We start from the raw sequence: 111,907 nt of genomic DNA, 5'->3' as shown, positions 1-111,907 counted from the left end.
CCCAGTCCTCCACGCTGATCACACCCCAAGCCGTACACAGGGTGCTCAGGTTTCACCCGCCGACTACGGCTCAGTTTTCACGCGGCGTCGACAACAGGGGTGTTGAGGCCCACAGCCGTATCCAGTGGAGCAAATCGTCCTCGACACCGCAGGCCACAAGACGGGACGGCGCGTAGCGGACCAGCCAGCCCGTGAGCTCGGTTCGCATAGCGTCCTCGTCCCCCGCGCTAATCCAGGGAAGCCGGTCATGGAGCAGGGCATCCCGCCAGTGGGCCACCGCCTCGGCCAGGCGCTGGTCTGCTGCCTGGTGGGTCAATGATTGCCAGGCGCCTAGCCAAGGAGCAAGGGTGCCGGACGCCTCAGCGAACAGCGCGAAGATCTCGTGCGCGGGCACCCTGGGATCCGGATCGATCAGGATGTATGCCCACCAGGCGTGCAGGAACTCCCACGCCGCCGCAACCTGCCGCTCCGGCCACTGCTGCCAGCGGCCCCGCGCGAACGAAAGTCCAGCCTCGGACATGCCGAACACCGGCTCAACCCGCCCGTCAACGAGGGCCGCGGCGAGTTGGGGCAGGATCCGCCGCAACACCGACGCGTGATCGCTCCAGTCAGGCGCCTGCCACGTACGCCGCAGCAGATCGGGCTCCAGCGCAACGTCCGGCAGTTTCAGCAGCGCGAGTTCCTCCGCACCGCCCCAATGACACTCACAGTTGTACTCATCGGCCCTGGCTGTCATCCCACGGAAAGTGACTGCCAACCCATCCAGCGCAGCCTCCAGGCGAGACCGCGCGGACATCAGATCGAGGTTCATTCAGATAATCGCCTTCGAGGATACGGAGAACGTACGCCCGCCGGAGGCGCCACCCTACCGGGTCATCCGGAACGTGTTACCCAGCCCCGTGTTCGGTGGTAGGCGAACACCGGCCGAGCATTCACCGGAACTCACGCTAGGACTCCGTCTTCAGCAAGCTGTACGTGTAGATGACCGAGACCACCCGCGACCCGGGCATCCGCCTGCGTCGCGGCGGACTACTTCGGACGAGCTCCGGAATAACGAAGGCCCCGGGCGTCAGGCAACTTCGGCAGCTGAGCCGATTCACATGGGGATCTCCGTGCCAATGCACGGTTCATCGCTGATGACCGTTACGACCACGTCGATCGACGCGGTCACCCCGTCAGAGAACGTGAGGTCAACACCGTAGACCGTCCCGCGACCGTCGATCGAGGACCAGTTTCGGGCCCCCGATATAGCAAACGAGGTGACCCGCTGCCCTGTCCACTCCCGTCGCACCGTGTCATCAAGCTGAGCCGGGTTCACGTCGTCCCCACCACAGAGCATCAACCTGGCCTTGCCACTGTCCCCCGCCACCACCAACCCCAGGTAGGTAGCGGCACGCTGGTCAGCCCGACGTCGCTCGTCCCGAGCGGAAACCTCCAAGTACACGTCCGCAGACCAACAGGCAACAAGGACGACGATCACCGTCGCGACCGCCCACCACAAGCCGGACGATGCCATACCGATACCGCCACAGCCGGTGATCGTAGCCTCGCCAACGCCTCCAAGCCGACGGACTTAATCGGCAGATCGGCACGTGTTGATGCACAGTCGATGTGTTCGAAGAGTGTCGGTCCCATGAAAGTGGCGCTACCGGGCGCTCCGACGCAAGTTCCTGGGCGGCGGGCGATTGTCGATGATTCCCTACGCGGAAACGATCGGGTCCTGGTCGCGATGCGCACGTAGCCGGCGAACCTCAGCAACGAGTTTGGGTACGTCGGTGCGGGCATGCGCGATGAAGTCCACGTCGGCGTCCAATTGGGTGTCCGGGCTGACCCGATTGTCCGGCGCGTAGGTGAGGAAGAGCTCGTTATCCTCGTCTCGACCGGGGTTGAGATCGATACAGCTCGCGCCGCCGGTGCCCCACCGCGTCTCCAGCCGCGGCTCCCACGGCCCCCGTGTCGCCAGCATGGCACGGTGCTCTATCTGGTCGAGGTCTGCGCCGGTCAGTGCCGCCTCGTCGTGGTGTCCGGTGAGGACCTGGCAGGCGGCGCGGATTTCGCCGGAGCGAACCAGCTCGGCAACGGCAGAGACCACGGCCTGTATGCCTGGCCTGGGGATGACCACCATGTCCGCGGCCCAGAAGTAGCTGCCACGACCAGCTTCACCCGTATCGTGCCAGCGATCCAGCACCCGCTGGATCGCTCGAGGTGTGAGGAAGGTGACCGACCGGGTAGTGCCATCGGCCATCACGACATGGGCGTCACCGTTCTCCGTCAGTGCCGGGTCGTCGTCACCGAGCAGAAACCGAACCGTGAACCCATCAAGCGCCACCACCAGATACGGACCATCACGCCGAGCCGACTCCACCAACCCCGCTGCCTGCTCCTCCACGGCCACCATTGTGCCGACGCCGACACCAGATACAACCCCGATTAGCAACCGCGAGGGGCGTACGTGCAGCAGAACCAACACTGGCATCGGCGACCGGACGCCCGCGAGCGGCACCAGCCGTCACCTTCAGTATGAGCGGGTCGCGGCAGATCCGGATGCCGGCGCGCGTGGGGCTGACCTCAGAACCAGGTGGCGCTCAGGGCCGTGCCGCGCCGCTAGGAACGCCAGATACCCATCCAGCACCGCCACGCTGAAACGGTATGAGGCCCCGGTATCCGCAGGTGGCTGCCCTCTGCGACTCTGTTGGCGTGAGTGGTCGCGACAACACCGACCTGGCGATGGTGCGGTACCTGCTTGGCGAGGCAGCCAGGCGAGCAGCCACCCTTGCCCAGAACCAGGACCACCCCCAGATAACGGACGGGCGAGATTCGATCGAGGACGCGATCACCGCTATCACTCGCGCAGCCGGTGGGTCCTCACCCTGGGCACACACCCGGGTTTACGCACCGCTGTTCGCCCTGACCGCATGGATCATCGCCACGGTCGGCGGCCGGACCGGTCTGTCGGCCGGATGGACGATCTCGGCCACGACGCTGGCGATCCTCGCGATGATCTGGCCGCTCGCCAAGCTCAACCTGGCGTTGACGAACCGCGTCAATCAGCGACGACTTGCCACAGCCCCACCGTTCAGGGTGCAGACACCGACCGACATCACCCCGGCCGAACAGGTCCTCCACGTGCTGGGCACCACCCGGTCGATGCTGGCCGTGACGATGCGGCGCCGCGCCGCCGCAGACCGGTTCGGATACGCCGCCCGGTCCACCGCCGGATTCAACTGGCTACGCCACCGCAACACGGGGGTGTACTTCGCCAGCCTGGCCGATCGGTGCGTCTGCCAGGCGATCTACGCGTTCGAAACGTGGCTGCGTGCAGTGGAACACCAGCGATGAGCCGTATCGACAGCAGACTGTACGCAGCCGCGGAAACAGCGATCCGGGCCGCCGTCGAACGCCAACACGCCGAGCTCCACGGTGGACCTGACGACCATGACACGATCAGCCACCTGGAGCATGCCGCCGACTGGCTCTATGCGGCCGCGAAGAGCATCGAAATGCCGACCGGAACTCGCCGACAGCAGGCCCAGGCATTCCTGATGATCGGCGTACAGGCGATCACGTGCGTGGCCATACTGCTCGCGGTACCGGATCCAGCCGAGCCGATGGTACTAGCGTTAACGTTTGGCGGCACCACGGTGCTGGCCCAACTTGTCAACGACGTGGCCGTCACGATCGCGGACCGACACACAGCCCGCGCCCTGGCCGCCTGCGATACAACCGACCCGCAGAACGTTCCCGAAACCATCGCCGATCTACGCTCACAGATATTGGCTATCGCCGCCGACCTGGAACCAACCCGCCACGACTCGCACCTACGAGCCGGGCAGCAGATCGACTCGGCCCTGGCCTGGCTCGACTAACCCTTCAGCGAACGCGCATTGGCAGGATTGGGGACGGCGCGGGGTGACCATGGCGTGGTCGACCTGATACGCGACCTGGACCCTCGCTCTACCCTGTTGCCATGCCTGCTCCGGTCATCACCACAGTCGGCTTGCTCCTAACCGGAGGGCCGCTGATCTTCCTGGCAGTCCTACTTCTACGCCGCTACCGCAGAGCCCGCGACGTCGACACGAGCCAGACCGCGCAGAGTGCCATCAAGCGGATGGCACGCGAGCAGCGTCGTCGCTCTCGGGGCAGCATTCGTGGCACAGGATCTGGCAACGACGACACAGCCACCTACTACGGCGCCATGAGCGACACCGGTGGTCCTGCCTGAACGGTAACCGTCGAACGTCTCCCAAACGCGCCCTCGTGCACTATCGGAGCATGGCCGGACCGGTTCCATCGATGACAAGCGTCCCGCTGCGCGAGGTGCTTTCGCCTGAGTATCTCGACGCTGAGGACGACCTACGAACGCTCGCCCACAAACTTGACAGCCACCGATCGGCCGCCGGCCGGGTTGCCTGGCATTGGTATCCCGGCACTGAGCCACCGCCGACGTCCACCGAGCCCGGAGAGACGGCCGGTGAATTCGGGGTCTACCACTTGCTCGTCGACGCAACGATCCAGTTGTACGCTACCGGCGCGGACTGGCTCGAACTGACGCTCGACATCGCCTGGTCGCCATCATCGAAGGTCACCGTGAACGCAGCGGTGGAGGTGGCCTGCTGGTGCATCCAGGACCACAACATGCATCAAGTCCGTCGTACACAATGGCATGTAACCAACAGCGGCGAAATGGTCGATGCGTTCACCGCCGGCACGGCGATGTTGGCGGATATCCTCGACAAAGGCCCATTCGAGCCCCAGCCATGGCGAATCCTGGCCGGCCTACCCGATCCGTCCAACACCAAACCGTAGCCAAACGCGCCGCGCACCATCAACACCCCGAAGGCCGGCAACGCTGTCGAGCAACTCGTCCCAAAGACGCTCCGCGGCCTCGCGAACTTCCGCGTTGAGGTTGCGATGGACAACCCACCTGGCATCGCCCAAACCCAGGCCGGTCGCGTCGGCAACAGCCTTGATCACCAAGACCGGCGAATCAGAGCGTCGGAGCAGCTCCTCAGCTATCCGATCCACATCAGCGCCAGAGGCGTGCATCGCTCGCGCCATCGCCGTCAGAACCTGGAGCCGCTGGACGTTCTCCCCATCGCGCCTCACCACAGAAGAGTAGCGAGGCCCATCGAGGCCCGAGGGCCATCGACCGCAGGGCACCGGAATTCCGAGGCGGTTTCCAAGTCACCGGCACGACAAGGTGGTAGATACTGCCGTTGTGGCTGCGACGGATCCGCTCTGGAACCGGGATCAGCGCTGGCGCGATGTCCTTGCCAGTGCGCAGACCTTCGATGACCAGTCAAGGGCTGGTAAGACGTGGATACGTCCGGTCAATGCGCGTCTGGTGGAAGCCGTCATGGCCAGTTCGTTGGCCTGGTGCTGGCCGTACTGGAGCCACGTGACGCTGGCGTTCGCCACCGGACCGACACCGTGGACGCTTACGTCGAGCCTGGACGTGCCGGTTGCTTTGATCAGCGGCGGCGAGCAGTACTACGTCGGCAAGGGGTATGCGCTCAGGTCGGAAATCATCCTGGAGACGGCAGACCCAGTCATTGATGTGCAAGCGGCGGCAGAGTTGGCCGAGCAGTGGCGGGCTGGTGGCGGGCCCGCAGGACGATCCTGACGCGGCAGAAACAATCCCTCCTGCCGTTATCTGACCCGATGGCGTGGCTCATAGGTCCCGCGCGACCAGGTTGCGCAAGAGTCCGCGGCGCATCCGGCGGGAAGCACCCTGCTGTCCATCGGATGGCGGCGATCGTCGCGAGCAGGTGACAGCGATCCGAGCGATCGAGGTCCTCTGTCGGCAGGAGCGCGGCCAGGGCCTGGGCGTCCGCGAGGAGATGTTCGGCGACGGCCTTACGGACGAGTACGGGCGTGCGGGCAAGGCGCGCAGGTCGACCCGTCGAATCCTGTTGACGGCGCCGACGTAGTGGGCGCGACGGGGACCGTCCGAGCCGTCGCTGTCCCGGACCATGCCCGCAGTGCCGCGAGGGATGGCAGCGTGGTGGTTGTAATGCTTGGAGCGCCGGCCACATAAGCATTGGTAGGGGTCGTATTGGGCTGAGCAGTGGAAGGGGTGGCATTGGATTCCGGTAGCGAGGACGGGCGGACGTTTGATCAGCTCTACCGATCCTGTTACGTGAGGATTGTTCAGTACGAGTATCGGCGGACGTTGGACATGGGGGTAGCTGAGGAGCTGGCTCAGGAAGTGTTCCTGATCGCGTGGCGGCGTTGGGATCGAGCGGAGGGTGGCGGTCTGCCCTGGTTGTATGGCGTGGCCCGTCGCGTGTTGGCGAACTACGTGAAGTCGGGTCGTTCCGGCGGTCGGGAGATCGGGCTTCATGAGATCCCGGATGTGGATCTATGGGATGGCAAAGACCAGTTCGGTTTTGTGGATCATCTCCACGATGTGGTGGGTGCGTTGAGCACGTTGAGCGCCGATGACCGTGAAGTGTTGCTATTGGCAGCGTGGGAGCGTCTGACGGTGACGGAAATATCCCAAGCGCTTGGTTGTAATCGAGGTGCTGCGGCGGTGCGGTTGCATCGCGCTCGACGGCGGCTGGAACGGCGGATGGCGGCGGGACCGGGCTTGGGTAGAACGGCGGACAGACAAGCCGACGCTCTTACCCGCGTGTCTGGCCAGGTTCGCGGTACTGCCGAGAGTAAGGAGGTGCTGAAGTGAGTAAGCAGTCGATGTTCGATCTAGTGACTGAGCTGGATCCGGCAACGGGTGTCCGTCAGTGGCCGGAGCCTCCGCTGGTGGTGTGGGCAGACGAGTCGAAGGCGTCTAGCGGCGAGTTGGTGAGTTCGTCGGCCGCCGTTGTGATGCGAGATCGGCCTTGGTTGCGTTGGTGGGGTCCAATTATTGCGGCTGCCACCGTGGTAGTGGCTGGTGTGGTGTACGGCGGAGTGAGTGGTGAGCCAGCGGTCGCGGCGACACCCGCTCCGCTTGCTTTGCAGTATGAGTCCGGCGCAGACTCAGCCAGCGGAGTGTTGCGGGATCTGGCGGATCGTCTGTCCATAGAGGCCCGTCGTGATCCGTCCGAGGACAGGCCTGGGCGGTTCGAATACGTAGACGTGAAACTGTGGGCATTGGACATGGCCGCTGGTGAAGGCCGCACGGCGGTGCAGATCGTCCCACAGCGGGAGCAGAAGTGGCGTAGCGCGGATGGGGCCGGGCGACTGTCAGTGGCAACGTTGCCGGCTGAACCACCAGGGACACGCACCTCCGGGTTTCCCATTGGGTCGCCTCTGGCAACGCAGGTGACCGAGTTCTCTGCGGGACGGTTTTTGCCGGTGGTCGCCGAACCGGTTCCAACATCGATTCCAGCATTGCGGGCCGCGTTGTATGCGCGGCAGCCGCAGATCAATGGCCCCCAGTCTGCGTTGCGAGCGGTGGCGGATCTGTACCGGTCGCAGGTGGTGTCAAGGCCAGCGGCGATCGCCGTACTGCGCGTGCTCGCCGACGTGAACAGTGTCTTGTACCGCGGGCACGTCGCCGACCGGCTCGGCCGGGCGGGTACGGCGATCAGCGTGGACTCGACCAACGGCACCACGGGCAAGAACCGGGACCTGCTGATCTTCGACGACAGGACCGGGCAACTTCTAGCGCACGAGTCGCTAATGCTCGTCGCGCCGGACCAGGTGCACGTCAAAACGCCCGCCGTGTTCAGCTACATCCTCTACCTCGACCAGGGATACGCGGACGCAATGAAATGACTTCCTGCGGCACAGGTTCGAGCCGTGGACGCGAAGGGAGCCCGACGCGGCCACAGCCCCTCGTGCTACCTGCCAGACCAAGGCGGAGCATCATCGCCCGGGCCCACGCCGACCAACGCGGATAAGCCTCCGCCACGCGAGGGCGTCCCGACCGCCGCACACGTTCGACGGCTTGGCAGTGCGTGATCTTGGTAAACGATAGGCTCTGCCGTCGGCACAGCGTTCGTGGCAACTCCATGCCGGTGGCGTCATGTGCACAATGGAGCTGCGGACCGCCAAGGCACGTCTCCACGAATCGGCGCGTCTGGAGTCCATCCCACGGTGTCCGGTATTGGATCGAAGGCAGCATGTTCATCGATACACAGCAGTTTCCGTTCCTGGCGCACCTGCGCCGTAGCTGGCGCGACATCCGCGACGAGTGCCTCGCGCTGGCTCAGGACAGTTTTGAGCCATGGGTGCAGCGCGACATGTACGACCATGGCTGGAGCGTGTACGGACTGGTCGCGTTCGGCACGCGCATCGACGCGGCACTGGCCGCCTGCCCACGCACCGCACAGGCGCTGCAGCACGTTCCCGGCCTGACCACTGCCGGCTTCTCCCGCATGATCCCGGGTACGACGATCAAGCCCCACGAAGGCTGGGTCACCACCGTCTACCGCGCCCACCTCGGCTTGGTCGTGCCCGACGGCGACTGCGCACTACGGGTCGGCACCCAGACCCGCCGCTGGCAGGCAGGCGACCTGTTCGTCTTCGACGACACCGTGAACCACGAAGCCTGGAACCGCACTACCGGCATCCGCACCGTGCTCCTATTCGACTTCCTGCGCCCGGGACGAAGCATGGACGAACTCGACGAACTCCCGACCGACGTCGCAGCCCAGGTACACCGCCGAACCCAACCACGGCTGTAGCTCACCAGCCTCGCCGCCGCACATCATTTTTGTCGAGAGTCAGTCCACAAGCGACGACGGAGGAGGTCGGCAGGGACGACACGGAATTCAGTGGCGTAATGGCGGGCGACCGGCGACGATCAGCGTTCGTGTCTGGTGTGTACGTCGCGATCGGCGACTCGATGTCCATCGACGACTACGCCGGCGGCCCCGGTCGGGGTGCGGCGAGCCTGCTGCACCGCAACCGCGACAGCGACTTTCCCGACTGGGCCGGTCGTGACCTTGCCACGTATGGCGTTGAGGCGCAGATCTTGGCTCGTGACGGCGCCACGGTGATCGACGTCCTGCAGCGCCAACTTCCTCTCATCACCCAGGCGCCGGTGCTGGCCACCGTCACGATGGGCGGCAACGACCTCATGGGCGCCTACGGTGACAACCAGGCGGCCCACGCCGCCATCGGCCGGGTGACGGCGATCGGCGAGGCCATCCTGCTGCGGCTGCGCGCACTGTGTGGTACCGGCGGCCGCGTCGTACTCACCACGGTGTACGACCCCAGCGACGGGACCGGCCAGGTGCCGGGCTCCGGCCTGCAACCCTGGCCAGAGGGCCCGATCCTGGTCCGGGCGCTGAACGCGGCCTTAGTCGAGCTGGCCGGCCGGCATGACGCCATCGTCGCAGACGTCCACGGTCACTTCCTCGGTCATGGCGTCCATGGCGGCGACCCGGCGGCGGCTGATTCCCGGCCGGCCAACCGCAATCTGTGGTACTGCGGAGTGATCGAACCCAACGCGTGGGGAGCCAACGAGATCCGCGCCGCCTGGTGGGACGCGGTCACGCACGGCGACTGGCTCCCACCGTCCTGACACACCGATCGCGGCATGACAGGACGTCTTGCGCTGAGGATCGATGGCGGGACCCGGCGTACGGTGCCGCTGTGCCGGTATTCGATGACAGCGTGCGTGGAACGCATCCCGAGGACTTCCTCCTGCTCAACGCTGGACACATCCATCTGTACCGGCATCGTTGGTCGGTGGATCGGCTCCTGGCCGACCTCACCGCCTTGGATTATGCAGCCATTTACGTCGATCTCGCGACGTGCGGCGACGCCGATGCGGTCCGCGACGCGGTCATCGAGGCTGTTCCGGATTGGCCAGCCGGATATGGGCGGGCGTCCTGGGACGGTTTCGCAGACGGCCTCGCCGACCATCTACTGCACGACGCGCGGCCACTGGCGGTCGTCGTGCTCGCGGGCTTTGACCTCGCCCCTCGACAATGTGCCTCGGACTCGCTTGTTTTACTAGATCTCCTCGCGTCCATGGCACGATGGCATCTGCTGTTCGGCCGGCGGCTCATCTGCCTGATCAAGACCGACGAACCGGACCTTCAACTGCGCGCCGTGGGCGCCGAACACGTCGCTTGGAACCGACACGAACAGCTGATGACACACCGGACCAGCGCACGTCGACCACCGCGGATCCCGTGAAGGCACAACGATACGGGAACACCCGAGACGCCGGCCTCGAGGCAGAAGCGGGCGCCGCCATCGCCGCAGACGTCTTCGCCACCGTCCGCGCCTGGGATCTACGGCAGCCGAGGCCCGCCAGGTCCACCAATACGCAGAATCGCGGCCCGGTCGGATGGACCGGGCCGCGGTGATACAGCGGGAGGAGTCAAGCCCGCTGCTGGACGGCGCCACGGATGGCTACCAGTTCGCGTTGCAGATCGGCGGCGGAGTGAAAGTAGTAGGTGATCAATCCGAAGCTGCCGCGGTCCATCCAGACACAGATCGCCATCTCGACCTGCCCGACCTTGTTATCGCCGCAGCGGGCGTGACCGCCCAACGGGCCCGGGTCGACCGGTGTCAGACCGTCGGCCTGGATACCCGCGCCTTGAAGGCCGCGCAGCGCCTCGTCTAGCGCCTTCTGCGGATCAAGCGTGACATTGGAGACGGCCTGCACCAGGATGAGCTCCTCGTACTGCCCATCCGCGCGCTTCTTACCGTATGCCTGTCCAACGCTGCTCGTGGCCCTGGGCAGCGCCTTGCGCATCCCGGCCATGCTGGCGTCAAGCTTGCCCTGCAGGTCCGCGTCGGTGGCTTTCGGACGGCCGTTCAGCGTCTCCGGTACAACCACCCGGGTCTGGGTCGCCTCGACGACCTCTCCCACGTCGTCCTTCAACAGCAGGTAGGCCGACAGTGAACCGCCAACGCAGAGGAGTAGCACGACGCCCAGCACGATTGCCACGATCATGCCCGTGCGTGACTTGCGGGGCTCGGACGGCGGGGTAAAAGCAACCCCGCTGGGAGGAAAGGACGGCAGACCAGGAACAACATTGGGACCTGGTGCTGAAGCGGGCGGCTCGGACATCATGCTCCGTTCTGAGTGGACAGGCGAGGCGATCCTAGAGGCGTCCACTGTCCCGACCACAAGCGGAATATCCACAATCGACAACCGACTCGCTTGACCCTCGCTCACAACGACAGCGAGGGACACACGACACAGCGCCCGCAGCCGCCGATCCGGTCCGGCTTGGATTGATACCCCGGAACATGATCGGCGTAGTCTGCCGGGATGTACGTCAACGTCCACCCGGTCACCACCGTGCGAGTCGGCACCCAAACCGCCGAGATCGACCAGCTGCTCGCGCCCGTTATCGAAGCGACCTGGCGCAACGGCATCCAAACCTTGACCTCATGCCAGGACGCCGGCGAAAGCAACGCGGACTGGGTACCGAAGCTGCCACACATGGCCGACTACGTGACAACCCGCAAGGGCTGGGCCTTCATCGACTTCGGCGTGGACCAGGGACTGGCGTTCCTTGACGCTGTCGCTCGCGCCGGCGTCCGAGACGCGTTCTACGTCCGGATGGTCCACTGGGCGGCACCGGACGCATGGCGGATCAACGTCAAGCCGTACGACTCCGCGATGTTCGATGAGACGACGCCGTCGAACTTCCAGCTACGCCTGATGCAGATCATGTTCCCGCAGTACGACATCGCCGAAATCGTCCGACGGCTCAGCAACCACGCCGCAGGCCAGCTAACCGCACCCGCACGGACAGACTGGACCACCGTCGGCCGATAGCAGCATCTGCCCTGCGCCACCGAGCTCCCCGTCGAGAACGCATGGTCCCCGGCATGGTGAGGCGCCTTTCGCTCTTCCACATGGTCGTTGGCGCGCCTGTGTGAACCGGTGGATATTCACCTGTGGGTGTTCAGGGGTTTGGGGCACGATGGCGCGGTGAGTTGGCTCAAACGAAAGCGTACGGACCGGTCGACGGCGCTGGATCCGAAGTCTCGGCTGGCTGCGCTGGTGGTGGCGGTGGACGAGGCGGCCGTGGGCGGTTGGGAGACACGGGAACGGCTGGTCAGCGTGCTGGCCGATATCGACGCTGTCGCAGATGACGACCTGGCCCGGGCCGCGTTGACTATCGTGGCCCAGTCGCCGCAGGTGGTCATCAGGCTCGACGGGCATACACGGCGGGTCGCGTGGCGTTCGCCGTACTACTCACCGGTCCTCACGGGGTTTGCCACCCGGCTCGCATCAGGGCAGGCCGGACCGGTCGCTGTCGCGGTGGCGAGCATGCACGGTGACGGGCGGGTGCGGGAACGAGCGGTCGCGGCAATGCTGGAACGCCCGGCAGCGCAGCTGGTGCCGTTTCTGGCGCTGCGGACCGTCGACTGGGTGGCCCCGGTCCGCGACCGGGCGCGGGCCGTGCTGGCGCTGCTGCTGGCAGGCGATCCAGACGGCTGCCTTCCAGTTGCGCTGCCCACCATCCTTGCGGTGCAGGCCCGCAGCCGGGCCGGCTTCGCCCGGGCCCAAGCGTTGGCAGCGCTGTTGTCGACGTCCGTAGAGGTTCGCCGGTCGCTGTTCGCGACCGGTGACCGCCGACCGCGGCGGTTCGTGTTCGACATCGGACTGGGCCACGACTGGTGGACGCTAGCGGACCTGGTCCGGGTGGCCGAGTCGGACGGCGATGTGCGGATCCGGGTACGGGCGGCACAGGCGGCCTGCCGGCAGGCGGTGTGGACACGCCGGGTCGACCTGCTTCGTCGCCTCGCCGGTAGCCGCCGGGCCGAAGTGCGGGCGTACGCCGTGACCGGTCTGGTCCGCGCCGGCCTGGACGACGAAGCGGTCGCCTATCTGGAGGATCAATCGTCGCTGGTGCGAGCGATCGCCCGCGACGCCGCTCGCCGCCGCGGCGTGGACGCCCTCGCCCGCCACCGCATCGTTGTCACCGACCCCGCACAGGCCAGTCCTGGCGCCATCGACGGCCTGGCCGAGAACGGATCGGCAGCTGATGCGGCGTTGCTGCACCCGCTACTCACCCACACTTCGAGCAAGATCAGATCCCACACCGTACGCGCGCTACGGCAGCTGGGAACCGTCGACGTGGATGCGATCGTGCCCCTGCTGCGGGATCCGTCCCCCGCGGTGGTACGCGAAGCGACCGCTGCTCTGCTCCCGCAGCAACGCCGGCTGCCCCCACAGTTGGCGTGGCAGCTGCTGGCCGACCCACGAGCCGAGATCCGCCAGGCCGGATACCGGCTCCTTCGCGCCCAGTCCACCACCACGTGGCTACGCGCCGCGCTGACGCTGGTCACCGACCCTGATCCGCGTCTGGCCCGCGGTGGTCTGGCCGACGCCACCCGACTCGCCCGCGACACAGACCGCCCGATGTGGCGACGGACAACGACCCCCGAAAAGGCCGTCACCACCACCGAGCACGCCGAACTGACCACGCTCATCAACCAAACGGCACTCACGCTCGGCCAAGACGCCGCCAGGCTGCTGACAGACTGGCTCGCCGACACCAAGACCGTCCAGAACGACATCCAGCAGCGATGACTCCGAAGTGGACCGCCGCCCAACGACCGCTCGCCAGATAAGCAACCTCGGTCACCAACACACCGCCATGCAGCTCAACGCCGATCACGTCGGCAGCACGCGACGTGATCGGACCACCCTGTCCCCGCCCAGCGTCCTGCTCAGCCTCCACCACCACCTCCAGCGCCATCATTGCCACCGCCGAAGCCGCCAACGTCGCTACCACCGCCGTAGCCATCGTCATGGGTGTAGGAGGAGGCGCCAGCCGTCGGGCCACCGTCGCCATGAGGTTCGGTCCCAACACCAACGTCGTAGCCGTACCGACGGCGAACAGCAGGCCGTCCCGGTCCCCGCGCCACAACGACCGCGACGGCTACCACTGCCGTCATCAGGCCGACGAAGAGAAGAATCTCCATGTGATCACCCCTGACCGCATTGTGACCGGCAACGGCAAGCCCCACCCTCGACGTCACTCACAGCCACAACGCACCGCCGTTCGAACGAGGCGGCCCCCGAAGCTAACGGCAGGCCAATCGCGTCACCGCGCGCACCACCCTGCGGCAGATCAGTATGCCTCCGAGCCCTTATGCATCGCGATGATGGAGTCTTGCCTATCAGTCCTGGAGTTCGGCCAGTACGTGCTGGAGAGCGCGTTCCGCGTCGGTCTCGTCATAGACCCGGCCATCGGCTGTGTGAACCAAATACCGGTCGGGAGTCTGTGCCGGAACGACCGTTGGATAGACGCCGCTAAAGGGCCATGTCGGCGTCGTACTGAAACGCAATGCCCAATGGCTGGTGTACGGCAGGAGCACGCGTAGACGCGGTTCGTGGAAGGCAAGCACGACGAAGGCCCGCAGTCGCACTCCCACCGGATCCGCGCAGTGGTTCTCGTACAGCCACAGCCAGCTGGATTCCCGACGATCGCCGCGCTCCCGCGCCTCGGCCAACGCTACCGATCCCAGAAACGGCCATGCCGATGCCACCTGCGGCGGCCGCGCCCCGGACAACCACAGCCATGCCGCACCGGCCGCGGTAGCCAAGTCCGGGGGGTACCCCTGAAGCAGGACGGACGCTCCGGCACGAAGCACGAGTGAGAAGTTCCGCTCCCACGGACTCAGCAACAGGTCCGCCTTCCGCTCGCCGTTGCTGACGGTGGACGTCCGATGCGGGTCGCCAGTCCCCGTCGCACGAGCCCGGACCGGCATCCGCTGCCGGTCGAACTCGGCCTGCCAGGCATCACACGCGCTACCCACCGCGACGACATCCTGATACCAGCGGGCTGCCTCGCCCCACTGCCCCGTATCAGCCATCGCTCCATGGTCCACGCTCACGGCAACCCGGCAACCCGGTCGACGATACGGACGCGCCGGCCAGCCGGCAAACATGCTGCCGGCAGATCCGCACATCCGATCAAGACGCCGCGGGCGTCGCTGTGGTCAGCCGACAGGGCTCCGGCAAAGTCGTTAGCCGATCTTGAGGAGGTCGAGCGGGCGGTGGCTGTCACGGGCGTGGTGTCGGTTGGCGGCGGCGATGTTGGTGACGCCGGCAACGCGTAGAACGCTGATGGCGGCGTTGCGGAGGGCGGCCATGACTTGCCGTCCGGTGCCGGTACGGATTTGGGATCGGTCCTCGTCGTAGGCGACGTCGCGGACCCAGTGGACTTTGTTCTCGATCGACCAGTGGCCACGAATGACAGTGGCCAACTGGGCGGGCTCGGCCTGGTGTACCTGTGGGTGGGTGATCGCGTAGACAGTCTCGGTGGTCCATCGTTTCGGCTGGTCCAGGGCGCGGCGACGGCGCCTGACCTGGATGGCCTGCGCGGCGGGCGGAAAGTCGATCCCGCCGGCGAGGGTGAGGACCTTGATGGTGCGGATCTCCCGGCGGCCGTGGCCGCGGTCGGCGGTTCGGGCGGCGTCCGGGACCGCCCGCCACGGCAGAGCGGACAGTTGGGCGTGCAGATGTGGCTGGTTGCCCTTCACGGTGAGTATCCAGTGCGCGCCGCGACCGGCCAGATAGGTGACGTGATCGCGTTGGCAGTGCAACGCGTCCGCGGTGACGACCACACCGGCCAGGCCGTCGATCTGGTCCAGAAGCGGCCGCAACCGGGGATCTCGTTGGTCTTGGCGTCCACGTCCGTAGCGGCCAGCACCGCGCCGGTGACATGGTCAGCATCGGGAGCGACGGGACCAGCCCGTGCCGCTTCCACGCCTCGGCTGGGTAGGCGGCAGCGCCAGCATCGATGACGCCGTACTCCCGAAGCCCGCCAGGTCCGAACTCCCACACGTAAACCACCGGCCGCACGGAATCCAGCCCGGCGATCAGCGGCAGCTGACCGTGACACACGAGCCGCTCCACAAAGGAGCCACCCACAACGACCCACGTCGCGCTGTACCCACCAGCCACCCCGGAACCTTACGCGAAGCGCCTCTCCGTAGATGATCCTTCCGTGCAGCGCCTCTCCTGCCTCGTCGCCCTGTAGTGACCCTGTGGTAGGTGCGTGAGCATCCGGCCGCCTCTCGTGCGGTGAAGCGTCGCTGGGAGGATGTGGCGGTGGTGCGCGAGCAGCCTCTGCCGGGAGGCAATACCGGCGGTGCGGTCCTGGTCGATGGCACCGTTCGTCGGGTTCCTGGGCGGTGGACGCCGTCCGTGCACGCGCTGCTGCGGCATCTGGAGGCTGTCGGGTTCCGCGGGGCGCCGCGGGCGTTGGGCTTCGACGAGCAGGGCCGGGAGGTGTTGTCGTACCTGCCGGGAGAGGTCGTCGGCACCCGCCGGCCATGGCCAAAATGGGTACACAGCGACGACGCGCTGCGGCAGGTCGCCGCCTGGCTGCGAGACTTCCACACCGCCATCGCCGAGTTCGTGCCACCACCGGACGCGGCATGGCGGGAGACCGGCCAGTGGCGTCCGGGATTGATCGTCGGCCACAACGACGCCGCCCCGTACAACGCGGCCTGGGCCGACGGGCGCCTCGTCGGATTCTTCGACTGGGACTTCGCCGCGCCGGTGACTCGCGAGTGGGATCTGGCCTTCACCGCGTTCGCCTGGGTGCCGCTACACGCCCGGCACGTCGTGGCCGCCGAGGGCTTCACCGCGTTCACGGATCGGCCACGACGGCTACGACTGTTCCTGGACACATACGGCTGGACCGGCCCGATCCCGACGTTCCTGGAGATTGTCCAGCAACGCGTCAGGGCCTCAGCCGAAGGCATTCGACGCACCGCCGCCTCCGGTGACCCCGCGTACCAGAAGATGATCGACCAAGGCGTGGATAAGAACCTCGACACCGCAGCATCCGAACTCGCCACTTTGACGCAAGAGGCTGGTCCCTAACCCGGCCGTTCCGCCGCTCCTGGCGACGCCCGAACAAGTTACTGCGCATCAACGGCAGACGTCCGCCACGACATAACGACACGACGGGAACGCACTATCTTCGGCGGCCCCCTCCGCCAGCCGCTGAGTGCCGCACGACTTGGCAGCCTTGCGGACGAACGCGCACGGCAGACCCACGTGCCGACCCAGCGCCGTGACGACCGCGATCCCGCCCATCTCCAACCCGGCCAGCACCTCGGTCCCCTCAGGGACCAGCCCCGCCATCCGCTCGGCCATCGCGTCCAGCAGAACCGGGTCGGCCTCGAACTGGTACTTGTCCAAGTACTCATCCGTCGACCGCCCAGAACGCAACACGAAATCACCAGTCACATGACAGGCGGCATAGATCTGCGACGCCAAGCTGATACGAGTCACGGTGTACCAGCATGCCAGCCGCACAGGGGTCAAGCCCCGACATCGCGAGCCTCGAATGTCATAGTGGCCAGATGCGCATCAACTCGCGAGCCTTGGACCGCTTCGACGTGGTGAGCTGGCAGCGAATAGCCGAACGTGTATCGGAGTGGACAGCCCCGCACTCCCCCGTCATGGCCGAGATCGTGGCCAGCATCCAGGCGTCCGCCGTGGATCAGATGGCCGGTTTCATGTCGATGCATGACCTGGCCGTCACCACGACGCCAGTCCCCGACATCGGCCCCATCGATGTCATCTGGATCCGGCCTCAGCCATCCAACGGCCCCGACTCTCAGCAGGTCTTGATCGAGCACTGCCCTGCAACGGGCTGGGACGACCGCATCATGCGACCCGCCCCAGAAGCAGTGTCCCTATTCTGGCGATTCGCCCGCGAGAAATGGGGCATCGAGCCTGCCCGAGGGCGGGCCAGCAAGCAGTAGTAGATGCCTTGCTCGCACTCACATCGACATCTGAGAATGTCACGGAAACTATGCAGACGGTGGCGGGTCGGATGCGGCACACTCGCGTTCGTGTCCGCACCGGTTCGTAGCGTCGAGGAGCTGACTGCCGTGGTCGCCGAGGGCCGGCGGGTCAAGTTCCTGTTCTTCTGGGGCCATCAACCTGAGCGAGACGGCAACATCGGCGCCGGGTGCCTGTCCCAATGGTGGCCGTCACCGTTCACTGTGGACGGGATGCGGTTCGCCACGGCCGAGCACTACATGATGTGGCGCAAGGCGACCCTGTTCGGCGACAGCGCCACGGCCGAACGGGTTCTGGTTGCCTCACACCCGCATGCGGCCAAGACGCTGGGTCGTCGGGTTGTCGGGTTCGACCAGCGGGTGTGGGACGAGCACCGCTACGAGATCGTGGTCGCCGGGAGCATCGCCAAGTTCGGCCAGCACCCGCCGCTGCGCACGTTCCTGCTCGGTACCGGTGAACGGGTCCTGGTTGAGGCCAGCCCGGTCGACGCGGTGTGGGGCATCGGCCTGAGCCGTGACGACCCGGCCGCGGCTGATCCGGCCCGGTGGCGTGGGCTGAACCTGCTCGGCTTCGCCCTGATGCAGGCCCGTGCCCTGCTCCGCGAACGGCAGCCGACCGATGGGTAAGACACCGCAACACGTCGCCGCCGAGTACGCGCTGGGCAACCTCGACGTCGAACGCGTGCCCTGGTACGCGGCGCACTGGCTCGCCGACGGGTGGGACGCTCCCCTACTACGAGAACTGGCCGGGCTGGACCATACCGAGCCACGGCAGGTCGACGAACGCACCCTCAGCGAGCACGTCTCGGCGTTCGTGTCGTGGAACCTGGACCTGGACGCGATCTGGCGGACCCCGTTCACCGACCTGCACGTCCTGGTCGACGAATGGGACCAGGGCTGGGGCCGCGGCAACCAGGAACTCGCCACAACAGTCCGGCAACTGTGCGTCGAACACCAACAGCGATGACGGGGCGAACGATTCGCCGCGCTTCCGGTCGAGGATGCAGCATCACCTGAGGAGGACGGCGATGGAGTCCTTGCACAGTTCGGGACCTACGGGTTCCGTGGTCAGCCAGAATTCTCCACCGACCTCACGCGGCAACTCGTCGAGGCCGGCGGTGAGGACGCACCAACGTGGCAATTGAGCTGCACGCTCTATTGGCGTCCGGAAAGCTCTGGTCCTTCGGCAAGAGACTTGACGACTTCTTCGATGAGGCAGTCATCCTTCCCGGATGGGCGTGGGCACTGAGCGGGGCGCAAGCACCCCGGGATTTCGTGATCATGCTCGACGAGGTTTGAGCGCCTTAAACAGCACCGTGGGATCGCGGGCTACGGACCGCCAGGCGGCGTTAGGTCGCCGTCGGCGAAGTGGATGGCGCTGCGCGCAGCCAACGGTTGTACTGGCCGATGAACAACTCGGGGTATCCGCCAGTGTGCAGGAAAACCACGGGTCCCTCTGGCAGCCGTCCACCGGTGGCGTGCGCGAGGAGGCTGGCCATCGCCTTGGCGGTGTAGACGGGTTCGAGGAGCAGACCTTCGGTACGTGCGGCTAGTTCCAGGGCGTGACGCCCGGCTGGGGTCGGCTGACCGTAACCGCCGCCGATCTGCTCGCGGTCCAGGCGTGCAGAGCCCGTCGGTGTCGGCAGTCCGGCTGCGCGTGCGGCATCGGCAGCCATCCGTGGCACCGCGTCGAGTAGGTCGGGTCGATTACCGGTGTCCACGCCGAGGACCAGGCGGTGGTCGCCGAGGCCGGCGACCAGCCCAGCGTGCGTTCCACCGGAGGCGTCCGCCGTTATGACCAGAGCGAGGTCGGGTAGTTGGCGGCGTAGTTCGACGGCGGCGGTGACGTAACCGAGGTCGCCCGCCAGCGACGCACCACCCACCGGGAGCACGTACGGGCGGGCGCCGTCCTGCCGAGCGATATCTGCCGCCTCGGTGATTGCGGCGTTCAGCCCGGCGTAGTCCACGCTCCCGGCCCACCGCACCCGCACGCCAAGCAACTCGCTCAGCAACAGGTTGCCCTCCCACGTGCTGGGCTCGGTACCGGTGAGCACCGCGACGCAGCTCAGGCCCAGCCGGGCAGCCGCAGCCGCGGTCATCCGCACGTGGTTGCTCTGCGCCGCGCCTCCGGTGACCAGGGTGTCCGCGCCAGCGGCGAGCGCTTCCGCCGCGGAGTACTCCAACTTGCGGGCCTTGTTGCCGCCGAGCGCCAGCCCGGTGAGATCGTCCCGTTTGACCCACAGCCGCCCAGGCGGCAGGCCCAACTGCTCGCCGAGGCGGTCCATCGGCTGAAGCGGGGTGGGCAGCGCGGCCAGCGTCACCCGCTCAACCGTCACCTCCACCATGTTCGGGTTCATCGCGACTCGCTCCATCCATCGGCCATCGGCAAGACTTCTCCACTATAGTGGAGTTCCGTTATAGTGGAGGAGTGATCTTGATTCCGTCTGAAACCGGCCTCGACATGGCCGCGATCGGCCGCCGACTGCGCGACCAACGCCGCCGGCGGGGCTTCACGCTGGAGGGGTTAGCGACCGCGAGCGGGGTCAGCCGCAGCATGCTGTCGGAGGTGGAGCGCGGAAGCCGGGTCCCGACGGTACTCGTTCTCGATCGCGTCGCCACCGGCCTGGGCACCAGCATCGCCCGGTTGCTCCGCGCGGAAGCAGCGGAAGCATCGGCCCGGACCGTGGTGTTGCGGCGTGACGAGCAGGACGTGGCCCAGGACGCGTCCGGTTGGGAACGACGGGTCCTCAGCCCAGTGCTTCCCGGCGTGGAGTTCGAGTTCATGCGCACGACCATCGAGGCGGGTGTGGACGCGGGCGTCTTCCCGCCACACGGTGCCGGGACCCGGGAGTACCTCGCGGTGGAGGCAGGCACGTTGCGCTTGTCGCTGGACGGCGACGAGGTGGAGTTGCACGCGGGCGACAGCGTCTTCTACGCCGGGGACTGCCACCACGGGTTCGTAAATCCGGCCGCCGTGCCATGCGTCTACTACCTGGTGATGGACCTTGCCGGCGGCGCGACTCACGGAGCCACCCGATGACCGCGCAGGCCCCGATCTCCGCAGGCTGGAGTTGGCCCGGCGACGACGTGCGGCAGTTCGGGCACCGGACGGCCGACGTCATCGCCGACTACCTGTCCAATCTACCGCGGCGGGCCGTGTTCCAGCCGTACCCCGCCGAGCATGCCCGCGCCCTCGCCACCGAACCGATCCCGACCCGCGGCGCGCCCCTTGACGCAGTGCTGAAAGACTTCGTCGAGCGGGTCGCACCGTACCCATTCGGTAACGGACACCCCCGCTTCTACGCCTGGGTCAACTCACCACCCCACCCACTCGGGGTATTCGCCGAGGCGCTCGCCGCCGCGATGAACCCAAGCGTGGCCGGTGGCAACCACGCCGCCGTCCACATCGAACACCAAGTTGTGCGCTGGTTCGCCGAGCTGGCCGGGTTGGGTGACGAATGCATGGGCCTGCTTACCAGCGGCGGCTCCATGGCCACGCTGACCGCACTGACCGTGGCCCGCCATCGAGCCGCCGAGCGCGCCGATATCGACGTGCGCGCCGACGGGCTTCAGGGACACGCACGGCGCTTCCTGCTCTATCTCGGCACGGAAGGACACGGGTCGGCTCGCAAGGCTGCCGAACTGCTCGGCATCGGCTCGGCCAACATCCGCATCATCGCCTCCGACGACCGCCACCGAATGCGCCCGGAAGCGCTACGCGACCAGATCGTCCGGGATCGCGCCAACGGCGACATCCCGGTCGCGGTCATGGCCAGCGCCGGTACGGTCAACACCGGTGCGGTCGACCCGCTCGACGCGATCGCCGACGTCTGCGCCGAGCACCGCGTTTGGTTGCATGTCGACGGCTCGTACGGCGCACCCGCTGTGCTGCTGCTCGACGAACACCGCGCGACCAAGACGGCGCTGGCCCGGGTCGACAGCCTCGCCATGGACCCGCACAAGTGGCTCTACGCCCCGGTCGACGCCGGGCTGGTCCTCATCCGCGACCGGCACCTCGCCCGCGACGCCTTCAGCCTCGTCCCGCCGTACCTGCGCACCGACGACGACCCAGACGGGGTGAGCGGGCCGGTCTGGTTCAGCGAATACGGCTTCGACCAAACTCGACCGTTCCGCGCCCTCAAGGTGTGGCTGCTGCTCAAACACCTCGGCACCACCGGATATCGAGACCTGATCGCACACGACATCGCCACAGCCGACCGGCTCGCATCCGGCGTCAGGGCCGCGCCCGACCTGCAACTGCTCGCCAACGGGCTCAGCGTCGTGTGCTTCCGCTGCCGCCCCGTCGACTGGGCCGGCGACGACCAGGCCCTCGACGAACTCAACCGCGAGGTGCTGTCCGCGATACAGCTCGGTGGCCGCGCGTTCCTCGCCGGCACCACCGTCAACGGAGTGTTCGCGCTGCGCGCCTGCGTCGTCAACCCAGGCAGCAGCGCGGCGGACGCCGACGCCGTTCTCGCCGAGACCCGCGCAACGCTGTCCCGACTCGCCGGCAGGCCCAACCCCGATGACACATCCGCTGTCTAGAGACCTTTTGGGTCAGGTTCAGGATCGGGCTTTGGGCTACCGCGGCGTTCGTCGTGCGCGGTGCCCGTTGCTCCCGCGGCCTCACCCTCCGCGACTACACAACCAGATCGCCGGCCCGCCGCCGCTACGACAGCGGCGGCGCATTCGTGGTGGTTATTCAGGCCACCTCGGCCATGACGGGTTCGGTCCGGTGTGCCGGCGGGTTGGTTTCGTCGGTGGGCGGGGCGGCGGCTGGTCGGATGACCGTCACCGCGACGATGATGGCGGCGAGCACGAGGCCGGCGCTGACTGCGAACGCGAACCGGTACCCTCCGGTCAGCGCGGCCACTGTGGACACGCCGTCCGCGGCGAGGTTGCTGGTGCGCGTCGCCGACACGGTCGCGAGGACGGCGAGGCCGACCGCGGCGCCGACCTGGGTGGTGGTGTTGACCAGGCCCGAGGCCAAACCGGCGTCGCTGGGCGTGGCACCGGACATGGCGAGTGTGGCCAGCGCGGGGAACGCCACCCCGACACCGGTGCCGAGCAGGACCGCCGATGGCAGCACATCGATCACGTACGTGCCCTCGGCCGGCACGCGCGCGAACCAGGCCAGGCCGGCGGCGATCAGCGCCAGGCCGGGAAGCAGCATCGCCCGCGCACCGAAGCGGGTGATCAGCCGCTCCGAGTACCGCAGCGACAGGGTTCCCATCACCACGGTGGTGGGCAGGAACGCCAGCCCGGTGTCGAGGGCGTCGTAGCCGAGGATCCGCTGCAGGTACAGCACGCCGAGGAAGAACATCCCGAACATGCCGGCCACGGCCAGCGCCATGACCGCGTTGGCGCCCACGACGTTGCGAGAGCGGAAGATCCGCAACGGCATCAGCGGTGACGCGGCGGTCGCCTGGCGCACCACGAAACCGGCCAGCAGGGCTACCGCCACGGCGGCCATGGCCTGCGTGCGGCCCGCACCCCAGCCGTACTGCGCCGCCGGCGCGACGATGGTGTACACGCCGAGCATCAGGGCGCTCGTGATCAGCACCGCGCCGGGCACGTCCACGCCGCGAACGACAGCACCGGCCGGATCCCGGGGAAGCAGGCGCTGGGCGCCGACCGCCGTCGCGATACCGATCGGGACGTTGATGAGGAAGATCCAGTGCCAATTGACCGCCTGGGTCAGAACACCGCCGGCGAGCAGACCAACCGATCCGCCGGCGGAGGCGACGAAGGTGTAGACACCGATGGCCTTGGCTCGCTCGCGAGGCTCAGGGAACATCGTGACGATCATGCCGAGGATCACCGCCGAGGTCATCGCGCCACCGACGCCCTGCGCGAATCGCGCGGCGACCAGCATGGCCGCGCTCTGCGCGACGCCGCACAGCACGGACGCCACCGTGAACACCGCGAGGCCCAGTTGGAACACACCCCGGCGAGAGGTCAGATCACCGATCCGGCCAGCGAGCAGCAACAGCCCGCCGAAGGCGATCAGGTACGCGTTCACGACCCAGGCCAGGCTCGACTGGGAGAAGCCGAGGTCGTTCTGGATCGCCGGCAGCGCGACATTCACCACCGTGGCGTCCAGGACGATCATCAGCATTCCGGTGCACAGCGCACCAAGTGCCAACCACCGCGAACGGTCATGTGCCTGGCCCGGCCGCTGGTCCCGTTCCGTCGACGGAACTATCTCCTGTGCCACGGTTACCTCCGTTGTCGATGGCTTCGTGAGGTAAGACGGGCATGGCTGGCAAAACTCATCGGCCGAACATCGGCTCCCTCTAGAAGACCTTTTGGGGTCAGGTTCAGCATCGAGCTTTGAGCTACCGCGATGCCCGTCGCGCTCCTTGCCCGTTGCTCCCGCGGCCTCACCCCCCGCGGCTACACAACCAGTTCGCCGGCCTGGCATGGCCGCTGATCCAGCCAGCCGGTCGCCTACGTGGACGGACGGACCCGCACCGCGAAAGCTCTCTAGCCTATCGGGCGACCGTCTATTCGGGGCGACCGTCGGCGAGCCACTGGGCGAGGCCGCGCAGCCCGACCGCCCACCGCCCGAGGTCGGTCACCTCCGCGTGCCCGGTGACGACGGTGAGCAACTCGGCCACCGCCTCATCCGGCCGCTGGGCGTCGTTGAGGGTCAGAGCGCGGAAGACGCGTACGGAATCGGAGTCGGGGAACTCCCTGCGGGCCCGTTCGAGCACCGCCAGCGACTTATCCAGCTCGCCCAGCCACCGCAGGGTGCTGGCGTACTGGCACAGGCACCGGCGCAGGACGTCACCGTCGAGGCCGAGGGCGAGCGCCCGCTCGTAGTAGCCGCGGGCGGTCTCCTCCTGGCCCGCGGTGTCGTAGGCGCCACCCACCTCATATACGAGGACGGGGTGGTCAGGGTGTTCGGCGAGCAGCGCCTGAAAGTAGGCGATCGTCGGCGCCATGTTCGCCCGGTCCCGCTGGTCGTAGCCGCGCTGGATCGCCTCGGCCAGTTCGGGCGTCACATCGGTGGTCACTTCAGCAGCCCCCGTGCTTACGAACCTGAAGATCAATTCACTCTATCGCAGCCTCGTCCGCAGACGCCCGACCGTGGGTCGGTCGGCCCAGTGTTTGCAGCGTGATGAAGGGGTCGAGGACTGCCGCGGTCAGTTACCCCGGATAGCTCGCTGATAGTCGCGGAGTGCGTCAGGGTCGTCGATGCTTCCGTGGTGGTGGTACTGGCGCCAGCGGCCGTTCTCGTAGCGGAAGTACCGGCTGGTGCGGATCTCGAGCGGGACGGTTGTGCCGTCGCCTGTGGTGTAGCTACCGGTCTCCCGGCCCGCGAACATGGCATGCCGGTCGCCGACGTAGGCGACTACGTCACCAAAAGTGATCCCGACGCTGACCGTGCCATTGAAGATGCGTGCGTAGAGCTCGGCAATGGCGTCTCCGCCACGCAGGATGCCGCCGACCGGATTGTTGAGCTGAGCGAGCGGGTTCGTGGACCAGTCGGTGCGGAGCGCGTCGATGTCGCGGTTGTTCAGGCTGTAATAGAACGACTCGAGTGCGGCCTCGGCGCCCTTGAGGGATGGATCATCCGTCTCCGACAGCCGGTTTTTGGATGCCGGCCCGAACGAGACATCGGTCTTCTCAGCTGCGCGCTCATCGGCATGTTAGGACGGCGTAGCGCCGCGGGCGGGACGCGGCCCGTCTCCGGACCGCGTCCCGCGCCAATTTACCGGTCGAGGACTGGACAGGCCGCCCAGGCCGTCGGCGCGCGCCCGGTGACGACCGAGTTGGCGCAGTTGAAATCCCACGTGAGTATCGTCTGTGTCATCACGTCAAAGGCAGTGTTTCCGAAGCCCGACGTGCCGGAGCCACAGGCGTGGATCGCGTCGATGGTGACCGCTGGGCTGGCGACCGGACCGATGAGACCCGACCCAGAATCACCATTGGTGGTGTCGACGTTGTAACGCACCCAGCGGGAACCCTCGCAACCCGCCGCGGTGCTGGAGTAGTTCTCCTCCGCCACTGTGCCGCACACGTAGGTGTTCGTGGTGCCCAGTGACGCGCAGACGATGTCGGAGCCGACCTCCCACGAGTTGTGGAACGCCCGCCATTGCACGTATCGGATGCAGCTTCCCACCGCGTGGTAGCAGTTGCTGTCCGCCTGCGGGGACGCCATCCGCTTGAAGTCCCAGCCCGCGCTGTTGCGCGACTCGAGGTACTGGCTGCCGGGCGTCAGTTCGAAGCTGTCGTTCTGGTGGATTTCGAGATCGTCCGTGAAGGCACCGGCGAACTCCTCGAACGGCGGGTCACCACAGTGGCCGGCCGTGACCAGGTAGTTCCACACGGTCGAGTGGCCGTTGATGCCCCAGGTGCAGGTGCCGCCGGGGTCGAGCTCGATCGACAGGCCCGGCTGCTGCTCGGCCTCCGGGTGGGTGTCGGTCGGGGGTGCCTCCTCCACGTCGAGTGGTCCCTCGACGACAGATACGAGACTGCCGGGCACCAGCCCCAACAGGTCCGAGGTGACGGACTTGGGATCCGGCGAGAATACTTCGAGCTTGCGCCCCTGCCCGGTCGAGTTGACGCGCACACCGGCCGGGACGCCACGCTTGTCGAGCGCCGCCAGGAGCGTGTCGCGGTAACCCTGCACCTGGTTCCACGAGTACTCGACGTCGATCACCCGGAGGTGCTCCTTGCCGCCGGCGATCTGCGCGAGCCTCGCCTGATCGGCGCGTGACGGGTCGACGAGCGCCACGACGATCGCTCCGCCGTCCAGCTGGTCCTGCCACACTCCGCCGAAGTTCGGACCGTAGCGTGGCTCCTGGCCCTCGACCTTCGACTCGGACTCGCCGATAGCGGCGCGAATGAGTGGAATGCGGTCGCCCCGCTCCTGGCGGCGTGTGAATTCAGCGGCTTCGCCGTCGGTCATGTACAGGCCGAGCGTATCGATTCCGAGGTTTTGCGGACGGTTCTTCAACAGCGCGCCGAGATGGCTGGGGTCGGTCGACAGATAGTCCGTCTGGGACCGGAACTTTAGTTGATAGTCGACATGGAACACAAAGTCCATCTCGACATTCCAGCTCGTGCGAGCCGCGGCGAGCTGTGGCGCCTGTGCCAGCGCGATCGCGCGGTCGTCGACCCGGTCGGCGGCGTACTCCGGCAGCAGACCTCGATCGATCGGGCCCTGGGCGCCGTAGTCGCCGAGGCCGGGTCGGGGGTCGTATCGCGCGGACGCCGGCGCCGAAGGAACCGCGAGCAACGAGCCGGCAAGCATTGCCGCGGCCGCCAGGCGCAGATATCGACTGCGCGTGGAATGGGGAATTAGCCTCCTTGATGGCACGACGAAGACTCCCTTCAGAGGGATCGTAGTGGCGTCGGGGAATTGTTTATATCGACGCAGGCTAACTCATGAATGACCACTGTGAACGACAGGTTCCCGACAAGGTTCTTGTACGATTGTCGTACTGGTCGGATTTTCTGTATCGCGCTACTGCCACCGTCCCGCGGTTCGCGTCATCGACGAGTGCGCAGCGACGAAACCATGAACCTGCAGTTTTTGGGATGGGCGACGTTTGTCACGTCCGCCGACGTGAGTTCTGGGACCTACGGCACGGCGGTCGTGGCGGCGTTCCTGGACGGTTTCGCCGTTCGCACGCTCAACGATCTGGCCGAGGAGAACTGGACGCTGACCGCCATGGCGCCGGCACCCTAGAGACCTTTTGGGTCAGGGTCAGGATCGGGCTTTGAGCTACCGCGGCGTCCGCCGTGCGCGAGACCGCTGCTCCCGCGGCCTCACCGTTCGCGGCACAAGACCTGCCCTTGTCGGGGTTGGTCGTGTGACACGGCGGGTGAGGCCGCGGGAGCAACGGACCTGGACCGCCGCGGACGTCGCGGTAGCCCGGAATCTGTCAGTACCACGGGGCGGTGACCGTGACCGGCGGCGACAGCTCGCTGCTGGTGTAGCCGGAGCCCCACAGGGCGTGGGCCTGAACCGCGAAGGTGCGGGTGCCGCCCGGGGTCAGGTCGACGACGAAGGTGGTGAAGGGCATGGACGCGTAGCCCTGCCAGGCACCATCGACGAACTGCTGCATCGAGTACCGGAAGACGGGCCCAACCGGTTTGGTCCAGGTGAGCCGGGCGCTCGTCGGCGTCAGCTCGGACACGACCGGCTGGCCGGGGGCTGGCAGCGGCGTGAGTGTCGCGGCGGACACCGCCGCCGGTGGCCCGGCGAATACGGCGCCGGCCAGGGCGACGCTTGCCACGAGAACGCGTACCAGCCCACGACGTATCATGACTCCCCCTGCACAACAGATTGATAATGGTGAATCATATCATTCGAGCTGGCCCAATTGTGCTCAGATGAGGTGCCGGTGCGGCCGCAGGCGTTGTACGGGCACAGCCGTTGCGTGGCGCCCACGCGCACGTCGCCGACGCGCGTCTGCGGGCCCAGCCTCGGCCGCGGTGTTCATCGACCCTGCATCGAAACCTTCATCAAGGCGTCCGGGCTCACGCGCCCGGGATCGTGGGCAGGCCCGGGTCGTATTCGGCGTAGTGCTGCGGGCACACCCACAGGAAATCGCCGGTCTCGGCCATGACCCGGCGCAACGATCCGTAGGCCCGCGCCGGGTCCTGCTCTCGCAGGAATTGGCGCAGCGCGCGCAACGCCTGCCCCTCGGCGAGAGTGAGCTTTGTGGACACCTCCGGCGTCTCGATCTCCCAGCCGCTGCTCAGCACGTCGGAGGGCAGCCGGTCGATGATCGCCTCCATCAGCTGCAGCTCGCGCTCGCTCTCCTTGAACCGCTCCTCGGAAAGCACCAGACCGGCCACCCGGGAGGCGATCGGAAACGCGAGGCGCAACGTCTTGAAAACCAGGTTGGCGTACGGGGCGATCTCCACCAGCCAGCGCTGGGGTTTGCGAACCTCGTAGACGGCCTCGGGCACGGCGTGCCATCGGCCGGGGTGCTCGCACCACAGGTTCACCCGGTGGTGGCGGCGGCGCAGCACGCCCGTCGACACGTCGGTCAGCGTGAACAGCCGCGGGCAGTCGTCGACCTCGGCCGCGATCGCCTTCAGCATCACGCGGACGGCGTTGGCGATGTCGGCCGCGTACCGGCGCAGCTCGTCGACGCCCTTGCCCACCTCACGGATCTCGCCGCTGAGACGGTCGAGGTCGGACTTGAGGGGATGGCGTGGCGGCGCGAAGCCGGTCAACAGGTACGAGATGTCGTACGTGATCACGCAGCCCTCGCAGGTGCGGGTGGTGTGCTCGTGCTCGCGCAGCCGCAGCAGGCCGTCCAGCGAGTACCGTTCCGGGCACACCTTGCCGCCGACCGAGCTCGTCGGGCATGGGATGTACAGCCGGTAGGACATGCCCGGCCACCGGTGCGTCAACAGGTCTTCGACGCTGTCCCGGATCACGTTGAAGAACAGGTCCGGCGAGGGGGCCCGCACCTGCACGACGAGCTGGCGGTCGGTGACGAGTTCCACCAGCGCCTCGGAGTCGTACGCCGCGACCTGGTGCCGCAGGAACAGTCCGGAACGCCAGTGCCGCCCGACCGACGCCCGGTGGTGCCGCACCGTCAGCCAGGCCATCAGTCCCGGCGCCGGCTCGCTGGTCTCGCACACCAGGGTCAGTGCCCGCTGGCCGGAGGGCACCGGGGTACGCAAGTCCCACGTGAGCTCGGGTCGCTCGTACGGCACGATCTGGGCGACGAGGCTGCGGTGCCCGGGACCTTCGAGCCGGTACGAGATGTCGAACTTCTCCATGAGCCGCAGGAAGTACGGGTGGAACTGCGTGGTGTACGCGGGCCAGTCCGGCCGCTTGCGCCAGATGTCCCGCAGCCGCGCGTGGTCGAGCACCCCTTGCGCGTCCACGGTGACCCGGTCTTCGAGGACGTATCCGATGGCCTTCGTCAGCCACTCGGGATTGAGCACGACCAGGTCGCGCAGGCCGTCGTCGTCGCCGTAGTAGATGATCTGGCCGAGGTCGTGCAGCAGACCGGCCAGCGTCGCGGCTTCCTCCTTGGTCATTTGGTGCCGCGCGCACACCTCCACGAACGTGGCGTACGGCATCTGCAGCTTCTCGCCCGCGTGCGCCAGTACCTCGTCGCGGGCGGCGATCCACCGGCTGCTGAGCAGCTGACCCATGTGCGGAAGCTCCGCCGCCTGCTCGGCGACCGCGATGCGCAACGTGGCGATGCCGTTGCCGCTGGCGTTGTCGACGCTGAACCGCCCGTGCAGTATCGCGCCGAACAGCTGCGCCAGGTGCGGATAGTCGAGTTCGGGCCGCCGCTCGTCGCAGTGCGTGGCGACGACGAGTACCCGGGCGTCCGTGCCGACCCGCACCTTGATCCGCCGCAGCCAGCCTTCGACGTCGTTCTGTTCCTGACCCTCCCGCGGCTTCCACACGACCAGGTAGAGCGCGCGGCGGCTGAAGAAGAACGGGTGCGTGGCCCGATAGACCTCCTGGCCGCCGAAGTCCCACGTGCGCAGCGTCATCGGCGTCCCAGCGAGCGGGTGGGTGGCCACCAGCGACCGGACCTCGATGCCGTGGGTGGTCGGCCGGTTCGCCACGAACGGGGCGTCGTCGAGCGCCGCGGCCAGCGACGTCTTGCCGACGTTGCCCTCGCCGATGAGGATCATCTTGGCCTCGTACTGCGCGGAGGCGGTCTCCAGGCTCTCCAGGTAGGTCGCGACCGCGTCGGTGCTCCGCGCGAGCAGTTCGGGCAGTGGCTCCTGCAGCGGGTTGCCCCGCACGTTGACCCGCATGCCGCGGCGCAGCGCGTGCGCCAGGCCGGCGGGCAGCGTGGTGATGAGGTTTCCCTGCAGGTCGAACTCGCGGAGGTTGGCCGCCTGGCCCACCTCGGACGGCAGGTGGGTCAGGCGGTTGGAGGCGAGGCTCAGGCGGAGCAGGTTGGTCAGCCGGCCGACCTCCGGCGGGACCGAGCCGATCTGGTTGCCGGCCAGGTCGAGGATCTGCAGGTTCCCCAGCCGGCCGAGCTCGCGCGGCACGGTGAGAATCTGGTTGTAGCTCAGGTCGAGCCGGGACAGGAGCGCGAGGCGCCCGACTTCGGCCGGCAGCTCGGTGAGCTGGTTGTCGCTCAGCAGGAGCTCCTGCAGGTTGCCGAGCTGCCACAGTTCGGCGGGTAGGCCGCTGATGCGGTTGTCGCCGAGGGCGAGCATCGTCAGGTTGGCCAGTTCGCCGATCTCGGGCGGGATCTGCCGGAGCCGGTTGCCCTGCACGACCAGCTTCCGGAGCGTCTTGAGCTCGGCGATCCGGGGCGGCAGCGCGGCCAGGCGGTTGTCGTACAGGATCAGCTCGGTCAGATCCGGCAGCTCGAATATCTCGTCCGGCAACGCCGTCAGGTTCTTACGGGTCAGGTCGAGCCGACCGGTGGCGACCGCCGTGGACATCTGTTCAGGCGTCAGATGCACCCTCTCCGGGTTTGCCATGCGGCCTCTTTCGACACGGGTGCGACGCAAAGGTCCTATTCGGACTCAGGCTGTCCGCAGCGTGCACCACCGGGCAAGCAAGTGTCGGCGACCGGACACGCGCTCCGCGCTTAGCCGGGAGCCTTGATGCTCTCGATGATGCGGGCGAAGCCCTCCTTGCCGTGACCGTTGTCGATCTGGCGCTGGATGAGGCGCTGCACCATGCCGATCACCTCCGTGCTGATTCCCTGCTCAGCGCTGGTGGCGATGATGTGACTCAGGTCTGAGAACTCCAGGCTCTGCTGCCCTTCGACGCTGTAGTCACCGCCGTCGACGATCGCCCCGAAGCCGTCGAACCCACCCGTCATGGCGGTCAGCCACGGCGCGGCCCGCCCGGCGAACTCGCGCGCGCTGACTCCGGCGGGCGCCACCATGGCGGCGCCGTGCATGAAGCCGGCGAACATGACGTACATGCTCGCGAGCAGCGCCAGGTCGTACAGCGACGCCAATCCGGCGTCGTCGCCGAAGTACTCGCTCGCCCCCCACAGGTCGAGAATCGCCTTGTACCGGTCGAAGGCTTCCCGAGAACCACTGTAGAGAATGGACGAACCGGGTTGGCCGATCATCGCCGGCACGGCCATGATGCCGCCGTCCAGGTACTCGATGCCGGCGGCCGCGGCCCAGTCGGCCAGTTCTCGCGCCTCCGCCGGCGTCGTGGTCGTCACGTTGACGAGCGTCCGGCCCGCCAGATCACCGGCCAGCGGGTCGAGGACCTCGTGCACCGAGGCGCCGTCCAGTAGGCAGGCGACCACGACCCGGCTCGCCCGGACCGCGTCACCGGCCGTCCGCGCCGCGGCGGTGCCCTGTGCGACAAGGGCGTCCGCCCTCGCCGCCGACCGGTTCCACACGGTGGTGTGGTATCCGGCGCGCACGAGCGCCGAGGCGAGGGCGCTGCCCATCGCGCCGAGCCCCAGAACGCTCACGCGGTTGTCGTCGTTCGTTGTCATCGTCGTGCCCCCACGGTTTCGCTGTCAGGTTCAGCAACGATCCTCAGCGCTACCGGTAGGGTTGACCAGTACCGACTATTTAGTTCGGTACTGACTTTTTGGTAAGTAGGTGGGAGGCGGCGAATGGCGGAGCGGTCGGAAGTGGTCATGCTGTGCGGGCTGGCCGGCTCGGGCAAGACGACGTACGCCCAGAGCCTCGAGACCGAAGGCTACGTTCGCCTGTCGGTCGACGAGGAGATCTGGCGCCGCTTCGGTCGCTACGGCATCGACTACGAGCCCGCCCGGTACGACGAGCACACCGAGGTCGCCAGGCGCGCGGTGCGGGAGCGGATGCTCGCACTGATCGCGCAGCGCCGCGATGTCGTCATCGACTCCAGCTTCTGGCAACGGTCGACGCGGCAGGCATACAAGGAGCTGATCGAGCAGGCGGGTGGCCGGTGGCGCCTCGTCTACCTGAAGGCCGACCCGGCTGTGCTGCGGCAGCGACTGCACACACGCGCCGAGCGCTTCGACGCCAACGCGGCGTTTCCCATCACCGACGCGCTGCTCGACCGCTACCTGGAGGGCTTTGAGGAGCCCGTCCACGAGGGCGAGGAAGTCGTCATCGTGGACGGGCGACCGACCTGACGGTCCTTAGAGCGTGAACACGACCGTCGAGATGCTGCGCGCGGGGATGTTGACGGTGGCCTGCCCGCCGTTGAGGCCCACCGGCTGGCTGGCCGCGTTGGCGGTGCGCGAGGTGAGGAAGTGCTCGGCCCGGGTGGCGTTCTGCGGCGCCTGGACGATGGCGTTGTTGACCGCGCTGTTCGACCGGTTGAGGATCACCAGCGTGACCTTGCCGCCGCCCTGGTAGGCGGTCACCTCCAGCGGCGACGCCTTGGAGCTCTTCGTCAGGGCGACCCGCTGGTACCCGGGGCGCACGTACTTGGAGTACTGCGAGAACGCGTACCCGCGCTTGAGCGGAGCACCCGCGGTCGTGCCGTACGCCGACTCACCGTCACCGATGAACGAGTAGAACCGCTTGCCGTACCACCAGACGTACGCGCTCCAGTTCGCCTCCATCGCCCGGTGCACGGTGCGCATGATGTCGTCGAGCGTCTCGTCCCAGACCGCCTGGTTGGCGGGGTCGCCCCAGATGTTGGAGCCGCCGCCGTCGGCCTCGTGGTGGTTCCACTCCGTCATCCACACGGGCTTGTTGTGCTGTGCGGCCAGCGGGTACGCCGACAGCGCGCCAGCGTCCTCGGGGCTGTACAGGTGAGTGCCGATGTAGCCGATGTTGTTTCGGGCGGTCGCGTCGTTCAGGGTCGGATCGGCGAAGCTGGTCTTCAGATGCACCGTCTCGGGAAGCATCAGCTTGGTGTTCAGCACCTTCGCGCCCTGGTCGCGGACGAAGTCGCGCAGCTCGGTGCCGCTCCAGTCCATCGAGTCGTAGGCCGGGTGCCAGTCCGGCTCGTTCTGCACCGAGGTGACGTCGATGGTCACGCCCTGACCGCGCATGTACTGGACGTAGCTGTTGAGATGGTTCGCGTAGTCGTCGTAGTAGTCGGTGCGCAGCTTTCCACCGTTGATCCGGCTGTTGTTCGTCTTCCACTCCGCCGGTGCCGTCCACGGCGAGCCGAGGATCTTCACGTTGGACCCGTACGACTTCGCCGTCTTCAACGCGTTCACGTGCGTGGACCACTCGCTGGAGACCGGTGAGATGCCGGTGCGCACAATGGACAGTCCGAACTGGTTGGCGCCCATCCCGACCAGCGTCTGCGTCTCGGCCGTCGACCAGTTGCCGCCCCAGATCGCCGTCGCGGCCCCGTACCCGTCGATCGTCTGGTACCGGGTGGCGGCGTTCACCGTGATGTCCGCGGCCCCGGTGGGCGGCGGCGTGGTCGGGCCGGTCGTGGGCGGGGTCGTGGGTGGCGTGGTCGGCGGCGTGGTGGCCGGGGTCGTCGGCACCGGGCTGCCGGTGCAAGCCACCCCGTTGACCGCGAAGCTGGTGGGCACCGGGTTGCTGCCGGTCCACGAACCGTTGAAGCCGAACGACGCCGTGCCATTGGTGGCGACGTTGCCGTTGTAGCTGACATTCCTCGCGGTGACCGCGGCACCGCTCTGCGACACCGTCGCGTTCCACGCCTGCGTCACGGTCTGCCCAGCCCCGTACGACCAGGTCAGCGTCCAACTCGTCAGCGGATCACCGAGGTTGGTGATGGTGACGTTCGCACCGAACCCGCCCTGCCACTGCGACGAGATCGCGTAGTTCACCGAACAGCCCGCGGCCGCGGAGGCGGGCAGCGCCACGGCGACCGCGGCGGATGCCAAGAGCGTGACGCCGGCCGACACCAGGGCGGCCTTGACCTTGAGTCTCGTCATGGAACTACTCCTGATGGTGAGCGCCCAGCTGTGTCGAGCATGTTACGGAAGCGCTCCCAGATAATCAACGAACATCAATCCGTGAGCGAACCCTGACGCGACCGTGACGTGGCCGCCGAAGCTGGCCTCAGGGCCGCCGTCCGACAGCGGCGGGTTCGAGGAGGAGAAGCAATGCGGGTACACAGAAGGCTCGGCACCGCGGCGGTAGCTCTGGGTGTGGTCGTGAGTGGCGTGCCGCTGGGCGCGGCGGCCCCGGCGCGGGCTGTTCCGGTCCCGGTCGGCACCTCGTCGACGAGCACGTACAACTCCGGCTCGCCCAAGTTCGACACGGCGGGCTGCCCGGCGGGCCAGATCGTCCTCAGTGGAGGCGGGACCATCACGGACGGGGCCGGCCATGTGGTGTTGTCCGACGTGATCCTGGGCCGGACCACGGTGACGGTGATGGCCTACGAGGTGACGGCGTACTCGGGCAACTGGTCGGTGACGGCGACCGCCGTCTGCGGCCCCGAGGAGGAGGACGTCGTGATCACGTGGGCCACCGGGAGCGGGACGACGGCCGCGAAGTCCGCGACCGTGTACTGCCCGGCCGGCACGAAGCTGTACGGCACCGGATACGAGCTGCCGGGCGCGGACGGGCAGGTGTTCCCGAGCGCGGTGCGGCCGGACGACGCGCTGTCGAGGGTCACCGTGAAAGCGGACGCGCACGGCGGGTACACCGGCGACTGGAACCTGGTCGCGTACGCCGCTTGCGCGAAGCCGGCCGCGCACATGCGGCTGCTGACCGCCCGGTCGGCGACGGGCCCGGCCGCCGCGAAGGCGGTGACCACCGAAGCCTGTCCGGGCCTCGCCCACGTGCACGGCGTCGGCGCGGAGATCTCCGGCGGCCACGGCGACGTGATCCTGGCGGCGATGACACCGTCGAGCCTCGCGCTGACCAGGAGTCAGGCCGGCGCCCACGCGCACGGGCGGGTAGCGGAGGACTGGAGCGTCACGTCCTACGCGATCTGCTCCACCTGAGATCGGGGACGCAGGATCGTGGGGTCCGGCCCGGGTACCGCTATCTCGCGCATGCTCGCGGCGTAGCGGTGATAGGCGCGCCTCGCCTCCCCGTGCCGGCCCTCCCCCACCAGCGTCTCCACGAGGTCCCGGTGCGCCCGCTCGTCGTACTGGTCCAGGTCGAGCAGGCGCAGCAGATGGCAGATGGCCTGCTCGGTGTCGCCGGCAGCGCGGCTCCACCGGGCCAGCGCGCGCACCGCCCGCTGGTACGCGGCGCGGGCCTCCTCGCGCAGCGGCCCACACCACTCCGCGTACGGGTCGTCCTCGAACGGGTCGCCGCCGTAGGAGCGCACCGCCGCGGTGAGGATCGCGTGGGCTTCGGCCGGCGAGCCCTGCTCGCGCAGGCGCACGGCGTGGGCCACGTCGGCGAGGAAGTCGTAGACGTCGACCCGGAGCTGCCCGCGGTCGAGCGCCACGCAACCCTGGTCGGCCACGATGATCTGGTCGGCCGGCGCGGGGGCACGGCGCGGATTCAGCACCGTGCGGACGATGGAGAGCAGGACCGAGAGGCGGTGGCCGGTGCGGTCCGGGTCGTCGTCGGGCCACAGCAGCTCGGCCAGCTCGGCCCTGGGTACCGGCCGACCGTGCCGGGCCACCAGGATGCGGAGCAGGTCGCGGGCCTTACGGGACTGCCACGCCGAGCTGGGGATGGGCTGCCCGTCGAGGTAGACCTCGAAGCGTCCCAGGGCACGGACAAGTACCGCCTGCGACGAGGCGGGCAGCGGGAGCGAGGCGCCGACGCGGGAGCGGCTCAGGCGTTCGGCGGCGAGTGTCGCGTGGAGACGGTCGACGGTGCCGGCGTCGGGCAGTTGGCCGAGGGCCAGCAGTACCCGATCGGCGTCGCAGGTCGCGTGGCCGGCGCGCCAGATCTCGTACGCCTCGGTCAGCGCCGCGCGGCGGCGAGCCGCGGCGGACGGGTCACTGGCCGCCTGGAGCTCGAGCGTCTCGGCGAGCAGGGCACGTTCCCGGCGGGTCCGCGCGGTCTGCGCCGCCGTTTCCGCGCAGGTGGCGGCACCGGCCAGGTCACCGCGCGCCACCGCCACCCAGCCCTTGGCCAGCAGCGCCTGGATCGTCACGGCCGGCGGGGCCTGCCGCACCGCCTGCTCGGCGTACCGCGCCGCGGCGGCCGGATCGTCGGGGGCGAGGACCCGGGCGATGCCGGCCAGCGCCGGGATCAGCGCCTGCCAGTCGCCTTCCGCCTGTGCGGTCCGCTGGGCCTCCTCGTAGCAGGCGAGGGCCTGCTGGCTGGCGCCGCGCACGCGGTGCACCTCCGCCAGGCCGACCAGGGCCAGCGCGACCCGCCGGGAACCCATGCGCCGGTACCAGGAGACGAGATGCTCGTACCGCTCGATGCTCTCCTCGTGCCGGCCGAGCCGGGCCAGCGCCTCGGCCTCGTTGTGCTGCGCGCCGACGAGCGCGCCCGCGAACCCGGCGGCCTCGGCCGAGCGGACGGCCCGCCGGGCGGTGTCCAGCGCGGCGGGATAGCGCGCCTGTGCCAGCAGGGTGTGTGTCTGGTTGAGCAGGATGCGGGCGACCTGGCCGGTGTCACCGGCCCGCTCGGCGCAGCGCAGCGCCTTGGCGAAGTGTTCGTCGCAGCCGGCCGGATCACCGGCCCGCAGGCTGCAGAGGGCACTGGCCACGTGAGCGGCCGCGAGCGCCCTGGCGTCCGCGGCGCCGGCCGCCAGCGCTCTGGCCCGCGCGGCGTGCGTCAGGCCGTTGTCCACCTCACCGAGGGCGATGTACGCGCTCGCGGTCCACGCCGAGCGGATCGCCTCATCGCCCGCCGTGTCGCCGGCTTCCGGCCGCTCGTCGGTGTCGCGCGTCAACACGGCCAGCGCCTTCCGCGGCTCGCCGCGCAGGTGATGCGCCTGGCCGAGCCGCCAGGCCAGGGCCGGATCCAGCGGTTCGCCGCGGGCGTCGGCCTCGTCGGCCAGCGCCTGATAGACGGCGACCGCACCGGCGAGGTCTCCGGAGTGGAACAGCGACTCGCCGAGCAGCAGCCGCAGCGCCGGGTCCTGCCCGCCGTGCGGCAACACCCGGATCAGCTCCGCCGCGGCGGACGCCTCGCCGGATGCCAGGATGTCGCGTCCACCCGCCACCAGTTCCCGCGCGCACGCCTCGTCGTCGCCCGCGAGGCTGAACGCCCGCGCGGCGGCCAGCGGCGGCCCGTGCCGCTGGTACCAGATCGCCGCGCCCCGGGCCGATTCGCGGGCGGGAGCGGCATGTCCGCCCGCCACGGCGCCCACCACCGGGACGATCGCGGCGCGTTCGGGCTGGAGCACACCGATCTGCGTCAGGAGGGTCAGCATCCCTTCCGCGCCGGGATGACCGAGTCGCTCACACAGCCCCGCGGTGAGGGGCGCGAAGCCACCGACGTCACCGACGAGCCGCACCACCTCCGGCGGGAGCGGGCTGAGCACCTCCTCGACGATGTACGCCCCCAGCGGCGTGCCCGGTCCCGCGATGACGTCCGTCAGGGCCCCGTCGGGCGGGACGGGACGGTCGAGCGACTCGCCGGCCAGGCGTACCAGGACCGGCCAACCCGCCGTGGCCCGGAACACCCCGGCGGACAGTGCCGGGTCGTCGACCCCATGTTCCTGGGCCAGGACGTGCCTGACCTGCTCCTCGGTCAGGGCCAGATCGCGCGGGCCCAGCGTGGTGAGGTCGCCGCGCGCCCGCCAGCGGGCCGTCGGTGCCGCCACCGGCCAGCGCGAGGTCAGCGCGACCCGCACCGTCTCCGGCAGCGCCGTCACGGCGGTCAGCAACGCACCCGCCAGGTCGGCCGGCAGCCGCGGCAGCTCCTCCAGGACCAGCCAGCCCGCCCCGTGCCGCCGCGCCAGCTCGCCGAGCCCGCCCTGGATCAGCGCGGAAACGTTGGCGGGCGCCGCGAGCCACGCGGCCGAGGTGCCGGACAGCCGGACACGTAGCGCGGTGGACTTGCCGTATCCGGCGGCCGCCACCACGAGCATGCAACGCACTCCCACATGCAGAAGAGTCGCTCACGCCTCCCACGCATGCATCGGCATGTATCCGATTCCCGACTCTTTCCGCCTCGGATGGCGCCCGCCCCGCTCAGTCCAGACAGAACTCGTTGCCCTCGACGTCCTGCATCAGCAGGCACGACTCGTTGTCCTCATCGGCTTGCAGGAGGTGCAGGCGCGACGCGCCGAGCGGGATCAGCCGGGCGCATTCGGCCTCCAGCACGGCCACCCGCTCGTCGCCCACGAGCCCGGTGCCGACCCGTACGTCGAGATGCACCCGGTTCTTCACCACCTTGCCCTCTTCGAGACGCGGGAGCAAACGCGGAGGCAGACGCGGCCCTTCGACCGCCAAAGGTGGCACGTTGTCACCGGCAGGTGCGGATGGTCGGGCGGTGCCCGGTGTGGTGTTTGCCGGGGGTACCCGAGCCGCCGTCTCGACAAACTCAGCGATGCGGCACCTCTGCCAGAGAGGGGAACGCGGCGCGCGGCTGCCTCCGTCGGCCACGCGGCACGGTCAGATCGGGCACCTGTTCGGCGAAGGTCCGCTTCGAACAGGCCGTGTTCAGGCAGTTGAACCGCCGTACCTGCAACAGGATCCACACCGGTGTGGCCCCCAGCGGGGTGTCCGCCAGCCGCCGCTGGTATCGCTCACGCACCGACCTCGAGGTTGCCTGGCAGGCGGGGCAGGCCGCTTCGTCGGTGTCGATCTTGGCATGGATATGGACCCCGTCGGGCCAGTCCTCGACCCGCTCGACGCGGACCTGACGGAGGTGACGCGGCAACACGCCGACCGGTTGCTGATCTTGCACCGCGACATGATCCCGACCAGCGCTCTCCAGGTAAAGCGTTGCTGCTCAACGCCTCCAAGCGAACAGCCACCGTTCAAACTCCATCATAGACAGAGACCTGCGCCCTCTCGAGCGCCCTCCATGCCGCGCCCACGTTTGTTGTGCCAGAACCGAATTACGTGAGCGCCGACAAACCAGGCGACTGCTCCGCAGTTCAGACGCACAGTACGGATTCACTCTGCTGTACAGGCGGAAGCGGCTCGGCAGGAGTGCCGAAGCTTCAAGATCTAAACCTGCCTCACATGATCTTGACACAGAGGGTCAGCGTCCCCAAGACTCGGCGGTCTTCCGCGGATCGTCCGCCAGAATGTGGTCCGCGAGCCGCCGCACCTGCTCCTCGATGGACAGGTCGGGGGTGAAGATCAACTCGTACCCGTAGTCGTCCGTACCCGTACCCGATTCCCGGACCTGGTGGAAATAGACATCTACCCCCTCGGGGCTGGCGAATTCCTCGGGGAGGTCGGGGTTCTCGCGTCGTGGCCAGACACCGTCGAGGATGCAGCCCCAGCGCTCGAACCAGCCGCTGTCCGCAAGGGTCTGCCCAAGGAGTCGGGCAACGGTGTCCACCGGCTCTTCCCAACTGCGGTCCGCAGCGGCCCGCGCGAGTTCAGCCTCGTACTGGGAGAGATCAAAGCGGACGTCCGCCGGGATTTTGGTGACGTTGCTGGTGTTTTTCCAGTCCTCCCAGATCACCTGATCGCCCTCGCGGCGCATGGTGACGTACAGGGCGCCGCAGCAGCCAGGGTGGCAGTCCGGCTCGGTGATCATGACCCTGCGGGGTTCCTCCGTGACCGCCAGCGGCCAGGTCTCCGCCGGCCCCGTCCAGTGTCGGCAACTTGGTGCGAACCCTTCCGGGTGGACCTCCTTCAGGACGTCTACGCCGTCGATCAGAGGCCTCACCTCGGCCCAGGAATCCGGCGCTGCTCCCCAGTCGCCGCCCGGCGGAATCTTGTGCTGCAAGGTCAAGGTACTGATCGTCAGCTGACCGGTCATACGCCCATGATCCACTGATACCGCGCAGCCGCACACTCATTTTCGCGATCGGCGTCCCTCAAGGCGGGCGAGGCGGCGGGTCATGATGATGATCATGGCCCATTGGACCATCGCGGCGTGGTGCTCGGGTCGGCGTTCGTAGTCGCGGACGGTGCGTCGGCAGCGGTTGATCCATGAGAACGTGCGCTCGACGACCCATCTGCGGTGCAGCACGACGAAGGTGCTCTGTCCGGCGAGTTTGGCGACGATCTGCACGGTGAGGTGCAGGTGCGCGGCGGCCCAGGTCACGAGCTTGCCGGCGTAGCCTGTGTCGGCCCAGGTGAGGCGAATACCCGGAAAGCAGGCGCGTATGTCAGCGCTCAAGTAATCGCGTGAGCGACGACACCTTCCTTATGTCACGCCGCCGCGCCGGACCCGGAGGCGCCGACATCGATTTCAGCTCCGGGCACCCGACGCCGGGAGCCCTTATTTACCAGGGTCTTACTGTAACGGCACCCAACTTCGTCAGTCCGACACCGGCCACACCGACGGGGTTGGGCAGGTGTCTATCGCGCCGGACGGCTCCTGGCTGGCCACCACCGCCACCGGCCCTTTGGTGGTGGTGATCCGGTGGTGCGGATCTGGGACCCGGCCAACGGCACCCAACTTCGTCAGTTCGACACCGACCACACCGCCGGGGTCGATCGGGTGCATATCGCCTCGGACGGCAGCTTCCTCGTAGCGATCGGATCCACCGCGGTGTCATTCTGGCCCGCTTGGGAGGGCAGACGAGCGGCAATCCGCCACGGTGGCGGTCATCAAAGCTCGGCTCCATCGAGCCGCGGCCGCCTGGTACTTATGGGTGGACCTCGCGGCCTATCTGCCTACCGGCTGATTTCCGACAAATAGTCGCATCGCGGCAACAAGTTAATCCAGAGCCAACACTGTCTGGAAAGACACTATCGGCCAGCTGACATGGTCAAGTGCGCAGCTCGCCAACGTGATCACTTGCATGAGTATGTGGCCTGAGCGCCAGGCCGGTATCCGGCAGCGTGATCAAGTGACGCTACGTTGATCGCCTGGCCCGTCCAGGCCAGGAGCGATGGCTGTCCGCCTGGCTGGCGAATCGCCGGGTCCGGATCAGCTAGGCCGCCGCGCGACCGGCCCACATACCGCTGTGGCGGCAACCCCGACAACGGTTCTTGGTTCGTCACGTTTCCCCTCGGGAACGCGCTGGAAGTACAGGCGCGGCCCGACGCCGGTGGGATCGACGCACGCGGCCGACGCACCCGGCTCCTGCGCCGGCACCAGGTCGTACCCCAGCACCTCGCACCAGAAACGAGCGACACGCTCGGGTTCCGCGCAGTCGAAGGTGACCTGGAACTGCTTGATCGACGCCATCGGACCACCATAAAGGGGGCGTACTTCGCCAGCTCCGCGGACCCGCCCCCGTACGCTACCGATGATCACCAACGAAGGAACCCACTGTGCTGACGATCCGCCCCGCCCGGCCAGAAGAACTGCCTGCCCTGACGGCGTACCCGAACGACGACGAACGCAACAGCGCGACCGCGGCCTACCTATCCGGGCTGCTCGACAGCGGCTGCACCCGGCCGGCCTGGTGCCTGGTGGCCGACCAGGACAACGAGCTCGTCGGCAACGTCGTGTTGTGGACGATCCCCGGCCGCTCGGTGCCCGAAGACATCGTGCTGCTGGAGCCGGGCGACGACCAGACCGCCGCCGCCCTGCTGACACACGCCGCGGAGCTGGCCCGCTCGCTCGGTGCGCGAACGCAGGGCCACGTACTGGACACGCCGAGCCAGGCCCCACAGTTCCAGCGCGACCCGCGGCGACGCGAGCAGCTGCTCGCCGCGCACGGTTTCTCCGTCACCCGCGACGGATGCCGGTTTCTCTGGCAGACCGGCGATCCGCTTCCCGCCCAGGACGACCGGCTGCACTGGCGGTCACTCGCCGACCTGGGCGAAGAGCCGTTCGTCGACTTGCTCGCCGACACCTTTACCGACACCAAGGATTCGATCTTCCGCGCCGAGATCGCCGAACACGGCCTGCGCGGCGCGGCCGAGCGCAACCTCGCCGACATGCTGGAGCTGGACCACGAACCGGACTGGTTCGAGATCGGCTACGACCAGCAGAACCGGCCTGTCGCGATCAGCCTGCCCGCCCGTACGCAGAGCTCCGCGGTGATCGGCCTGGTCGCCATCGCCACGACCGGACGCGGTCACGGCTACGCCACCGCCGTCGTCGCCCGCGGGACCAGCATCCTTGTAGCCACCGGAGCGACGGAGATCCGCGGCGACTGCGACACCGGCAACATCGGCATGGTCAAGGCCTTCCAGCGCGCCGGCTACCACAACTTCGCCAACCGCAAGATGTTCAGTCGTCCACTGTAAAGCTCGTGGTCATAGAGGCTCGTGGTCAGGCGCAGGTCGGGGCGATACCTCCCGGTGGCACGCCGCCCGCGACCAGCATGCCGAACGTCGTCGAGCCGCCCGGCGACAGCGCCCGGTTGTACGAAGCGCCGCTGACCGTGACGTCGGCGCCGCTGCCCTCGACGATCGCGTTCCAGGCCGACACGATCCGCTGGTCGGCGGCCCACCGCCAGGAGACCCGCCAACCGTCGAGCGCCGCGCCGCTCACGTTGCGCACCGTGACGGTGGCGACGAAGCCGCCGCTCCAGCCGTGGTCGATCACGGCCGTCGCGGCGCAGACCTGCCGCGGCGTTGTTCGTGCGGTTCCCAGCACGAACGAAAGCTGGCGGCCGTCGGCGCCGAACCGGAACCAGTACGCGGTGTCGGGAGTCAGCCCGCCGATGGTCACCGTGCCGAAGCGCTCCGGCCCCGACACCGCCTCGGCCACCGGATTCTGCCACTGCTGGGCGTCCGCTTGGCTGGCGAAGAGGGTGACGGTGACCGGCGGGTTGTAGCCGCAGGGCGGGGCGAGGGCGATCGCGTAGCTGACCGTCACGCTCGTCGCGGTGGCCGCCGACACCCCGCCGGTGATTGGCAGCACCGGTGGACAGGTCGGCGGCAGGGTGGGCGTCGGGCTGGCCGTGGTCGACGGCATGGCGGAGGACGCCCCGGCGCTGCCCAGCCCACCGACGGCCAGCCCGGCCAGAGCCACGGCCGCACCGGCCAACACCACACCGAACCTGTACGGCATCCGGGTCTCCTCTACGCCGCCCCCAACATTATTTCGAAGTCTACCAATGTATCGATGTTCTTTACTCGGGGCGGCGACGCGATTTCAAGGCGGCGATCGCCGCGGCGAAAAGGGTGGCGGCCCGGCCCCGCTCGCGCTCCTCAGTGGAGAGTGCGGCCGGGACGCCGAGATACTCGGCCACCGCCGAAAGCAGATCCTTGTATATCTGTCCGCCGGCCGGACTGCCGATCGCGGTCATCGTCCACGCCGTGCCGTTGCGGGACAGCTTGGCCATGATCTGCGCGGTGTGCGGCCCGGAGGCGCTGAGGTTGAAGGAGCCGAGCTCCTCGTCGCCGTAGGTCTCGTCGACCAGCCGGCAGGAGGCGGCGGTGACCTTGGAGAACCGCTGTCCGGTGAACGAGTTCACGGTGAACACGAGCGTGGTCACCGCCTCGGGCAGCCGCGAGAGGTCGACCCGGATCGACTCCAGATCGCCTTCGCCCTGGCCGGTGACGTTGTCGCCGGAATGCCGCACCGACCCGTCCTTGCTGGCGAGTTGGCCGTACCACACCTGATCGAGGAGCCTGCCTTCGGCGGAGTACAGCAGCGCGGACGCGTCCAGATCGACCCGGCTCCTGGTCGAGGTCCAGCCGAGCCCCATCCGCACCTGCGCCGGCTTGCCACGCACACCCGTCAGCGCCATTGTCTGGCCGGGGGTAAGCGCAATCGCCATCGGAGTTTCCTCCTTGATCGAGCCGGATCGAAATCATCATTGTGGCAACCCCGATCCACCCGTACCGGCCAGCGAGGCGGCGTTACGAGTCGGTCCCCCGGCGGGCGCGCAGTGCGCGGACCTTGTGGCGGTTGCCGCAACGCTCCATCGCGCACCAGCGCCGGGCGCCGGGGCGGGACGTGTCGACGAACACCAGCGGGCAGTTGTCGCTGTCGCACTCGCGGATCCGTCCGGACAGCGGCCCGGACAGCAGCTCGATCATTTCTCGCGCCAGCGTCGACAGCACCTGCGTCACCCGTACCGGAGCCGCCCATCGCGCGGTCGCGCCGTCGGCGCCCAGCTCGGGAACCAGCGACGCCACCGCCGCGGCGCTGTTGATGGTCGCTATCGCAGCTAACACGCCGTCGCGGTCCGGGCCGGTAGCGGGTCGGCGGTCAGGATCTGGCGGTGGACCCGCTGCAGCTCGGTACCGGGATCGGCGCCGAGGTCGTCGGCCAGCCGGTGCCGGACGGTGATGTAGTGGCTCAGCGCCTCGGCACGGCGGCCGGCGGCGTACAGGACCCGCATGTACGCCGCCGCCAGCGACTCCGCCAGCGGATGCTCAGCTGTCAGCTCACGAAGCCGGGGCAACACCCTCACCGGATCGCCGGCGAGCAGGCCGGCCTGCGCCCAGGCTGTCACGGTTTCCAGGTACCGCTGCACCCACGACTGCCTGATCTGCCCCGCCCACCTGCTTTCCAGGTCGGGCAACGGCAGTCCGCGCCACAGCCCGAGCGCCCGCCCCAACAGGTCGACCCGCTCCCGTGGCGGGCAGTCCGGGTGGCGCGCCCGCGCGGCCAGCCGCCGGAACTGGTGGACGTCCACCTGGCCAGGATCGAGATCGAGCAGGTACCCGCCGGACCGGCGGACCACGTCCACCGGGGGCTCCCCGCGCCGGATCCGGCTGATGTACACCTGCAGCGCGCGCCGGGGATAGGCGGGCGGTTCGTCCCAGACCCGGTCGATCAGGCTCTCGACGCTGACCGGCGAGCCGGCCGCGATCGCCAGCACCGCCAGGATCGACCGGTGCCGCAGCGGGCCCGCGCCGTACACCTGGCGGCCGACGACTATCTCCACCGGGCCGAGCAGCCGAAGTTCCATGACCCATCCCCCGTTCATTCCCCGGTACGACCGCTGTGAGGAGCGGTGGTGGCCGCCCACCCGAAGACCGGCGCGCCGGCGTGCTGGTACGTCTGCACCGTCACCCCGGACCCGGACGTGCGGCTGTCCATGAGCCGGTACCTGGCCGGAGGCACCCCGCGGGCGAACAGGCGCCGCCCGTGCCCGAGAACCACCGGCACGATCAGCAGGTGATAGCCGTCGACCAGTCCCTCGGCCATCAGCGACCGGGCGAGCGTGCCGCTTCCGTGTACCTGCAGCTCGCGGCCCGGCCGGGTCTTGAGGTCGGCGACGGCCGCGCCCACCGTGCCGACGAGCCGGCGCGCTCCCGGCCACGCCAGCTCGTCGTCCCTGGTCGTGGCGACGTACTTGGGCAGCCGGTTGAACGCGCCCGCGACCCGGTCCGCCGGATCGGTGATGTACGGCCAGTGGGCCGCCATGCCGTCGTACGTGCGCCTGCCGAGCAGGAACGCGTCGGCCCGGTCGACGAGCTCGGCGACGAGCCCACCAACCGCCCCGTCGACGTACCCGGGCAGCCAACCGCCCAGGTCGAAACCGCCGCGCGGATCCTCGTCCGGTTCGTACGGGGACTGCACGACCCCGTCGAGCGTCACGAATGTGGTGACCGTCAGCCGCATGATGCCTCCTTCCCCCGCTCATCACAGCCTCCAGCCGGCGGCGCGCGCCCACATCGGTGCCGGCCACCCATCCACCACCTACCCGGCCACCCAGCAGGCCGTTTGTCGTTGCGGGTGGCAGCACAGATCATGGGTGTCGATGACGACCGAACCGGTGACCGAGCGGGAGGCGCAGGTCCTCGCGCTGCTGACCGATCGGCTGTCGAACGCGCAGATCGCCAACCGCCTGCACATCTCCGTGCGCACCGTCGAGCACCACGTGTCGGCGCTGCTGCGCAAGCTCGGCGCCGACGACCGGCGGGCGCTGGCCGAGCTCGCCGGCCGCCGCCGCACCGGTGGCGGCCGGCTCGTCGGGCTGCCGAGCCCGCACACAAGCTTCGTCGGCCGGGCCGCGGAGCGGGACCTGGTCCGGGCGGCGCTGGAGCGCGGCCGGCTGGTCACGCTGCTCGGTCCGGGCGGGGTGGGAAAGACCCGGCTGGCGGTCGCGGTGGCCGAGCAGGTCGCGCCGAGCTCAGGCAACGAGGGCGCTTTCGTGGACCTGGTACCGGTACGCGGCGCCTTCGTCGGCCCGGCGGTGGCGGCGGCCCTGGGCCTGGCGCAGCGACCGCAGCAGCCGCTGCTGGACACGATCGCCGAGCATCTCGCCGACCGCCCGGCCCTGCTGGTACTCGACAGCTGCGAGCACGTCCTGGACGGCGCGGCCGAACTGGTGGCCGGGGTGCTCGCCGCCTGCCCGGCGGTGCGGGTGCTGACCACCAGCCGGGAGCGGTTACGCCTGCCGGGTGAGCAGAGCGTGCCGGTCGAGCCGTTGCCGGTCGAGGGCGAGGCGGTGGCGCTCTTCCGGGATCGCGCGGCGGCGGCGGATCCCCGGTTCGGCGCCGAGCCGGCCACCCTGGCCCGGATCTGCGCCCGGCTGGACGGCATGCCGCTCGCGATCGAGCTGGCCGCCGCCCGGGTGGCCGCGCTCGGCGTACACGGCCTGCTGACCGCCCTGGACGACGCCGTACGGGTGCTGGCCGGCGACCGCAACCCCGACCCGCGACACCGCTCGTTGCGGGCGGTCATCGACTGGAGCCACGACCTGCTTGACGAGGCCGAGCAGGCGCTGTTCCGGCGGCTGGCGGTCTTCGCCGGCCCGTTCGACCTGCCCGCCGCGACGGCGGTGGCCGGTGCCATCGACACCGCGGCCGTCGCCGACCTGCTCGGCCGGCTGGTGGACAAGAGCCTGGTGGTGCGCCTGCCCGGGAGCGGGCGGTGGCGGCTGCTGGACACGATCCGTGCCTACGGCCGCCAGCGGCTGGCCGCGGCCGACGAGCAGCCGGCCATCCGGCGGCGGCACCTGGGCTGGGCGCAGACGGTCGCCGCGGCGCTGGAGGACCGGCTCGACGGCGACTGGCGGGACGAGTTCGACGCCGCCGTCGACGACCTGCGCGCGGCGCTGCAGGATGTGCCGCCCGGCCCGGAAGAGGTCGCGCACCGGCTGGCCCGCGCCCTCGGCCACCTCACGTACGCCCGCCGGGTCAGGCTGGAGGCGGTCGACCACTACCGGCAGGCCGCCCGGCACGCGCCCACCCCCGCCGGGGCCGCCGCCGACCTGGCGACCGCCGCTGACTGCGCCGCCGCCACCTACCGCGCCGACCTGGCGTTCGAGCTGCTGATCGAGGCCGCCGAGAAGGCAGGGCAGGCCGGTGACGGCGATACCCGCGCCGCGCTGCTGTCCCGAGCGATCGAGACCAACAGCCGGTATCCCGCGACCTTCGCCATCCCGGTACCCCGCGAACGGCTCCGCGAGCTGCACCGCGAGGCGACGGCGACGGCCAGCCCCGACAACCCCCGCACGGCGGCCGCCCTGGCCATCAACGCGGCGTGGCTGGCCGAACCGCCAGGCCAGGACCCGGCGCCGGCCGAGCACGCGCTGGCGGCCGCGCGGGCCACCGGCGATCCGGTACTCATCTGGGCCGCCGTCGACACCGTGGTCACCGTCTACGAGCGGCATGCCCACCTGCGACGGGCGCACGAGCTGGTGCTGACGGGGCTGCCGCTGCTGGCACGGCTGGACCGCAACGACCCCCGGGCCGGCGCGACGGTCCGTTCCATCCAGTACCTGCGCGCCGTCCTCGCCCTCGCGGTCGGCGACCTGACGGCGGCCATCGGGGCGGCCCGCGCCGCCGCCACCGACCCGATCACCGCGGACCCCATGGGCCTGGGCAGCCTGCTCGTGCCGCCGCTGGTGCTCAGCGGCCGGTTCGACGAGGCCCTGCGGCACGCCGACGCCCTGTGGCACGCCTGGGAGACCAGCGGACGCGCCGTCGCCGGCCGGCTGTGGTTCCCGGCCGCCAGCGCCGCGCTCGCGCACGGCCTGAGCGGCAACCCGGACGGGTTCCGGCTCTGGCGCGACCGGATGAGCGACCTCGCCGGCCCGCACAACGTCCACCGGATACCCACCGCCTCGTCGGCCCGGTTCGCCGACGCCCGGATGGCGGTGCACACCGGCGACCTCACCGACGCCGCCACCATCGTCCGGGACGCGTTCTCGGACCCGGCGCCCTCGAACCGGTACCGGGTCTTCGCCCAAGCCGCCGCCGCCGAACTCGCCGTCGTCGCCGGGCTCCCCGACGCGCCCGGGTACCTCGACACCGCCGCCAAGCTCGCCGCCGAGAACGGCTGGGCCGCCGCCTGCCTCGCCCGCGCCCGCGGCCGCTACCACCGCGATCCCGAGGCGCTGCGCGAATCGGTCGACGCGTGGGAACGCATCGGCGCCCACTTCGAGCACGCCTACACCACCGCGCTCCTCCGCGGCACCACCGACGGTCCTTAGAGGACCATTCCAAGAGACGCCGAGCTACCGCGACGCCCGTCGCGGTCCAGATCCGTTGCTCCCGCGGCCTCACCGCCCGCGTCCACACAACCCGCCCGCATGACAGCGAAATCCCGGATGTTGCTGCCTCCGAGCGCGTCTGAGCCGACAAAATCGGGGATTTTGTCGGGATCTTGAGCGTGACTGGACGCGGAGGGCGAGGCCGCGGGAGCGACGGTCCGCGCCACGACGAGCATCGCGGTAGCTCAGATCGGTTGACCTGGCACGGTGCGGTAGGTTGCTGATCATGGTCACGACGCGACTGGATCTCGACCGGATCCGCGCCGCTCGCGAGGTCATCGACCCGATCTTCCTGGACACGCCGCTGTACCAGCCCGACGCGTTGGGGCGCGAGCTCGGCTGTGCGGTCAGCGTCAAGCTGGAAACGGCGAACCCGGTGCGCAGCTTCAAGGGCCGCGGCACCGAGCTCGTCGCCAGCGAGCTGGCCGCGCAGGGCCGCACCGCCGCGGTGTGCGCCAGCGCCGGCAACCTCGGCCAGGCACTCGCGTGGTCCGGTCGCCGCCGCGGCATCGACGTGACGGTGGTGGCATCACGCGGGGCACCCGCCGCCAAGCTGGAGCGGATCCGCGCGCTGGGCGCGGAGCTGGAGCTGGTCGACGGCGACTTCGAGATGGCCCGCGCACGAGCCGTGGACATCGCGGACGAGCGCGGCGTCCGGCGCGTCGAGGACAGCCTCGACATCGAGACCTGCGAGGGCGCCGCGACCATCGGCCTGGAGCTGGCGAGCGACGCGTCCTCTGTGGACACCGTACTGATCGCCCTGGGCGGCGGCGCGATGGCCACCGGCGTCGGCTACGTCCTCAAGACGCTGTCGCCGGGCGTCGAGGTTATCTGTGTACAGCCGCACGGCGCCCCCGCGATGACCCGCTCCTGGCACGAGCGCCGGGTCGTCACCACGGACTCGTACGACACCATCGCCGACGGCGTCGCCGGCCGGTACCCGATCCCGGAGGTCCTGGACGACCTGCTGCAGGTGGCCGACGACGCCGTCCTGGTCCACGAGGCTTCGATCGTCACCGGCATGCGGCTGCTCCTGGAGCGCGCGGGCCTGGTCGTCGAACCGTCCGCGGCTCTCGGCGTCGCGGCCATCCTGGAAGACCGTGACCGCTTCGCCGGCCGCCACGTGGCCACCATCGTCTGCGGCAGCAACGTCGACCTGGACGCCTACCACCGCTGGGTCGGCGCCTGACAACCGCGGGGGCGCGCGAGTGTCGGTGGACGTTGCTACTGTCTCGGCTGTTCTGGAAGGTGTGACTACCGCCGAGGGAGTTCCGTGACCATCAACCGACCTCTGACGACATTCGCGGGCCTGCCGGTCGTGGAGCTGGAGGAGGGGCAGAGCACGGCTGACCCGTCCGCGGTGGCCTGGCGCATCGACATGGACGACTTCGAGGCCGCACCGGAGGAGTTCGCCGCGGCGTTCGCGCAGGTGCTGGAGCTTTGCGGGCCGGCCGGGCCCACCGCGCTGATCGCCGGTGAGTGGGGGTCGGCCTACGAGGACCCGTTCCCGGTCGACCTGCTGGTCGACAACGCGGCGCGACTCGGCGCGCTGCGGGCGCTGTTCATCGGAGACATGACCTCCGAGCAGTGCGAGATCTCCTGGATCCACCAGGACGACATCACCCCGCTGTTGAAGGCGCTTCCGGCCCTGGAGCGCCTGTGGGTGCGCGGGGCGGAGGGCCTGGAGCTGACGCCGGTGCGGCACGAGGGCCTGCGCGAGCTGGTGCTGCAGTCCGGCGGCCTGCCCGCCGAGGTGATCCGGGCCATCGGCGCCTGCGACCTGCCCAACCTGACGCACCTGGAGCTGTGGCTGGGCGTCGAGCAGTACGGTGGCGACGCGCGCGCCGACGACCTCGCGCCAATCCTGGCCGGGCGCTCGCTGCCCGCGCTCACCCACCTCGGCCTGTGCAACGCCGAGATCGCCGACGAGGTCGCCGCGGCCGTCGCCGCCGCGCCGGTGGTCGCCCGGCTCACCGAGCTGGACCTGTCCAAGGGCGTGCTCGGCGACACCGGCGCCGAGGCGCTGCTGGCCGGCCAGCCGCTCACCCACCTCAAGTCGCTCGACCTGAGCCACCACTTCATGTCGCCCGAGCTGGCGCAGCGGCTGGTCGAGGAGCTGCCGGGCGTCGCGGTCGATGTCTCCGACGAGCAGGAGGAGGAGGAGTGGGGCCGCTACACCGCGGTGTCGGAGTAGTGCGCCTGGCCGTCGTCGGCAACCCGGAAAACCGGCGGATCGCGCTGTTCGACGCGGCCGCGCGGCGGGCCGGGCTGCCGGCACCGGAGGTCTATCCGTGGCGCGACGTGCTGCTGTCCGGGCGGGTTCCCGGGCCGGGCACGCTGGTGCGGATCGATTCGCCGGGCGAAGACGCCGAGGTCGACCGCCTGCTGCGCGAGCTGGGCACCGGCCGTCCCGCCACGGTGGCCGAGCACGCGGAGATTCTCGGCACGGCGGCCGCGTTCGCGGGGCTGCGGGAGGCGCTCGGGCGGGTCGCGGCCGGCGGCGGCGAGTTGGTGAACCAGCCCGCCGACATCCTGACCATGACGGCGAAGCCGCGCTGCCACGCCGTGCTGGCGGCGGCCGGCATCCCGGTGCCGCCGGCCCTCGGCCCGGTACACGGTTACGAGTCGCTGCGCGCGGCGATGGACCTGGCGGGGTGGCACCGGGTCTTCGTCAAGCCCGCCTACGGCTCGTCGGCGTCGGGGGTGCTGGCGCTCGCGGTGGCGGGGCGGCGGATCACGGCGGTCACCTCGGTCGAGCTGAGCGAGGGGCGGATCTTCAACAACCTTCGGGTACGCCGCTACGACGACGAGGCCCCGATCAGGTCCATTGTGGACCGGCTGGCTCCGGACGGGTTGCACGTCGAACGCTGGTACCCGAAGGCCGCCCTCGCCGACCGCGTCCTCGACCTCCGGGTGGTCGTGATCGCCGGCGAGCCGCGGCACGTGGTGGTCCGCACCAGCCGGTCGCCGATGACCAACCTGCACCTGGGCAACGCCCGCGGCGACACCGCCGCGGTTCGGGCCGCGGCCGGCGATCAGCGGTGGGCGGCGGCGATGCGCACGTGCGCGCGGGTGGCCGAGTGCTTCCCCCGCACCCTGCACGTCGGTGTCGACCTGATGTTTCGGGTGGGGTGGCGCGACCACGCGGTGGCGGAGGTCAACGCGTTCGGTGACCTGCTGCCGGGCGTGCTCGCCGATGGGCTCGACACCTACGGGGCGCAGGTGGCGGCGATCGCCAGCGGTTGGGCGGGTGTGGCGTGCGAGCTCTGATCGGCAGCCACGACCTGCTTTTCGTCACTCTCGACACGCTGCGCTACGACGTGGCGGTGCGGTGCCTGGCGAGCGGCCGCACCCCGTGGCTGGCGAAGGTCCTGCCCGGTGGCGCCTGGGAGCGGCGGCACACCCCGGCCAGCTTCACCTACGCGGCGCATCACGCGTTCTTCGCCGGCTTCCTGCCGACCCCGGTGACGCCCGGCCCGCACGAGCGGATGTTCGCCGCCCGGTTCGGCGGCAGCGAGACCAGCGGCCCGGGCACGTACGTGTTCGACGCCGCCGACCTGCCGACCGGGCTGGCCGCCGCCGGATACCACACGGTCTGCCTGGGCGGTGTCGGCTTCTTCAACCCGGGCGCTCCCCTGGGCCGCGTGCTGCCCGGCCTGTTCGCCGAGGCGCACTGGGAGAAGTCGTTCGGCGTGACCGCCCCGGACTGCCTCGGCGCCCAGATCGACCGCCTCGAAACGATCATCGGCGGGCTGCCGGCGGGGCGGCCGCTGTTCACGTTCGTCAACGTCGCCGCCCTGCACCAGCCCAACAGGCACTACGTCCCGGGTGCGGCCGAAGACGGTCTGGACACGCACGCCGCCGCCCTGGAGTACGTGGATAGCAAGCTCGGGCGCCTGTTCGCTCTGGTCGCCGGGCGGGGGCGGCCCTGCCAGGTGATCATCTGCTCGGATCACGGCACCCTGTACGGGGAAGACGGTCACGTCGGCCACCGGGTCGCCCACGAGGCGGTGTGGACCGTCCCGTACGCCGACTTCATCCTGGAGCCGTCATGAACGTCGACGACTCGCCGTACCAGGGCTACCTGTACGCGTACCCGCACAAGACCGCGTACCGGAAGCTGGACCCCCGGCCGCCGCTCGACGAGGTGTGGGCGGCCGAGCCGCAGGACGCTCTCTTCGGATACGTGCACCTGCCGTTCTGCGAGATGCGGTGCGGCTTCTGCAACCTGTTCACCCGCGCCAACCCGCCCGCCGAGCAGGTCACCGCGTACCTCGCCCAGCTGCGCCGGCAGGCCACCGCCGTCCGGGGCAGCCTCTGCCCAAACGCCTCGTTCGCCCGGCTGGCGATCGGCGGCGGCACACCGACGTACCTGACGGCGCCCGAGCTGGAAGGCCTGTTCGCGATCGTCGGTGACGCGTTCGGCACCACCGCGGTCCCGCTGTCGGTGGAGACATCGCCGGCGACCGCCACCCCCGACCGTCTCGCCGTGCTCGCCGCACACGGCACCACCCGGGTCAGCATCGGGGTGCAGAGCTTCCTGGACACGGAGGCGCGCGCCGCCGGCCGGCCACAACGCCGGTCCGAAGTGGACGCCGCGCTGGAGTCCATCAGAGACGCGCGGATCCCGGTGCTCAACGTCGACCTCATCTACGGCATCGACGGGCAGACCGCGCAGACCTGGCAGCAGTCGCTCGACGAGGCGCTGCGCTGGCGGCCCGAGGAGCTGTACCTGTACCCGCTCTACGTGCGGCCGCTGACCGGGCTCGGCCGGCGCGCCCACGCCCGCGCCGACTGGGACCGGCACCGGCAGGAGCTGTACCGGCAGGCGGTCGACGTGCTCACCGGGGCCGGATACGTGCGCCACTCGATGCGGCAGTTCCGCCGCGCCGACGCTCCCGTGCCGGACGGGCCCGAGTACTGCTGCCAGGACGACGGCATGGTCGGCCTGGGCTGCGGCGCCCGGTCGTACACCACCGACCTGCACTACTCGTTAGACTACGCGGTCGCCGTCTCGCAGGTCCGCGCGGTGCTCGACGACTACCTGAGCCGCGCCGCCGGCGACTTCCGGTACGCGGAGATCGGCTTCCGCCTCGACGCGGTGGAGCAGCGGCGCCGATGGCTGCTCAAGTCGCTGCTGCGTGCCGAAGGCGTCGACGCGCACGCCTACCGGACCCGGTTCGGCACCGGCCACGACACCGACTTCCCGCAGCTGGCCGAGCTGGTGGAGCGCGGCTGGCTCGACGAGACCCGCACCACGCTCACACCCGAGGGGCTCGCCTGGTCCGACGCCATCGGCCCGTGGTTGGTATCGGGCCAGGTCCGTGCGGCGATGGGAGCCTACGTCCCGCGATGAACGACCTCTACGTGCTGTACCGCGGCCCCCTCGCGAGCTGCAACTACGACTGTCCATACTGTCCGTTCGCCAAACGGGTCGATCCGCCGCACCTGCTGCGCGCCGACCGGGCCGACCTGCGACGGTTCACCGGCTGGGTGGAGGCGACCACCGACCGGCGGCTGTCGGTGCTGTTCACCCCGTGGGGCGAGGGCCTGACCCGCTCCTGGTACCGCGACGCGATCGTGCGCCTGTCGCACCTGCCGCACGTGGCCCGGGTCGCGATCCAGACCAACCTCGCGGCGCGCACCGGCTGGCTCGCCGCGGCCGACCCGCGGGTCGCGGCACTGTGGACCACCTACCATCCCGGCCAGGTGACACGAGACCGGTTCCTGGCCCGCTGCCGAGAGCTCGACGAGCTCGGGATCCGGTACTCGGTCGGTGTCGTCGGCCTGCCCGAGCACTACGACGAGGCCGTCGCCCTGCGCGAGGCGCTGCCGCCCGCGGTCTACCTGTGGGTCAACGCCGCCGAGGGGCACGTCTACACCGGCAAGGAGGAGCGCCGGTGGACCGCCCTGGATCCGCGGTTCGGTGACAGCGTGCGCCCCCACCCGTCGCTCGGCCTGCCGTGCCGCGCCGGCGACGACGCCATCTCCGTACTGGGCGACGGCACGGTGCGCCGCTGCCACTTCATCCCGGCGCCGATCGGCAACCTCTACGACGGCACGTGGCGCGCGGCCCTGCGGCCGCGCGCCTGCACCAACTCACTGTGCGACTGCCACATCGGCTACGTGCACCTCGAGCCACTGCGACTACGCGACGTGTACGCCGACGGCCTGCTCGAACGCATCCCGGCCGCCTGGCCCTGACCGTTCGAAGCGGAGTCGAAGCGCTTTCGAAGCGGGCTCTCCTAACCTTCCACGCCATGGTCAAGCAACCCCTCAGACTCCTGCGCCACGTCGTCGCGGTCGGCGTCGTCACGCTGGGCGCCGTGCTGGTCGCCCCGTCGGCGGCACACGCGACCCCGTTCCCTGAGTCCCATCTGGCGGACAGCGCCGGGCACGCCTACTGCTACATGGACAGTTTCGACGACTACCCGGTACACCGCTCCCGGGTCTCGTGGGGCATGGACCGGCTGGACGACCAGACCGACATGCACGACATCCTGGAGAGCTGCGCACGTGGCACCGACATCTGGTTCTCGCGCGCCAACCTTCCGGCCGGTACCCGAGGTTGGACCATCTGCCAGACCTGGGTCGGCAGCAACACGTGCGACTCGGCGAACATCGGGATCGACTTCGACGAGATCAACGAGGGTTCGTGGGACATCGAGGACCAGCAGAAGACGGTGCTCCACGAGATCGGCCACTCGATCGGCCTCGGTCACCACTCTCCGTCCGCCCACGACTGCGCCATGTATGAGGGGGAGATCCCGGGCAACGACCCGAGGTGGCGCTCCTTCCATTCCCACGACGTCGCCCACATCAACGCGCAGTACTGAGCCGGAGGAGCGAGATGAACAAGACCATGCTCGTGGCAGCCGCCGCACTCGCGGCGCTGGCCACCGGCTGCGCCAGCGCGAACGCCAACGGGAAGTCGGGCGGAGGCTCGGCGCGTGAACTGACCGAAGCGGCCGGTCACGGCATCCACCTCGACTACACACCGCTCGTCTCGCCGCAGGACGCCGTGGGCAAGGCCGACCTGATCGTCGAGGGCACGCTGGTCGAGGTGACCGACGGGATTCAGTTCAGGTATGCCGACGCGTCTGTGACCGAACGGGAAGCGGACGACTATGTGACCTTCGTCGTCGCCGTGGACAGGGTGATCGACGGCGACGCCGGCAAGGTAACCGACAGCAAGGTGTACGTAGCGGTGCCGAAGGGCAGCGGGACCACCTCCCAGCGGCTCTCCGAGCTGAACCCCCAGGCCAAGATCGTCGCGGTGCTGGACGACATCACCACCTGGCGTCCGGTCCCGGAGGCGACGGTCGTGCGGCCGGCCGCCATCCCGGCCACAGGTCCGCTGTACCACGCCTACCGCGACGGGCTCTGGCTGCAGGGCTCGGCGGACAGCCAGATGTACGCCATCGGAGCCGAGGCCGGGGAGCTCGCGCCGGCCTGGGGTGGCGTGACCGAGGTCGATGGCCTCGCCACTGCCCTGGAGAAGGCGGCCACCACCGGCTAGCGGCCGGTAGCGCAAGACGGATTCGTCCCCCTGGACTGCGCGCGCCTCCTGGCATAGTGTCCGGAGCCCGGGGGGATAATCCGTTGCGCTATCAGATCCTGGGACCGGTCGCGGTCCACCGCGCCGGCGTCGAGCTGCCGCTGGGCGGCCCGAAGCCACGCGCCGTGCTGGCCGCGCTGCTGCTGGACGCCAACCGGGTCGTCTCGGAGGAGCGCCTCATCGCGCTGGTGTGGGGCGACGAGCCGCCGCCGTCCGTGCGGGGCCAGCTCCAGGTGCACATCTCCGGGTTGCGCAAGCTCCTCGGCGCGGCGGTCATCGAGCGCCGCCCACCCGGGTACCTCATCGGCGTACACCCAGGGGAGCTGGACCTCGACGAGGTGGACGCCGCGGTCACGAAGGCCCGGGCCGATGCGTCCGCGGATCGTCCTGGCGCGGCGGCGGCGCACCTGCGCGCGGCGCTGGCGCTGTGGCCCGGTCCGGCGCTGGGCGGGGCGACCGAGCCGCTGCTCGCGCACGCCGGCCCCGGGCTGCGCGAGCGGCGGGTGAGCCTGCTGGAGGAGCTGTACGATGCGGAGCTTGCCGCTGGGCGGCACCACGACGTGGTCGGGGAGCTGCGCGGCGCGGCGCGGGAAAACCCCTTCCGGGAACGGCTGCACGCCCAGCTCATGCTGGCGCTGTTCCGGTCCGGGCAGACGGCCGAGGCCCTGCACGTGTACGGAGACGTCCGCGAGCGGCTGGCGGCAGAGCTGGGCACCGAGCCCGGCCCGTTGCTGCGGCGGGCACATGTGCGGATCCTGCGCGGCGATGGCCCCGCCGCCACGGTGCCGCGGCAGCTCCCGGCCGACCTGGCCACGTTCATCGGGCGCGAGACGGAGCTGTCCACGTTGGACGCTCTGCTGCGCCGACCCGGCGGCGGGCGGATAGCCGCGATCGCGGGCACCGCCGGCGTCGGCAAGACGACCCTGGCCGTCCACTGGGCGCACCGGGTCCGCGCCCGGTTCCCGGACGGCCAGCTGTACCTGAACCTGCGCGGCTTCGACCCCGGCGGCACGGCGATGACGACCGGCGAAGCGGTGCGGGCGCTGCTCGACGCGCTCACCGTGCCCGCCGAGCGGATCCCCGCCAGCCATGAGGCGCAGATCGGGCTGTACCGCAGCACGCTGGCCGACCGGCGCGCCCTGGTCGTGCTCGACAACGCCCGCGACGCCGAGCAGGTCCGGCCGCTGCTGCCCGGCGCGTCCGGTTGCCTGGCGATCGTGACCAGCCGGGCCGACCTGACCAGCCTGATCGCCGCCGAGAGCGCACAGCCGCTGGCGCTGGACCTGCTCACGGCGCGCGAAGCGCGGGAGCTGCTGGCACGGCGGCTGGGCGGAGACCGGCTGGCCCGCGAGCCGGACGCCGTCGACGAGATCGTCGCCAGGTCCGCGCGGCTGCCGCTGGCGCTGGCGATCGTCGCCGCCCGCGCCGCCTCCCACCCGGGCTTCCCGCTGCGCGCCATCGCCGCCGAACTGTCCGAACTGGACGCGTTCGACGGTGGCGCACCGGCCACCGACGTGCGGTCCATCCTCACCGCCTCGTACCGCACCCTCGGGCCGGTCGCCGCCCGCGTGTTCCGGCTGCTGGGGGTGCACCGCGGGCCGGACATCACGGCCGCCGCGACCGCGAGCCTCGCCGGCCTGCCGCTGCCAGCGACCCGCCGCGCGCTCACCGAGCTGGCCCGGACGCACCTGATCACCGAGCACGCCCCCGGCCGGTACGCCCTGCACGACCTGCTGCGCGGGTATGCCGCCGAGCTTGCCGAGCTGACTGACAACGCGCCGGACCGGCGGGCCGCGCTGCACCGGACCCTCGACCACTACCTGCACACCGCGCGGGCCGCCGACCGGCTGCTCGCCCCCGGGCGTGCGTCGATCGCGCTGGCCGACCCAGTGCCGGGCGTCACCGCCGAGGTGCTGGTGGACGCGCGGCACGCCCTGGCCTGGTTCGACGCCGAGCACCCCGTGCTGGTGGAGTTGGTGCGGCGGGCACCCGCCGAGTTCGACACGGGGGTGTGGCAGCTGGTCTGGGCGCTGGCCACGTTTTTCGACCGGCGGGGGCGCTGGAGCGACTACACCGCCTCGCACCGCGCCGCCCTCGACGCCGCCCGCCGGCTGGCTGACCCGGTCGCTCAGGCGCACACGCACCGCGGGCTCGCCCGCGCGTATGGCCGGATGGGCCACTACGCAGACGCGCTGTTCCACCTTCGCGAGGCCCTCGACCGGTACACCACAACGGGCGACCGGATCGGCCAGGCCGACATTCACGGCAACCTGTCCTCGATACTGGAACGGCAAGGCCACCACGCGGAGGCGCTCGGCCACGCCCGCGAGGCGCTGCGCGTCTACGAGCAGGCCGGCGACAAGGCCATGCAGGCCAACGCCCGCAACACGGTTGGCTGGCTGTGCGCGCTGCTCGGCGACCACGACGAGGCTCTGCGCCACTGCGAACAGGCGCTGACGCTGCTGCAGGCGATCGACGACCGGTACGGGGAGGCGGTCACCTGGGACAGCCTCGGGTACATCCACCACGCGCGGGGCGACCACGCGCGGGCGGTCGACGCGTACGGGCAGGCGCTCGCCGGGCTCCGCGAGGTCGGCGACCAGCCAAACGAGGCCAGGACGCTGGCGAATCTCGGCGACACGCACCGCGCCGCCGGCCGGCCGGACGCCGCCCGCAGGGCCTGGCAGCGAGCCGTCGACATCCTGGACGAGCTGGGTCACTCCGCCACAGACGAGATCCGCGCGAAGCTAGATCAGGACGCCGAAAGCCATTGACCTGTGGTGGGGGACTTCGGCGGTGCCGAAGGCGGAGGCGCAGCTTTCTCGTCGACTGCCCCAGTATTCGCCGTTGTTGGACGGGTCCTGGGAGATGACCTCGATGTACCGGTCGCCGACCCACTGGACGACCTTCGACTCGATCCCCCGGCCGTCAGTCTTGTTGTCGCAGACGGTGATGTTCTCGAATGACGGGTATCCCGCCAGGTCGGCGTCGAAGAAGACCGCGCCGCTCCGGCTCAGGGTGTAGAGCCAACCGACATTCCGGGGTGGCGCCGCGTGCGCCCGCGTCCCCGCCCCGAACACGACGGTGGCCACCACGGCCGCCAGCACGCCCCGCTACGCCACGCCGCGGGCATCGTTGTAGTTGGAGCCGAGATCGTCCGCGTACTCGAACACATGGACACTTACCCCGTACCCGTCCGGGAACATGTTGCCCTCCTTCGACACGCATTTGCCGTTACTGGACGGGTCGGAGACTCCTTCTTCCTGCCCAAGGTCTCCGTAGACGTGCACGCCGACGCCCCGACTGTTGGCCACGTTGTCACAAACCGTGATCTTCTCCCACCCGGGATGGCCCGCCAGATCGGCGTCGAAGAACGCCGCACCGCCGCCACCCTGCACATAGAGCCAGCCCACGTTCTTCGGCGGAACCGCCGCCAGCGCCGGAGCACCCACCCCGGCGACGGTCACCACCACCGCACCCGTCAACAGACTCGACCGCCACAACCACCGCATCATTTTGGTCCTCCGCTCCATCTCGCGACCGCGGCATCATCGGTCATCGCACTTGCCACATGCTTGCGAGGCACCGCCCGCCCATGATCAAGGCATCCCTGAAGTCGTTGGAACTACAAGGACGCGCGAGCGCTGACCTCCCTGCATCAGGTGTGGTCAATGTAGAGCCGCGATGGGTGACGCCGACCCTCATGCGGAGATCTTGAGGAAAACTTGAACTGTCGACCGAGGCAAGTCGGCCATCCAGACCCTCCATTCTGGACCGACCTGACCCGCGGCAACGCTTATAGAACGCGGAATGGTCCGCGTCATTCGTCGCGTGCTCCACTCAATTTTCGCTCAAGAGGCTCACGGCGTTCTGCGGGATCGACTCTGGTCATTGCTAGGTTCCGCGTACCGATTCGCGCTTACGAAGGAGGGTCCACATGCGACTACCACGCCGGGGCCTGCTCGGGCTGGCCGTACTGGCCGGCCTGGTCACGACTCTACTGGCTCCCCAGGCGGCGTTCGCCGCGTATTACGGTGGCGAGGTCAACCACGCCGCGAGCATCGCCTACCCGCCGGACACGGACTGGTACCGGAAATGCACAAGCGTCACCGGTGCGATGGCCTGCCTTCAGCCCTACGGCGACGATCTCTATATCTACGACAACAGGGCCGACGGCCACTCCGCCGCGATGATCTGGTACGACGCCGACTCGGCCCGGTCGGGCACCTGCGTCAGCCAGTGGGGCAACGGCAATTGGGGATGGTGCAACAAGGACTTCACCGAGGGCCACACAATCCACTTCGCGGCCGCCGTGTACGAGGCGGGCAACCTCGTACGAAATGGCGGCTGGGTAACGGTCGTCACCTGATCGAGCGAAAGCCCTTGACCTGTTACGTCTGGACCAGCGGCTGGTACTCCTCGGCGGTCAGCCCGAACGTCCACGCCACGCCCTCACGCGCCGACCGGGTCGTCGGCGGCACCCGCAGCCAGTACACCCGGCTGGTGCCGTCTGGCTCCGGCGTCGAGTTGACCACCTCGACCATGACCAGGGGCTCGTCGCCGGGCAGGTCGAGGCGCCACAGCGTGCCGGTCTCGTCGGAGCCCAGGCGCCGGGCGCCGGCCTCGCGCAGGTATCGCTCGTAGCCGAAGTGCTCCAGCATCACCCGGCGGATCTCGGCGTTCTGCTCGCGCTGGATGCGGTCGACGGTCAGGGACGGCAGCTCGGCCGCGAGGCCGGCCGGGATCGGCATGCCGCGCCACGCCCACAACCCGTATCCGTCGGGGAACTCCATGGCGGCGCCCTCGCCCCGGTGCAGCCGCCCGACGTTGTCCCGGGCCAGCAGACCCGGCCGCTCGGTCAGCACCGCGACCCGCTCGTGCGCCCACCACCAGCCGCCGTGCCGGGCCACCCCTGCGAGCCCCGTCAGCCCCGCCATCAGCCGGGCCTGCGGGCGCAGCCGGTCGGCCGCCTCGAAGGTGCACAGCCAGGCTCCGTCGTGCAGGCCGTAGATCGCGTCGAGCACCGCCATCCGCACCGCCCGGGCGGCCTCACCCGGCAGGTCGGCGGCGAGGTCCTCGCCCAGTCGAAGGCGCAGCCGGCCGGCCACCCGATCCATGACCAGGCCCCAGGACCGGCGCCCCGCCGCGGCGCTGAGCTGCGCCCAGCCGTCGGTGCCGAGCGCCTGCACGGCGGCCGTGCGGGCCGCCGCCCACGGCTCGGTGCGCACCCGGCGGCGCAGCGAAGGGCCAGCGCTCTCCCCCGGCGTCCAGCCTTGGCGGCGCAATTCGGCGTGTGCCTCGATGTGCCACGCCGGCGCGTCGGGGCCCGGCTCGGCAGCGCCTGACAACAGCGCAACGGCGGCCGCTCCGGCGCGCGGTGAACCAAACCAGTACACCCGCTCGGGCTGCGCGGCTCCGGCCAGCCGGTATGCGTCGCGCAGCCCGGACTCGGCCGCCTCCCGCGCGGCCGGATCCGTCTCCACGGCGGCGGCCAGCCACTGGTCTTCGATGGCCGCGGCCATCGCCTCCTGGGCGTGGGTCAGCTTCATCTCCGGCCCTCTCAGTCCGCGACCGGCCGGAACGCGCCCGGGATGTACTCCCGCTGCCGCACCACGCGGTAGTGCCCGGCGGGCAGCGAGATCGGACCGTGCTCCTCGTGCGTGATCCGGCCGTGCGTGGGCACGTCGACGAACATCCGCTCCGGGTCGTCGAGGTCAGCGAGCAGTCGCAGCCCCGGCCCGCCGATCACGTGGGCATGACCGGTCGCCTCGCCGCGCGCCAGGACCATCCGGCCGCGCCGGTCGCGGGGAACCGGCGCGCACGCGGGCACATCGGCCGGTGCCACCGGGACGACCAGCACATCGCCCTGCCGGTACATGAGACCTCCCAAGGAGTTCGACTCTGTCGGGAGGCACGCTACCGCCGCGGTACGACACTCACGCCGCGGCCGCCCGCCGTGCCTCGGCGAGCTGCCGTCGCAGCAGGATGAGGGCGTCGTCGTAGGGTTTCGGCCACATCACCACCCGGCCCACCTCGATCCGGAACAAGCGGGGCGGGAGGCGGTTGCCGCGCCGCACCGGGGTCACGATCTCGGTGCCGTCGGTGAGATGAATGTGGATGGCGTCGCGGCCCGGGTTGAAACCCTCGTTGCCGCCGGCGCCGTTGCGGATGTCGGCGACCGACGACCAGGGCACCGTTTCGGTGCTGAAGAACGAACGCGACCGGATGCCGGTGTCACTGACGAAAACGCCGAGCACTGCCGGCCAGCACGGGCGCGACGATCGGATTGGCCATCGCCAGCGCGGTGTGTACGTCCAATGGATACGGTCGCCGCCACCTCCGCATGATCGCATTGTCGCCGACCGTGTCAACCAGACGGCGGGCGGGAAATTGCGGGGAACAGGGCGGGTTCGCCTTGTTAGCGTGCCTGATGCGTTCTCAGCCGGCCCTGCTTCCGCGCTCGACACCGGCGGCCGCGGGGGTCTCGTCCCGTGCGATCGCCGCGTTGCTGGACCGCCTCGAAGCAGAGTCCGTCGAGCTCCACTCCATCATGGTCGTACGCCACGGTCAGGTCATCGCCGAAGGCTGGTGGGCGCCGTACTCGGCCGAGCGCCCGCACCTGCTGTACTCGCTGACGAAGTCGTTCACCTCGATCGCGGTGGGGCTCGCCATCGCCGACGGGCGGCTCTCGCTGGACGACCGCGTGGTCGACGTGCTGCCCGACCACGTTCCGGCCGGTATCGGCGAGCAGGGGCGCCGCCTCACCGTGCACCACCTGCTGTCCATGACGGCCGGACACGGCACCGACACTCTCGCCGAGGCGTGGCGGCTCGAACCGGACGACCTAGTGAGGGGCTTCCTGCGCGTACCGTTCGCCGCGCCCGAGGGCACCCGGCACACCTACGACAACGCGACCACGTACGTGCTGGCCCGGATGGTGGAACGGGTCACGGGCCGCGACCTGCCGGGACTGCTCGACGACCGCCTGTTCAAGCCGTTGGGCGTCGACCACGCCGAGTGGGACCGGGTGGCGAGCGGTGCCGCCTTCGGATTCCACGGGCTGCACCTCACGACCGAGGCCGTCGCCGCCTTCGGCGAGTTGCTGCTGCGCGGCGGCGTCGGGGGCGGCCGGCAGCTCGTCCCGCGCGAATGGGTGGAGCTCGCGACGAGCCGGCACGTGGAGACCACGCAGGTCGAGGACTGGTCCCCGAACCCCGACATCCTTTGCGGGTACGGATACCAGTTCTGGATGACACGCCACGGCTACCGCGGTGCCGGCGCCTTCGGCCAGCAGTGCCTGGTCGTCCCGGCGCACGATCTGGTGGTCGTCGTGACCGGCGCCGAATCGCCGGAGGTGGCGATGCCGGGCGCCCTGTGGGACTGCCTGCTGCCCGGCATGGACGATCCGGGAAGCGGCCGGGACGACGAGATCCTCGCCGAGCGGCTGCGACGGCTGTCGCTCGCGCCGGTATCCGGTGCGGCCGCCCCCTCCCGTTCCGCCACGGCGACGATCGACGGCTCCGCCGCGGATTCGCCCCTGCCTGACGGGACCCCGATCGCCGTGGAGCCGGTGGGCGGCGGCTGGCACCTGCGACTCGGGCCGTCCATCACGGTCGCCGCCGGCCACGGCGAATGGCGGGAAAGCGCACCGCTCGGCCGCCCGGTCGTCGCCGCCGGCGGCTGGCAGGGCGGCACGTTCGTCGCCGACATCTACGTCATCACCAGCCCGCACCGGGTCCGGCTGACGCTCGACGCCGCCTCGAGTACAGCGGTGGCGGCATGGAACGTCCCGCCGCTGACCAGCCCCAACCTGGAGTTGCACCTGCGGTCGCCGCTGATGACCAGGCCCGACGTCTCCTAACCTCCGAACCGGAGCGGCAGGCGGGCGACCGCCAGCACGCGCCGCACGTGCGGTTGCACGCCGCGCAGGCCGACCGTGACCGCGCTCCTTCTGGCCTCCTGGTAGCCGGCCGCCAGCGCCGCCACGCCGGCGGCGTCGATGAAGGGGACGGTGGCCATCTGGAGCAGGAGTGTGGTGGGGCGGCGGGCGAGGGCGTCGAAGATGGCCCGGCGCAGCTCGTCGGCGTTGTCCCGGTCGATCTCACCGGCGATGGCCACGGTCAGCGTGCCGTAGCCGCTGGACGCCGTGGTCACGTCCAGCCGGTGATTGTCCAGTGTGGAGTGATGCGCGTCGCTCCACTGTGGTGGCGTGTCGCTGAGCATCGCGTGCCGTAGCCAGGTCAGGGTGTTGGACAGCAACCGGGAGACGTGCATCTGCGAGATACCGCACCGTTCCGCGATCTCGCTCTGCGTAAGGCTTCCGTAGAAGCGCATGACCAGGATCCGCCGCTCGCGTTCGGGCAGGCGGTCCAGCAGCGCCCTGAGGGTGAGCCGGTCGTCGACGGCGGCCAACTCGCCGTCGACCTCGCCGATCAGGTCGCCGCGTTCGGCCGTACCGTCGCCGGAACCGTTGCCGGACAGGGGCGAGTTCAGCGACAGCAGGGTGTAGCTCTCGGCCGAGAGCAGGGCGGCGTCCACCTCGTCCGCGGAGGTGTGCAGCCGGTCGGCGAGTTCGGTGGCGTTGGGCGCCCGGGCGAGCGTGTTGGTCAGGTCGGAGCCGGCCTGGCGGATCTGGCCGATCAGTTCCTGCATGCGACGCGGCGCGCGAACTCCCCAGGTGCGATCGCGGAAGTGCTTGCGCAGCTCCCCCAGGATCGTGACGGTCGCGAAGGCGGTGAACGACCCCCGCACGGGGTCGTACCGGTCGACGGCCTTGATCAGGCCGAGGCGGGCGACCTGTTCCAGGTCGGCGAACGGTTCGCCGCGGTCGCGGTAGCGACGGGCGAGGCGGTGGGCCAGCGGAAGGCACAGTTCCACGAACTCCGCCCGCACCGCCGCTCGGGTGGCTGGCGCGCGTGCCACGCGCTCGCCGTACCGCATCGCCTCCTGGTCGAGATCGATCCGCCCATCGTCTACTCCCACACGCACAGTCCCCCTCCTCCCGCACAGCGCGTACGAAAGCCGACGCAGTTCTACCCAGCGGCCGGCTGGCGGTAACGTGTTTTCTCGGGCAAGCCGGCGGGTAACCGATGGTTTACGCCGACAGCGAGGTGCCATGCCTGCCGAGATGCGGTGCCCCATCAGGTACCACGACTCGTACGCCGTCGCCCGGGTAGAGGGTGTTCTCGACCTCGCCGGCGCGGTGGCGATTCGGTCCGCGCTCCTCAAGTGCCTCGCGCAGTGCCCAGAGGCGGTACTCGTCGACCTGTCCCGGATGCGCCTTGGCAACCCCGACGCGGTGTCGGTCTTCCTGGTCGTGGCGCGGCAGGCGGCGCGGTGGCCCGCGGCGCCGGTGGCGCTCTGCGCGGCACGGCCGGACGCCGCCAGCCTGCTCCGCGCGAGGGCGATCGAGCGCCGTTGCCTGCTCGCGCCGAGCCTGGCCGCCGCGACCCGCTCGCTTCGCTCCGGCCACGCGCCGCCCTCCATCCGCGAGGAGTTGCTGCCGGCCATGGGCGCCGGCCGCCGCACCCGTGAGGTGATCACCGAGGCGTGCCTGCGCTGGAAGGTGCCCGAGCTGGTCGGGCCGGCGTGCACGGTCGCCACGGAGCTGGTCTTCAACGCGGTCGTGCACGCCAGCACGATGATGACCCTGCTGGTGTCGCTGCGCGGCCGGTACCTGCACATCGCGGTGCGCGATGGCAGCACGCGGCCACCCGTGCTCGACCGCGACGTCGACCCGGCGGCCCTGCGCGGCCGGGGACTCGGCCTGGTCGACGCGATGTGCCGCCGCTGGGGCAGTTTCCCCTCGGACGGCGGGAAGGTGGTCTGGGCCACGCTCGACCTGAGTCCCCGCTCGTAGGTTTGCCGATCGCCACGGTGGGAATCTCCGAGTCACGGGTCAGCCGGCAGAGCCTGGAGTACGTCGATGCGCGTCGCGGTCCTATCGATCGGTCACCGTCCGGTACGCGCTGGGGGCCGTGACTGGGCGAGCGGGCCGGCCGTACACGTGACCGAGCTGGCGGCGGCGCTGGCCCACCTCGGCCACGACGTGCGTGTCTACACCAGACGGTCCAGCCCTTCCCAACCCGAGCAGAGCCGCGACCCCGCGGGCGTGACGACGGTCAGCGTGCCGGTCGGGCCGCCCCGCGCGACGCCGCCCGATGAGGAAGCGGACCAGGTTACCGCGTTCGGGCAGTGGCTCGACCGGTCGTGGCGGCAGGGCTGGGCGCCGGACGTCGTCCACGCGCACGGCTGGCCCTCCGCGCTGTCGGCGCTCGTCGCCAAGAGCCTCGCCAGCCGTCCCACCGTGGTGACGTCTCCCCCGATCGACGCGGGGCTCGGGCATCGCGACCTCATCGAGCAGGCGACGCGAGGCGCGGACGCTCTGGTGGCACTGTCGCGCGGTGACGCGCACATCCTGCGCCGGCTCGGCGTGCCCGCCGCGAAGGTCTCCGTCATACCGTCCGGTGTGGACACCGAACAGTTCGCGCCGGACGGGCGGGCCTGGGCCCGGCGCCGGTCACCGCGCTGCCGGACCTGCCGGACACCGAGCTCGTCATCGTGGGCCGGCCGCCACCGCCGTCGCACGGGCTGGGGCCGCACGCCGCCGCGCTGCGCGCGCTCGCCGTCAACAACGCCGTCCATGACCGGCTCCGCCTGACCGGTGGCGCCCCGTACCGCGACATGCCGGCGTGGTATCGCTCAGCCGACCTGCTCGTGTGTGCACCTTCGTACCCGTCGTTCGGCCGCGCCGCGGTCGAAGCGATGGCCTGCGGCGTGCCCGTGGTGGCCTCGGCCGTGGGCGGCCTGCCGGAGACCGTCACCGACGGCGTCTGCGGTGTGCTGGTCCCACCCGACTCCCCCGGACTGCTGGCGAAGGCGGTCCGCACGCTGCTGGCCGACCCGGCCCTGCGTCGCGGCTACGGCACGGCCGCCGCCGAACTGGCCCGCCGCCAGCACACCTGGCACCGCGCCGCACAGTCCATCATGGACCTGTACCACCACGCGCGCACCCATCACACGCTCACGGCACCGGACCGCCGGCCCGCCACCGTCCTAGCCGCCTGAGCCACCGCCGCCGGACCGAGATGGCTTAATAGCAGGCCAGCCCGGTAGCGAGCCACCCCCGGAACGTTTGGTGACCCCCTCGCGGGGAACTCTTCACCATACTTTGGCCGATCTTGGGGGTTACATGACGGCATCCACGGTCCGGACCCGCTCACCGGGCGCCGACCTACGGTTCGGGCTGCTGCGGTTCCCCGGCGTGTACCGCCCGCAGGCCGACACGGCGTTGTTGACCGGCGCCGCGGCGGCCGCACCGATCCCGCCCGGCGCGCGGGTGCTCGACATGTGCACCGGCAGCGGGGCGGTCGCGGTCGCGGCGGCCCGGCTCGGCGCGGGCGAGGTGACCGCGGTGGACGTGTCCCGGCGTGCCGTGCTGTGCGTACGGCTCAACGCGTGGGCGCGCGGACTGCCGGTACGCGCGCGGCGCGGCTCGCTCGCCGACCTGCTGGCGGCGCCGCCGTGGACGGCGACCCGCGACGAGCCGGTGCGACGCTCCTACGACGTGGTACTGGCCAATCCCCCGTATGTGCCCTGCCCCTCGACGGTGGCGCCGACCGGGCGTGAGCGCGCCTGGGACGCCGGTCCGGACGGGCGCGCCGTGCTCGACCCGTTCTGCCTGGCGGCGCCCGGACTGCTGTCCGAGTCGGGTTTCGTGCTCCTGGTGCACTCGCAGGTGTCCGATGTGGACAGGTCGCTCGCCCTGCTGCGCCGGGGCGGGCTCGAGACGGCTGTGGTGTCACGGCTCCGGGTGCCGTTCGGGCCCGTCATGTGGGCGCGCGCCGCCTACCTGGAAAGCACGGGACTGATCAGGCGCGGGCAGCGCCACGAGGACCTGGTGGTGATCCGTGCCAGCCGCCGCTGAGCCGCGCCGGGTGGTCCTGGTGCCCGGTGGACCGATGCTGGTGGAAGGGCCGGTGGAACTGGTCCTGCCGGACGGCACCGCGGTCTGCTCGGAACGGTTCATCGTGGCGGTGTGCGCGTGCCGCCGCAGCAAGCGGTACCCGTTCTGCGACACCAGCCACCGCCGCCGGGTACGCGTAGAACCCGACGAGCCGGCCTCAGAGTAGCGCCGACCGGCCGGCCCGCCAGTTGCGCAGTAGGTGCTCGCCGAGCCGGTCCTCCAGCAGTTCGGTCGCCTGGATGCCGAAGACCACGTCCGCGGCGAGGTCCGGCTCCCGTTCGAGCAGGTCACCGAGGACGTCGTGCCGCATGATCTGCTCGTGGACGGCGTCCGCCTCGACGTGTTCGGTGTAGAAGAGCCGGCAGGCGGGGTCGGCGCCCAGCCGGGCCAGCGCCTCGTCCATCCGGTGCGCGCTCGGTGCGGTGGTGATCTCGGCGGCGGCGAAGTGGCCGACCAGCGCGCCCCGCCACCTGCGGTGCAGGCCGAACAGCGACATCATGTTCACCGTGGCGAGCCCGCACGCCGGTACGCGATCCAGGTAGTGCAGGTACTCCGGTGACAGGCCGGCGGCGGCCAGCAGGTCGGCGAACAGCCGTGAGTGCATCCGCTCCGCCCGGCCCGCGCCGAACTCGTCGTACTCCACCGCGACCAGGGCGGCCTTGGCACGCCCTTCGAGGCGGGGAATGACCCACGCGTGCGGCTCGGCCTCCTTGTGGTGGTAGATCGAGCGCACGGCGAAGTACTCCCGCATCTGCCACCACTCGCCCTTGTCGCGCAGGAAGTGGCTGACGCCGGTGCCGGGTACCGGCTCGACCAGCAGCGCGTCCACGACCTGCGCCACGTCGTCCCCGCCCGCCACCTGCTCGGCCATCCCGGCGAGGAACACGGCCTCCAGTTCGGCGCGCAGGCGCAGCAGGTCGGCGTCCCACTCCCACTCGGGGTCGACGCCGGCGAAACCGCGGTAGTGCAGCTCGTAGCACAGGTGCAGGGCCAGTTGGAGGTCCTCGCCGAACGGGTCGGCGCCGCCCACCGCGGCGGACGGCGCGATGCCGCCGGTCAGGGCCGCGACGACCGCCGCGGACAGCGGGCCGCGCGGGGCGGGAAGCGTGAGAGTCGCGCTAGTCACGGCTTCCTGTTACCCCCACGGCGCCGGTTTCATCCCGCAGGGTCAGCTCCGTCACCACCGCCGGAAAACCATCTAGACCGGCTGCGCGCCGCTGCCGGTCCGCGCCGGTGCCGCCGGACCGCACCCTGTCCAGCAGCGCGTGTACCTCCGGCAGGTCGCCGGCGCCCGCCAGCGCGTCGCGCACGTGCTCGACCAGCGCCGCCACCAGGTCGGTGGCCGGCACCCGCCGGTACAGTCCAAGGTGGACTCCTGGACCGGCGAGCCCGTAGCGGGCGGCGTTCCAGACCGCGGCGGCGGCCACCTGTGCCGGCACCGGATCCGCTTCCCGCCCGCGGCTCAGCTCAGCGAGCGCGGTGCGCACCAGGGCCCGCGCCAGCAACGCCTGCAGGACCGCCTCGTCCACCGTGGACGCCGTGTCGGCGACCCGGAACTCCACAGTGGGCAGTCGCGGCGACGGCCGGGCGAACCAGAACGTCTGCGCCTCGTCGGCGACCACGCCGCACTCCACCAGCCGGCCGATCTCCGCCCGGTACGCGGCATAGTCGGGCAGGTGCGGCGCCAGCCCGGAGCCGGGAAAGCGGGACTGCTGCACGATCCGCCAGCTGCCGTACCCGGTGTCCCGCTCCCGGTGGAACGGCGAGTTGACCGACAGCGCCAGCAAAGTGGGCAGCCACCGGGCCAGGTGGTTGACCACGGCGACCGCGGTGTCCCTGTCGGCGACACCGACGTGCACGTGGCAGCCGCACGCCTCGTAGTCGCGGGTCACCTCGCCGTACATCTCGTCGATGGCGGCGAACCGGGCCAGGCTGGAGGGCGCCGCGCCGCCGGACCCGCGTACCGGCGAACCGCTCGCCACCACGACGGCGCCGTAGTCCCGCGCGGCGGCTGCCACCGCCCGGCGGCCGGCCGCCAGGTACGCGCGCAGCTCGGCCGCGTCCCGGCAGACGCCGGTGGCCGCCTCGACCTGGGTGTCCCGCAGTTCCCGCTGCACCGTCGCGCCGACCGGCAGGTCGGCCGCCGAGGCTCGGGCCACGACCTTCTCGGCCAGCGGCACGGTCGCTCCCGAGCCCGGGTCGGCGAGCAGGAACTCCTCCTCGACGCCCATCGTCTCCGCGCTCATGACGGAACGTGATACCCGGAAAAGATCAGGACAAAACGCGGAGTTTTGGCTGGTCACCGGGCGGGTAGCTGACCGGCTATGACAAACAGCAGCGAGGTGGTACTGGTCGGCGGACCGCGCGACGGCGACGTGGTGGAGGCCGGCGACCCCGGTCTCCTGGAGGTCGAGGCCGGTGGCATGGTGCACCGCTACATCCCCACGAGGCAGACGCGACCAGTGGGGAACGCCGACCTGCCGGCCTACAACTACGACGGCATGGTGAACCCCGCGGGCGCTCAGGACGGCGTGGAAGACGCCGAGAAGAGGATGGCATCACCCCTCGCCGAGGAGGAGACCCCCTAGCGGTTGCGGGTTGTCCACCGGGGGACGACAATGGCGGTAGGTTGATGACCCAGCCGATCCTCTTGGGAGGAGATGGCTGGTGCCCAAAAAATCTGACGCCAATGTGCGCGCTCCCCTGTCGCGGTGGGGCCGTTGTAACTCGTCGCAGGCGCATGTCGATGGCGCCCTCGTGGTCTACCTGGCTGGCGAGCTCGACCTGTCGACGGCACAACAGCTGCGCCGGCGGCTGATGGCGGTCGCGGAGTCCAACACCGCCGCGACGATCGTGCTCGACCTGTCCGACGTGTCCTTCATCGATGCCCACAGCTGTGGCCTGATCGTGAACGCGTGGTCGGTGGCGAAGTCACACGGCCGAAGGCTGCGCGTCGACGGGCTGCGCGGCATACCGGCAAGGGTCTTCAGACTGCTCGGATTGGAGCCCGTCCTGGCGTGGCGCACGCCAGAGACGCATCAGGGAGGGATCATCGGTGGCCGATACGGAGGCGGAGGCCAACGCCCAGCGGAGCGGCGTTCCGTTGGCGGCACGCATGCGGCGCGCTGACCTGTGGGAAGCGGGCACCGATCAGCGCGAGTTGCTGGCCGACGAACGGGAACGGCTGGCCGACGAGCGCGAGGCGCTGGCCAACGAGCGCGAGGCGCTCGCCGACCGGCACGACGACGTCCTGGACCGGCGAGAGAACGACGGGCCGGCGAGCGGCGACGACGAGGTGGCGCAGACAGAGGCCGCGCTGCACCGCGCTGAAGCCGCCGTGCGTCGGGCCGAGGCGCAGCTGGAACGGGTACGCCAAGCCGCCGCCCGCGTCCGGGCCGGCGTCGCTCGTCGCACGGCCGCGAGCGACCGGGTCACCGCCGCTCAGCACGCCGGCGCGACGCTCGACCCCGACGAACGTGCGTGGCTGGCCGATCGGCGAGACTTCGTCAGCGCCGGACGCGACGACCAGGCCGACGCACGGGACGGGCTCGCCGACCAGCGCGACGAGGCCGCGGGTCAGCGCGAGTTGCTCGCCGACGGCCGCGAGCGTGAGTCGTTGCAGCGGGAGCGGCGCATCGAGCAGCGACGTGCCGGGCGCCCGGCGAGCGCGGTGCCGGCGCCAGACGACGAGGACCGCCGGACACACGCGGATCTGCGGGCCAGCAGCGCACGCCAGCGTGAGATCGCGGCGGCCAGCCGGCGCACCGCGACGCAAGACCGGGCGCGCGCCGCCGCCGCGTGGGGCCCGCAGGCGTACGGGCCGATGCTGGTGGCCAGCTTCGCCCCGCTCGCTCGCCAGCTTTTCAGCTCCGAGGAGCTCAACGACGTCCTGCCGCAGGTACTGAAGTTCACCGTCGACGCGGTGGCCGGATGCGACGCGGCCAGCATCACGCTCAGCCGCAACGGCCAGGTCGTCGGCCAGGTGGCCAGCAACGCGATCGCCGCGGAGCTCGACGACATCCAGTTCGGCACCGGAATCGGCCCTGGCCCCGAGGCGATGGGCAGCGAGAACCCGTTTTGCGTACGCGACCTGGCCGGGTCGCGGCGCTGGCCGGTACTGGCCGCCACCGCCACCCAGCTCGGCGTGGCCAGCGCCCTGTGTCACGGCCTGTTCGTCCATCGGCCGGCCCAATGGTCGGCGCTGGGCACGCTCACCCTCTACAGCGCCACGGCCGACGCCTTCAGCGACGAAGACCAGGAGTTCGGCACGATCCTGGCCGCGTACGTGTCGGTCGCGGTCGCCACGGCACACCGCCGCGACGAGGTCGATCGCCGTGAAGCCGCACTCCATCGAGGACTGAGCACGCGCGACGTCATCGGGCAGGCCAAGGGCATCCTCATGGAACGCCAGCGCCTGTCCGCCGGCGAAGCCTTCGACCTGCTGCGCCGCACCTCGCAGCGGCTGAACCGCAAACTCTCCGACGTCGCCCAGCATCTGGCCGAGACCGGCGAGATGCCGACGTAGCCGGGCTGATCCCCTACTCGGCGGTGATCACCGGGTCTGTTCGTCCCACGCGCTCAGCTCCGCTTGGATCTCGCGTTCGTCCGCCGTCCGGTCCCGCTCATCCGCGGCCCGTTCACGCAGGTCAGCCAGGCGATCTCGCTCGTCGGCCCGGGCATCTCGCCGCATCGCGCGGGCGTCGCGCTGGTCGGCCTGCTCCTCCCGGCTCGTCAAGGACTGTGTGCGCGCGTCGAGCCGACGGTCGCGGTCGGTAACGGCGGCGGTCCGCTGCCGCAGGTCTTCCTCGTGGGAGGCGGCCATCGTCAGCCGGCCTTCCAGGTCGATGTCGCGCTGGTCGGCCGCGGCCTCACGCCGTACGGCGCGACTGTCTCGCTCGTCGGCCGAACTCTCCCGCTCGCTGACGAGGTGCTCGCGGCGACTGAGGGCGGCGGCGTCTTCGCGCTCCACGTCCTGATACTAGTCGTCGCCGTGCGGCGTGAGGCACTTCCTCTAAAGCGTCCTAGGACAATGTCGTTCCAGGTTGGACGTTGTGGTTGCGGGCGAACAGGTTGCCGGGGTCGTACCGGCGCTTGACCGCGGCGAGCCGCTCATAGGTCGGCGCCGGATAGATCGCGGCGACGTCCTCCTCAGCGGTACCGGCGAGGAAGTTGGCGTAGGCGCCGCTGACGTGCGGCGTGAGCCTGTCCCAGATCGCTTCCAGCGCGGGACGAGCGGCCTCGACGACCGGCTTCGGGCCCGCGGTGGTCGTCACGAACATCAACTCCGCCCGCCGGTGCGCGTAAGCGGTGGCGTCGCCGGGTACCCGGGACACCGCGCCGCCGACGCTGCGCACGGAGATGATCGGGGACCGCTCCGCCGCACCGACCTCGGCGAGGATGCGGAGGACGTCGGGCACCGACTCCTCGTCGACGAACCCGCTGCGGGCCACCAGCTGGATGCCGGGCGGCGGCGTCATGCCATCCACGAGGGTGTCGGCGTAGGGCCTGAGCGCGACATCGTCGTCGAGCACCGTGCCGAGCCGGCGGATCGGGTCCAGTGCCCGCGCCGCGAGCTCCGGGTCGTCGCCGTCGAAGGCGACGTGGATCTCGACCGGCGCGTGGGGGCCGCCGGCGAACGGGTTGGCGAGGTTCGCGATCGACGTGAGCTCCTCCGGGGCGGTGCGGAGGTAGCTCGCCCATCCCTGGAGCACGCCGGCCGCCTGCGACGCGGGGAAGGTGATCCGGCCGTAGAAGACGTCTGTCGTCGGGTGCGCCACGAAGTCGAAGGCGGTCACGACGCCGAAGTTTCCGCCGCCACCGCGGAGCGCCCAGAACAGCTCCGGGTTCCGCTCGGCGCTGGCCCGCACGACCTCCCCGCTGGCCGTGACCACCTCCGCGCCGACCACGTTGTCCAGGGCCAGGCCGTACTTCCTGACCTTCCAGCCGATGCCGCCGGTCAGGGTCAGCCCGCCGACACCGACGCTCCTGGTGTCGCCCGAGGAGATCGCCAGGCCGTGCGGAGCCAGAGCCGCCGCGACCTGGCCCCAGTTGGCACCGCCGCCGATCCGCACGCGGTGCCGGTCCTTGTCGACGATCTCCACACTGGCGAGCCCGCTCAGGTCGATCACGACGCCGCCGTCGTTGGTGCCGAAGCCCGGGAAAGCGTGGCCGCCGCCCCGCACGGACAGCACCAGCCCCGCACCGGCCGCGAACCTGACGCCCGCCTGTACGTCGTCGACGCTCCCGGGTCGCAGGACGTAGGCCGGGCTGCCCGAGGCCAGTACCGAGCGGCTGGCCGACTCGTACTCCGCCGCACCGGGTTCGATGATGTCGCCGCCGAAGTCGCGGCGAAGGATGTCAAGCGCTGAGTTCATGACCATGGAGGCACCACCCTCCCCGTCCCTGTGACGGTGGAAAGGTGTGACGTGAGCCACCGGCATCAGGCGTCACAGCGCCGCTGGTACCGGTGTCATTCCGGTATGGACCAAGCCACGGAAGCCTTCGTCACGCACCGGAACCTGCTGTTCACCGTCGCCTACGAGATGCTCGGGTCGGCCGCCGACGCCGAGGACGTCCTCCAGGAGACGTGGCTGCGGTGGGCCGACGTCGACCTCGACACCGTGCGCGACAACCGGGCGTACCTGGTCCGGATCACCACGCGCCAGGCGCTGAACCGGCTGCGTACGCTGCGCCGTCGCAAGGAGTCGTACGTCGGCCCGTGGCTGCCCGAGCCCCTGCTGACCGCGCCCGACGTGGCCGACGACGTCGAACTGGCCGACAGCGTCTCGATCGCGATGCTGCTGGTACTGGAGACGCTCACGCCGACCGAACGGGCGGTGTTCGTGCTGCGCGAGGTGTTCGACGTCGGCTACGACGAGATCGCCGAAGCCGTCGACAAGAGCCCGGACGCGGTCCGCCAGATCGCCCACCGCGCGCGGTCCCACGTGGCCGCACGCCGCCCGCGCGAGGTCGTCTCCCCCGCGCAGACCCGCGACGCGATCGACGCCTTCCAGCGGGCGATCGAGACGGGCGACCTGCGGGGCCTGCTCGACATCCTCGCGCCGGACGTCGTGCTGCTGGGCGACGGTGGCGGAGTCGTGCAGGCCACGCTGGAACCGATGGTGGGGGCCAGCGCGGTGGCCGACCTGCTGAGCAGGTTCGACGCCGCCGCGGTGTCGATGCGGCCGGCGCAGGTCAACGGCTACCCGGCGCTGATCTTCCGGCGGAACGGCGAGATCGACACCGTCATCGCGGTACGCCTCGACGGCAACCTCATCGCGGGGCTGTACGCCGTCCGCAACCCCGAGAAGCTGTCGCACCTGGAGCAGGAGACGATCCTTCACCGCTGACCCGCCCCCGTTCAGCCGTCCTGGGCGATCGCGGCCATCGGGCTGACCTTGGCCGCTCGGCGGGCGGGCAGCACGCCGGCCAGCGCGGTCAGCCCGGTCAGCGCCAGTACCGTCAGCACCAGCTGGCCGGCGGGCAGTTCGAGCGGTACGTTCTCGCCCATCGCCGCGACCATCAGCCCGGCGTACGGGATGCCGAGCGCCAGCCCGAGGACCGAGCCGAGGACGCCGTAGAGGGCGGCCTCGGTGGTGAGCATCGCCCGCAGGCCGCCTCGGGCCAGTCCGATGGCGCGCAGCAGTCCCGCCTCGCGGATGCGCTCCACCACCGACAGTGCGGTCGTGGAGCCGACGCCGACGACGGCGATCAGCACGGTCAGGCCCATCAGGCCGACCGCGATTCCCAGCAACGCGTCGAGCTGCGCGTTGAAGTCGTCGCGCTGGTCGGCCAGTACCTCGACCGCCAGCCCGTCGACGCCCGCCGCCGCGGACTGCAGGGCGGAGCGGGCGCTGTCGCGGCCGTCGTCGCCGGCGCGGGCCGCGTTGGCGAGCAGGCCGGTCGGTGTCGCCGCCACCCCGAGCCGGTCCAGGTCCGCCGGGTCGACCATGGCGGCGGCGTCCAACGGTCCGGACTCCAGCGTGGCCGCCACCCGCAGCGACAGGGTGCGCCCGGCGGTCGCCAGCTGGATCTTGTCGCCGACCCGGATGTGGTCGGGCTCGGCGACGTACCGCGCCAGGGCGACCCGGCCCGGGCCAAGGTCATCGAGCGAGCCGTCGACCGCGTCGAGCCGCAGGTCCTCGCGCAGCTTGCCCGGGTCGAGGTCGACGACCCTCACCGTGAGGTCCTCGGTACCGACAATCCGGACCTCTGCCGTCCGGAACGTGGCCACACCGGTCACCTCGGAACGCTTCCGGACCTGGTCCACGACCGCGGCGGGCACGGCGCCGCCGCTCGGGTTCATCCGGAAGTCGGCCGGCGCCATCGCGGTGAGCTCGCGGTCGGCCATCCGTCGCAGCGACTCCGCCATGACAAGGCCACCGCTGATCATGGCGACCCCGAGGGCGACGACCACGCTGACCGCGGCCGCCCGCCGGGGCGCGCCGCCGACGCCACCGACCGCGAGGCGACCGAGCGCACCGGCGCGCCGCAGCGGCCAGCCGACCAGCCGCAGTACCGGGCCCAGCAGCACCGGACCGAGCGCGACCAGGGCGAAGAACGCCAGCGTGCTGGAGAGTACGACGCCGAACATGACCGGCGCCGGGTCGTAGTTCTGCGCGTCGGGCCCGGGCAGGGCGGCCACCAGCGCCGCGGCCAGCAGGACGGCGCCGGCGGCGAGCAGGCCACCGAGGATGGCGCGGCCGACACCGATACCGCTGCGGGCACCGGTGGTACTGGCGGCCCGCAGCGCCTCCAGCGGCGAGACCCGCGACGCGGACCCGGCGGGCGCGAGGACGGCGAGCAGCGTCACCAGTACGCAGCCGATCACCACCGCGATCGCGGGTCCGACCGGCGTACCCGGGTCCGCCACCGCGACACCGAACGCGCGCAGGACGGCCGGAAGGGCCCTGCCGAAGGCGTACGCGGACAGCACGCCGGCGACCCCGGCGACGAACCCGGTCAGCGCGCCCTCGACGGCGAGCGCCCGCACGATCGCGCCCCGCCCGGCGCCGACCGCGCGCAGCAGCGCCAACTGCCGCATCCGCTGGGCGAACACGATGCGGAACGTCGAGGTGGCCACGAGCGCGGCGGCGGCCACGGCGATGGCCACGAAGATCCCGACCAGCGCGAAGATCAGCTTGACGCCGGAGGCGGCCTCGGTCGCCTCCTGCTCGCGGACCAGCGCACCGGTCTCCACCGTCGCCGCGTCGCCGACCGCGTCCCGTACCTGGCCGATGGTGCCGCCGGGCTCGAGCCTGACCTCGGCCTGGCTGTACTCGGTCACCGGCCTGAGCGCACCGAGCAGCCGGTCGGTGGTGTACGCCCACCCCGCCCCGCCGTTGCTGTCCTCGACCACCCCGGTCACCGTCAGCTTCACCGGCTCGCCCTTCCCCTCGCCGTCCGGGGTCGCGACCACGGTGCCGCCGATGGGGATGCCGAACCAGTCGGCCGTGCGGCGGCTCAGCGCGATCTCCCGGGGCGCGTCGGGGTACGCCCCCTCGACCAGCCGCGCCATCGCGAGCGGCCCGCTGCCGGGGTCGGCGCCCACCGTCAGGTACGAGCCGGCCGGGGCGCGCAGGGAGAACCCGACGTACGCGCGCCCGATCACCTCGGCGACACCGGGCAGGGCCCGGATCCGGTCCACCGCCGTCGCGGGCACCGGCCTGTCCCAGCTGCCCACCACGACGTCCGCCGCCTCGGGCGTACCGCTGAGGCCGTCGACGACGGTGCGCGCGGTGCTGTACTGGGCGAGCACCGTCCCGTACACCACGAAGGACGCGACGAGCATGGCGAGCCCGGTCAGCAGCAGCCGGGCCGGCCGCCGGGCCAGGCCGCTCAGTTGGGTACGCAGCACGGTCACCGGGTCACCGCCAGGCTCCGCAGCGCCTCGGTGACCGACGCGCCATCGGGGTTGTCGACGCCACCGGCGACCCGGCCGTCGGCCAGCAGCACCACCCGGTCCGCGTACGCCGCGGCTCCCGGGTCGTGGGTCACCATGACCACGGTCTGGCCGAGCTCGCGCACCGACGAGCGCAGGAAGGCCAGCACCTCCGCGCCGGTACGCGAGTCAAGGTTGCCGGTCGGCTCGTCGGCGAACACCACCTCCGGCCGGGCCAGCAGGGCCCGGGCGAGCGCCACCCGCTGCTGCTGGCCGCCGGACAGCTCGCTGGGCCGGTGCCGCAGCCGGTCGCCGAGCCCGAGCACACCGACGACGTGGTCGTACAGGCCAGGGTCCGGCCGCCGGCCCGCCAGGTCCAGTGGCAGGGTGATGTTCTGTGCCGCGGTGAGCTGCGGCAGCAGGTTGAACGCCTGGAAGACGAACCCGATCCGCTCCCGCCGCACCTTCGTCAGCACGCGGTCGGGCTGCCGGGTCAGGTCGGTGCCGCCCAGCATCGCCTGGCCCGAGGTGGCCTTGTCGAGCCCGGCCAGGCAGTGCATCAGCGTGGACTTGCCCGAGCCGGACGGGCCCATGATGGCGGTGAAGCGGGCCCGCTCGAAGCCCACCGTCACGCCGTCCAGCGCCCGGACCGCGGTCGGGCCGGTGCCGTACACCTTGACCAGGTCGACCGCCGCGGACGCGGCCATCGTGGTGTCCCGCATGGGGAGACTCCCTTTCGATCTGCTCTGCTTTCGGTCGGCGTTCACGATGGCCGTGCCGGCCGGCGCGCACATCGGTCCGCGGAAGGGCTTCGCCGCGTGCGCGCCTCTGCCTTTTGGCAGAGGAACCGGCCGGCTCCGGCCCGCTACGCTCGGTACGCGATGATCGAGCAACCCAGGCGGTGGCCATTCCGGGTCGGCCAGGCGGCCGCGCTGTTCGCCACGGCCGTGCTCGGGATGATCGACATGGTCGAGCTGACCGACAGCCCCTTCATCGCGCTGGTCCGGGTGGGTCTGGCGCTCGCCACCGCGGCGCTCTGGCTGCCGGCGCACCGGCAGGGTTCGCGGCTGCTGCCGGCCCTCGCCGCCGCCCTGGCCGCGGCGTCACTGCTGGTGACTGGGCTCAGCGTGATCGCGGGGTTCATCGACACCAGCGGCGGCAGCTGGGGCATCGCCGAGGCGCTGGGCATGACGCTGGTCCTGCTGGTCGTGGCCCGCCGGGCCGCGGGCCGCCTGGCGGTACCGGTGGCGATCGCCCTGATCTGCGCGCTCGCCGCCGAGCCGCTGCGCTCTGGCGACAAGACGATCTTCGTCACGTTCGGGCTGCTCCAGGCGCTGCTCGGGGCCGGCGCCGCGACGATTGGCGCCTACCAGCGGTACGGCGCCGAGGCGCGGACGCAGCAGTTCGTGGTCGCCCGGGCCGAGCAGCGCGCCGAGTTCGCCCGCGACCTGCACGACTTCGTCGCGCACCACGTCACCGGGATCGTGGTCCAGGCGCAGGGCGCCCGGTACGTGGCCGAGCAGGACCCGAAGCGGGTGGCGTCCGCGCTGGAGCAGATCGAGCACGCCGGCACCGAGGCGATGACGGCGATGCGGCGGATGGTGGCGATGCTGCGCGATCCCGGTACCGACGCCCCGCTGGCGCCGCTGGCCGGCGTCGACGACCTGCCCGCGCTGGTCGACGGCTTCTCGGCGGCCAGCGGTCCGCCGACGCACCTGAACGTGCACGGGCCACTGGAGCAGCTGCCGATGGATGTCTCCACATCCGCGTACCGGGTCGTCATGGAAGCCTTGACCAACGTCCGCCAGCACGCCGGCGGCGCCACCCGGGTCGACGTACTGGTACAGCGCACGCCCGACTGGCTGCTCGTCCGGGTCGCCGACAACGGCGCCGCGCCACACCGGCTCCCGATGCACCGCGACCGGCCCGGCTTCGGCCTCGCCGGCCTCACCGAACGGGTACAGGCGATCGGCGGCTGGCTGCACGCCGGCCCGGCGGCGGGACAGGGCTGGGTCGTCGACGCCCGGCTGCCAGTACGAGAGAAAGGCACCGCATGACCGAGTCCGGGCTGGCCGCGGGAGGCGGCGCATGACGATCCGGGTACTGGTCGCGGACGACCAGGCGATGGTCCGCACCGGCTTCGGGATGATCATCGACGCGCAGCCCGACATGGCGCTCGCGGGCGAGGCGGCCGACGGGGTCGAGGCGGTCGCCCTGGCCCGCCAGCACCGCCCTGACGTGGTACTGCTCGACATCCGCATGCCCCGCATGGACGGCCTGGAGGCGCTGCGCCTGCTCGCCGGCCCAGACGTGACCCAGCCCGCCAAGGTCGTCGTGGTCACCACGTTCGACCTGGACGAGTACGTGTACGCCGCGCTGCGCAACGGCGCCTGCGGCTTCCTGCTCAAGGACTCCGGCCCGGCCCTGCTCATCGAGGCGATCCACGCCGCCGTCTCCGGCGACTCCCTGATCAGCCCGTCGATCACCGTACGGCTGCTGCGGCACCTCAACCCACCCACGGCGGCGCCCACCGACACCGGCCTGTCCCCGCGCGAGATGGAGGTCGTCCAGCTCGTCGCCCGCGGCACCACCAACGCCGAGATCGCCGCCCAGCTCTACATCACCGTGGGCACCGTCAAGACCCACCTCGCCAGCGTCCAGTCCAAGCTCAACGCCCGCAACCGCGTCGAGGTAGCCGCCTGGGCCTGGCAACGCCGCCTAGTCAGCTGACCTCCCGCCCGGCTCGCGGACGGTCCGCTCTCATCCTCCACAGTGGAACTGGCGCGCCGCACGCGCCCTACGGGCGGCCTGACGGCTGTACTCGGGCGGCAGCGGCCCGCCAGTCAATGGACCTTCATCAGACGCTGACGCGAGCAACACCAGTCAGCGCCTGCGCAAGCTCCGCGACGAGTGCCGCCGACTCCGGCACATTGTGCGCTGCCTCGCGGAGCTGTTCGTAGGTCCGCGCGTAGTACTCGGCGTGCGCCGCCTCGATGAAGAACCGTCCGGCGAGGTGTGACACGTAGGCAACCGGAGGGAAGTCCGCCATAGCCAGCAGCGTGAAACAGCCGTCGAGACCGGGGTGCCCGCCGGCACGGGTCGGAAGGACTTGGATCGTGATCTTGTCGTCTGAGCGTCGAGTCAGTTTGTCGAGGTACAGGATCTGATCGCCGAGCACGCCGACGCCGCCGATCGGGCGATGCAGCACGGACTCCTCGATGATCGTGTGCAGCCGCAGGCCATCGTTGCTGAAAAACGCTTGCTGTCGATCACGCAGTCGGTGCGTGACGAGTCCGAGGTCATGCTGCGGCAACAGCGGCTTCGTTCCCGACGCCACCAGCGCGTCCGCATACGCGTCCGTCTGTAGGAGATCGGGAACGTACATGGTCCCGAAGCAATTGACCTCGGTGGCGCGCGTTTCAAGCCAGGTGTAGTCGACGAACGGCGTAACCGATTCCTTGGTCTTGAAATCCCGGTCCCAGTGGTTGACCCGCCAGACGCCGCGAGCCAGGTCGACCAGCTCGACGCGTTCGTCTTCGTCGTAGACGCCGTACATGTTGAGCAGTGCGGCCACGTACTCCTCCCGGAACGGCCACTCGGCACGTTCGTATCGTGCGAGCGTCGAGAACTCCACGCCCAGGTGTGCGGCGACGAACTTTAGGGTCAGGCCGCGTTGATCGCGTAGCTCCCGCATCCGTTCGCCAAGGACACGAGCCCGAATGCTCTGCTCGTAGGTCTTCCTCTTCGTCGGCATTTCGCGCCCCTCACTAGCTCCCAGGTGTCCGGTAAGGGCAGAGACACGGGATCACCCGAATTGGCGATCCCGTGCTCGGCCGGCGAGCGCCGTAGCCCGCCGAACTCACCCACCGACGCGGCCCCTTGGCAAGCACCCCGGCGGGGAGAACTGAAATGACGATGCCGTTTGTTGGCGTGTTGGACCCATCGCGCCATGGTGAGCCCATCGGCTAATCTCACCGTGAAATCACGGCAAGGAGCGTCGATGTCAGCGTTCGAACCCGTCACCATTCCCGACTGGGCATGGCGTAGCGCACCGGCACAAACGGCACTGCGGAAAAGAGACGCGAGCGGCATCCTGCGCGTTGCTCAGCAGTACGGCGGTGCCAGCCAGCATCGACTTTCGAATCTCGTCGGTATCCAGCAGGGGCGCATCAGCGAGATCTTGAAGGGGACGCGGCAGGTCACCGCGTTTGATGTGTTCGAGAGGATCGCCGACGGCTTACGGATGCCAGATCATGCCCGAGCAGCGCTCGGCCTTGCACCAAGCCAGGAGGGCGGCACAGGCGAAGCCCTGGCCGGTCTCGGCGAGATCGTCCGAATCTTCCCCGATCAGGCGGCAGCCACTGCGGATATCCGGCACATGGCAGCCGCTGCCAACCATATTGATGTGCTGGCCGTTCGTGGCCTTGGTGTGTTGGCGCTCAAGGATTCGCTCCTGCGTGGCAGCCTCATGACGACGGAGCACCGGGCCGCCCTGAGAGTGCTACTCGCTCGACCAGACGCGGAAGCGACCGCGAAGCGCGCCGTCGAGATCGGCGAGTCACCGGAGTCATTCGCCAGCGGTATCCGACACTCCATCTCCCGCGTCCGGGAGCTGGCAGACGTCGTCGACCTGGAGATCTACCTCTACGACAGGCTGCCTGTCTGGCGTCTCGTGGGGCTCGATGACACGCTCTATGCCGCCACGTTCGCCGACCGGTGGGAGGGGCACGAGTCGCCGACGTACAAACTGGTGAGCACGCCCGGCGGTGCTCTGTACTCCGGTTTCCGTCGCACGTTCGAGGATCTACGCCAGCGGGCGGAGCGCGTGGTATAGCAGAGCGATGGCGATCGAAGTCGAGCTGAAGGCCCGTGTCTCGGAGCCCGACCGCGTCCGGGCCGTCCTGGCACAGCGCAGCACCGGAGATATCAGCACCTACCGGGACACCTACTACGACTGGCCCGATCGCCGCCTCACCGAGAACGGCCGGCAGGAGTTGCGCGTAAGGATCATCGAATCCACGGCCGGCGGTCGGTGCCTGCTGACCTTCAAGGGCGCGATGCTCGACGAGGCCAGCACGCCCGAGTACGAGACCGACGTCGCCGATCCGAAAGCGATCGACCAGATCCTCACCGGGCTAGGACTGGAACACATGATCGCCTACACCAAGGAGTGCGAGAACTTCCGCTTCGAGGCCGCTGGGTACCGGATCGTCGCGACCATGGTCACCGTTCCGGAGATCGACGGGACCTTCATCGAGGTCGAGACCCTGGTACCCGATGGCGAGCCGGTGGACGACGGCCAACGAGCGATCCGAGGCGTCCTCACCGATCTTGGGCTTGGTGAGGACGACCTCGAACCGACCTTCTACATCGATCTGGTCACGGCTCGCAGAGCCGGCGCCCGCTAGAGAGCTTTCGCGGCGCTGGTGGAGCGGGCGTCGGCGATGCCGGGCCGGCGAACTGGTTGTGTAGCCGCGAAGGGTGAGGCCGCGGGAGCAACGGGCATGGACCGCGACGCGCGTCGCGGTAGCTCAAAGGTTCATAGTCCGGCGCCGTCAGTCCTCGATGTAGCCGGTCCTCGGGTCGACCTGGGCGAGGAAGTCCCGGATCGCCTCCTCATGCTCGACCGTCGTGAATGGATGGTTGTCGGACGCTCCCACGCTGAACCCGTAGCCCGGGTTCGGCCCGTTGACCCACTCGTAGTCGTACTGCCCCGGCTGATCCTGGCGGCCGGTGACGCGAAAGACCTGGCCGTCGACCTCGACGTGCTGTGTGTCGTGCACGGGTCCATCCTCGCTCATGCGAACGCGGCGCGCGCCGCGTTGTCCTGGCAGAGCCGCTCCTCGGCCTCGGTCCAGCCGAAGGTCGCCGCCAACGCGGCGAACTCGGCGTCGAGGGTGGTGCCGGCGGTGGTGCGGGTGTCGGTGCTGACGGTGATCCGCAAGCCGGCGCGCAGTAGCCGGTCAGCGGGGTGGGCGGCCATCGCGGGCACCGCCGCCGTGAGCACGTTGCAGCCGGGACAGGTCTCCAGCGCGATCTGGTCGCGGCGCAGGCGGTCGAGCAGGGCGGCATCGCCGGTACTGCGCACACCATGGCCGATGCGCCGGGCCCCGAGCACGTCGAGGGCCTCCCAGACGCTGGCCGGCCCGGCGGCTTCGCCGGCGTGCACGGTGACGGGCAGGCCGGCGCCGTGCGCCAGATCGAACGCCTCGCGGTGCGGCGTACCGGGATGGCGCTCGTCACCGGCGAGGTCGAGGCCGGCCACGACGTCGCGCCGGCGTACGGCGGCGTCGGCGACCTCGAGGCTGACCCCCGGCTGCTGGTGGCGCAGGCAGCACAGCAGCAGCCCGGTGCGCACGCCGGTGGCGGCTGTTCCGTGCGCGAGCCCGGCGGCGACCGCGTCGATGGCGTCGTCGAGGCTCATGCCGGCCCGGGTGTGCAGTTGGGGCGCGAAGCGGACCTCGCCGTAGACGACGCGGTCGGCTTGCCAGTCGGCGACAAGCTCGGCGGCGGCCCGGTGCAGTGCCTGGGGCGTTTGCAGCACGTCGAGGGCGACGTCGATGTACGGCAGGAAGGCGTGCAGGCTGCCGACGCCGGCCGGGGCCACGGCGAGCTGGCGCGCGGGTGCGGGCAGGTCGAGCCCCTGTTCGGCGGCGAGGGCGGCGATGGTGTCGGGGCGCACGGAGCCGTCGAGGTGGCAGTGCAACTCGTACCGGCCGGTCATGCCGGTGCGATGGCGCGGCAGGCGGCCAGCAGCATGCCTTCGAACCCGTCGCTGTCGACCCGGCGTACCAGGGTCAGGTTGGCACCGGTGGCGCCGCGGCGCCGGTCGATGAGCAACTGTCCGCGCGCCTCGTCTCCGGTGGCGACGCGCACGTGGGCGGTCTCGGCGTGGCGGATCAGGCCGGGGTCGAGCGCCACGGCCATCGCCAGCGGATCGGGCAGGTCGTAGCCGGGCAGGCCGGTCACCTCGGTGGCCCACGTGTCGACGGCCCGGTTGATCCGGTCGGCGAACAGCGCCAGCGGCGTACCCACCTCGCGCAGGCGGCGCTGCCGGCCCGGCGTCATCACGGCGTCGTGGCGGGAGGCGTCCCAGCCGATCCAGGTGACCGTGCCCGGCGTGGCGGCGTCGCAGACGATCGCGGCGGCCTCGGGGTCGGCCCACACGTTGTACTCGGCGGTCGCGGTGATGTTGCCGTGCGCGTCGGCGGCGCCGGCCATGCAGTACGTGTGCCGGAAGCGACGCAGCAGACGCCGGTCGTGCACCAGCGCCGCGGCGAGATTGGTCATCGGTCCGAGGGTGACAAGCGTCAGCTCAGGACCGCGCTCGTGGGCAAGGCGCAGCAGCCCGTCGACGGCGTGCTCGCCGGTCGGTGCCCCGGCCGGATCGGGCAGGTTCGCGCCGCTCATCCCGTCGGCGCCGTGGACGTGTTGCGCGGTCTCCAGCGGGCGCAGCAGCGGCTGTTCGCAACCGGCGTGCACGGGTACGCCGCCAATGCCGGCCACCTCCAGGGTGATCAGGGCGTTTCGGGTGGCCAGCGGCAGCGGCACGTTGCCCGCGACAGTGGTGACCGCCTCGATCGTCGCGCCAGGAGCGCGCGCCGCCATCAACAACGCCACCGCGTCGTCGGAGCCGGTGTCGGTATCGATCACCAGCCGCAGCGGTACAGTGTCCACAGTCATCTAAACGATTAGACTACGGGCACGCCAAGGAGGTCAACCGTGGCAACCGGACCGACGATCCGCGATGTCGCCGCCCGCGCCGGCACCTCCACCGCCGTGGTCAGCTACGTGCTCAACGACGGCCCCCGGCCGGTGGCGCCCGCCACCCGGGCCCGCGTCCTCGACGCCGTCGCCGACCTCGGTTACCGGCGCAACAACCTCGCCAGGGCGTTGCGCGCCAACCGCACCGGCACGATCGGCCTCGTCGTCCCCGACCTGGCCAAGCCGTTCTTCGCCGAACTGGTGCGCGCCGTCGAAGACGCCGCCTTCACGCGCGGGTTCCGGCTGCTGGTCGGCAGCGCCCACTTCGACGCCGGCCGGGAAGGCGAACAGCTCCAGGCCCTGCTGGACGCCCGCGTCGACGCGATACTCCTGGCTCCCTCGCAGGACCCGGCACCCGCGGTGACCCCGCTGCGCCGCGCCGGCATCCCGCACGTGCTCGTGCACCGCACCCACCCGGGCACGGCCGGCGTCGCCGGAGACGACACCGACGCCGGCCGCCAGGCCGCGGCACACCTGCTCGGGCACGGCCACCACCACATCGCGCTGCTCGGCGCCGGCACCGGCGACGACCCCGTCAGCCTGCGCGCTCGCGGCGCCGACGCGGTGCTCACCGAGCACGACCGTCCGGTGTCGCGGCTCGCCTGCCCGTTCCCGAACCTGCGCGACGACGCCTACCTGGCCACCCGCGCGCTCCTGGCCAGCCAGCCACAGGTCACCGCCATCTGCGCCACCACCGACGAACACGCCCTCGGCGCGCTGCGCGCCGCCACCGAAGCCGGCCGCCGCACCGGCGACGACCTCGCCCTGGTCAGCATCGACGGCACCGCACTCGCCGCCTACCTGACGCCAGCCCTGACCGCCGTCACCACACCCTTCGACGCCATCGGCACCGACGCCATCGACACCATCCTGAATCCCACCAGCACACCCACCATCCGCCGCCACCCCCTGACCCTGACCACCCGGCGCAGCTGCGGCTGCCGCCCGACGGGTTGAGGACCAGGATCGAGATTCGAGCTACCGCGACGCCCGCCGCGCGCAAGGCCGTTGCTCCCGCGGCCTCACCCTCCGCCGATCAAGGGCGAACGCACGCGGTTCGATCTCTTCTCCGCGTGCGTCCGCCCCCAGACCAGCCCGGTACGGCGTGTCGCCACGCCCCGAACGCCGATCAAGGGCGAACGCACGCGGTTGGATCTCATTTCCGCGTGCATTTGCCCTTGATCCACGCATATGGCCTTGATCGACGCGCGGGGCGCGGCGCGCAGGGCGCAGGGCGCGGCGCGCAGGGCGCAGGGCGCGGCGCGCAGGGCGCAGGGCGCGGCGCGCAGGGCGCAGGGCGCGGCGACACGCCCGCCAACCCCCTCAAACCCGGCGGCTGGCCCGGCCACGATGGCGTGCCGGCGTGTCCGGGCTCGGGGCTCGCCGATCAAGGGCAATCGCATGGATCAAGGGCGAACGCACGCGGAAAAGAGATCCAACCACGTGCATTCGCCCTTGATCGGCGGAAGGGGCGCCGGCGCGCGCGGCGCGCGCGGGCGGCGCGCGGGTGGTGCGCGTGGGCGGTGCTGCGTGCGTGGTGGGTTAGGACGGGTATGGGGTGGATTCTGGGGAGGCGGCCCAGGAGGCGAGCAGGCGGAGCGCGTCTTCGGTCGGGGAGCCGGGCTCGGCGGCGTAGATGGTCAGCGTGAGGTCGGGTTCGGCGCGCAGGTCCAGGCTTTCGTAGGCGAGGGTCAGGTCGCCGACGACGTGGTGATGGAACCGCTTGACGCCCGTGCCGTGGATGCGCACGTTGTGGGCGCCCCAGCGGCGCCGGAAGTCGTCGCTGCGGGTGGACAGCTCCCCCACGAGATCCTGCAGGCCCTTGTCGTGCGGGTCCTTGCCGGCCGCCGTGCGCAGGTTCGCCACGGTCATGTCGGCGGACTGGTCCCAGTGGGGGTAGAAGCGGCGGGCCGCGCTGTCCAGGAACGTGAACCGGGCGAAGTTCGGCAGGCTCGTCGGGTCGGCGTACAGGTCGCAGTGCATCGCCCGGCCCAGGTGGTTGGTGGCGATCAGGTCCAGCCGGCCGTTGGCGATGATCGCCGGAGCGGTGGTGATGGCGTCCAGCGTCCACTGTAGACTGGCCCGGGCCTCCCACTGCTTCTGGCGGCGGCGCGGGCGCAGGATCGCGTTGGTGCCGTCGGCCTCGCGCGCGAGGCGCAACAGGTGGGCGCGTTCGGCGTCGTCGAGTTGCAGGGCGCGGGCGATCGCGTCGAGGACACCGGCCGACACGCCGGCGAGGGAGCCGCGTTCGAGCTTGGCGTAGTACTCGACGCTCATGCCGGCCAGCGCGGCGACCTCGCTGCGGCGTAGGCCCGGGACGCGGCGCTGCCCGGCGGAGGGTATGCCGGCCCGCTCCGGGCTGATCTTGGCCCGGCGTGAGGTGAGGAAGTCGCGCACCTCGGCTCGGTTGTTCATGACACTGACGCTACGGCGCGCGCCGCCCCCCGTGGGATGTACTGCGAGTACACCCATCAGCAGAGACTTCCTCGTACCAGGCTGGACGGGTGTGCTGGATGTCGTTGGCCTTTCGGTATGAGGAGAGACATCATGCGTGGTGCTGTGCTGTACGCCCCCGGCGACGTGCGGGTGGAGCAGCGGGACGAGCCCCGAATCGTCGCGCCGACCGACGCGATCATCCGGCTGTCCGCGACCTGTGTCTGCGGCTCGGACCTGTGGCCGTACCGCGGCATCGAGAAGATCGACGGACCGCGGCCCATGGGGCACGAGTACGCCGGCGTCGTCGAAGAGGTCGGCGGCGCGGTCACGACGATCAAGCCGGGGCAGTTCGTGGTCGGCTCGTTCTTCGCCTCCGACAACGTCTGCGAGATCTGCCGCGCCGGCTACCAGACCTCCTGCGTCCACCGCGAGGGCGTCAGCGGCGCGCAGGCGCAGTACATGCGGGTCCCCCACGCCGACGGCACGCTGGTCGCCACGCCGGAGCTGCCCGCGGACGACCTGGTACCGAGCTTCCTGGCCGCCTCCGACGTGCTGGGCACGGGCTGGTTCGCCGCGGTGGCCGCGCACGCCGGACCGGGTAAGACCGTCGCGGTGGTCGGCGACGGCGCGGTCGGGCTGCTCGGCGTGCTGGCCGCCAGGCAGCTCGGCGCCGAACGGATCATCGCGATGAGCCGGCACGAGTCGCGCCAGAAGCTGGCCCTCGACTTCGGGGCGACCGACATCGTCACCGAGCGCGGCGACGAGGGCGTGGCCCGGATCAAGGACCTCACCGGCGGGCTGGGCGCGCATTCGGTCATCGAGGCGGTCGGCACGCAGGAGTCGATGATGCAGGCGATCCGTTCGACCCGGGCCGGCGGTCACGTCGGCTACGTGGGCGTCACCCACGACGTCCAGTTGCCGGGGATGGAGCTGTTCTTCTCCCACGTGCACCTGCACGGCGGGCCGGCGCCCGTACGCCGCTTCCTGCCCGACCTCGTCGACCTGATCTGGAACCGGACGATCGACCCCGGCAAGGTCTTCGACCTGAGCCTGCCGCTCGACCAGGCGGCCGACGGCTACCGGGCGATGGACGAGCGCCGCGCCATCAAGGTCCTGCTCCACCCATGATCCATCGGCGTCGGACCGCCCGCTAACCTTGATCAAATGAAACTGACAAAACGAACAGGTGTGCGCGCGCTCGTGATGGTTCCCGCGGTGCTGCTCACCCTGGCCGGGACGGCGACCGCGGCGTCGGCCGGGAACGGCACGCCGAGCGGCGCGCCGCCGGCCGCGAACGGCTACAGCGTCTGGTGCGTGTCGACGACCGGCGCGCGGGCGTGCTTCGCCTCCTACGGAGACAAGGTCTGGGTGGACGACACCAAGGCGAACGGGCAGTCCGCCGCCGGGACGATCGTCGGGAAGAACTGGAACCGGCAGTGCTTCAACGACCGCGGGGCGGACGCCGGCTGGGTGATGTGCGACTTCGACGTGCCGGAGTACCAAGACGCTGAGCTGTGGGCCGTCAACAACCCCTTCATCGGCAGCCAGGCCTACACCGACATCAACACCGGCAACATCATCTGACCAGCCTCCGCTGTGATCAGGGCGTCCCTCAAGTCGCTCTAACGACTTGAGGGACGCCCTGATCACTGCTTCGCTGGGGCGCGGTCGCGCTGCGGGTGGGTGGCGCGGAGCAGGGCACGGTACAACTGGCGGGGCGCCGGCGCGTCGGGTAATGGTTGCGCGGCCGGCGCCGCGCACGCCTGGATGAGATACCCGACGAGCCGGCGCCACGCTTCGGGGGCGGCGTCGGCGGTGGCCGCCAGGACGCCGGCGTTGGCCATCAGGAAGATCGGCAAATCCTCGGTGACGAAGTCGGCGCGCAGCTTCCCGGCGGCCTTGGCGCGCTCGACGAGGGCCGCGAAGTCGGCGTAGGCCCGCTCGCGGTCGGCCTCGAACCGCTTCGCGGTGGGAAACGTCATGGTCAGCACGGTCGTGAAGCCCCGGTCGCCGGCCTGCATGGCGCACATCTGTTCGACGTAGGAGCAGAACGCCCGCCACGGGTCCGGGTCTTCCACAGCCTGGCGGGCAGCCTCGGCCTGAGCACGCATCTTGGCCTCGAACGCTGCGGCGATCAGGTCGGCGCGGGTCGGGAAGCGCCGGTAGAGGGTGCCCACTCCCACGCCCGCCCGGCGGGCGATCTCTTCCATCGGCACCTCGATGCCAAGCTCGGCGAAGGCCTCCCGGGCGGCGGCGACGACGCGCTGCCGGTTGCGCTCGGCGTCTACGCGCAGTCCCGCGCCGTCGGGTGTCGAGGTCATACGGATCACTCTACGAGCAAGTGGAGGGTGGCGTCCACTTGCTGCTACGCTCGGTGCGACAAGTGGAGACTAGCTTCCACTTGCTTGACCGAGGAGACACTCGTGCGTGCCGTTGTCATAGCTGAACAGGGCGCCAACCCAGCGCTGAGCGAGGTGCCCACCCCGCAGCCCGCCGCCGGTGAGGTGCTGGTCCGGGTACAGGCGTCGTCGGTGAACGGGTTCGATACCGCGGTCGCCGCCGGCTACCTGGCCGGGACGATGGAGCACCGCTTTCCGGTGGTGCTGGGCAAGGACTTCGCCGGCACGGTCGCCGCGGTCGGTGACGGTGTGACCCGGTTCGCGGCCGGTCAGCCCGTGTTCGGGGTGGTGATGAAGCCGTTCCTCGGCGACGGCGGCTTCGGCGAGTACGTGACGGTCAGCGACCAGATCGGCATCACCGCCCTGCCCGCCGGCATCGGCCCGGCCACCGCGGGCGCGCTCGGCCTGGCCGGCACCGCCGCCCTCGACTCCCTCGCCGCGGTCGCACCGGAGCCGGGCCAGACGGTACTGGTCAGCGGCGCGACCGGCGGAGTCGGTGCGATCGCGATCCAGTACGCCGCCGCGGCCGGCGCCCGGGTGATCGCCACCGCCCGCCCCGGCACGGAGACCGAGTTCGTCCGCGGCCTCGGCGCCACCGAGGTGGTGGATCACACCGGTGACGTCTCCGCTCAGGTCCGCGCCATCAGCCCGGACGGCGTGAACGCGGTCCTGCACCTGGCCGGTGACGGTCCCGCCCTGGCCGGCCTGCTCGCGGAGAAGGGCAGGCTCGCCAGCACCCTCGGCTTCGGCGCCGACCAGCACCCCGCCGCGACGTTCGTGTACGCGAACCCGAGCGCCGACACCCTCGACCGCCTGGCCGCCGACGTCGCCGCCGGCCGCCTCACCGTGCCCGTCGCCCGCGCCTACCCGCTGGCCGAGGTGCCCACCGCGTTCGGCGACTTCGCCGGCGGCACCCTCGGCAAGATCGCCATCACCGTCGCCTGAAAGGACTCCCCGTGCCCACCATCGCCATCATCGGTGCCGGCCCCCAGCTGGGGCTTGCCATCGCCCGCGCCTTCGGCTCCCGCGGCTTCGACGTCGCCCTTGTCGCCCGCAACGGCGCCAAGCTCGACGACCTGGTCGGCCGGCTCGGCGCCGAGGGCATCACCGCCGCCGCGTTCCCCGCCGATGTGCTGGACCGTGACGCGCTCACCCAGGCGCTCAAGGACGCCGCCGCGCACTTCGGCGGCATCGACGTCCTGGAGTACTCCCCCGCCGGCACGCTCGGCTCCACCGCGATGACCAACCCGAGCGAGACCGATCCGTCCCATGTGGAGCATGAGATGGGCTTCCAGCTCTACGGGGCCATCGCCGCCACCCGCGCGGTGCTGCCCGCGATGCGGGAGGCCGGCGGCGGCACCCTGCTCTACACGACGGGCGCCGGCTCGATCGACCCCGTCCCGATGCTCGCCAACGTCAACGCGGCCGCGGCGGCGCTGCGCAACTGGGTGCTCAACCTCAGCAAGGAGCTGGCCGGCACCGGCGTGCACGCCGCGCACGTCGCCATCGGCGTCTCGATCGGCATCGCCAACATCCCCGGCATCCCGACCGTGCCGGCCGAGAAGATCGCCCCGGTCTACTGGGACCTGCACACGAGCCGCGACGAGGCCGAGCGGGTCTTCACCGGCTGACGGGCCTGGAGCCGGTCCGCCCACCGCGGGCCGGCTCCAGGAGCTGTATCGATCAGAAGTTGAACTGGTCGATGTTGGTGGCGTCGAAGACGGTCGGCGGGCCGAGCACGACCACGCTGTCCGCGCCGATGGTGTACTCGCCGAGCTTGCCCGCGGTGAACTTCTCACCCTCCTTGCCGGTGATCATGCCGGAGGCGAGGGCGGCACCCGCGTACGCGGCCAGGTAACCCAGGTCGGCCGGGCTCCACAGCGCGAAGTTCTTCACCGTGCCGTCCTTGACGAACTCGCGCATCTGGTTCGGCGTACCGAGGCCGGTCAGCGCCACCTTCCCCTTGTACTGCGACCCCGACAGGTACCGTGCCGCGGCGGCCACGCCCACGGTGGTCGGCGAGATGATGCCCTTCAGGTCCGGGTACGAGGACAGCAGCCCCTGGGTCTCCTGGAACGACTTCTGGTCGTCGTCGTTGCCGTACGCGACCGTCACCAGCTCGATCTTGGAGTACTCGGGCTTCTTCAGCTCGGTCTTCATCAGCTCGATCCAGGCGTTCTGGTTTGTCGCGTTCGCCGTCGCCGACAGGATCGCGATCTTCCCCGCCCCGCCGATCTGGTCGGAGATCAGCTTGACCTGGTTCTCGGCGATGCCCTGCGCGGTGACCTGGTTGACGAACAGGTCCCGGCAGTCCTTGTTGGTGTCGGAGTCGAACGTGACCACCTTGGCACCGCCCTGCCGGGCCTGGTTGATGGCGCCGCAGATGGCGTTGGGGTCGTTGGCCGACACCGCGATGACGTCCGAGCCCTGCTGCGTCAGGGTGTTCAGATAGGACACCTGCGAGGACGCCGACGCCTCGGAGGGGCCGACCTCCTTGTACTCCCCCTTGAACTCCTCGACCGCGGCCTTTCCACCGTTGTCCGACACCGTGAAGTACGGGTTGTTGACCTGCTTGGGCAGGAACGCGACGCTCAGACCCTCCTTGATCTTGCCCGACGCGCCGGCGCTGGCGTCACCGCCGGCGGCCGGGGTGTCGCCGTCGTCGCTGGCGCAGGCGGCGCCCGTCAGCAGCACCGCCGACAGGACAACAAAAGACAGAGCTTTACGCATGGCATGTCCTTTCTCGGTATTCAGGCGGGTCGTCGCCGGCGCAGCCGCTCGCGCAGCATGGTGGCGGCGTTGGGGCCGACGACCGAAATGATCAGCAGGGTGCCGGTGACCACGGTGAGCGTGTCGGCCGGCACGTCGGCCAGTTGCAGGGCGTTGCGCAGGGTGATCAGCAGCAGCACGCCGGCCAGTACCCCGGCCAGGGTGCCGCGACCGCCGAAGATGGACACGCCGCCGAGCAGCACCGCGGCCACGACGGCCAGTTCCAGGCCGCCGCCGTTGTCGGCGCGGGCGGAGGCGTACCGCATCGTCCAGAAGAACCCGGCGAGGGCCGCGATCGCGCCGGTGAGCACGAACAGCCGGAACTTCGTCCTGGCCACGGAGATGCCGGAGAAGGTGGCGGCCTGGTCGTTGTTGCCCATGGCGAACAGGGCCCGCCCGATCGGTGTCGCGTGCAGCACGACGCCGAACACGACCGCCAGGCCGAGCACCACCACCGCCACCCACGGCACGGTGGTGCCCGGCAGCGGCTCGATGAACGCGCCGGTCCAGGAGAACGGGAAGTCGGCGACGGCCCTGTCACCGAGGACCACGTAGGACAGTCCTCTGTAGAGGGCCAGGGTGCCGATGGTGACGGCGAGGGACGGCAGCCCGAAACCGGTGACGAACAAGCCGTTGACGGCACCGCAGACCGCGCCGAGCAGCACCACGAGCGGCAGGATCAGCGGCAGCGGCGTACCGGACAGCCACAGCTGGCCCATGACCGCGCTGGACAGGCCGAGCACGCTGGCCACCGACAGGTCGATCTCGCCGGTGATGATGACCAGGGTCATCGGCAGCGCGATCAGCGCGACCGGGATGACGTCGAGCAGCAGGAAACCCCAGAAACGGGACGTGGCGAAGCCGTCCACCAGTACCGACGAGGCCACGACCACCGCCGCCAGCACGACGACGACCAGCACGTCCCACGTGCCCAGTCGCTTAGGCACCACGGGTCCTCCTCCCCCTCAGGCGTCTGGCGATCCGGGCGGTCAGCGCCCGGTCCAGGCCGATCGCGGCCAGGATCAGCGCCCCGACGACGGCCTGCTGCCAGAACGGGTCGATGCGCAGGACGGGCAGCGCGGCGCCCATTGTGGACAGCAGCACCGCTCCCAGCGCGGCCCCGTACACCGAGCCGCTGCCGCCGAAGATGGCCACCCCGCCGACCACGACCGCCGCGACCACGTTGAGCTCGATTCCGTTGCCGGCGGCGGCGTCGAGGGTGCCGAACCGGGCCGCGTAGAGCACGCCGGCCAGCCCGGCCAGGGCGCCGGAGACGGTCATCGCGGTGAACACCCGCCACCCGACCGGGATACCGGACAGGCGTGCGGCGTCCGGGTCGGAGCCGATCGCGTACATCTCCCGCCCGGACCGGTACGAGCGCAGGTAGAACCCGGCGATCAGCAGCACGGCGACCGCGAACAGGGCCAGTACCGGCACGCCGAGCACGACGGCGGTGCCCATCCGCTTGAACCCGCTGGGCATGTCGGCGGCGTTGATCTGCTGCCCGGCCGCCCACGAGTAGTCCAGGCCCCGGAATACATACAGGGTGCCGAGGGTGACCACGAGCGCGGGTACGCGGGCGATGGCGATCAGGGCGCCGTTGACGGCGCCGCACAGCACGCCGAGCCCCACGCCGGCGAGCATGGCCAGCACGATCGGCGCGTCCGGCAGCGCGAGGAACAGCTTGCCGGTCGCGAACGCCGACAGCCCCAGCACCGACCCGACCGACAGGTCGACGTTGCGGGTGATCACCACGATCGTCTGGCCGACCGCCAGGACCACCAGGATGGTGGCGCCGAGCATGAGGTCCTTGCGGGACTGCGCGTTCAGGAAGCGCGGGTTCGAGATCGTCGTGACGGCGACCAGGAGCACCAGGGCGAGGGCGATGCCGAGTTCCCGGATGACGAACAGGCGGCGGGCACCCCGCACGTCGCCGCGCGCCCGCGGCGGCGACGCCCCCTGCGCCGGCTTCGTCGCGGTGCTCACGGCCGGCCCGCCTGACCGGTGGCGGCCAGCATCACCGACTCCTCGTCGGCCCGCTCCCGGGCGATCTCCTCGACCAGGCGGCCCTCGTGCATGACCAGCACCCGGTCGGCCATGCCCAGCACCTCGGGCAGTTCGCTGGAGACCATCAGCACCGCGACGCCCTCGCCGGCCAGCTGCGACATCAGCCGGTGCACCTCCGCCTTCGTGCCCACGTCGATGCCGCGGGTCGGCTCGTCGACGATCAGCACCTTCGGGCCGGTGGACAGCCACTTGGCCAGTACGACCTTCTGCTGGTTGCCACCGGACAATGTGGACACCGGGTCGGACAGGTGGCCGACCTTGACCTGCAGCAGCCGCGTCCACCGGTGCGCGTCTTCACGCTCCGCGCGGGGCCCGAGCAGCCCGAGCCGCGACAGCGACCACCGGCGGGTGAGGGTGACGTTTCGCTCGATGGGCAGCTCCATGACCAGGCCCTGCTGGCGGCGGTCTTCCGGCACGAGCGCCACACCCGCCGCCATCGCCGCGGCGGGCCGGCCGCGCGGCAGTCGCCGCCCGCCGACCAGGATCTCGCCCGTGTCGTACCTGTCGACGCCGAACACCGCGCGCACCACCTCGCTGCGACCGGCGCCGACCAGCCCCGCCAGGGCGACGATCTCCCCGCCCCGCACGTCGAAGCTGACCGCGTCGAACACCCCGGCCCGGGTCAGCCCCCGCACACTCAACACCACGTCACCGACCTGGGTGTCCTGCTTGGGGTACAGCGCGGAGACCTCCCGCCCGACCATGCGGCGCACCACCTGGCCGACGGTCAGCTGCCCGACCGGATCGGTGGAGACCCACCGCCCGTCCCGCATGACGGTGATCCGGTCGCAGAGCGCGAACACCTCGTCGAACCGGTGCGAGATGAACAGGATCGCGGCGCCGGACTCGCGCAGCGAGCGCACGACGGCGAACAGCCGCTCGACCTCCACTCCGGACAGCGCGGCGGTCGGCTCGTCCATGACCAGGACGCGGGCGTCGAAAGACAGCGCTTTGGCGATCTCGACCAGCTGCTGGTCCGCGATGGACAGGCCGCGCGCCGGGCGGTCGGGATCCAGCTGTACGCCCAGCTGCGCGAACAGCTCCCGGGTGCGCCTGCGCATCGCCGCGGTGTCGATGCGCCGCAGGCTCCGCAGCGGCTGCCGACCCATGAAGATGTTCTCGGCGACCGACAGGTCGGGAAACAGCGTCGGCTCCTGGTAGATCACCGCGATCCCGGCCGCGCGTGCGTCGGCCGGCCCACCCAGCACCGCGGGCCGCCCGCCGAGGGTCAGCTCACCCTCGTCCGGCGCGTGTACGCCCGCGAGGACCTTCACCAGCGTCGACTTGCCCGCCCCGTTCTCACCCACGAGGCCGTGCACCTCGCCGGCGCGCAGCTCCAGCCGCCCGTCGACAAGGGCGTGCACGGCGCCGAAGGACTTACGCGCGCCGGCGAGGGTGAGCGCTGGCGTATCGGTCGTGGTCTGCTCGGGCATGCGGCCTCCAAGCGGAGATGAAACGATTCATCGACCTCGTGGGTAAAACGCTAAACACTCCCCTTCACTTGGTCAAGAGTGCCGGTCATCGCGATCTTGGTGAATATCCCCGCGCTCGGCTTGGGTACCCGGGTGAAGTCGGACTCGACGGCGATCAGGCCGAACTTCGGGCGGTACCCCTCACTCCACTCGAAGTTGTCGAACGCCGACCAGTGCAGATAGCCCCGCACGTCGACGCCCTCGGCGATCGCCCGCGCGACGGCGGCGACGTGCGTGCGCAGGTACTCGACGCGTTCGGTGTCGTCTTCGGTGGCGATGCCGTTTTCGGTCACGTAGAGCGGCAGGCCGGTCTCGGCGGCCCGGTGCAGCACCTGGCGCAACCCGTCCGGGTAAACGGCCCACCCCATCTGGGTGCGCCGGAAGCCTTCGGGCGGATCGGCGAAGAACGTGGGCGAGGCGGGATCCACCCACTGCTTGCGGTAGTACTGCACGCCGAGCCAGTCGCCGCGGTCGGGCCCGGTGAGGCCGTCGAGGTATCGGTCGACGATCTCATGCCGCATGAGCCGGTGGAAGGACCAGCAGGCGTCGTCGTTGCGGGCGGGGGCGAGCAGCGGCAGGTTCACGGCGAGGCCGACGCGGGACCGCGGGGACGCGTCCCGGACCGCGCGGACGGCGCCGTGGTGGGCTTCCAGCAGTACCTGTCCGGCGCGCTTCCACAACGTGGGGTTGGTGATTCCGGGCGGGTGGTACCCCTCCAGGTAGCCGTGCAGAGCCACCATCTGCGGTTCGTTGACGGTGCACACGTACGGCATCAGGTCGCCGAGTTCGGCGGCGACGCGGCGGCAGTACCGGGCGAACGCCTCGACGGCGTCCGGGGCGAGCCAGCCACCGGCCGCGGCGAACCAGCGCGGCAGCGTGAAGTGGTGCAGGGTAACGAAAGCGGTCATGCCCGCCCCGGCGAGCGCGGTCAGCACCCGCCGGTAGTGCGCGATGGCCGCCCGGCTGAACTCTCCCCGCGCCGGCTCGATGCGGGCCCACTCCACCGACAGCCGGTGCGCGTTGTGGCCCATGGACCTCAGCAGCGCGAAGTCGTCGGCGTACCGGTGGAAGTGGTCGATCGCGTCGCCGGACGACTCGCGCGCCGCCGTGTCCGGCCGGTGCTCGAAGTCCCACCAGTCGCTGTTGACGTTTCCGCCCTCGACCTGGTGGGCCGACGTGGCCGCCCCCCAGAGGAAGGCGGCCGGAAAGTCGGCTTGGTTCATGTCATGGATTTCGAGATGGATGTGGAGGTGGTGAAGGTGTAGGTGCCCGACCCGACGCGGTAGACGGCGTAGTCACCGTCGATGCGCACGAACGTGGCCCGGTGCGGCCGGTCGACGACGTGGCCGCCACGAGTGGGCACCCACACCTCGGCGCTGGTGTTGGTCGGCACCGTGACCGTCATGCGGAACCGGCGGTCGTGCTTGCTCCACTCCGAGCGGGCCAGGCCAGCCGGCGTGCGGTAGCTGCCCTTGACGAACGTCAGGTCGCCGACGACCTTCGGCTGGAAGACCAGTTGCCGGTACGCGACCGAGCCGGGCGCCTCGCGGATGCCCACCAGTCCAGTGTGGAACCACTCCTCGATCTGGGCCAGGATCATGTGGTTCTTCGACGCGCCGCGGTTCCAGTTCTCCCCGATGGTCGTCATCCCGCCCGGGTTGGCGACGGTGGGCGCCATGAAGTAGCCGTAGCTGGGCAGGTCGTCCTCCTGCAGCAGCTCCCACAGAAGGTCGTCGCGCCCGGCGGCCGCCAGCGACCGGACGGTCGCCGCCATGCCGATCGTGCCGGGGCTGAAGTGCGGCCCGTCGCCGTTGGGGTGGAACGCGTATACCAGCTCGACGAGCGCGTCCTGCACCGCCGCGCGTTCGCCGTCCGGCACCAGCCCGGCGTCCAGGGCCAGCGCCTGCGCCCCCTGGGTGGCGCCAGCGGTGCCGCCGTTCCCGGTGGCGGTGTACCGGCGCAGCGTGGTGTTGTAGAAGTGCGCGTTGAACGCCGTCTTGATCTCCCCGGCTAGAGCCTGATAGTGAACAGCGTCGGCTGAATGACCGGTCAGCTCCGCCATCATGGCGAGCTTGGTGATCATCACGTAGTAGCCCCACGTGCCGGTGATCCGGCCAGAGGTCTGCTCGGCGGAGATCCAGTCGGCCAGGGCGGCGTCGACGATGTGCGCGTCGGCGCCGGTGCCGGCCTTCTCGCGCGCGATGTAGTCGGCGAACGCGACCATCCGGTCGTAGTACCGGGCCATGGTCTGGGTGTCGCCGTAGAGCTCGTACAGGATGGCGGGCACGAGAATGATCCCGTTGCCCCAGTTGATTTCGTCGCCGAAGCGGCCGGTGTAGCCCCAGTCGTAGACGGGTGTCTTGAGCGCCACGTTGCCGAACATCGGCGTGTCCGCGACGGACTGCCCCTCGACGAGGTGGCGCATGGTGGTGCGCAGGTACGCGTCGAGCTGGTGGTTGCGGTGGATGGCGCCCATCGGCATGGTGTAGTCCGCCGGGTACGACAGCTTCTCCCGGCCGGGACAGTCGGTGAGCACCGACATGGTGTTGCTGGCGAAGGAGTAGCGGGCCATCTTGTGGATGCGGTTGATCCGCGCGTTGGAGGTCGTCACCTCGCCGGCCACCGGTGTGTCGGCTTGCAGCCGCAGTCCGGTGACGGTGTCCTTTGCGGGCACGTATCCCTCGGGCAGGCCGGTGACCTGGATCCACTGCATGCCGAAGTAGTTGAAGTCCGGGTGCCAGCTCTCGCCGCCGGGCAGCCCGGCGGTGGTGTACGTGTTGAACAGGTCGCGCCCCCGGCTGCCGCCGCCGCCCATCAGCGACGCCTGGTCGACGGTGCCGTCGGCGGCCAGCGACTCGGCCGGCGACATGCGGATGGTGGTTCCGGCCGGCACGCCGGCGGCCAGCCGCAGCCGCGGCCAGCCGACGATGTTCTGCCCGAAGTCGAAGACCCAGGTGCCGGGTGCCGGATTCGTCATCGACACCGGCGTGAACGTCTCGACGACCTTCACCGGTTCGGCGGCACGGGCCACGAGCCTGGTGGCGAGGTTCGGTGGTGGGGCGATGCCGGCGTCGATCCAACCGGTCGCGGTGCCGTCACGGCGGGTCGCGGTGGCGGACAGGTCCGAGCCGGGCCGGTCCCAGCCGGGCTGCTCGCGGCGGGCGTCGTAGTCCGCGCCGGAGTACCAGGCGTCGGTCACCAGCGGCCCGAGCGCGGCCCGCCAGCGGCGGTCGCTGACGATGACGTCGGTGGCGCCGTGCGCGTACGAGATCTCCAGCCGCGCGATGAAGCGTGGGCTGACGGCGGCGCCCGCGCTGGGATCGCTGGCTGCGATGTTGTTGCCCGATCCGGTCACGAGCGCGCCGGCGGCGTGCGGCTTGTCCAGTCCCGGGGTGAACGAGATGTCGGCGGTGCCGATCGCGGTGATGACGCGGGATTCGAGGCTGTCGCCGCCGTTGCCGGTGTCCACGTTGATGGTGCCACCGACGTGGTACCCGGTGACGCTGTCGAGCGTGACGGTGGTGGCGCCGGCCTCGGCGTCGGCGGTCAGCGTGCCGCCGCCCTTGAGCTGGCTCTGCCACCACGAGTACGGCGCGGTGCGGCCGGTGGCGGGGTTGGTGACGCTGCGGCGCACGTAGGCCGGGCCGTTGCCAAGCTGGACGCCGAGGGTGTTGCCGCCCTTGCGCAGCTGATCGGTGACGTCGTAGGCGCGGTACTCGCTGGAGAGCTGGTAGTTGGAGTTGCCGGGGGCGAGCACCTCGTCGGTCAGGGTGCGCCCGTTGAGCGTGGGCTTGTGCAGGCCGACGCCGGACAGGTAGAGGCGGGCGCCGCTGACGCTCCGGTGCCGGTCGACGCCGAACTGGCGGGCGAAGATGGGCATGGGCTGGGCCTCGGTGCGGCCCGGGTACTCGATCCAGCGCGCCGATCCCCAGTCGCTCTGGTCGAGCAGGCCCATCTCCCATGTGGACGGTTCGCTCCAGTCGGACGGGCGCCGGTCGGCGTCCCAGATCCGCACCCGCCACGTGACGCGCTCGCGGGAGTCGAGCGCCTTGCCGGCGTACCGGATGCCGGTCTGCACGGCCGAGCGCACCTTGCCGGAGTCCCACAGCAGGCCCGACGTGGACCAGGCCCGGATCTGGTACGCGGTCTGCCGGTCGCCGGCGCCCTGTCGAGTGTGGACGAACTGCCAGCCGAACGTGGGTGCGGTGTTGTCGATACCGAGTTGATCGCCGTGCCTGCCGTCGACCGTGAGGTTGACGACCTCGACCGCGGGCCGGTCGCCGTGCGCGGCGGCCGGCGTGGCGTTCAGGGCCTGCGACGCGAGCAGGGTCATGCACACTCCCATGCCCGCCAGCGCACGCCGGCGGAGCTTGATTCCTGACACTGTGCCCTCCGTTCTCGGGAGCGGGCCCCGCCGACGCTCGCCGCCAGCGGGGCCCGACGGGGCCTAGCTACCTGCCTTGTAGTCGGTGTCCATGGCGGTGAGGACCTTGTCCGGAGTGGACTGTCCACTGAAGATCTCCTGCAGGCCGGTGAGCATGGTCTGCTGGACCTTCGGGTTCGGCCACAGCTGGTCCATGAACGGCACGCTGCGGTTCTCGCTGATGTACTTCTGGACCTCGGCGAAGGCCGGGTCGCCCGCGTAGCCGGTGTCGGGCAGGGCCGGAAGGCTGCCCTGCTTCTTGTTGAACACGGTCATGCCTTCCGGCGACATCACGTAGTCGACGAACTTGATGGCCAGCTCCTTGTTCTTGGCCTTGGCGTTGACCGCGTAGCCGGCGCCGGCCGCGGCGGGCATGACGAACTTCGCCGGGTCGTCGGTGGCCGGCAGCGCCTTCAGCGAGAAGGTGCCGGCCGCGTTCTTGCCCTTGAGCAGCGCGACGACCCAGTTGCCCTGGATGATCCCGAGGGTCTTGCCGCTGGCGGCGAGGTCCTGGCTGGCCTCGTAGCTGGTGCCCAGCGGGTTCTTCTGGAAGCAGCCGGCCGTGTTCATCTCCTGGTACTTGGCCATCGCCGTGGTCCACGGCGACGCCGCGAAGGTGGCCTGGCCCGCCTGCATCTTGGTGTCGAAGTCCTTGTCCTCGCCGTAGACGACGGTGGCCACCAGCGCGAACAGGACGATCTGGGTGACCCAGAGGTCCTGGATACCCAGGGCGAAGGCCGGGGTGCCCTTGGCGGCGGCGGCCTTGCAGAAGGCCAGCAGCTCGGTCCAGGTACCCGGCGCGTTCAGGCCGGCCTTCTGCATCGCCTGGTCGTTGTAGATGGCGCCGATGCCGTTCTGCCCGAAGATCCCGGTGTACGTCTTCCCCTCGTACTGTGCGAGGTTCTTCAGCGTGGCCGGGTACTTGGAGGCCCACGGCTGGCTCGACAGGTCGAGCAGGTAGCCGGCCTTGGCCAGCACGTACGTGGTGGCGGCGTTGCCGTTGCCCGGCCAGACCGTGAACACGTCCGGCGCGGTACCGGCCGGCAACTGCGTGCGGATCTGCTGCGTGTACTGGTCAGCGCCGCCGGTCGTGAAGTTGACCTTGACGCCCGGGTTGGCCGCCTCGAACGCCTTCACCACGTCTTCAAGGGACCCCTGGTCGACTGAGGCGACAGTCAGCGTCTTGGAGTCGGAGTCCGAGCCGGCGTTGGTGCCGCCGCTACAAGCCGCCAGCGTCGTGACGGCGGTCGCCGCGGCCGTCACGGCCAGCAGGACCGGAAATCTACGTGTGTTCATCATGTCTCCTGGAAGGTGAAATCGGCGCTGACGGTGTATTGGCCGGACGCCAGCCGCAGGGTCACCCCCGCGGCGGACGCCTCCACGCCGAGAACCCCGGGCCGGCCCGCGACCGGTGCGCCGCCTTCGCGGACGCTGTCGGGATCGGTGGTGGGGATCTCCAGTAGTGCGGTACTGCCGGGTGGCACCGTCACGGTCACGGTGATCCGGCCGTCGGCGAGTGACCATCCGCAGGCCACCCGCCCCCGTACGGTGTGCTGCTCGGCGCGCGCCCAGGTGAGCCGGCCGCCGGGCAGGGGCCGCAGCAGCAGCTCGCGGTACGCCACCGATCCGGGCGTCTGGTCGATGCCGGCGACGCGGCCGTACAGCCAGTCGCCGACGCTGCCGAGGCTGTAGTGGTTGAACGAGTTCATGGCGGGCGACTGGAACCCGGCGTGCTCGGTCCAGCCGTCCCAGCGCTCCCAGATGGTCGTGGCGCCGTGCCGGATCGAGTACCCCCACGACGGGTACCGGTCCTGGTGCAGCAGGGCGTACGCGAGGTCGGCGCGGCCGTGGTCGGCCAGTACCGGACACAGCAGCGCCACGCCCACGAACCCGGTGGTGAGCCGGTGGTCCCGCTTCTCGATGTCGGCGGCCAGATGCCCCACGGCGGCCGGCACCAGCTCGTCCGGCACGAGCCCGAACCCGAGCGCCAGCAGGTACGCCGTCTGCGTGCCGCCTTCGACCGTGCCGTCCTCGCGCACGTACGCCCCGATGAACGCCGCGCGGATCGCGTCGTGCAGCGCCCGCAGCTCACCGACCTCGGTGGACCGGCCCAAGACCTCGGCGGCCCGCGCGGCCAGTTCGGTGCTGCGCGCGAAGTACGCCGTCGACAGCACGTCTCGCGGCGTGGTCACGTCGACCTGCAGCCAGTCGCCGTACGAGTTGCCGGTGCGGTGCCGCCACAGCAGGTCGGGGTTGTGCCGCCGGATGTGCCGGACCCAGGCGAGCATGGCGTCGAAGCAGCGCTCCAGCACGCGCCGGTCCCCGTAGGCGCGCCACAGGTGCCACGGGATGATTACCCCGGCGTCACCCCACGCCGGAGCGGCCTCGCGGTACATCGAGATGAGCGGCGCGACGTCGCGGAACGCGCCGCCGGCGTCCTGCCCTTCCAGCACGTCCTTCATCCAGCGGGCGAAGAAGGCGGACACGTCGGCGTTGCGGCTCGCGGTCGGTGCGAAGATCTGCGCGTCGGCGAGCCAGCCCAGCCGCTCGTCGCGCTGTGGACAGTCGGTGGGAACGGCGAGGAAGTTGCCCCGCTGCCCCCAGGTGATGTTCGAGTGCAGCTGGTTGACCATCGCGTCGGAGCACTCGAAGTGGCCGGTCCAGGGGGTGTCGTTGTGCAGTACCCGCGCGGTGACGTCCGATGTGGACAGCACACCCGGGTGGTTGGCGATCTCGACGTACCGGAAGCCGTGGAAGGTGAAGCGCGGCTCGAACACCTCGCTGTCACCGCCACCCGCGACGTACACGTCGGTGGCCGCGGCGCGGCGCAGGTTGTCGACGTACAGTTCGCCGTCGGCGAGCATCTCCGCGTGCCGCAGCACGATCCGGCGCCCCGCTTCCGCGCCGCGGACGGCGAGCCGGACGCGGCCGACGAGGTTCTGTCCGAAGTCGACGACGAAGCGGCCCGGTGCCTTCTGGCGGATGTCGGCGGGGGCGACGTCGCGGGTGACGCGGATCGGGTCGTCGGGTTCGGCGACCAGCGGGCCCGGGTCGCTGTCCAGCACCGCGACCGGGCGGAACCCGTCACCCCCGCCGGGAGCGTCCCAGCCGGCAACGTGCTCGCGGGCGTCGACGTACTGGCCCATCAGCAGGTCGGCGGAGCGGATCGCGCCCGGCCGCTCGCGCCAGTCCGCGTCGGTGGCGACGACCTGGCGGGAGCCGTCGGGGTAGTCGATCACCAGTTGGGCCAGGAACGCCGGCTCGTCGCCGTAGTGCCGCGCGGGGCGGCCGCCGTCGAAGCCGACGTGTCCGCGCCACCAGCCGTCCGCGACGATCGCGGCGAGCACGTTCGAGCCCTCGCGCAGGTGGTCGGTGACGTCGTACGCCTGGTACTGCAGCCGGTGGTGGTACTCGGTCCAGCCGGGCGCCAGCTCCAGGTCGCCGACCCGGGCGCCGTTCAGCCGCGGCTCGTACACGCCGCGGGCCGTGGCGTACAGCCGGGCGCGTACCGGCCGGTGGGGCAGGCGGAACGCCCGGCGCAGGTACAGCGGCGGCAACCCGAACGGGCCCGAATCCGCCCCCGGCGGGTCGACGGGCGGTTCCGCGAGCGGATCGCGTCCCACCCACACGGCGGCCCAGTCCTCGCGGTGCGTCAGCCCGGTCTCGAACCAGGTCTGTGCCTGGCCGGCCGGCGCCCCGGTCTCGTCCCACACCTCGACCCGCCAGTGGTACCGGGTCGCCGAGCGCAGTGGCTGGCCGTTCCAGGGCACGCCGATCCCGTCGCCGCCCTCGCACCGGCCGCTGTCCCACACGAGCCGCGCCGGGTCGTCCAGGTCGGCCTCGCGTTCGGCCGCGGTGATCCGGTAGGCGCTCTGCGCCGCCCCGCGCCGCTCGGACTCCAGCCGCCAGGACAGCCGCGGGCGCGACTCTCCCATGCCCAGCGGTTCGTGCCGCTGCTCGGTCCGCAAGCCATACGGTGTCATTTCTTGAGCCCTCCGGCGAAGCCGTTGACGATGCGCGGTGTCATCCCTTGAGCCCTCCGGCGAAGCCGTTGATGATGCTGCGCTGCAGCGCGAAGTAGACGGCCAGGATCGGCACGATGCTGATCACCAGGGCGGCGAAGATGAGGTTCCACTCGGAGACGTACTGGCCCACGAACCCGGCGATCGCGACCGGCACGGTCTGCTGGTCGCTGCCGGACAGGTACAGCAGCGGGGTGAAGAAGTCGTTCCACACCGAGATCGCGTTGAGGACCAGCGCGGTAACCGTGATCGGCTTGAGCATCGGGAAGAGCACGTACCGGAACGCCTGCAGCGAGGTCGCCCCGTCGATCAGCGCGGCGTCTTCGAAGTCGCGGGGCAGCGCGCGCATGAACCCGATGTAGAGGAACGTCGTGAACGGCACCTGCAGCCCGGAGTAGAACAAAATCAGCGCCCACACGCTGCCCAGCAGCCCCAGATCCCGCATGCTCTGGTACAGCGGCAACGCCGCGAGCTGGAACGGCAGGACGAGCCCCAGCATGATCAGCAGGAACATGCCCCGCGACCACTTGGCGGTCGCCCGGGCCAGCGGGTACGCGGCCAGCGACGAGACCGCCAGGACGATGAAGACGCTGACGGTGGTGACGATGACGCTGTTGGTCAGGGCGCCGCCCAGGGCGCCTTCCCGCCACGCCTCGGTGAAGTTGTCCAATGTGGGCCGTGTGGTCGGTCGCAGCGGCGACGAGGTGTCCGAGGCCGGCCGGATCGCCAGGTTCACCAACACGTAGACGGGGAAGGCGACCACCACCGCCGCCGCGATCATCACGAACTCGAGCGCGAAGGTGCGCCACCGGTACCGGTTCACGACGCGGCCCTCTCGTTGCGGGCCAGGAAGAAGTACTGGCCGGTCGAGACGACCGCCACGATGATCGTCAACACCACCGCGAGGGCGATGCTGTAACCGAACTCGCCGAGCGTGAAGGCTTCCTTGTAGATGAGGGTGGAGATGGTGTCGGTGGCGTGGCCAGGCCCGCCGCCGGTCAGGGCGAAGACCTGGTCGAACAGTTTGATACCGCCGATGATCGACAGCATCAGGTTGATGGTGAACGCCGGCGCGAGCAACGGCCTGACGATCGACCAGAAACGGCGTACCGGGCCGGTGCCGTCGATCGCGGCGGCCTCGTAGATCTCCTTCGGCACCGACTGCAGCCCGGCCAGGAAGATGACCATCGAGTATCCGGCGAACTGCCACACGATCACGCCGACGACCGCCCAGAGCGCGAGCTGCGGATCGCCCAGCCAGTCCTGCTGCCAGGAGGTCAGGCCGACCGCGCCGAGCAGGCTGTTGACCGCACCGTCCGGGCCGAGCAGGTTGCGCCACAGGTACGCGGTCACGATCGGGGTCACCACGGCGGGCGCGAACAGCAGTACCCGCAGCACGTTCCGCGACTTGATCATCGAGTTGACACCCAGGGCGAGCAGCAGCCCGACGCCGTTCTGGATGATCGTGATCGCCACGGCGATCAGCAGCGTGTGCCAGATCGCCTGGCGGGCGGTCGCGTCGCCGACCATGGTCGTGAAGTTGCCCAGCCCGATCCACGAGAAGTCCGGGCTCAGGCCGTCCCAGTCGGTGAAGGCGTAGTACACGCCCCGCGCACTGGGCACCAGGACCACGAAGGCGAACAGCAGCATCGCGGGCGCCGCGAACCACCACGGCGGCGCGGGGCCACGTTTATGCCTGTTTGGCGTAGTTGTCATGCGTTGGATCTACTCTCTTGGAACGTTTCATCCAGGCAGCCACACCAGCGATGCGCACTTACAGCGGGCGAGAGTGTTCGTGGGTAACGTTTTACAGAAATGTTGCGCCTGACCCTAGGAGGTCATCGTGCGGTCGTCAAGACCTCAAGGTGTCCACCAGCGGAAAGGCGGTCTAGACTCGCGAGGCAACGTTGCACACACGCACCCGAGAGGTAGCCCGGATGGACAAGCCGTCATCGCCGTCTCGACGAATCACCATCGTCGACGTCGCGCGGCACGCCCAGGTCTCCACGACCGCGGTGTCGAAGGTGCTGCGCAACGCGTACGGGGTCAGCCCGACGATGCAGACCAAGGTGCGGCAGGCCATCGCGGAGCTCGGCTACCGGCCCAACGCCGCCGCTCGCGGCATGCGCGGGCAGACCTACACCATCGGCGTGATGCTACCGAACATCATCAACCCGTTCTTCGCCCAGATCCTCGACGGCCTGACCGACCAGCTCGGCGGCACCGACTACCAGGTGCTGCTCGGCCCCGGCTGCAACGGCGAGGCCGAGGAGGCCCGGGTCACCCACGCCATGATCGACCGCAGCATGGACGGGATGATCCTCATCGCGCCCATCTCGGCACGCAAGCACCTGGAATCCGTCGCTTCCACCGTGCCGACAGTCGTCGTGGGCCGCCACGGCCACTCCCCCACGTACGACACCGTGGCCGACGACGACCTCACCGGCGGCGCCCTGGTCGTCAACCACCTCGCCGACCTCGGCCACCAGCGGATCGCGCACATCGAGCATCACGAGACCGACCCCGACCGGCTCGCCGAGATGCCCAACGCCATCCGCGCCGCCGGCTACCGGCACGCCATGCAGGCCCGCGGCTTGGCCGACCACATCGACATCGCCTCGACCACCTACACCCAGGAAGGCGGCTACCTCGGAGCCCAGCAGCTGCTGGCCCGGCCCACCCGACCCACCGCCATCTTCGCCGGCGCCGACATCGTCGCCATGGGCGTGCTCGACGCCATCGCCGAGGCGGGCCTGCGCGTGCCGGAGGACATCTCCGTCGCCGGCTACGACAACACGACCTTCGCCGCCTTCCGGCCGATCTCGCTGACCAGCGTCGACCAGGCCGGGTACCAGATCGGCGCCCACGCGGCACGCCTGCTGCTCGACCGCATAGCCGCCCGAGGCCGGCCCACCGCGCAGATCAAGCTCTCCCCCACCCTGGTACCCCGGCGCAGCACCGCGCCACCGCGGTAGGAGCCTCAGACGGCCGCGGCCATCTGCGGCCGGCCCAGCCGCCCCGCGCTGGGACGGTGCCGGTAGCACTGCGCGAGCTGGGCGAAGGCGCGGATCACGGGCGTCTCGCGGCCGGTACGCCAGACGAGGGCCCACTCCGTCGGCGGTGCGTCCTCGATGGGCAGGTAGACCACCCCCGGATAGGTGTAGTAGCGGGTGAAGTGCGCGTTGACCGGGCTGACGACCTGCCCGGCGGCGACAAGGGTGAGCAGCTCGTGGCAGGTGCGGGCGCGCGGGCCACGACGGATGAGGCGGCCACCGGGCGTGGACGCGGGAAACATCGCCCGCAACCAGTACCCGAGCGCTTCCGGCCCGGGATCGGGCGTGGTACGGCCGGCGAGGTCCTCCAGCGACACCGTCTGGCGTCCGGCGAGATCGCAGGTCTCGGGTACGGCCAGCGCGCGGCCCTCGGTGCGGACGACGGGTCCGACGGTGAGGTCGTCCTCGCGGACCGGCAGCCACATCAGCTGCACGTCGACGTCGCCGGCGCGGAGCGCCGAGAACGGGTCGCTGAAGTGGAACTCGGTGACCTCGACCGGGCACGACGGATAGCGGGCGGTGAACGCCGCCGTCAGCGGCCTGATCTCGTTGCCCATCACGCCCATCACGCCGAGCCGCAGGGTGCCGAAGGTGCCGTGCGCCGCGCCCGACGCGGTGGCCAGGCCGTTCTGGATCAGGTCGTACGCCTCGCGCAGGTCACTGCGCAGCCGGCTGCCGATCGGGGTGAGCTGGACCATGCGGCTGGTCCGCTCGAAGAGCAGACCACCGACGCGGCGTTCCTGTTTCTTGATCGACTGACTGACCCGCGCTTGGCTCACGTGCAGTTTCTGGGCGGCGCGACCGAAGTGCAGCTCCTCCGCGACGGCCAGGAAGATCTCGATATCGCGTAGCTCCATGTCGGTATCGACCTCCGGCTGGATGGCGAAGCGGTGAGACGAGACGGTCTGTCTTGTCTGGAGGACTGTGCCTGACAGACGCGGCGCTGTCAAGACGAGACGTTTCGCCTCGCTTGGCTGTAGGCTGGTCCATCGTGAGCCGACAGCCCGATCCGAACCGCCGCAGCGAGCAGGCCCGGCAGGCGATCCTGAGCGCCGCGGCCGACCTCTGCGCCGAGGTCGGCTTCGCCGCGACCACGGTCGAGGCCATCGCCGCCCGCGCCGGGGTCGGGAAGCAGACCATCTACCGCTGGTGGCCCTCGAAGGCGGCCGTGCTGCTCGAACACATGCAGCGCGCCCGCGAGACGTCGGCCGACTTCCCCGACACCGGCGACATACGGGCCGACCTGCTCGCCCAGACGACGGCGGTGGAGGCGCTGTTCGCCTCGCACTCCGGCGCCATCTGGCGCGGCCTGCTCATCGCCGCGCAGTCCGACGACATCGCCGCCGACGGCGTACGCGCGCTGCTGGAAAAGGCCGTCACGGACGCCACGAAACGCCTGTCGACGGCGCAGGTGAACGGAGAATTGCGGGCCGACGCCGACCTCGACATGGCCGTGGAGATCATTTATGGCCCGCTGTACCACCATTGGCTACTGCGCGCCCGGCCGGTGCCCAACGGGTACATGAAAGAGATCTTGAATGTGGTCTTCGACGGCCTGAATCCCCGACGCCATTGATCACGGCATGGTCACTCGATGGGGTTCGCGACGTCGAGTCGCCCATGGTCGATCAGCCAGCGCACCGACTCCAGCACCGCCGCCTCCGGCTCATACCGCGGCGCGTATCCCAGCAGCCTGCGCGCCTTGTCGATGCTGAAGTAGTGGTTGCGGACCAGGTGTTCCCAGCTGACCTGGGCCGCCTCGCCGCCGGTGCCGCTCCGGAACTCGTCCCACGTCACCGTGCGCAGCTTCGCGGTCTGCCCGAACCACGACGCGCCGATCTCCGCGAAGCCGCGCACGTTGAGAGCCGACGGCGCGACGACGCTGAAATCCTCGCCAGCGGCGGCGTCCCGGTGGACGACGGCGGCCTCGAACGCCTGCGCCACGTCGTCGGCGTGGACGTGATGCATGAACTCCGCACCGATCCCGGGCACGTCGATCGGCTCCCCGGCCGACAGCTTGCACCACACCGTGGCATCGTTGTTGCCCAGCGGGCCGATCGGGTGCCACCCGGGGCCGACGATGTGGCCCGGATGCAGCGACGTGGTGACCAGCCCACCGGACCTCGTCTCCCCCCGCAGCATCCGGGCGATGGCGGCCTTCGCGATCCCGTACTCCCCGATCGGCGGCGTCCCGCCTTCTTCGGTGATCGGCACCTTCTGGCTCGGACCGTGCCGCCAGATCGAACCACAGTGCAGCAGATGCCCGGTCTCGCCGCGCAGCCGCTCGACGAGCGCCGTCGCGGAGTCCAGCGTGAAGCAGATCAGGTCGATGACGGCATCGGGCCGCAGCCCAGCCACCCGGTCGCCGAAGACGCCCTCGGCATCCTCCGCGGCTCGATCCGCCGTCACCTGCCGCACATCCCGCCAGGCCGGATCGTCCGTATAGCTGGACCGCTGCCCGCGGCTGACGCTGACCACCTCATGGCCGGCCCTGACCAGCCGGGGTATCAGGAACGTGCCGATATGCCCGCTACCACCAACAACCACGATCCTCATGAGCCACTCACCCGCCGCCGTCCCTTGCCGCACATGGCCCAACCGTAGTTCGCCCATTTGAGCTGCCGCGACGTCCGCCGCGCTCCATACCGCCGCTCCCGCGGCCTCACCCTCCGCGTTACACGAACCCCCGCCCGCGTGCACCGTGTCGACGCGGGGTGCCAGGCCGCGGAAGCGCCCAGCACGGCGCGTCGCCACGCCCCTGCGCGCCGATCAAGGGCAAACGCACGCGGTTGGATCTCTCCTGCGCACGTCCGCCCCCAGGCCCGCCCGTGACGGCGTGCCGCCACGCCACGTCCGCCGATCAAGGGCGAATGCACGCTGTTGGATCTCTTTTCCACGTGCATTCGCCCTCGATCCATGCGAATGCCCTCGATCGGCGCGCAAGGCGCCGCGCGAACAGCGCGCACAGCGCGCCACGAACAGCGCGGCGCGGAGCCACGCCCTGCACGCCGATCAAGGGCGAACGCACGCGGTTGGATCTCTTTTCCACGTGCATTCGCCCTCGATCCATGCGAATGCCCTTGATCGGCGCGCAGGGCGCCGCGCGGACAGCGCGGCGCGGACAGCGCGGCGCGGACAGCGCGGCGCGGACAGCGCGGCGCGGACAGCGCGGCGCGGACAGCGCGGCGCGGACAG

The 111,907-nt window shown here is 70.3% G+C and carries 112 protein-coding genes and 1 pseudogene; 56 read left to right on the top strand and 57 right to left on the bottom strand.

Features of this window, described 5'->3' with window-relative positions; all coding sequences use genetic code 11:
- Positions 1–70: 70 nt before the first annotated feature.
- Both QMG73_RS29515 and QMG73_RS29510 read right to left on the bottom strand, forming a co-directional pair.
- Positions 71–811 carry a hypothetical protein gene (locus QMG73_RS29515; protein ID WP_281901095.1) on the bottom strand — a complete coding sequence of 247 codons (741 nt, stop codon included), beginning with the start codon at positions 809–811 and terminating at the stop codon, positions 71–73.
- A gap of 888 nt (positions 812–1,699) precedes the next feature.
- Positions 1,700–2,389 carry a hypothetical protein gene (locus QMG73_RS29510; RefSeq protein ID WP_281901094.1) on the bottom strand — a complete coding sequence of 230 codons (690 nt, stop codon included), beginning with the start codon at positions 2,387–2,389 and terminating at the stop codon, positions 1,700–1,702.
- Positions 2,390–2,697: 308 nt separating this feature from the next.
- On the opposite strand from QMG73_RS29510, the gene QMG73_RS29505 reads away from it, so the two are divergent.
- From QMG73_RS29505 to QMG73_RS29455, 11 genes are all read left to right on the top strand, one after another.
- Positions 2,698–3,339 (top strand): hypothetical protein, encoded by a 642-nt coding sequence (locus tag QMG73_RS29505; RefSeq protein ID WP_281901092.1) that lies wholly within the window; start codon positions 2,698–2,700, stop codon positions 3,337–3,339.
- Entirely contained in the window at positions 3,336–3,866 is a 531-nt protein-coding gene (locus QMG73_RS29500; protein ID WP_281901090.1) for a hypothetical protein, read from the top strand. The genes QMG73_RS29505 and QMG73_RS29500 overlap by 4 nt, the downstream gene beginning before the upstream one ends.
- Before the next feature lie 101 nt (positions 3,867–3,967).
- Complete coding sequence (locus tag QMG73_RS29495; RefSeq protein WP_281901089.1) at positions 3,968–4,222, top strand: hypothetical protein; 255 nt, start codon at positions 3,968–3,970, stop codon at positions 4,220–4,222.
- A gap of 50 nt (positions 4,223–4,272) precedes the next feature.
- On the top strand, positions 4,273–4,806 hold the full coding sequence (locus tag QMG73_RS29490; protein WP_281901087.1) for a hypothetical protein: 534 nt from the start codon (positions 4,273–4,275) through the stop codon (positions 4,804–4,806).
- A 412-nt stretch (positions 4,807–5,218) separates the two neighbouring features.
- Positions 5,219–5,623: a hypothetical protein gene (locus QMG73_RS29485; RefSeq protein ID WP_281901085.1), complete on the top strand. Its 405-nt coding sequence runs from the start codon at positions 5,219–5,221 to the stop codon at positions 5,621–5,623.
- Positions 5,624–5,768: 145 nt separating this feature from the next.
- Positions 5,769–5,930, top strand: coding sequence for a hypothetical protein (locus tag QMG73_RS29480; protein WP_281901083.1), 162 nt, complete (start codon positions 5,769–5,771; stop codon positions 5,928–5,930).
- A gap of 146 nt (positions 5,931–6,076) precedes the next feature.
- Positions 6,077–6,682 carry an RNA polymerase sigma factor gene (locus QMG73_RS29475; protein WP_281901081.1) on the top strand — a complete coding sequence of 202 codons (606 nt, stop codon included), beginning with the start codon at positions 6,077–6,079 and terminating at the stop codon, positions 6,680–6,682.
- Positions 6,679–7,719, top strand: coding sequence for a CU044_5270 family protein (locus QMG73_RS29470; protein ID WP_281901079.1), 1,041 nt, complete (start codon positions 6,679–6,681; stop codon positions 7,717–7,719). Before QMG73_RS29475 ends, QMG73_RS29470 begins: the two co-directional genes overlap by 4 nt.
- Positions 7,720–8,066: 347 nt before the next feature.
- Positions 8,067–8,630 (top strand): aspartyl/asparaginyl beta-hydroxylase domain-containing protein, encoded by a 564-nt coding sequence (locus tag QMG73_RS29465; protein WP_281901077.1) that lies wholly within the window; start codon positions 8,067–8,069, stop codon positions 8,628–8,630.
- A gap of 128 nt (positions 8,631–8,758) precedes the next feature.
- On the top strand, positions 8,759–9,472 hold the full coding sequence (locus tag QMG73_RS29460) for a GDSL-type esterase/lipase family protein (RefSeq protein WP_281901075.1): 714 nt from the start codon (positions 8,759–8,761) through the stop codon (positions 9,470–9,472).
- A 71-nt stretch (positions 9,473–9,543) separates the two neighbouring features.
- The gene (locus QMG73_RS29455) at positions 9,544–10,092 is read left to right on the top strand and encodes a barstar family protein (RefSeq protein ID WP_281901073.1); all 549 of its coding nucleotides are present in this window, start codon (positions 9,544–9,546) and stop codon (positions 10,090–10,092) included.
- Positions 10,093–10,279: 187 nt separating this feature from the next.
- On the opposite strand, the gene QMG73_RS29450 is transcribed toward QMG73_RS29455, so the two are convergent.
- Complete coding sequence (locus QMG73_RS29450) at positions 10,280–10,852, bottom strand: hypothetical protein (protein ID WP_281901072.1); 573 nt, start codon at positions 10,850–10,852, stop codon at positions 10,280–10,282.
- Between the two features lie 327 nt (positions 10,853–11,179).
- On the opposite strand from QMG73_RS29450, the gene QMG73_RS29445 reads away from it, so the two are divergent.
- Together QMG73_RS29445 and QMG73_RS29440 are read left to right on the top strand one after the other, a co-directional pair.
- Positions 11,180–11,692 (top strand): hypothetical protein, encoded by a 513-nt coding sequence (locus QMG73_RS29445; RefSeq protein ID WP_281901071.1) that lies wholly within the window; start codon positions 11,180–11,182, stop codon positions 11,690–11,692.
- 156 nt (positions 11,693–11,848) lie between these two features.
- Positions 11,849–13,456: a HEAT repeat domain-containing protein gene (locus tag QMG73_RS29440; RefSeq protein ID WP_281901069.1), complete on the top strand. Its 1,608-nt coding sequence runs from the start codon at positions 11,849–11,851 to the stop codon at positions 13,454–13,456.
- Between the two features lie 593 nt (positions 13,457–14,049).
- Here QMG73_RS29440 and QMG73_RS29435 read toward each other — a convergent pair.
- Positions 14,050–14,745, bottom strand: a complete 696-nt coding sequence (locus QMG73_RS29435; RefSeq protein WP_281901067.1) for a DUF6193 family natural product biosynthesis protein — start codon at positions 14,743–14,745, stop codon at positions 14,050–14,052.
- 153 nt (positions 14,746–14,898) lie between these two features.
- Positions 14,899–15,537, bottom strand: a complete 639-nt coding sequence (locus QMG73_RS29430; RefSeq protein ID WP_281901065.1) for an ISAs1 family transposase — start codon at positions 15,535–15,537, stop codon at positions 14,899–14,901.
- A 391-nt stretch (positions 15,538–15,928) separates the two neighbouring features.
- Between QMG73_RS29430 and QMG73_RS29425 the strand changes: the two genes are divergently transcribed.
- Positions 15,929–16,765: a phosphotransferase gene (locus QMG73_RS29425; RefSeq protein WP_281901063.1), complete on the top strand. Its 837-nt coding sequence runs from the start codon at positions 15,929–15,931 to the stop codon at positions 16,763–16,765.
- A gap of 48 nt (positions 16,766–16,813) precedes the next feature.
- On the opposite strand, the gene QMG73_RS29420 is transcribed toward QMG73_RS29425, so the two are convergent.
- Positions 16,814–17,179: an orotate phosphoribosyltransferase gene (locus QMG73_RS29420; RefSeq protein WP_281901061.1), complete on the bottom strand. Its 366-nt coding sequence runs from the start codon at positions 17,177–17,179 to the stop codon at positions 16,814–16,816.
- Positions 17,180–17,250: 71 nt separating this feature from the next.
- Here QMG73_RS29420 and QMG73_RS29415 point away from each other — a divergent pair, with 71 nt between their 5' ends.
- From QMG73_RS29415 to QMG73_RS29400, 4 genes are all read left to right on the top strand, one after another.
- A complete protein-coding gene (locus QMG73_RS29415; RefSeq protein WP_281901060.1) occupies positions 17,251–17,655 on the top strand; it encodes a hypothetical protein in 405 nt (134 codons plus the stop codon).
- Between the two features lie 36 nt (positions 17,656–17,691).
- Complete coding sequence (locus tag QMG73_RS29410; protein WP_281901059.1) at positions 17,692–18,321, top strand: NADAR family protein; 630 nt, start codon at positions 17,692–17,694, stop codon at positions 18,319–18,321.
- Positions 18,314–18,661, top strand: a complete 348-nt coding sequence (locus QMG73_RS29405) for a hypothetical protein (RefSeq protein WP_281901057.1) — start codon at positions 18,314–18,316, stop codon at positions 18,659–18,661. Before QMG73_RS29410 ends, QMG73_RS29405 begins: the two co-directional genes overlap by 8 nt.
- 167 nt (positions 18,662–18,828) lie before the next feature.
- Entirely contained in the window at positions 18,829–18,993 is a 165-nt protein-coding gene (locus QMG73_RS29400; protein WP_281901056.1) for a hypothetical protein, read from the top strand.
- Between the two features lie 50 nt (positions 18,994–19,043).
- Here the strand turns inward: QMG73_RS29400 and QMG73_RS29395 are convergent, their stop codons facing one another.
- Positions 19,044–20,051, bottom strand: coding sequence for a 1-aminocyclopropane-1-carboxylate deaminase/D-cysteine desulfhydrase (locus QMG73_RS29395; protein WP_281901054.1), 1,008 nt, complete (start codon positions 20,049–20,051; stop codon positions 19,044–19,046).
- 77 nt (positions 20,052–20,128) lie between these two features.
- Between QMG73_RS29395 and QMG73_RS29390 the strand changes: the two genes are divergently transcribed.
- Positions 20,129–20,734: a helix-turn-helix domain-containing protein gene (locus QMG73_RS29390; protein ID WP_281901052.1), complete on the top strand. Its 606-nt coding sequence runs from the start codon at positions 20,129–20,131 to the stop codon at positions 20,732–20,734.
- A complete protein-coding gene (locus QMG73_RS29385) occupies positions 20,731–22,239 on the top strand; it encodes a pyridoxal phosphate-dependent decarboxylase family protein (protein ID WP_281901050.1) in 1,509 nt (502 codons plus the stop codon). The genes QMG73_RS29390 and QMG73_RS29385 overlap by 4 nt, the downstream gene beginning before the upstream one ends.
- Before the next feature lie 157 nt (positions 22,240–22,396).
- Here QMG73_RS29385 and QMG73_RS29380 read toward each other — a convergent pair whose 3' ends face one another.
- The 4 genes from QMG73_RS29380 to QMG73_RS29365 form a co-directional block, all read right to left on the bottom strand.
- On the bottom strand, positions 22,397–23,911 hold the full coding sequence (locus QMG73_RS29380; RefSeq protein ID WP_281901049.1) for an MFS transporter: 1,515 nt from the start codon (positions 23,909–23,911) through the stop codon (positions 22,397–22,399).
- A gap of 289 nt (positions 23,912–24,200) precedes the next feature.
- Positions 24,201–24,713, bottom strand: coding sequence for a tetratricopeptide repeat protein (locus QMG73_RS29375; RefSeq protein WP_281901047.1), 513 nt, complete (start codon positions 24,711–24,713; stop codon positions 24,201–24,203).
- A 129-nt stretch (positions 24,714–24,842) separates the two neighbouring features.
- Positions 24,843–25,286, bottom strand: coding sequence for a YybH family protein (locus tag QMG73_RS29370; RefSeq protein ID WP_281901097.1), 444 nt, complete (start codon positions 25,284–25,286; stop codon positions 24,843–24,845).
- A 125-nt stretch (positions 25,287–25,411) separates the two neighbouring features.
- Positions 25,412–26,941, bottom strand: a complete 1,530-nt coding sequence (locus QMG73_RS29365) for a chymotrypsin family serine protease (protein WP_281901046.1) — start codon at positions 26,939–26,941, stop codon at positions 25,412–25,414.
- Between the two features lie 330 nt (positions 26,942–27,271).
- Between QMG73_RS29365 and QMG73_RS29360 the strand changes: the two genes are divergently transcribed.
- Complete coding sequence (locus tag QMG73_RS29360) at positions 27,272–27,394, top strand: hypothetical protein (protein WP_281901044.1); 123 nt, start codon at positions 27,272–27,274, stop codon at positions 27,392–27,394.
- A gap of 196 nt (positions 27,395–27,590) precedes the next feature.
- On the opposite strand, the gene QMG73_RS29355 is transcribed toward QMG73_RS29360, so the two are convergent.
- The 3 genes from QMG73_RS29355 to QMG73_RS29345 all read right to left on the bottom strand — a co-directional run bounded on the left by QMG73_RS29355 (position 27,591) and on the right by QMG73_RS29345 (position 32,120).
- A complete protein-coding gene (locus tag QMG73_RS29355) occupies positions 27,591–27,974 on the bottom strand; it encodes a fibronectin type III domain-containing protein (protein ID WP_281901042.1) in 384 nt (127 codons plus the stop codon).
- A 214-nt stretch (positions 27,975–28,188) separates the two neighbouring features.
- A complete protein-coding gene (locus QMG73_RS29350; protein ID WP_281901040.1) occupies positions 28,189–31,134 on the bottom strand; it encodes a COR domain-containing protein in 2,946 nt (981 codons plus the stop codon).
- Between the two features lie 110 nt (positions 31,135–31,244).
- Positions 31,245–32,120, bottom strand: coding sequence for an NAD(P)-dependent oxidoreductase (locus QMG73_RS29345; RefSeq protein WP_281901038.1), 876 nt, complete (start codon positions 32,118–32,120; stop codon positions 31,245–31,247).
- A gap of 123 nt (positions 32,121–32,243) precedes the next feature.
- Between QMG73_RS29345 and QMG73_RS29340 the strand changes: the two genes are divergently transcribed.
- The gene (locus QMG73_RS29340; protein WP_281901034.1) at positions 32,244–32,747 is read left to right on the top strand and encodes an AAA family ATPase; all 504 of its coding nucleotides are present in this window, start codon (positions 32,244–32,246) and stop codon (positions 32,745–32,747) included.
- 6 nt (positions 32,748–32,753) lie between these two features.
- Here QMG73_RS29340 and QMG73_RS29335 read toward each other — a convergent pair whose 3' ends face one another.
- Positions 32,754–34,481 carry a cellulose binding domain-containing protein gene (locus tag QMG73_RS29335; RefSeq protein WP_281901032.1) on the bottom strand — a complete coding sequence of 576 codons (1,728 nt, stop codon included), beginning with the start codon at positions 34,479–34,481 and terminating at the stop codon, positions 32,754–32,756.
- Positions 34,482–34,652: 171 nt separating this feature from the next.
- Here QMG73_RS29335 and QMG73_RS29330 point away from each other — a divergent pair, with 171 nt between their 5' ends.
- The gene (locus tag QMG73_RS29330; protein ID WP_281901029.1) at positions 34,653–35,498 is read left to right on the top strand and encodes a hypothetical protein; all 846 of its coding nucleotides are present in this window, start codon (positions 34,653–34,655) and stop codon (positions 35,496–35,498) included.
- On the opposite strand, the gene QMG73_RS29325 is transcribed toward QMG73_RS29330, so the two are convergent.
- The 7 genes and pseudogenes from QMG73_RS29325 to QMG73_RS29295 form a co-directional block, all read right to left on the bottom strand.
- Positions 35,477–38,506: a BTAD domain-containing putative transcriptional regulator gene (locus tag QMG73_RS29325; protein WP_281901026.1), complete on the bottom strand. Its 3,030-nt coding sequence runs from the start codon at positions 38,504–38,506 to the stop codon at positions 35,477–35,479. The genes QMG73_RS29330 and QMG73_RS29325 overlap by 22 nt on opposite strands.
- A 103-nt stretch (positions 38,507–38,609) precedes the next feature.
- Entirely contained in the window at positions 38,610–39,023 is a 414-nt protein-coding gene (locus QMG73_RS29320; protein WP_281901024.1) for a VOC family protein, read from the bottom strand.
- On the bottom strand, positions 38,962–39,327 hold the full coding sequence (locus QMG73_RS29315; RefSeq protein WP_281901023.1) for a transposase family protein: 366 nt from the start codon (positions 39,325–39,327) through the stop codon (positions 38,962–38,964). Before QMG73_RS29315 ends, QMG73_RS29320 begins: the two co-directional genes overlap by 62 nt.
- A 300-nt stretch (positions 39,328–39,627) precedes the next feature.
- Entirely contained in the window at positions 39,628–40,359 is a 732-nt protein-coding gene (locus tag QMG73_RS29310) for a hypothetical protein (protein ID WP_281901020.1), read from the bottom strand.
- 36 nt (positions 40,360–40,395) lie between these two features.
- On the bottom strand, positions 40,396–40,722 hold the full coding sequence (locus tag QMG73_RS29305) for a transposase (RefSeq protein WP_281901017.1): 327 nt from the start codon (positions 40,720–40,722) through the stop codon (positions 40,396–40,398).
- Positions 40,723–40,863: 141 nt separating this feature from the next.
- On the bottom strand, positions 40,864–41,052 hold the full coding sequence (locus tag QMG73_RS29300; protein ID WP_281901015.1) for a hypothetical protein: 189 nt from the start codon (positions 41,050–41,052) through the stop codon (positions 40,864–40,866).
- A gap of 501 nt (positions 41,053–41,553) precedes the next feature.
- A pseudogene (locus QMG73_RS29295) lies at positions 41,554–41,739 on the bottom strand (VOC family protein); the annotation flags it as partial.
- An 86-nt stretch (positions 41,740–41,825) separates the two neighbouring features.
- Between QMG73_RS29295 and QMG73_RS29290 the strand changes: the two are divergent.
- Complete coding sequence (locus tag QMG73_RS29290) at positions 41,826–42,749, top strand: GNAT family protein (protein WP_281901014.1); 924 nt, start codon at positions 41,826–41,828, stop codon at positions 42,747–42,749.
- A gap of 25 nt (positions 42,750–42,774) precedes the next feature.
- On the opposite strand, the gene QMG73_RS29285 is transcribed toward QMG73_RS29290, so the two are convergent.
- The 5 genes from QMG73_RS29285 to QMG73_RS29265 all read right to left on the bottom strand — a co-directional run bounded on the left by QMG73_RS29285 (position 42,775) and on the right by QMG73_RS29265 (position 46,026).
- Positions 42,775–43,518: a cellulose binding domain-containing protein gene (locus QMG73_RS29285; protein WP_281901012.1), complete on the bottom strand. Its 744-nt coding sequence runs from the start codon at positions 43,516–43,518 to the stop codon at positions 42,775–42,777.
- Between the two features lie 61 nt (positions 43,519–43,579).
- The gene (locus QMG73_RS29280; RefSeq protein ID WP_281901010.1) at positions 43,580–44,230 is read right to left on the bottom strand and encodes a TerD family protein; all 651 of its coding nucleotides are present in this window, start codon (positions 44,228–44,230) and stop codon (positions 43,580–43,582) included.
- An 82-nt stretch (positions 44,231–44,312) separates the two neighbouring features.
- Positions 44,313–44,630, bottom strand: coding sequence for a CGNR zinc finger domain-containing protein (locus QMG73_RS29275; protein ID WP_281901009.1), 318 nt, complete (start codon positions 44,628–44,630; stop codon positions 44,313–44,315).
- Entirely contained in the window at positions 44,624–45,370 is a 747-nt protein-coding gene (locus tag QMG73_RS29270) for an AfsR/SARP family transcriptional regulator (protein ID WP_281901007.1), read from the bottom strand. The genes QMG73_RS29275 and QMG73_RS29270 overlap by 7 nt, the downstream gene beginning before the upstream one ends.
- A gap of 14 nt (positions 45,371–45,384) precedes the next feature.
- Complete coding sequence (locus QMG73_RS29265) at positions 45,385–46,026, bottom strand: dihydrofolate reductase family protein (RefSeq protein ID WP_281901005.1); 642 nt, start codon at positions 46,024–46,026, stop codon at positions 45,385–45,387.
- Positions 46,027–46,165: 139 nt separating this feature from the next.
- On the opposite strand from QMG73_RS29265, the gene QMG73_RS29260 reads away from it, so the two are divergent.
- The 10 genes from QMG73_RS29260 to QMG73_RS29215 all read left to right on the top strand — a co-directional run bounded on the left by QMG73_RS29260 (position 46,166) and on the right by QMG73_RS29215 (position 59,236).
- Complete coding sequence (locus tag QMG73_RS29260; protein ID WP_281901002.1) at positions 46,166–48,844, top strand: ATP-binding protein; 2,679 nt, start codon at positions 46,166–46,168, stop codon at positions 48,842–48,844.
- Positions 48,845–49,130: 286 nt separating this feature from the next.
- Complete coding sequence (locus QMG73_RS29255) at positions 49,131–50,093, top strand: threonine ammonia-lyase (protein ID WP_281901000.1); 963 nt, start codon at positions 49,131–49,133, stop codon at positions 50,091–50,093.
- An 84-nt stretch (positions 50,094–50,177) separates the two neighbouring features.
- Positions 50,178–51,098, top strand: a complete 921-nt coding sequence (locus QMG73_RS29250; protein WP_281900998.1) for an STM4015 family protein — start codon at positions 50,178–50,180, stop codon at positions 51,096–51,098.
- On the top strand, positions 51,068–52,174 hold the full coding sequence (locus QMG73_RS29245) for an STM4014 family protein (RefSeq protein ID WP_281900996.1): 1,107 nt from the start codon (positions 51,068–51,070) through the stop codon (positions 52,172–52,174). The genes QMG73_RS29250 and QMG73_RS29245 overlap by 31 nt, the downstream gene beginning before the upstream one ends.
- A complete protein-coding gene (locus QMG73_RS29240) occupies positions 52,162–52,959 on the top strand; it encodes an STM4013/SEN3800 family hydrolase (protein WP_281900994.1) in 798 nt (265 codons plus the stop codon). Before QMG73_RS29245 ends, QMG73_RS29240 begins: the two co-directional genes overlap by 13 nt.
- Positions 52,956–54,260, top strand: coding sequence for an STM4012 family radical SAM protein (locus QMG73_RS29235; RefSeq protein WP_281900992.1), 1,305 nt, complete (start codon positions 52,956–52,958; stop codon positions 54,258–54,260). The genes QMG73_RS29240 and QMG73_RS29235 overlap by 4 nt, the downstream gene beginning before the upstream one ends.
- Positions 54,257–55,108, top strand: coding sequence for an STM4011 family radical SAM protein (locus QMG73_RS29230; RefSeq protein WP_281900990.1), 852 nt, complete (start codon positions 54,257–54,259; stop codon positions 55,106–55,108). Before QMG73_RS29235 ends, QMG73_RS29230 begins: the two co-directional genes overlap by 4 nt.
- 56 nt (positions 55,109–55,164) lie before the next feature.
- On the top strand, positions 55,165–55,740 hold the full coding sequence (locus QMG73_RS29225; protein ID WP_281900989.1) for a zinc metalloprotease: 576 nt from the start codon (positions 55,165–55,167) through the stop codon (positions 55,738–55,740).
- Between the two features lie 14 nt (positions 55,741–55,754).
- Entirely contained in the window at positions 55,755–56,423 is a 669-nt protein-coding gene (locus tag QMG73_RS29220) for a hypothetical protein (RefSeq protein ID WP_281900988.1), read from the top strand.
- Positions 56,424–56,506: 83 nt separating this feature from the next.
- Positions 56,507–59,236: an AfsR/SARP family transcriptional regulator gene (locus tag QMG73_RS29215; protein WP_281900986.1), complete on the top strand. Its 2,730-nt coding sequence runs from the start codon at positions 56,507–56,509 to the stop codon at positions 59,234–59,236.
- Here QMG73_RS29215 and QMG73_RS29210 read toward each other — a convergent pair.
- Together QMG73_RS29210 and QMG73_RS29205 are read right to left on the bottom strand one after the other, a co-directional pair.
- Positions 59,210–59,569, bottom strand: coding sequence for a hypothetical protein (locus QMG73_RS29210; RefSeq protein ID WP_281900985.1), 360 nt, complete (start codon positions 59,567–59,569; stop codon positions 59,210–59,212). The genes QMG73_RS29215 and QMG73_RS29210 overlap by 27 nt on opposite strands.
- A gap of 6 nt (positions 59,570–59,575) precedes the next feature.
- Positions 59,576–59,977 carry a hypothetical protein gene (locus QMG73_RS29205; RefSeq protein WP_281900983.1) on the bottom strand — a complete coding sequence of 134 codons (402 nt, stop codon included), beginning with the start codon at positions 59,975–59,977 and terminating at the stop codon, positions 59,576–59,578.
- Positions 59,978–60,399: 422 nt separating this feature from the next.
- On the opposite strand from QMG73_RS29205, the gene QMG73_RS29200 reads away from it, so the two are divergent.
- A complete protein-coding gene (locus QMG73_RS29200) occupies positions 60,400–60,831 on the top strand; it encodes a hypothetical protein (RefSeq protein ID WP_281900981.1) in 432 nt (143 codons plus the stop codon).
- Positions 60,832–60,853: 22 nt separating this feature from the next.
- On the opposite strand, the gene QMG73_RS29195 is transcribed toward QMG73_RS29200, so the two are convergent.
- Genes QMG73_RS29195 through QMG73_RS29185 form a run of 3 tightly spaced genes read right to left on the bottom strand, consistent with a single transcriptional unit; the run spans position 60,854 to position 62,719 of the window.
- Positions 60,854–62,011, bottom strand: a complete 1,158-nt coding sequence (locus tag QMG73_RS29195; RefSeq protein ID WP_281900980.1) for a DUF6745 domain-containing protein — start codon at positions 62,009–62,011, stop codon at positions 60,854–60,856.
- 11 nt (positions 62,012–62,022) lie between these two features.
- The gene (locus QMG73_RS29190) at positions 62,023–62,340 is read right to left on the bottom strand and encodes a hypothetical protein (protein WP_281900979.1); all 318 of its coding nucleotides are present in this window, start codon (positions 62,338–62,340) and stop codon (positions 62,023–62,025) included.
- A gap of 58 nt (positions 62,341–62,398) precedes the next feature.
- On the bottom strand, positions 62,399–62,719 hold the full coding sequence (locus QMG73_RS29185) for a PH domain-containing protein (RefSeq protein ID WP_281900977.1): 321 nt from the start codon (positions 62,717–62,719) through the stop codon (positions 62,399–62,401).
- A gap of 173 nt (positions 62,720–62,892) precedes the next feature.
- Here QMG73_RS29185 and QMG73_RS29180 point away from each other — a divergent pair, with 173 nt between their 5' ends.
- Positions 62,893–64,323, top strand: coding sequence for a serine hydrolase domain-containing protein (locus tag QMG73_RS29180; protein WP_281900975.1), 1,431 nt, complete (start codon positions 62,893–62,895; stop codon positions 64,321–64,323).
- On the opposite strand, the gene QMG73_RS29175 is transcribed toward QMG73_RS29180, so the two are convergent.
- On the bottom strand, positions 64,320–65,402 hold the full coding sequence (locus tag QMG73_RS29175; RefSeq protein ID WP_407676876.1) for a SigB/SigF/SigG family RNA polymerase sigma factor: 1,083 nt from the start codon (positions 65,400–65,402) through the stop codon (positions 64,320–64,322). The two genes, QMG73_RS29180 and QMG73_RS29175, sit on opposite strands and share 4 nt — an antisense overlap.
- A 175-nt stretch (positions 65,403–65,577) precedes the next feature.
- Between QMG73_RS29175 and QMG73_RS29170 the strand changes: the two genes are divergently transcribed.
- The 5 genes from QMG73_RS29170 to QMG73_RS29150 all read left to right on the top strand — a co-directional run bounded on the left by QMG73_RS29170 (position 65,578) and on the right by QMG73_RS29150 (position 68,593).
- On the top strand, positions 65,578–66,321 hold the full coding sequence (locus QMG73_RS29170) for an ATPase (RefSeq protein WP_281900970.1): 744 nt from the start codon (positions 65,578–65,580) through the stop codon (positions 66,319–66,321).
- Positions 66,322–66,387: 66 nt separating this feature from the next.
- Complete coding sequence (locus QMG73_RS29165) at positions 66,388–67,122, top strand: glycosyltransferase (RefSeq protein ID WP_281900968.1); 735 nt, start codon at positions 66,388–66,390, stop codon at positions 67,120–67,122.
- Entirely contained in the window at positions 67,023–67,529 is a 507-nt protein-coding gene (locus QMG73_RS29160; protein WP_281900966.1) for a glycosyltransferase, read from the top strand. The genes QMG73_RS29165 and QMG73_RS29160 overlap by 100 nt, the downstream gene beginning before the upstream one ends.
- Before the next feature lie 124 nt (positions 67,530–67,653).
- On the top strand, positions 67,654–68,388 hold the full coding sequence (locus tag QMG73_RS29155; RefSeq protein WP_281900964.1) for a 50S ribosomal protein L11 methyltransferase: 735 nt from the start codon (positions 67,654–67,656) through the stop codon (positions 68,386–68,388).
- A complete protein-coding gene (locus QMG73_RS29150; protein WP_281900961.1) occupies positions 68,372–68,593 on the top strand; it encodes a CDGSH iron-sulfur domain-containing protein in 222 nt (73 codons plus the stop codon). The genes QMG73_RS29155 and QMG73_RS29150 overlap by 17 nt, the downstream gene beginning before the upstream one ends.
- Here QMG73_RS29150 and QMG73_RS29145 read toward each other — a convergent pair.
- Together QMG73_RS29145 and QMG73_RS29140 are read right to left on the bottom strand one after the other, a co-directional pair.
- Entirely contained in the window at positions 68,585–69,553 is a 969-nt protein-coding gene (locus QMG73_RS29145; RefSeq protein WP_281900959.1) for an iron-containing redox enzyme family protein, read from the bottom strand. The genes QMG73_RS29150 and QMG73_RS29145 overlap by 9 nt on opposite strands.
- Positions 69,546–70,673: a carboxylate-amine ligase gene (locus tag QMG73_RS29140; protein WP_281900957.1), complete on the bottom strand. Its 1,128-nt coding sequence runs from the start codon at positions 70,671–70,673 to the stop codon at positions 69,546–69,548. Before QMG73_RS29140 ends, QMG73_RS29145 begins: the two co-directional genes overlap by 8 nt.
- 78 nt (positions 70,674–70,751) lie before the next feature.
- Between QMG73_RS29140 and QMG73_RS29135 the strand changes: the two genes are divergently transcribed.
- The 3 genes from QMG73_RS29135 to QMG73_RS29125 all read left to right on the top strand — a co-directional run bounded on the left by QMG73_RS29135 (position 70,752) and on the right by QMG73_RS29125 (position 72,952).
- Entirely contained in the window at positions 70,752–71,015 is a 264-nt protein-coding gene (locus tag QMG73_RS29135) for a hypothetical protein (RefSeq protein ID WP_281900956.1), read from the top strand.
- Positions 71,016–71,094: 79 nt separating this feature from the next.
- The gene (locus QMG73_RS29130; protein ID WP_281900954.1) at positions 71,095–71,556 is read left to right on the top strand and encodes an STAS domain-containing protein; all 462 of its coding nucleotides are present in this window, start codon (positions 71,095–71,097) and stop codon (positions 71,554–71,556) included.
- Positions 71,483–72,952 (top strand): GAF and ANTAR domain-containing protein, encoded by a 1,470-nt coding sequence (locus QMG73_RS29125; protein ID WP_281900952.1) that lies wholly within the window; start codon positions 71,483–71,485, stop codon positions 72,950–72,952. The genes QMG73_RS29130 and QMG73_RS29125 overlap by 74 nt, the downstream gene beginning before the upstream one ends.
- 27 nt (positions 72,953–72,979) lie before the next feature.
- Here QMG73_RS29125 and QMG73_RS29120 read toward each other — a convergent pair whose 3' ends face one another.
- Positions 72,980–73,396, bottom strand: a complete 417-nt coding sequence (locus tag QMG73_RS29120; protein WP_281900950.1) for a hypothetical protein — start codon at positions 73,394–73,396, stop codon at positions 72,980–72,982.
- Positions 73,397–73,448: 52 nt separating this feature from the next.
- A complete protein-coding gene (locus tag QMG73_RS29115; protein WP_281900947.1) occupies positions 73,449–74,801 on the bottom strand; it encodes an FAD-binding oxidoreductase in 1,353 nt (450 codons plus the stop codon).
- Positions 74,802–74,906: 105 nt separating this feature from the next.
- Here QMG73_RS29115 and QMG73_RS29110 point away from each other — a divergent pair, with 105 nt between their 5' ends.
- The gene (locus QMG73_RS29110; protein ID WP_281900945.1) at positions 74,907–75,776 is read left to right on the top strand and encodes an RNA polymerase sigma-70 factor; all 870 of its coding nucleotides are present in this window, start codon (positions 74,907–74,909) and stop codon (positions 75,774–75,776) included.
- Positions 75,777–75,787: 11 nt separating this feature from the next.
- Here QMG73_RS29110 and QMG73_RS29105 read toward each other — a convergent pair whose 3' ends face one another.
- Complete coding sequence (locus tag QMG73_RS29105) at positions 75,788–78,289, bottom strand: ABC transporter permease (protein WP_281900943.1); 2,502 nt, start codon at positions 78,287–78,289, stop codon at positions 75,788–75,790.
- Positions 78,286–79,029 (bottom strand): ABC transporter ATP-binding protein, encoded by a 744-nt coding sequence (locus QMG73_RS29100; protein WP_281900942.1) that lies wholly within the window; start codon positions 79,027–79,029, stop codon positions 78,286–78,288. Before QMG73_RS29100 ends, QMG73_RS29105 begins: the two co-directional genes overlap by 4 nt.
- A 159-nt stretch (positions 79,030–79,188) precedes the next feature.
- Here QMG73_RS29100 and QMG73_RS29095 point away from each other — a divergent pair, with 159 nt between their 5' ends.
- A complete protein-coding gene (locus QMG73_RS29095; protein WP_281900940.1) occupies positions 79,189–80,364 on the top strand; it encodes a sensor histidine kinase in 1,176 nt (391 codons plus the stop codon).
- A gap of 31 nt (positions 80,365–80,395) precedes the next feature.
- Entirely contained in the window at positions 80,396–81,037 is a 642-nt protein-coding gene (locus QMG73_RS29090) for a response regulator (protein WP_281900938.1), read from the top strand.
- A 127-nt stretch (positions 81,038–81,164) separates the two neighbouring features.
- On the opposite strand, the gene QMG73_RS29085 is transcribed toward QMG73_RS29090, so the two are convergent.
- Positions 81,165–82,001, bottom strand: coding sequence for a helix-turn-helix domain-containing protein (locus tag QMG73_RS29085; RefSeq protein ID WP_281901096.1), 837 nt, complete (start codon positions 81,999–82,001; stop codon positions 81,165–81,167).
- Positions 82,002–82,307: 306 nt separating this feature from the next.
- Between QMG73_RS29085 and QMG73_RS29080 the strand changes: the two genes are divergently transcribed.
- Entirely contained in the window at positions 82,308–83,141 is an 834-nt protein-coding gene (locus QMG73_RS29080) for a helix-turn-helix domain-containing protein (RefSeq protein ID WP_281900935.1), read from the top strand.
- 7 nt (positions 83,142–83,148) lie between these two features.
- Positions 83,149–83,715, top strand: a complete 567-nt coding sequence (locus QMG73_RS29075) for a class IV adenylate cyclase (protein ID WP_281900933.1) — start codon at positions 83,149–83,151, stop codon at positions 83,713–83,715.
- A gap of 147 nt (positions 83,716–83,862) precedes the next feature.
- Here the strand turns inward: QMG73_RS29075 and QMG73_RS29070 are convergent, their stop codons facing one another.
- The 3 genes from QMG73_RS29070 to QMG73_RS29060 are packed head-to-tail and all read right to left on the bottom strand — an operon-like array spanning position 83,863 to position 85,990.
- Positions 83,863–84,090, bottom strand: a complete 228-nt coding sequence (locus QMG73_RS29070) for a hypothetical protein (RefSeq protein ID WP_281900931.1) — start codon at positions 84,088–84,090, stop codon at positions 83,863–83,865.
- 14 nt (positions 84,091–84,104) lie between these two features.
- On the bottom strand, positions 84,105–85,031 hold the full coding sequence (gene add / locus QMG73_RS29065) for an adenosine deaminase (RefSeq protein ID WP_281900930.1): 927 nt from the start codon (positions 85,029–85,031) through the stop codon (positions 84,105–84,107).
- Positions 85,028–85,990: a nucleoside hydrolase gene (locus QMG73_RS29060; RefSeq protein ID WP_281900929.1), complete on the bottom strand. Its 963-nt coding sequence runs from the start codon at positions 85,988–85,990 to the stop codon at positions 85,028–85,030. The genes add and QMG73_RS29060 overlap by 4 nt, the downstream gene beginning before the upstream one ends.
- Before the next feature lie 39 nt (positions 85,991–86,029).
- Here QMG73_RS29060 and QMG73_RS29055 point away from each other — a divergent pair, with 39 nt between their 5' ends.
- Entirely contained in the window at positions 86,030–87,028 is a 999-nt protein-coding gene (locus QMG73_RS29055) for a LacI family DNA-binding transcriptional regulator (RefSeq protein WP_281900928.1), read from the top strand.
- 585 nt (positions 87,029–87,613) lie between these two features.
- On the opposite strand, the gene QMG73_RS29050 is transcribed toward QMG73_RS29055, so the two are convergent.
- On the bottom strand, positions 87,614–88,486 hold the full coding sequence (locus QMG73_RS29050) for a helix-turn-helix transcriptional regulator (RefSeq protein WP_281900926.1): 873 nt from the start codon (positions 88,484–88,486) through the stop codon (positions 87,614–87,616).
- Between the two features lie 132 nt (positions 88,487–88,618).
- Here QMG73_RS29050 and QMG73_RS29045 point away from each other — a divergent pair, with 132 nt between their 5' ends.
- Positions 88,619–89,635 carry a zinc-dependent alcohol dehydrogenase family protein gene (locus QMG73_RS29045; RefSeq protein ID WP_281900925.1) on the top strand — a complete coding sequence of 339 codons (1,017 nt, stop codon included), beginning with the start codon at positions 88,619–88,621 and terminating at the stop codon, positions 89,633–89,635.
- A gap of 36 nt (positions 89,636–89,671) precedes the next feature.
- Positions 89,672–90,091 (top strand): hypothetical protein, encoded by a 420-nt coding sequence (locus tag QMG73_RS29040; protein ID WP_281900923.1) that lies wholly within the window; start codon positions 89,672–89,674, stop codon positions 90,089–90,091.
- A 62-nt stretch (positions 90,092–90,153) separates the two neighbouring features.
- Here the strand turns inward: QMG73_RS29040 and QMG73_RS29035 are convergent, their stop codons facing one another.
- Complete coding sequence (locus QMG73_RS29035) at positions 90,154–90,828, bottom strand: TetR/AcrR family transcriptional regulator (protein ID WP_281900920.1); 675 nt, start codon at positions 90,826–90,828, stop codon at positions 90,154–90,156.
- A gap of 102 nt (positions 90,829–90,930) precedes the next feature.
- On the opposite strand from QMG73_RS29035, the gene QMG73_RS29030 reads away from it, so the two are divergent.
- Both QMG73_RS29030 and QMG73_RS29025 read left to right on the top strand, forming a co-directional pair.
- A complete protein-coding gene (locus QMG73_RS29030; protein ID WP_281900918.1) occupies positions 90,931–91,851 on the top strand; it encodes an NADP-dependent oxidoreductase in 921 nt (306 codons plus the stop codon).
- 11 nt (positions 91,852–91,862) lie between these two features.
- Positions 91,863–92,537: an SDR family NAD(P)-dependent oxidoreductase gene (locus QMG73_RS29025; RefSeq protein ID WP_281900916.1), complete on the top strand. Its 675-nt coding sequence runs from the start codon at positions 91,863–91,865 to the stop codon at positions 92,535–92,537.
- Positions 92,538–92,589: 52 nt separating this feature from the next.
- Here the strand turns inward: QMG73_RS29025 and rhaS are convergent, their stop codons facing one another.
- From rhaS to QMG73_RS28975, 10 genes are all read right to left on the bottom strand, one after another.
- On the bottom strand, positions 92,590–93,636 hold the full coding sequence (gene rhaS, locus QMG73_RS29020; protein ID WP_281900913.1) for a rhamnose ABC transporter substrate-binding protein: 1,047 nt from the start codon (positions 93,634–93,636) through the stop codon (positions 92,590–92,592).
- 20 nt (positions 93,637–93,656) lie between these two features.
- Positions 93,657–94,622: an ABC transporter permease gene (locus QMG73_RS29015; protein WP_281900912.1), complete on the bottom strand. Its 966-nt coding sequence runs from the start codon at positions 94,620–94,622 to the stop codon at positions 93,657–93,659.
- The gene (locus QMG73_RS29010) at positions 94,615–95,661 is read right to left on the bottom strand and encodes an ABC transporter permease (RefSeq protein WP_281900910.1); all 1,047 of its coding nucleotides are present in this window, start codon (positions 95,659–95,661) and stop codon (positions 94,615–94,617) included. The genes QMG73_RS29015 and QMG73_RS29010 overlap by 8 nt, the downstream gene beginning before the upstream one ends.
- Positions 95,658–97,175, bottom strand: coding sequence for a sugar ABC transporter ATP-binding protein (locus QMG73_RS29005; protein ID WP_281900908.1), 1,518 nt, complete (start codon positions 97,173–97,175; stop codon positions 95,658–95,660). Before QMG73_RS29005 ends, QMG73_RS29010 begins: the two co-directional genes overlap by 4 nt.
- Positions 97,176–97,225: 50 nt before the next feature.
- Entirely contained in the window at positions 97,226–98,437 is a 1,212-nt protein-coding gene (locus QMG73_RS29000; protein ID WP_281900905.1) for a glycoside hydrolase family 1 protein, read from the bottom strand.
- Positions 98,434–101,598: an alpha-L-rhamnosidase gene (locus QMG73_RS28995; protein ID WP_281900903.1), complete on the bottom strand. Its 3,165-nt coding sequence runs from the start codon at positions 101,596–101,598 to the stop codon at positions 98,434–98,436. The genes QMG73_RS29000 and QMG73_RS28995 overlap by 4 nt, the downstream gene beginning before the upstream one ends.
- Before the next feature lie 63 nt (positions 101,599–101,661).
- Complete coding sequence (locus QMG73_RS28990; protein WP_281900901.1) at positions 101,662–102,933, bottom strand: ABC transporter substrate-binding protein; 1,272 nt, start codon at positions 102,931–102,933, stop codon at positions 101,662–101,664.
- Positions 102,933–105,620, bottom strand: a complete 2,688-nt coding sequence (locus QMG73_RS28985; RefSeq protein WP_281900899.1) for an alpha-L-rhamnosidase — start codon at positions 105,618–105,620, stop codon at positions 102,933–102,935. The genes QMG73_RS28990 and QMG73_RS28985 overlap by 1 nt, the downstream gene beginning before the upstream one ends.
- 40 nt (positions 105,621–105,660) lie before the next feature.
- On the bottom strand, positions 105,661–106,482 hold the full coding sequence (locus QMG73_RS28980; protein WP_281900897.1) for a carbohydrate ABC transporter permease: 822 nt from the start codon (positions 106,480–106,482) through the stop codon (positions 105,661–105,663).
- Positions 106,479–107,375 (bottom strand): carbohydrate ABC transporter permease, encoded by an 897-nt coding sequence (locus tag QMG73_RS28975; RefSeq protein WP_281900895.1) that lies wholly within the window; start codon positions 107,373–107,375, stop codon positions 106,479–106,481. The genes QMG73_RS28980 and QMG73_RS28975 overlap by 4 nt, the downstream gene beginning before the upstream one ends.
- Before the next feature lie 221 nt (positions 107,376–107,596).
- Here QMG73_RS28975 and QMG73_RS28970 point away from each other — a divergent pair, with 221 nt between their 5' ends.
- Positions 107,597–108,634 carry a LacI family DNA-binding transcriptional regulator gene (locus tag QMG73_RS28970; RefSeq protein ID WP_281900893.1) on the top strand — a complete coding sequence of 346 codons (1,038 nt, stop codon included), beginning with the start codon at positions 107,597–107,599 and terminating at the stop codon, positions 108,632–108,634.
- Between the two features lie 5 nt (positions 108,635–108,639).
- On the opposite strand, the gene QMG73_RS28965 is transcribed toward QMG73_RS28970, so the two are convergent.
- A complete protein-coding gene (locus QMG73_RS28965; RefSeq protein WP_281900892.1) occupies positions 108,640–109,569 on the bottom strand; it encodes a LysR family transcriptional regulator in 930 nt (309 codons plus the stop codon).
- A 134-nt stretch (positions 109,570–109,703) separates the two neighbouring features.
- Between QMG73_RS28965 and QMG73_RS28960 the strand changes: the two genes are divergently transcribed.
- On the top strand, positions 109,704–110,288 hold the full coding sequence (locus tag QMG73_RS28960; protein WP_281900891.1) for a TetR/AcrR family transcriptional regulator: 585 nt from the start codon (positions 109,704–109,706) through the stop codon (positions 110,286–110,288).
- Positions 110,289–110,299: 11 nt separating this feature from the next.
- On the opposite strand, the gene QMG73_RS28955 is transcribed toward QMG73_RS28960, so the two are convergent.
- The gene (locus QMG73_RS28955) at positions 110,300–111,268 is read right to left on the bottom strand and encodes an NAD-dependent epimerase/dehydratase family protein (protein ID WP_281900888.1); all 969 of its coding nucleotides are present in this window, start codon (positions 111,266–111,268) and stop codon (positions 110,300–110,302) included.
- Positions 111,269–111,907 lie beyond the last annotated feature (639 nt).

The organism is Phytohabitans aurantiacus (genome assembly GCF_027923225.1).
Classification (GTDB): domain Bacteria; phylum Actinomycetota; class Actinomycetes; order Mycobacteriales; family Micromonosporaceae; genus Phytohabitans; species Phytohabitans aurantiacus.
This window is presented reverse-complemented; position numbering and strand designations above follow the sequence as displayed.

Coding starts and splice junctions, on each gene's coding strand:
- QMG73_RS29515 (WP_281901095.1), bottom strand. CDS start 811: ATGAACCTCGATCTGATGTCCGCGCGGTCTCGCCTGGAGGCTGCGCTG.
- QMG73_RS29500 (WP_281901090.1), top strand. CDS start 3,336: ATGAGCCGTATCGACAGCAGACTGTACGCAGCCGCGGAAACAGCGATC.
- QMG73_RS29495 (WP_281901089.1), top strand. CDS start 3,968: ATGCCTGCTCCGGTCATCACCACAGTCGGCTTGCTCCTAACCGGAGGG.
- QMG73_RS29490 (WP_281901087.1), top strand. CDS start 4,273: ATGGCCGGACCGGTTCCATCGATGACAAGCGTCCCGCTGCGCGAGGTG.
- QMG73_RS29465 (WP_281901077.1), top strand. CDS start 8,067: ATGTTCATCGATACACAGCAGTTTCCGTTCCTGGCGCACCTGCGCCGT.
- QMG73_RS29445 (WP_281901071.1), top strand. CDS start 11,180: ATGTACGTCAACGTCCACCCGGTCACCACCGTGCGAGTCGGCACCCAA.
- QMG73_RS29435 (WP_281901067.1), bottom strand. CDS start 14,745: ATGGCTGATACGGGGCAGTGGGGCGAGGCAGCCCGCTGGTATCAGGAT.
- QMG73_RS29415 (WP_281901060.1), top strand. CDS start 17,251: ATGCGCATCAACTCGCGAGCCTTGGACCGCTTCGACGTGGTGAGCTGG.
- QMG73_RS29410 (WP_281901059.1), top strand. CDS start 17,692: ATGTCACGGAAACTATGCAGACGGTGGCGGGTCGGATGCGGCACACTC.
- QMG73_RS29405 (WP_281901057.1), top strand. CDS start 18,314: ATGGGTAAGACACCGCAACACGTCGCCGCCGAGTACGCGCTGGGCAAC.
- QMG73_RS29395 (WP_281901054.1), bottom strand. CDS start 20,051: ATGAACCCGAACATGGTGGAGGTGACGGTTGAGCGGGTGACGCTGGCC.
- QMG73_RS29385 (WP_281901050.1), top strand. CDS start 20,731: ATGACCGCGCAGGCCCCGATCTCCGCAGGCTGGAGTTGGCCCGGCGAC.
- QMG73_RS29355 (WP_281901042.1), bottom strand. CDS start 27,974: ATGATACGTCGTGGGCTGGTACGCGTTCTCGTGGCAAGCGTCGCCCTG.
- QMG73_RS29350 (WP_281901040.1), bottom strand. CDS start 31,134: ATGGCAAACCCGGAGAGGGTGCATCTGACGCCTGAACAGATGTCCACG.
- QMG73_RS29345 (WP_281901038.1), bottom strand. CDS start 32,120: ATGACAACGAACGACGACAACCGCGTGAGCGTTCTGGGGCTCGGCGCG.
- QMG73_RS29340 (WP_281901034.1), top strand. CDS start 32,244: ATGGCGGAGCGGTCGGAAGTGGTCATGCTGTGCGGGCTGGCCGGCTCG.
- QMG73_RS29335 (WP_281901032.1), bottom strand. CDS start 34,481: ATGACGAGACTCAAGGTCAAGGCCGCCCTGGTGTCGGCCGGCGTCACG.
- QMG73_RS29330 (WP_281901029.1), top strand. CDS start 34,653: ATGCGGGTACACAGAAGGCTCGGCACCGCGGCGGTAGCTCTGGGTGTG.
- QMG73_RS29325 (WP_281901026.1), bottom strand. CDS start 38,506: ATGCTCGTGGTGGCGGCCGCCGGATACGGCAAGTCCACCGCGCTACGT.
- QMG73_RS29310 (WP_281901020.1), bottom strand. CDS start 40,359: ATGACCGGTCAGCTGACGATCAGTACCTTGACCTTGCAGCACAAGATT.
- QMG73_RS29300 (WP_281901015.1), bottom strand. CDS start 41,052: ATGCACCCGATCGACCCCGGCGGTGTGGTCGGTGTCGAACTGACGAAG.
- QMG73_RS29285 (WP_281901012.1), bottom strand. CDS start 43,518: ATGCCGTACAGGTTCGGTGTGGTGTTGGCCGGTGCGGCCGTGGCTCTG.
- QMG73_RS29280 (WP_281901010.1), bottom strand. CDS start 44,230: ATGGCGATTGCGCTTACCCCCGGCCAGACAATGGCGCTGACGGGTGTG.
- QMG73_RS29270 (WP_281901007.1), bottom strand. CDS start 45,370: ATGGAACTTCGGCTGCTCGGCCCGGTGGAGATAGTCGTCGGCCGCCAG.
- QMG73_RS29265 (WP_281901005.1), bottom strand. CDS start 46,026: ATGCGGCTGACGGTCACCACATTCGTGACGCTCGACGGGGTCGTGCAG.
- QMG73_RS29260 (WP_281901002.1), top strand. CDS start 46,166: ATGACGACCGAACCGGTGACCGAGCGGGAGGCGCAGGTCCTCGCGCTG.
- QMG73_RS29255 (WP_281901000.1), top strand. CDS start 49,131: ATGGTCACGACGCGACTGGATCTCGACCGGATCCGCGCCGCTCGCGAG.
- QMG73_RS29235 (WP_281900992.1), top strand. CDS start 52,956: ATGAACGTCGACGACTCGCCGTACCAGGGCTACCTGTACGCGTACCCG.
- QMG73_RS29230 (WP_281900990.1), top strand. CDS start 54,257: ATGAACGACCTCTACGTGCTGTACCGCGGCCCCCTCGCGAGCTGCAAC.
- QMG73_RS29225 (WP_281900989.1), top strand. CDS start 55,165: ATGGTCAAGCAACCCCTCAGACTCCTGCGCCACGTCGTCGCGGTCGGC.
- QMG73_RS29220 (WP_281900988.1), top strand. CDS start 55,755: ATGAACAAGACCATGCTCGTGGCAGCCGCCGCACTCGCGGCGCTGGCC.
- QMG73_RS29205 (WP_281900983.1), bottom strand. CDS start 59,977: ATGATGCGGTGGTTGTGGCGGTCGAGTCTGTTGACGGGTGCGGTGGTG.
- QMG73_RS29200 (WP_281900981.1), top strand. CDS start 60,400: ATGCGACTACCACGCCGGGGCCTGCTCGGGCTGGCCGTACTGGCCGGC.
- QMG73_RS29195 (WP_281900980.1), bottom strand. CDS start 62,011: ATGAAGCTGACCCACGCCCAGGAGGCGATGGCCGCGGCCATCGAAGAC.
- QMG73_RS29190 (WP_281900979.1), bottom strand. CDS start 62,340: ATGTACCGGCAGGGCGATGTGCTGGTCGTCCCGGTGGCACCGGCCGAT.
- QMG73_RS29180 (WP_281900975.1), top strand. CDS start 62,893: ATGCGTTCTCAGCCGGCCCTGCTTCCGCGCTCGACACCGGCGGCCGCG.
- QMG73_RS29175 (WP_407676876.1), bottom strand. CDS start 65,402: ATGCGGTACGGCGAGCGCGTGGCACGCGCGCCAGCCACCCGAGCGGCG.
- QMG73_RS29170 (WP_281900970.1), top strand. CDS start 65,578: ATGCCTGCCGAGATGCGGTGCCCCATCAGGTACCACGACTCGTACGCC.
- QMG73_RS29165 (WP_281900968.1), top strand. CDS start 66,388: ATGCGCGTCGCGGTCCTATCGATCGGTCACCGTCCGGTACGCGCTGGG.
- QMG73_RS29155 (WP_281900964.1), top strand. CDS start 67,654: ATGACGGCATCCACGGTCCGGACCCGCTCACCGGGCGCCGACCTACGG.
- QMG73_RS29140 (WP_281900957.1), bottom strand. CDS start 70,673: ATGAGCGCGGAGACGATGGGCGTCGAGGAGGAGTTCCTGCTCGCCGAC.
- QMG73_RS29135 (WP_281900956.1), top strand. CDS start 70,752: ATGACAAACAGCAGCGAGGTGGTACTGGTCGGCGGACCGCGCGACGGC.
- QMG73_RS29115 (WP_281900947.1), bottom strand. CDS start 74,801: ATGAACTCAGCGCTTGACATCCTTCGCCGCGACTTCGGCGGCGACATC.
- QMG73_RS29110 (WP_281900945.1), top strand. CDS start 74,907: ATGGACCAAGCCACGGAAGCCTTCGTCACGCACCGGAACCTGCTGTTC.
- QMG73_RS29100 (WP_281900942.1), bottom strand. CDS start 79,029: ATGCGGGACACCACGATGGCCGCGTCCGCGGCGGTCGACCTGGTCAAG.
- QMG73_RS29095 (WP_281900940.1), top strand. CDS start 79,189: ATGATCGAGCAACCCAGGCGGTGGCCATTCCGGGTCGGCCAGGCGGCC.
- QMG73_RS29090 (WP_281900938.1), top strand. CDS start 80,396: ATGACGATCCGGGTACTGGTCGCGGACGACCAGGCGATGGTCCGCACC.
- QMG73_RS29085 (WP_281901096.1), bottom strand. CDS start 82,001: ATGCGGGAGCTACGCGATCAACGCGGCCTGACCCTAAAGTTCGTCGCC.
- QMG73_RS29080 (WP_281900935.1), top strand. CDS start 82,308: ATGTCAGCGTTCGAACCCGTCACCATTCCCGACTGGGCATGGCGTAGC.
- QMG73_RS29075 (WP_281900933.1), top strand. CDS start 83,149: ATGGCGATCGAAGTCGAGCTGAAGGCCCGTGTCTCGGAGCCCGACCGC.
- add (WP_281900930.1), bottom strand. CDS start 85,031: ATGACCGGCCGGTACGAGTTGCACTGCCACCTCGACGGCTCCGTGCGC.
- QMG73_RS29060 (WP_281900929.1), bottom strand. CDS start 85,990: ATGACTGTGGACACTGTACCGCTGCGGCTGGTGATCGATACCGACACC.
- QMG73_RS29050 (WP_281900926.1), bottom strand. CDS start 88,486: ATGAACAACCGAGCCGAGGTGCGCGACTTCCTCACCTCACGCCGGGCC.
- QMG73_RS29045 (WP_281900925.1), top strand. CDS start 88,619: ATGCGTGGTGCTGTGCTGTACGCCCCCGGCGACGTGCGGGTGGAGCAG.
- QMG73_RS29040 (WP_281900923.1), top strand. CDS start 89,672: ATGAAACTGACAAAACGAACAGGTGTGCGCGCGCTCGTGATGGTTCCC.
- QMG73_RS29035 (WP_281900920.1), bottom strand. CDS start 90,828: ATGACCTCGACACCCGACGGCGCGGGACTGCGCGTAGACGCCGAGCGC.
- rhaS (WP_281900913.1), bottom strand. CDS start 93,636: ATGCGTAAAGCTCTGTCTTTTGTTGTCCTGTCGGCGGTGCTGCTGACG.
- QMG73_RS29005 (WP_281900908.1), bottom strand. CDS start 97,175: ATGCCCGAGCAGACCACGACCGATACGCCAGCGCTCACCCTCGCCGGC.
- QMG73_RS29000 (WP_281900905.1), bottom strand. CDS start 98,437: ATGAACCAAGCCGACTTTCCGGCCGCCTTCCTCTGGGGGGCGGCCACG.
- QMG73_RS28990 (WP_281900901.1), bottom strand. CDS start 102,933: ATGAACACACGTAGATTTCCGGTCCTGCTGGCCGTGACGGCCGCGGCG.
- QMG73_RS28985 (WP_281900899.1), bottom strand. CDS start 105,620: ATGACACCGTATGGCTTGCGGACCGAGCAGCGGCACGAACCGCTGGGC.
- QMG73_RS28975 (WP_281900895.1), bottom strand. CDS start 107,375: ATGACAACTACGCCAAACAGGCATAAACGTGGCCCCGCGCCGCCGTGG.
- QMG73_RS28970 (WP_281900893.1), top strand. CDS start 107,597: ATGGACAAGCCGTCATCGCCGTCTCGACGAATCACCATCGTCGACGTC.
- QMG73_RS28965 (WP_281900892.1), bottom strand. CDS start 109,569: ATGGAGCTACGCGATATCGAGATCTTCCTGGCCGTCGCGGAGGAGCTG.
- QMG73_RS28955 (WP_281900888.1), bottom strand. CDS start 111,268: ATGAGGATCGTGGTTGTTGGTGGTAGCGGGCATATCGGCACGTTCCTG.